A 115,343-nucleotide genomic window follows, 5' to 3' on the forward strand; every position below is an offset into this window, starting at 1 on the left:
CTTATGATGAGTATGCATTAAAAGCATTCAAGTTAAATTCTATAGACTATTTGTTAAAACCAATAGATGAAGATGAGTTAACAATAGCAGTAAATAAATTTAAAGAGCATCAACCTATACAAAGTAATATACAGGTTAATATAGATGACATTCGTAAGTTGTTGATTAACCCAGTTGATAGAAAATATAAAAAGCGATTTACTATAAAAGTGGGACAGCACTTAAAAATTATCAATACAGAAGATATTGAATGTTTTTACTCAGAAAATAAAGCAACTTACATACATACAAATGCTAATAGAAATTATTTAATAGATAACTCTTTAGAATATTGGCAAGGAGAGTTAGACCCCGAGCAATTTTTTAGGGTAAATAGAACATTTATAGTACACATAAATGCGATAAAAGATATTGTTTCTTATACCAACTCACGCTTACAATTAAAGTTGCAATCTTACGATGATACTGAAATAATTGTAAGCAGAGAGCGAGTTAAAGATTTTAAGTGCTTTATTGAGTAAGTATTTTTCTAAAAGAATCAATTTTAACTTTAGCTTCAGGATGTATATTATTTCCGTCTTCAGTAAACCAAGCATGAGTACTACCAAAGTAGTTCATGCCTAAATATTTTGCACTTTCAATAAAAGGCATTTCAAAGCCATCTCTAAGATCGTTGTCACCAGAATTACTAATCATAGCCATATTTTTACCTCGTAACTGTCTTCCTAAATCTTTTTTATAATGTAACAAGTCTGACAATCTATCAAAAAATATTTTCAGCGTAGCACTCATACTATACCAATATACAGGGGTGGCAAATATTAGTGTATTGTATTTACTAACAATTTCTTCTATAAGAGGGATAAAATCATCATCAGAATTGCTAAAATCATATTCAAATACACCAATTTTTTTTATTTTTAAATCGATAAAATCAAAAGACTCATTGCTGTTGAGGTAATTAACCACTTTGTTTGTGTTTCCTACACTTTTAGAACTTGCTTGTATAATAACTGTTTTATTCATTCTGTCATTTATTTGGAAGTAAAGCTCAAAAAAATAAATAAAAGAATATCTTGGATTTAATTGTAATATTTGATAATAACCAAGAAAAAATCAATAGAAGAAGTCTATATTTTTGTACTTTTATGCTATAAAAAAAGCGGATGAACACAAATGCCTACATATTTTCTAAAAAAAGAAAGTTAAATGAATTTTCTACTAAAGAAGTTGTTGATAATGCTAAGAAGAAGCTGAAAAAATCAAGAAAAAAAATTAGTGATTTACAAGATACAATGTACGCAGAAGGTAAGTATAGTGTTTTATTGTGTTTACAAGGAATGGATACAGCCGGTAAAGATAGTTTAATTCGAGAAGTTTTTAAAGATGTTAATGCACGTGGAGTAGTAGTGCATAGCTTTAAAGTACCAACAGAATTAGAATTAAAACATGATTTTTTATGGCGTCATTATATAGCCTTGCCTGCTAAAGGAAAAATAGGAGTTTTTAATCGTACACATTATGAGAATGTTTTGGTAACAAGAGTGCATCCAGAGTATGTTTTTGCCGAAAATATTCCCACAGTAAATAACGTTGATGATTTAAATGATACTTTTTATCATGATAGAATGGAGCGTATTAATCAGTTTGAAAGGCATATATCTGAAAACGGAACAATTATTTTAAAGTTTTTTTTAAATATATCTAAAGAAGAACAGAAAAACAGGTTATTACGTAGGTTAAATATTCCAGAAAAAAACTGGAAATTTTCTGCGGGTGATTTAAAAGAACGAAAGTTATGGGATAAATATCAAGAGTGTTATGAAGATATGTTGTTGAGAACATCAACAAATTATGCTCCTTGGTATGTAATACCTGCAGATGATAAAACTACAGCACGTTACATTGTAGCAAAAACATTAGAAAAAGAATTAGAAAAATATAATTTTAAAGAGCCTACACTTCCAAAGAAAGTGTTAGACCAAATAGATGAATTTAAAAAAGAATTAACGAACGAATAATATATAGAAAAGACAATAATAGATATATGTAAAGTAAATAGAATATTGTCTTTAAGCACTACAAAAAATGAATTTAAATTTAACAAAACCAATCGTATTTTTTGATTTAGAAACAACAGGAATAAACATTGCTAAAGATAGAGTAGTTGAGATATCTATTTTAAAAGTGTTTCCTAATGGAAATAAAGAAAGTAAAACATGGTTGGTAAACCCAGAAATAGAAATACCCAAAGAAGCTTCAGAAATTCACGGAATTACAAACGAAAAAGTAGTTACTGAGCCAACTTTTAAAGAATTAGCACCGCAAATTAATGAGTTAATAGGTGATGCAGATTTAGCAGGATTTAACTCTAATCGATTTGATATTCCTTTATTAGCAGAAGAGCTGCTGCGAGCAGGAATTGATTTTAATATGAATAATAGAAAAGCAGTTGATGTACAAACTATTTTTCATAAAAAAGAACAGCGAACACTAAGTGCTGGATATCAATTTTATTGTGGAAAAGAGTTAGTAGGAGCGCATGGAGCAGAAGCGGATACAAAGGCAACCTATGAAATTTTATTAGCACAGGTTGAAAAATATGAAGATTTAGAAAACTCAGTAGAAGCATTGAGTGAATTTTCAACCCACGGAAAAAGAGCAGATTTTGCAGGGTTTATTTTATTTAATGATAAAGATCAAGAAATTTTTTCTTTTGGAAAGTATAAGGGAAGAACTGTTGAAGAAGTATTTAAAGAAAACCCAGGATACAATGCTTGGATTCAGAATGCTGATTTTCCTTTGTACACAAAAAAGGTTTTAAAAGAAATAAAAGAACGAATGTCGGCACCGAAAGATACGATGACTGATGAAGAAAAGCTACAAGCTTTACAACAAAAGTTTAATTTAAGATAATCTTTAACATCTATTTTTAGTAATTATCTCAGTTGTTCTTTAATTTAGATAATACGAAACAAATACAGTAAAAATGTTTACAGAATATAAGGAATTACCCCAAAACGCAAGAGTTTGGGTGTATCAATCAAACAGAGAATTTACACAAGAGGAGGTAGAGCTTATCAGTGCAAAAGCATTACTTTTTATTGATAATTGGACGCGTCATGGAGACGATTTAAAAGGATCATTTACTATTAAATATAATCAGTTTTTAGTATTGGCAGTAGATGAAGGCTTCAACAATGTTTCTGGTTGTTCAATTGATGCTTCTGTGCGTTTTATAAAGGAGTTAGAAAAAGAGTTAGAATTAGACTTAATGGATAAAATGAATATTTCTTTTAAAGATGGAGATAATATTAATATCGTAAAACTACCAGAGTTCCAAAATTTTGCCAAAGAACAAAAAATAACCGCTAAAACGGTTGTTTTTAATAATATGGTAAATACTAAAGAAGATTTTGAAACAAAATGGGAAGTGCCAGCAAACCAGAGTTGGCATGCACGATTTTTGGTATAACTATTGATTTTATAAAAAAAGATGTTAAAGCCTTACATGTTTTTTGTAAGGCTTGTTAAGGGATAATATATGAAAAGAAAAGTATTAACATTAATAACGTTTGTTTTTATACAAATAATTCAAGCCCAAGTCCAAGGAGTAAACCCTTTATTGGCAAAAGATTCTATAACACAAAATGTATGGGTAGATAGTATCATGAAAACTATGTCTGTTGATGAAAAAATAGGACAGTTGTTTATGATACAAGCATATTCAAATAAAGATAAAAAACACGAAGATTTTATTTCTAATATGGTTACAAAATACCATGTAGGAAATATTATTTTTATGCAAGGAACACCTGATAAACAAGTAGTTTTAAACAATAAATATCAAGAATTAGCAAAAATACCTTTAATGGTTGGTTTTGATGGCGAATGGGGCTTGGATATGCGTTTGAAAAACACGTATCGTTTTCCTTGGAACATGACATTAGGGGCTATTCAGGACACGGTTTTACTTCAGGAAGTGGGTAAAAGAATTGGAGAACACTGTAAACGAGTTGGAATTCATATAAATTTTGCTCCAGTTGTAGATATAAACACGAATCCTGATAACCCAATTATAGGAAACCGTTCTTTTGGAGAAGATAAAGAAAATGTAGCAGAAAAATCAATAGCATTTACCAAAGGAATGCAAGAGGTAGGAGTGTTAGCGAATGCAAAACACTTTCCAGGACACGGAGATACGGAAGCAGATTCTCACCACACGTTACCAACAATTAATTTTAGTAAAGAACGACTAGATTCAATAGAGTTATATCCATTCAAAAAAATATTTAAAGCAGGTGTAGGAAGTGTAATGACAGCGCACTTGAGTATTCCAGCTTTAGAAACGAATCCAAAATTACCATCATCATTATCAAAAAGTATTGTAACCAATCTGTTACAAGATCAGTTAGGCTTTAAAGGGTTGATTATCACGGATGGATTGAATATGAAAGGAGCTGCAAATTATTCAACACCAGCAGAAATAGACTTAGCAGCAATTTTGGCAGGAAACGATATGTTGTTGATTCCTCAAGATGTCCCTGAATCAATTAGGTTGATTAAGAAAGCCCTATTGGAAGGAAAATTAACAGAAGAGCGATTAAATCATTCAGTTAAAAAGATTTTAAAGGCAAAATACTTAGTAGGGTTAAACAAGTATAAGCCTATTACTACAGAAAAAGTTGTAAAAGATATAAATACCCCTTATGATGAGGTTTTACATCGTAAATTGATAAAAAACGCTATTACAGTTCTAAAAAATGAAGGAGGAATTTTACCAATTAACAACCTTAAGGATAAAAAAGTAGCTTACATTTCTTTGGGAAGTGATACTGGATCAGATTTCTATGAAATGCTTAAAAACTATACGAAAGTAGATAAGGTTTCTGATAAGCATTTAAGTGTATTGAACAAGAAGTTAGAAAAGTACAACCTTATAGTTATAGGTTTTCATAAATCAAATAAAAACCCTTGGAAAGGTTACAAGTTTTCTAATAAAGACCTTGTATGGTTACAAGAAATAGCAAGGAACCATAAAGTTATTTTAGATGTTTTTGCTAGTCCATATAGTCTACTTCAAGTTCCTTCTTTTACTAACATAGAAGGAGTTGTAATGTCATATCAAAATAGTAAGTTAGCTCAAGAGCTATCAGCGCAAGCCCTTTTTGGAGCTTTTAATTTAAAAGGAAAGTTGCCAGTATCTATAAAAAATGAGTTTAAAGCAGGGGATGGATTATTGGTAGATGGGTTGGATGTGTTACAATACACAATTCCTGAAGAAGCTGGAGTTTCTTCAGAAAAACTTTCAATTATTGATAAAAGAATTGATACAATTTTACAAGAAAAGATGGCTCCTGGTGGACAAATTTTAGTAGCCAAAGATGGAAAAGTAATTTATAATAAAAGTTTTGGTTATCATACCTTAGCAAAAAATAAACCAGTTAGGAATTCAGATATTTACGATTTAGCTTCTTTAACTAAAATTTTAGCTTCGTTACCCATGATAATGAAAGCAGAAGAAGAAAGAAAAATTAGTTTATTTTCAAACTTGGGAGATGTATTACCAAGGTATAGTAAATCGAATAAAGACACTTTGTTATTAAAAGAAGTATTATCCCATTATGGACGTTTACGTGCTTGGATTCCATTTTATTTGCATACTAAAGACAGTGTAACAGGAAAAAATTCTACACAGTTTTATAGAAAAAACCGAACTTCAAGGTTTAGTATAAAAGTAGCAAGAAATTTATACTTAGCTAAAGAATATAAAGATTCAATTTATAAACAAATAGTTGATTCTGAACAACGAAAAAGAGTAGGATATAAGTATAGTGATTTAGGCTACTATATTTTTAAAGAAATTATAGAAAGAAAATATAAAAGACCTTTAAATAAACTGGTTGAAGAACAGTTTTATCAACCTATTGGGGCAGATAGAATGACATACTTACCTTTAAATAAGTTTACTAAAGATGAAATTGTACCCACAGAAAGAGACAATTATTTTAGACATCAATTAGTTCATGGTTATGTTCACGACATGGGAGCAGCTATGTTAGGTGGAGTAGGAGGGCATGCAGGGTTGTTTGCAAATGCAAATGATGTAGCTAAAATTATGCAAATGTTTTTACAGGATGGATCTTATGGAGGAAAGAAGTACTTAGAGCCAGAAACAGTGCATAAGTTTAATAAACGCTATTATGAAAACAAAAGAGTACGTAGGGGGTTAGGTTTTGATAAACCACAATTAAACCCCAAAGTAAAAGCAACTTGTGGCTGTGTTTCGGATGTGAGTTTTGGACATAGTGGTTTTACTGGAACGTATACTTGGGCAGACCCAGCAACAGGTGTCGTGTATGTGTTTTTATCAAACAGAATTTATCCAACAATGAGAAATTATGGTTTAGTAAAAAGTAATATACGTACCAAAATTCAACAAGATATTCAAGATGCTATTTTGATGGTGGAGTAGGTGATAATTTGGTATATAAAAGAATAAGTAAAAAGGAAGTGAAAAAGTAGATTAAAGCTATTTTCCAACCCCAAAATATAGATATTATCCAACTTTGTATACAATAAAAGGAAGGAAATAAAATAGCGTTTACACCAAATCTAAAGGTATCTATAAACTCTATTTCATCGATTTTTCTACTTAAAAATTTCCAAATTGAATATGGAACTAAACTATTTAAAACAATTAAAAAGAATAAAGGGAGAGCGTAGTTAATACTACGCTTTTTTTGTACAAGTACCTTTTTATTTCTTACAATACTGTTTATTTCATCAATTTTAGTAAAATCTACTTGAGCATTATTTAAATTAGCTAAGGTAGTTTCATAACTTTCATTTTGTTCTATATGAACAGATGAGTTTTCTAATTGATTTGAAACAAGCTCTTTTATGTGTTTTACAGATTTATTTATGTTTTGTTTGTCGTAATAATCGTTAGCCAAAATTGGAGAACCAAAATGGATAGCAGTTTTTGAAGGGTAGCTAGATACGTTTTGATATGTAATTCCTACTGGAATAATATTTATTCGAGTGTCAGGGAAATTATCTAAAGTTTTAAAAATAATTCTTGTAAAGCCTTTACTAAGTGGTCTAATAGCTCTGTCTTTTTTGTGTGTTCCTTCAGGAAAGATTAGTAAAGTTTTATTATTTTTTAAAAGGAGTTGACATTTATTAAAAATTTCTTCATTCTTACTAAGTTGTTGTACACCGTCTCTAATACGATAAATAGGCATCATTCCAAGCGAGTTGAAAAACTTAGCAATAATAGGGTTGTTAAATACAGCTGCACGCACTAAAAAGTTTGTTCTTCTTTTTATATGTGTAGCTATAAGTATAGGATCAATTAAGCCATTTGGGTGATTAGCTGTAAAGATCACGGCTTCTTTTTTGGGAATATGCTCACTTCCAATAATCGTTGTCTTTTTAGAGTAAAAGAATAAGCCAGTTTTTACAAAAGCTTTAAAAAAGTAGTACAACAGTGTTTTCATGTATTATTTATTTCTTCCCCAGTAAGTAGCTAACATTATTCCTGAAAAAATATCCCAAACACCCCAAAACGCAGCAAGAAGGGCCATTCCTCCTAGGCCATCAAAAAAGCTAAAAATAAGTAATAACCCTAAACCACCATTTTGTATTCCTGTTTCCATAGAAATAGTTTTAGAATCTTTTTTATTTAATTTAAAAGATTTAGCTGTTACATAACCTATAATAAACGCATAAATATTATGAAATATTACAAGAAATAAAACTAGATGTATATAGTCTTTAAAAACATCAGCGTTATCATAAAGGGCTATTACAATTAATAAAAGGAAAAAGAAAATAGAAAATGGACGTAAAAGTTTATTGATTTTTTTAGCCATTTCATGATGATAGTGATTAACTAACATTCCTAAAACTATCGGAATTCCTAAAATAAGAAGGACAAGTTTAAAAAGTTCAAAAGGGTTTAAGGAAACACTTTTTAAAATTTCGTTAGTAGGCCCGTATAAACTACCCCATAATTGTAAGTTTAACGGGGTCATTACTAAACAAATTATCGTTGAAAATGCTGTTAAACTAACAGATAATGCAGCGTTGCCTTTTGCCATTTTACTAAAAAAGTTAGAAACATTTCCTCCAGGGCAAGCAGCAATCATAATCATGCCTAAAGCAAAACTAGGGTATGGGTTAATAATATTGATAAGGATAAAGGTTAAAAAAGGAAGTAAAATAAACTGAGATAATAATCCAACAAATAATATTTTAGGTTCATTAATAAGTCTTTTAAAATCCTCTACCTTCATATCTAAAGCAATACCAAACATAATGATAGCTAGAGCAACATTAAGCATCCATAAAGCTTCAGTATCAAAATTAATCTTAATACTATCAATTTGTAAAGTGTTAATGTTTAAAGGCATATTCTATTATGTTAGCCCCCATTTGTAGAGCTTTTGTTCTAATTTCTTTTGGATTGTTATGTACGGCAGTATCTTCCCATCCATCACTTAAATCACTTTCGTAATCATAAAAAACTATAAGTCTACCTTCATAGAACAAACCAAAACCTTGAGGAGGTTTTTTATCATGTTCGTGAATTTTTGGCAAGCCTTTAGGAAAGGAAAAAGTTTGATGATAAATAGGGTGATTGCTGGGAATTTCTTGAAGTTGTAATTCAGGAAAAACTTTTTTTAATTCTCTTCGTATGTATTTATCAAGACCATAATTATCTGATACATGTAAAAAGCCTCCTGAAATAAGATAACTTCTTAGTATTGAAATTTCATTATTTGTAAATAAAATATTACCATGTCCGGTTATGAAAACTATTGGGTAGTCAAAGATAGTTTCGTCGTCTAGCGTAATGTTTTGTATGTTTTTGTCAATCTGGGTTTTCGTGTTTTGATTAGTGAATTTTACAAGGTTAGGTAAAGCTGTAGGATTTGCATACCAATCACCACCTCCTTTATATTGTATAATAGCTATTTCTTGAGAAAAAATATTTTGACTTAATAGAAAAATAAAAAGCAGGGTGATGTTTTTCATGAATTAACTTGAATTTAAAAGCAATATAGTAAAACAACAATAAAAAAACACTAATAAATTTGTTATCGCCTTCTTTTCTTTAAAAAAATAATTCTTTTGAATATGAAAGCTAATTAATAAAGTATTATGTAGTTCTTAAATAAAAAAAAACACCAATAATAAATATTGATGTTTTTAAGCTATAGCTTCCTCTTCTTCGTAATTGAGAAATAAATTACACCTCAATAAATTTTTTAGAAATTTCACATTATAAATTGAAAACCCCTTCAACTATTTTCAATTACTAATTTTTTAATTTCTCATCACAAATATAGCTTAAGAGTAAAATATAAGGGTTCGAAAACGTCCATTTTGGATGTTTTCGAACTGTCTTTTTATAAAAAGATTATAAAATTAATTTAAAACAATTACAGATAAGTTTTTAAATTGAACAGGTGTATAACCTGTATGCTTTTTAAAAACGGTATAAAACGTAGATTTAGAGTTGAATCCAGATTCCAAGCCTATTGAAGTTATTGTATAGTCAGCATAATCAGAATCAACTAAAAGAGTCTTAGCAAAATTTACTCTCATTTCATTTAAGTAATCAGTAAAAGACTTTTTAGCAACACTATTTATAATAAGAGAAAGAGTACTAGAACTTAGTTTAGTATCTTTTGATAAGTCTTGTAAAGTATATTTATTTAATAAATATTTCTTTTTTGATCTAATAAATTGGTCTATTTCATTAAACTGTTCTTGTTGTTTGTCTATTTGGTTTTGAGAAAAACATTTATTTGTGTTTAAATTAATTAAATCTATACCAAAGTCATCATTTAAATCAATTAAAAGAGATTCTCTAATTTTTTTACGCTCTTTTAATACACGAATTTGTCTTAAACCTTGATAACCTAACCAGTAAATTAAAACAGTAGTGTAAACTCTTAAAGGGTAATAAGAGAATAAGAAACCGGTAAAGTTCATTTTTACTTTAATAATTAAGGCTAAAATCCAAAGAGCATATCCAATTGAAGTTAAAATAAAAAAAGTATAAATCCATCTAAGATTATCAAATGATAAAATTTTAGGAAAGAGCTTTTCTTTCTTATATAAAATATAAAATGAATAAAAAAAAATACTTAACGAAGTAGTTAAGCTAAATATTTCCTCGATGGAGGTATACCGTTCATAAGTATAATTTAAATACTCTCTTGAAGCAGAATCACTGTAATATAGAACAAAGCTAATTTGGCTAATTATAAGAATAAAAAAAATAGGAATAATTAATTTTAATATTTTGTACGACTTTTCAGCAAGGTTTAGGTAGTGAATTAAAAACATATACAAAAAAGGCATTGCTAAAAAATGCCAAGGTATTTGTACATAATCTAAAGCAAACTTATGCTGAAATAATTCTTTTTCTAAAACCCAAGATTGAATATTGTTTAGAGAAATTGCCAAAATTAAAAGGTTTAAGTATATCATACTTTTTTCTCGTCCATTTTTAGAACAAAAAAGTATTATACTAAAAGCAAAACCATGAATGGCACTAATTAACAAAAAGAGATTAAAAAAATCTGCTGTAGTCAAAATAAAACACTTTAAAAGAGTTAAATATACGAAAAATGAATTATTGATGTAAATAGGATATGCTTTGAACTACATTTAAGCCTGCGGTTTCTGTTCTAAGTCTATTCTTTCCTAAAGAAATAGGGATGAATTTCTTGTTTAATGACTCTTGTATTTCTTCAGGAGAAAAATCACCTTCGGGTCCAATAAGCACTGTATATTTTGATGTTAGAGAAGCAACGTTTTTTAAAAACTTTTTTTCAGTATCATTTTCACAATGAGCAATAAAAATTTCTTCTGAAAAATCATTTTTTATGAAGTCAGAAAAATTTATTGGAGGGTTAAGTTTAGGCAATGTAAATTGTAGTGATTGTTTCATTGCAGATTGTATAATTCTTTCTAAACGGTCAACTTTTACAACTTTTCTTTCTGAGTTTTTACAAATAATAGGGGTTATTTCATCAATACCAATTTCTGTAGCTTTTTCTAAAAACCATTCTAAGCGATCGTTGTTTTTCGTAGGTGCTATAGCTACGTGTAAATAATAATCTCTTGTACTAGGTTTTTCTTCGTATTTAATAATTTTGGCAATACACTTTTTATCATTTCCAATAATTATTTCAGCAAAAAAAAGAATACCATTTCCATTGGTGATATGTAATATGTCCCCTTCTTTTTTCCGTAAAACACGAATTATATGACGACTTTCATCTTTGTTGAAAGTAATTTCTTTTGAAGTGATTAATAAATCCGGATTATAAAAAAGTTGCATTATAAATCGAGTTTGTATGTTCTTCTTCTTTTGTGAATTTTAGGACTAAAATCTTTCCAAATTTGATGAATTGCATGATTTTCTTCAAGTTCAGGGGTTCTAATACAGTTTTGAATTCCTTTAGCCAAAAATATAGGATGAAATTGCTCAAAAATAATGGCTGTAACTCCTTTGTTTTGATATTCGGGATCAACTCCAATTAAATAAAAAGTAACATCTTTAGAGTTTTTTCTTGCATTCAACAAGTGGAAAATTCCGAAAGGAAAAAGTTTTCCTTTTGCTTTTTGTAAAGCTTTAGAAAAAGAAGGCATAACAATAGCAAATGCGACTAGTTTATGATTTTCGTCAACAACAAATTTTATATACTCAGGGTTTATAAAGCTTATATATTTCTTTTTAAAATAAGCTATTTGAGCATCTGAAATAGGTACATAAGTTGATAGTTTGGAATATGTTTTACTAAACAAGTTAAACATTTCATCAACATAAGGCATAATTTTATCTGTAGAAGTAAAGTTTAAAGGAGTTAAGTTGTATCTCCTTTGAATTATATTACTAGCCTTTCTATATTTCTTAATATCAACGTTACTGAAAGAGAATATACTTTCGATGTATTCTTTTTCTTTAGTAAACCCTAAATGCTCTAGGTGTTTCGCATAATAAGGATGATTGTACCATGTAATCATAGTTCCAATGTGGTCAAACCCTTCAATGAGAACTCCTGTTTTATCTAAATTATTAAAACCAACAGGACCTTCTATGTATTCTAAGTTATTTTTGCGACCTATTTCAGCAACTTTATTTAGTAAAGCTTTAGATACTTCAATATTATCAATAACATCAAACCAGCCAAAACGTATTTTTTTTATATGCTGCTTTTCTACTTCATAAGAATTGATAATAGCTACAATTCTACCAACTATTTTATTATCTCTTAAGGCTAAGAAAAAACGAGCGTTGGCATGTTCAAAAACTGGATTTTTATTTTTGTCAAAGCTTTCAATTTCATCCTTAATAATAGGAGGAACCCAGTACTTATTGTTTTTATAAAGAGAAAAAGGAAACTTAACAAACTGTTTCATTCCCTTTTTGGTAGTTATTTCTTTAATTTGAATCATTTTACAAATTTAAGGCTTTTAATTATCCTCCTTTTCTTTTTCCTTTTCTTTCTCTTGTTGTTCTTCTTTTTTAATTTCTTCTTCTAGCTTTTTTATTTCTTTTTCAAGCTTTAAACGTTCTTTTTCTTTACGCTTAGCCTCTTTTTCTTCTTCTTTTTTAATTTGTTTCTCAAGTTTTAAGCGTTCTTTTTCTTTGCGTTTCGCTTCTTTTTCGGCTTTTTTCTTAGCTTTTTTAGCAGCTTTTCTTTCTTCTTTAGCTGTTTTTTTCTTTTGTTTTTTATCTTCTTTAACAATCATATCAACCAAAGATCCTTGGCGCTCTCTCTTAGGTTTTTCGTTTAAAAGCTCTCCATTACCTGAGCCATTATCTAAATCAACTTTTCTCTTCTCTTTTTTAGAAAATAGTTTTCCTACTTTACTAAACATTCGACCAAAGAAATTCCTATTCTCGTCATACTTAACAGGTTTTTCTTCTTCAATCTTGTTTCCAAATTCATCTATTTCAACAAAATCGTCTTTATGTCTATTAAGTCTGTATGATACTCCTAAAGAACTATATATACCAATTTCATCTTGTTGTAAGTTTGCCCTTAAAGAAGCATTGAATTGTAAGTTTTCACTAAAAAGATAAGCGGCACCCGCACCTATATTAGTTTTTTTCTCATATTCTTCAAAAATACCTTGTATTTCAGCAAAACCAGACCAATAATCATTAAAGTTATAGGTACCTGTTACTATGTAAGAAAGTTGAGAAAAATCAGTTCCAATATAATCATAATGTAGGTTAGTAATTACATTTAATTTGTCAGAAAACTCATTTTGCAATAAAATACCAACTTTAGGACTAAAACCTCCTCTTTCGTGGTAATCAGTTAAAAAGCTTCCAATATTTATACCAGCAGAAACACCAATGTGTGGTATCCACCTTTTCCAATCGAAAGAATGTCTTTTTTTCCAACTTCTTATTTCTTTGCTTTTATCATCATATTTAGGAGCATAAATCATATATTTTGCACCCAGACTAAATTGACTTAACCCTGTTTTATTATATGATGATTCAAAAATATTTTTAAATGCTATTTTATCTCTTTGTAAAGAAGTATTAAAATTAAGTTCTAGCTTTTCAGAAATAAAACTAGTTCTAAAAAATAAATTTAAACCTAGAGCTTCAGGATTACTAAAGGTAGGTGTAGCATTCATTTTTCTATAAAAAACACTTGTTTCAAATTGATAAACTCCCGAGCCAACACTGTAAGGACTTTCAGAAAAACCTGGTTTATTTGAATTTATAACAGGTGTATATTGCGCGTTAGTAGTTAGAATAGAGCAAAAAACAAAAAGGATAAGAAGTTTCTTAATCATATAATAAATCCAAATTTTCAGGTTGTACAAACATACGTAAAAATACAATTACCTATATAATATAAGTTTTGTAAACTCTTAACGCTTCCTTTTGCTTCAAATTGTTATTTTTGATTGATTTTTTTATTTTAAGAAAAAGATGACATATTTAAATGAAGCTGGACCTGTGAATTTTTTAAAAACCATATTAATTATTCTGTTAGTTTATTACGTTATTAAGTTTTTAGCGAAACTTTTTGGACCATACTTAATAAAAAAAGCAGTAGACAAAGTACAAAAGAAAGCTGAACAACAGTATAGAAACCAACAACAAGCATCTGATGTTGAAGTAGGAAAAACTGTTATTGATAAAAAGCCAAGTAATTCTAAAGAAAGTAATAATTCTGTTGGCGAGTACGTTGACTATGAAGAAATAGACTAACCATGAACTTAAAGAAATTTTTACCGTTTGCAATAGCAATTATTGTTTTTGCAATAGCATCTGTATTGTATTTTAACCCGGTTTTAAGCGGAAAACAAATTAAACAAAGTGACATTACTCAGTTTATAGGAATGTCAAAAGATGTAAAAGAATATAGAGCTGAAAAAGGAGAAGAGCCTTATTGGTTAGATAATGCTTTTAGTGGAATGCCAGCATATCAGGTAAGTGCTTATTATCCGAATGACTTTGTACGTTATGTTGATAAAGTTATTCGCTTTTTACCTAGACCTGCGGATTATCTTTTCTTATATTTTTTAAGTTTTTTCTTATTATTAACTGCCTTAAAAGTAGATTGGAAACTAGCTGTTTTAGGAAGTTTGTCCTTTGGGTTTTCTACCTATCTGATAATTATTTTTGGAGCAGGACACAATGCGAAAGCACATGCTATAGGTTATATGCCAATGGTGATTGCAGGAGTAATTTATATTTTTAGAAAACGATATTCATTTGGGTTTATTTTAACGGCTTTAGCAATGGCTTTAGAAGTTTATTCAAATCATCCACAGATGACTTATTATTTAGGATTTTGTTTGTTGATTTTGGTAATTGTTGAAGGTGTTGAAGCTTTTAAATCGAGAACATTACCTGTGTTTTTTAAACAATCAGCTATTTTGGTTGCAGCAATGTTAATTGGTATTGGAGCTAATTCTACTAGGTTGTTAGCAATGAAAGAGTATGCTGATTATAGTACGAGAGGAAAATCAGAACTAACAATTAACCCTGATGGAACATCAAAAGAAAAGTCTACTGGGTTAGATAAGGAGTATATAACTGAATATAGCTATGGAATAGCCGAAACATTTAACTTGATGATTCCTCGTTTTATGGGAGGAGGAACAGTTGAAGAGTTGGGAGAAGACTCAAACTTTTATCAAGTTTTAGAGCAAAATGCTGGTAAAAGTGTAGCAAAAGAATATTCTAGTCAAGTGTTAACTTATTGGGGAAAGCAACCTATTGTTGAAGCACCAGCTTATATTGGTGTGATAGTTTTTTTCTTATTCTTTTTAGGAATTTTTCTAGTAAAAGGACGATTAAAATATTGGTTGGTTGCAGCTACCATTTTTTCTATCGTATTAAGTTGGGGTAAAAACTTTTCTATAATAACGAACTTCTTTATCGACTATATACCTTTATATAATAAATTTAGAGCAGTTTCGTCTATTCAAGTAATAGCAGAATTATGTGTTCCATTGTTAGGAATTCTGGCATTAAAAGAATTTTTCTCTTCTGAGAATTCTTCCGAAGAAAAAGAAAATGCAGTAAAGAAAGCTTTTTACATTGTCGGAGGTATTTCTTTATTGTTCTTATTGTTTGGATCTAGTTTGTTCGCTTTTGAAGGATTACGTGATGCACAATATCAGCAACTTCCAGAGTTAATTGATGCTTTAATTGCAGATAGAAAATCAATGTTATTTAACGATAGTTTACGTTCTCTTTTATTGGTTTTAGCTGTTGCAGGAATGTTGTGGTTTTATTTGAAAGGAAAATTTAAGCAAGTACCTGTGTTAATTGTATTGGGAGGATTAATAATTTTTGATTTGGTCTCAATAGATGCTAATTATGTTAACAAGGAAGACTTCACTTCAGCTAGAAGAGTACAAAAACCATTTACAGCAACAAAAGCTGATGCAGAAATTTTAAAGGATAAAGGATATTATAGAGTTGTTAATTTTAGCGTAAGTCCTATGCAAGACGGTAGAACTTCTTATTTTCACAATTCGATAGGAGGGTACCATGCTGCCAAGATGAAACGTTATCAAGAGTTGTTTGATTATCAAATAGCTAAAAATAATATGGAAGTGCTAAATATGTTAAATACTAAGTACTTTATTATTAGCGATGAACAATTTCAAGAGAATCCAGAAGCTAATGGGAATGCATGGTTTGTAAACTCATTAAAAAAAGTATCTTCAGCTAATGAAGAAATTATAGCATTAGATAGTTTGAATACTAAATCAGAAGCGGTTATAAACTCAAACGAGTTTAATCTAAAAGCCGATGTGTTTCAAAAAGATTCAATTGCTACCATTAATCTTGTGAAGAAAGATCTTACTGAATTGATATACGAAGCAAGTACAACTTCAGAACAATTTGCTGTATTTTCTGAAATCTATTACAAAGATGGATGGAACGCTTATATTGATGGAGAAAGTGTGCCATATTATAGAGTAAACTATGTTTTAAGAGGAATAGAAGTTCCTGCAGGAAAACATAAAATAACTTTTAAACATGAGCCTTCAGTAATTAAAACAGGAAGTTCATTGTCTTTAATTTGTTATGCTTTACTCCTTATAATACCTATTGGTTGGTTTGTTATAAAAAAGAAGAAGAACTAATTTTCAAGGTCTTTTAAAAATACAGAAGGGGTTACACCAATATGTTTTTTAAACGCTCTTGTAAAAGCAGATGCGTTGGTATAACCTATTTCTTCAGCAATGGCTTGAATGGAATATTTTCTAAAGTTTTTGTCTGTCTTTAATTTATGTACTACATAGTTAATTTTAAGCTTAGTACAGTATTGTTTAAAAGACTCTTCGTAATACTTATTAAAAACAAAAGAAATATAAGTAGTATTGGTATTTAATTTTTCAGCAATGTAGTTAACTGAAAAATCAGGTTTTAAAAAATCTAAACTATTAGCAATATTCCTAAATTCATTAAGAATTTTAGCTTCTAAGATTTCATCAATATTGTATTCTTTTTTTTCTATTTCTGTCGTTTTATTGTTGCTTATTACAGATATAAGTTTCTTCTTCTTATCTTTTTCTTTTTTAAATAAATAAAAAGTAATAACGAAAAAAGTTAATAATAAAATAATAAAAGAAATAATGAGGTTACGCTGTTTTTCTGCTTCTCTTTGTTCTATAGTTTTTTTAAGCTTTTGAGCTTGAGCAAAATTATTGTTGTAAAAAAGATTGAAAGTTTTGTCTTTAGTATCTTTTGTTAAATGATGTTGTTCTAAAGTAAGTTTAGAGTACTTGTAAGCGCTATCCAGTTTATTTAAATTATTATATTCTTTTGAGAGAATGTCGTAAATAGTAATAAGTTTACTCCTTTCACATTTTTTATAATTCATTAATAATTTATTAGAATGGTAAATAGCGGAATCAGAATTTTTTAAGTTGTGAAAACAAATGGCTTTTAGGTAATATTCTTTGTTAAAATAAGAATAACCATTACTTATATTTTTATAATTATTAATTAAATCAATAGCTTTAGAAAATTCTTTTTTAGCCATTAAAACTTTAGTTTTTCTTAAGTAATAATATATTTTAGAGTCTTTATGTTGAGGAGTAAATTGTTGTGTTAATTTATAAGCTTTGTCAAAGTAATAGTCAGCAGAATCCAGGAGAATGGTATTTGGGTTTTTATTGTTAATTAAAATATATGTGTTTCCAAGGCAATTAAAAGAGTTAGCTTTCCATTGAAGAAAAAAATTGTTTTTTTGAAAATCTTTAAGAACAGTTTTTTTTGATTCCGAAATAGCTTTTAGTAGTATACTTTTAGCTTTTTCTTGCATGTTAAGTTTATTTTTTATTACAGCTTTACTAAGAACAAGTCCCAATTTATTTCTAATCCATTTTTGATCTTTTATAGGATGATTAATTATTTCTTTTTCATACTTAATAAGTATAGAGTAAGCTTCTTCGTACTTTTCTTGATTTTTTTTTATCCAAAAAAGCCTATTTAAAGAAGCAATTTTTCTATCAATAAGGCAAGTCAAGTTATTATTTTGGAGTAAAGAATCAATTTGTGTTATTACCTTATTAGAAGAAGTTGCAGCTTCATCGTATTTTTTTAATCTATAAAGTCCATAAATTTTATCAGTAGCAGCTTCTATTTTTGTACAAATATTGTTAGAATTTTCTAACTTATCACAATAAAAGAACAAGCTATCAGTATTAATGTTTTTATAAAAGTCAATCTTACTTCGGTTTATAGAATCTAAATATATTGTTTGTGATACTGTATTTAATGAAAAAAATAAAGTAATTAATGTTATAAGTATAAACCTAATCATTAGAATAGTTTAAGTAATTAAGAATTCTTTTTCTCAAATAACCTCATAAAAAGCTCTCAAATATACATTAATTTAACTGTGCTTTTTATAAAATACGGGATATAATATTTTATTTTTAAATAAAACAATAATATGTTTGCATTAAACAAAACGTACTAGATAAGTACAAGTTGCTATGGAAAATTAATATTTTATAAAAGCGAAAGATTAATCTTTCGCTTTTATGTTTTTTTTGTATAATATTTAATTAAACTCAATTAAAAGGTTTATTACACGAAATGATAAAATAGTAATACATTTGTGTTAAAATAAATTTCATGTATTTTAAACTACCAAAGAAAAGATATAACCATACACTTCAGTTTTTACAAAAACATCTTACAGCTCCTGCTACAATACTAGATTTAGGAGTGCGTAACCCGTTTTCTGAAATTATGGAAGAAAATGGATATACAGTTTATAATACAAATGGGGAAGATTTAGATTTATTACCCCAAATTGTAAAAGATTATAATGTAGATGCAGTAACGGCTTTTGAGATTTTTGAACATTTATTAGCACCATTTAACGTGTTAAGAGAAATTGAAGCACAAAAAATAATAACCACTGTTCCTTTAAAGTTATGGTTTGCAAGTGCGTACAGAAGCAAAACAGATATGTGGGATAGACATTATCATGAGTTTGAAGACTGGCAGTATGATTGGTTATTAGAAAAATCAGGTTGGAATATTGTTGATACTGAAAAATGGACAAGTCCAATAAATAAGTTGGGTATAAGACCTGTTTTAAGAAAATATACACCTAGGTATTATGCTGTATATGCTGAGAAAGAGAGAAAGGGATGAAGATAGGAATGGTTTTAGATAAGACGTTTCCTCCTGACCCTAGAGTACATAATGAAGCAATAGAATTAATAAAATCTGGACATGAGGTTTTTTTATTTTGTTTAACTTATGGTAATGAGCCAACATCAGAACTTGTAGGTAAAATAAAAGTAAAAAGATATGAGTCAAATAAGTTAGAGTATAAGTTATCTGCTTTGGCTTATACTATCCCATTATATTCTCTTTCACTAAAGAAAAAGATAATACATTTTCTTAATAAATATGATATAGAGGCTATTCATATACATGATATGGTTGTAGCTGAAGCTGTAATGTTAGCCAATAAAAAGAAGCAGCTCCCGGTTGTATTAGATTTACATGAAAATAGGCCTGAGATAATGAGATTTTATCCTCATTTAAAAAAGTTTCCGCAAAATATTTTAATATCAACAAACAAATGGAAGCAAAAAGAAGAAGAACTTATTAAGAAAGCTAGTAAAGTAATAGTTGTTACTCAAGAAGCAAAAGAGGAAATATATAAGAGAACAAAAATAAAATCTGATAAAGTTATTGTTGTTCCTAATACAGTAAGAAAATCATTTTTTGAAAAGCAAGATAATTTTGAAGAAAGCTCAAAAAGAGATACTTTTAACTTACTATATATAGGAGATACAGGAGAGAGAAGGGGAGTAGCTACAGCAATTAAAAGTTTACCAGCATTAAAAAAGGAAATAGAGAATATTCGATTAGTAATTGTAGGAAGTCTAAACACTAAATTAAAAAAGTTATCTGAAGAATTAAAAGTTGAAGAACAAGTATGTTTTGAAGGGTGGCAAGAAGAAACTACATTTCCTAAGTATATAAAACAGAGTAGTGTTTGTTTGTCTCCTTTACATAGAAATTTACATCACGATACTACACATGCTAATAAATTATTCCAGTACATGAGTTTAAGGAAACCTTTGTTGGTAAGCGATGCAACAGCTCAAAAAAACATAGTAGAAAAAGTAAATGCCGGATTGATACATGAAGCAAAAAATGTAGAAGATTTTACTGATAAAGTACTGAGGTTATATAAAGATGAGCTGCTGAGAAAAGAATTAGGAAAAAACGGAGAAGCTTTTATTCGAAATGAATTTACATGGGATAAAACCTCAAAAGAATTAATAAACCTATACAATAGTTTAATTTGAAAGTATTAATAATTACATACTATTGGGTGCCGGCAGGAGGTTCAGGTATACAAAGATGGTTGAAGTTTGTAAAATATTTGCGAAATTTTAATATTGAACCAATAGTTTACACAGTTGAAGATGCTAAATATCCGATAGTTGATACAACATTAAAAAAAGATCTTCCTGAAAATTTAACGGTTTTAAGAAACTCAATTTGGGAACCTAATGACTTGTTATCTGTTTTCAAGAAAAAAGAAACGAAAACAAGTGCTGGTTTTTTAGATCCTAATCCAAGTTTAATAGGTCAGGTAATGCAATATGTTCGAGCTAATTATTTCATTCCTGATGCAAGAAGGTTTTGGGTAAAGCCTTCAGTTAATAAGCTAAAAAAATATTTAAAAGAAAATACTATTGATGCTATTATAACTACTGGACCACCACATAGCTTGCATTTAATCGGATTAAAGCTTAAAAAAGAATTAGGATTGAAGTGGGTAGCAGACTTCCGTGACCCTTGGACAGATATTGATTATTTTCATCAATTACCACTCACGCAAAAATCAAAAGCAAAACATCATCAATTGGAGCAGGAAGTGTTAAGATATGCCAATGCGGTATTAGTTGTAGGTAAAACTATGAAAAAGAATTATGAAAAATTTTCTAATAATATTAATGTTATTACTAATGGTTTTGATGCAGAAGAAAGTAGAGAAACAAATGTAATACTAGATAAAAAGTTTTCAATTACGCATATAGGTTTGATGAATGATGATAGGAATCCTGAAGTTTTATGGAAAGCATTATCAGAGTTATGTAAAGAAGATAAAGAGTTTACAGAAGATTTAGAAATTAAACTAATAGGGAAAATAGCGAAAGGAGTTAAAAAATCTTTAGAAACACATCAATTTAAAAATATTACAAAAATTACTTATCTACCTCATAAAAAAGCACAACAACAACAACAAACATCCCAAGTTTTATTGTTAGCAGTAAATAAAGTACCAAGTGCTAAAGGAATTATTACAGGTAAAATATTTGAATATTTACAAGCAAAACGCCCTATCTTAGCAGTGGGTCCAGAAGATGGTGATTTAGCAGAAATACTTGCTAAAACTAACTCAGGAACTATTGTTGGTTTTGATGATTTAGTAAAAATGAAAAAAGAAATTAAACTTCTTTATAATCAATATAAGAAAGGGATTTTAGAGGTTAATTCTAAAAACATAGAGCAATATCATCGGAAAAAGTTAACAGAGAAATTATCTATAGTATTAAAAAAAGTCGTTAATTCTTGAAAAAAATAATAACCATATTAGGAGCACGTCCACAGTTTGTAAAAGGAGCTGTATTAAGTAGAGTGATTCAAAAGTATACTGAAATAGAAGAAATAATAGTGCATACAGGGCAACATTTTGATGCTAACATGAGTGCTATTTTTTTTGATGAAATGCAAATACCTAAACCCAAGTACAATTTAAATATAAATGGTTTAAGTCATGGTGCTATGACGGGGCAAATGTTAGAGAAAATAGAAGAAATTTTAGTATTAGAAAAGCCAGATGCAGTTGTTGTATATGGAGATACAAATTCGACGTTAGCAGGAGCTTTAGCAGCTAAAAAACTACATATAAAAGTAGTACATATTGAAGCGGGCTTGCGTTCATTCAATATGCAAATGCCTGAAGAAATAAATCGTATTTTAACAGATAGAATAGGAAACCTACTAAGTTGTCCGACAGAAATAGCAGTGTCAAATTTGAAGAATGAAGGATTTGATAATTTTGATATTTTGATAGAAAAGCATGGTGATATCATGAAAGATGCTGTAGAGTTTTATAATCAAGTTTCCGAAGAGAAGTCAACTATTATTAAAGACTTAGGTTTAGAGAAAAAAGAGTTTGTGTTAGCAACAATTCATCGTCAAGAAAATACTGATGAAAAAGAGAGATTAGCTAATATTTTTGAAGCTCTTGAAAAAATTAATGTTTCTAAAAAAGTAGTATTGCCATTGCATCCAAGGACAAAAAAAATGTTAGAAAAGTACAAATTAAAGTCTAATATAACCTTTATTGAACCTGTAGGGTATTTTTCTATGTTAGAGTTATTAAAAAATTGTGCTCTTGTTATAACTGATAGTGGAGGTTTACAAAAAGAGGCTTTCTTTAATAAGAAGTTTTGTGTTATAGCAAGAGAAGAAACAGAATGGAAAGAGTTAGTAAGTAATGGTTATGGAGCTATAACAGGAGCTAATTCAGGAAAAATAATTAATTATTTTCAACAGTTTTTAGCTACATCAAAAGATTTTAAAGAGCCGTTATATGGAGATAATGTTGGAGAAAAAATATATCAATCAATATTAAAATTAATAAAAGAATAAATTGGGAATTGTATTTAAACAATCGTTCAGGAATACTCTAATAATATATTTAGGATTTTTGATTGGAGGTGTTAATACTTTGGTGTTATATACACGATTTTTAGGAGATGAGTATTATGGATTAGCAACCTATGTTTTTTCGGCTTCAAACTTAATTATGCCTGTTACAGCCTTTGGAGTTCACTTTACAATTATCAAGTTTTTTTCTGGATACACTTCAAAAGTTGAAAAAGATAAGTTTTTAAGTTCTATAATTTTTTTACCGTTATTTATTGCAATTCCAATAGGATACTTTTGGAACTTCTTTCATAATTGGATTATGAGTTATGTAGTAGAAAATGGTAGTGTAGGCAACCTCATAATTGAAGATTATACTATTTATATTTATATAATCGCTGTTGCATGTGCTTATTTTGAAGTGTTTTATTCATGGGCAAGAGTACAAATGCAATCGGTTTTTGGGAATATTTTAAAGGAATTATACAATAGAGTAGCTGTGATGGTTTTACTTTTTGCTGTGTATTTTAACTTTATAACAAAAGAAGAGTTTTTAGTATATATGTCAATAGCTTACATATTAAGAGTACTCTTAATGATGTGGTATGCTTTTCGTCTATATACACCAAAATTTACCTTCAGTTTACCAAACAACTTTAAAGAAGTTTTACGATACACTTTTTATATCATTTTAGCAGGTAGTGCAGGAGCTATTATCTTAGATATAGACAAAGTAATGATACCAGGGAAAGAAGGTTTTGCTACAGCTGCATATTATACGGTAGCTGTGTTTATAGGATCATTTATAGAAGCACCAAGTAGGGCAATGGGGCAAATTTTACAGCCATTAACTTCTAAGGCTCTTAATGAAGATAACCCAAAAGAAACAGAAAGTTTATATAAGAAGAGTTCTATTAATTTATTGTTGATTGGCGGGCTGTTTTTTGTCTTAGTAAATTGTAATGTGGAGGAGTTATTCAGGTTGATGCCGAATAAAAATTATGGAAAAGAAGGAGTATTAGTAGTATTATTGATTTCGTCTGCAAAGTTATTTTTAATGTCATTAGGTAGTAATGGTGCTATTATAAGTAATTCTAAATTTTATCGTATTACGTTACCTGTAGGTTTAGGAATGGCCTTTTCTGTATATTTTTTAAATAGTTACTTTTTTAATGATTTAGAAATGGGAACAAAAGGGTTGGCACTAGCAACACTTATTACAGTTTTGGTGTTTAATACCTTTAAACTATGGTTTGTAAAAGAAAAGTTTAATATGACCCCTTTTACTAATAAAACATTTTTAATGATTCTTATTGTCTTAATTATGTTTTTAGGGTTTAACTTTTGGAATTTTTCAATACCTAAGTTTTATCTTTTTGACTTTCCAATTCACCCAATAGTAAACATTGTTTTAAAGAGTATATTAATTATAGTAATTTATGTCTTTGTCGTAGTAAAATTATCTATTTCTGAGCAGATTAACAATCTAGCCAAAAGGTATATAAAGTAAAAAGACCTGCACACAAAGGGAACAAGTCTTTTCTTAATAATAAGGGGGAAATGAAACATTAAAAAGGGGGAAATGTTTCGGTGGCAAATATATATAAAATAACTAAATAACCTCTTAGTTTATGTTAAAAAATAAAGAAATACTAAAATAGTATGAAGAAAGTTATTTTAGGCTTATATTAATTTTTTCTAAAAAACTAATAGTATTAGCACCTTCCATAAACAAAAGATCTAAAATAGATAAATTAGGTATAAATCCGTATTTATCATCAAACATTTGAATATAAGAATCCATTTTTATTTCAACTCCTTTTTTAGCAATAGCTAAAGCTCTATAATCAATGCTCTCAGGGGTTAGTTCGTAACTGGAAGTTTTGTTAAATTGCTGTTTAATTTGTAAAGCATCAGTTACAAATAAATGAGTATCAATATTCAAGTCTTGTAAAAACGTGTACTTTTTATTGAAAATAGCTTGTAAATCATCTTCAAAAAATTCAAAAAATGGAGAAGAACGATAAGCTGATTGTAATGACTTAAAATGTTGTTGTTGCCAGGGGAAGTCATTTTCTACTAAGGTGTCTTTGGTCTTTTTTCTACCTTCTTTTGTTTTATGTTTAACAGGAATATTAAGAGCTAATTTACCATTGGCTCCATAAATATAACAGCGATTACGATAGGTTTGCTTTTGATAATTATCTTCTATTTCAAAAGTAATAGCATCCGATTGATAGATTGCTGCATACTGTGAAATAGGAGCAAAATAAGTTGGAATAAAAAGTGACATTATGCTTTTTTCTTTTTACTTTTTCTAAAACTGTACACGATATAACCTCCAATCAACAATAAAACTAACCAAAGGTAAGAAACAGGTTTACCACTTCCTCCAACAGTTGTAAACATTCTGTCCCAACGAATAGAATTTAACTTAGCAATAAAACTAGGTGCATTAGCATCCCAACTTAACCAAATCATAACAGGTTTACCAACTACGTGGTCAAAAGGCACATACCCCCAATTTCTAGCGTCTAACGAACGTTGACGATTGTCTCCCATCATCCAGTAGTAATCTTGCTTAAAAGTATATTCTTTTGCTTTCTCACCATTGATATAAATATCGTCTCCAAAAATTGTTAAATTGTTATTCTCATATCTACGAATAATCTGCTCATAAAAAGGAATTGTTTTAGAATTTAATTTAACAGTAGCTCCTTTTTTAGGAATATATATTGGTCCAAAATTATCCGAAGACCAAGCATATCTTGGGTCATGAGGAAAAACTGATTTGTCATAAGCTCCTTTTGGAGTTAAGTGTTTTTTAATACTTTCTACAATAGGGTTTTTAGCTATTAAAGCAGCTTCTTCATCTGTTAAGTTTAAAGCATATTTACCATCAGGCATTACTTGTCCTTCTCTAATATTATATCTAGAAAGGGCTCCTTGGCTAAACTTTTCTCCGTTGGTATCAACTATAAAATGCCATTGTGGTTTCGCTCTATCTGGTAAAACAGTTTTCTTTCCATTAATAAAAACATAACCATCACGTACTTCTAAGCTATCTCCAGGAATTCCTACAGCACGTTTTACGTAGTTCGTACGCTTATCAATTGGTTTATAGGTAAAGTTACCAGAGTTATCTCCCCACATTGTGGCTAAAGAGTCTGAAGGCCAGCTAAAAACAACGATATCATTACGGTTAATTTTTTGAAAGCCAGGAACACGCATATAAGGTAAAGAAAGCTTGTTTAATAAACCTTCCTTGTTTTTATCATCAGATAAAAATGATTTTATACCCAATCCAGGAATAGTATCGTGTGCCATTGGTGCAGCAACGGTAGTCATTGGTACACGTGCACCGTAATGAAACTTACTTACAAATAAATAATCACCAACTAATAAGGTTTTCTCTAAAGATGAGGTAGGAATAGTGTATGGTTGCATAATATAAGTATGTACTAAAGTAGCAGCAATAATAGCAAAAGCAATAGAGCTAACCCATTCACCTAAAGGAGATCTTGGTTTTAAACTTCTGTTTTCAATATATTTTGTATCTGTAAAATAATTGATATAATAGATATATAATCCTAAAGTTAGAATAGCTAAAATAGTATCAGGTCTTTTGTTAAAACCAAAACTTCTACAAGTTTCAACCCAAATAATAGGGAACATTAATAGGTTAACTATAGGAATAAACAATAAAATCACCCACCATTTTGGACGATTTATTATTTGCATCAATACAATAGCATTATAAACAGGTATAGCAGCTTCCCAAGCTTTTTTACCTGCTTTAGTATATAGCTTCCAAGTACCTAAAAAATGAACAACTTGTATGAATAAAAAGAATAAAAACCATTCAGTAAATGTCATAATCTATATATTTTGTAGTTCCATTAAGGAATAAAATTCAATTTTATATGTGTGTTTTTTGAATTGTTTGTTACGTTATTAACCTAAGTTTAACACATCTCGCATAGTAAAAACACCTGTTTTATTATTTAACCACTCAGCAGCAATTACAGCACCTAAAGCAAAACCTTGACGATTATGAGCTGTGTGTTTAATATCAATAGTATCTATTTCAGAATTGTAAGTCACGGTGTGAGTACCTGGAACATCCGGAGTTCTGATAGCTTTAATAGGAATATTTTCTTCTGATGTTTTTTCGTCTAATTCCCAAGCTTTTTGGTTAGTGTTTTCAATAACACCTTCTGCCAATGTAATTGCAGTACCGCTTGGAGCATCTAACTTTTTAGTATGATGAATTTCTTCAATAGAAACATTATATTGTTCTAAAGTACTCATCATTTTAGCAAGCTGTTTGTTTAGTTCAAAGAATACATTAACCCCTAAACTAAAGTTAGAAGCATAAATAAATGCACCTTTCTTGTCATTACATAACTCAACAATATCGTTGTACTTATCTAACCAGCCAGTAGTTCCAGAAATAACAGGTGTATTATTGTTAATACAATTGCTGATATTGTCGTATGCTGAAGAAGGAATGCTAAAGTCTATTGCTACATCAGCTTTTGTAATATCATACACTTCTTTTCCAGAAGTTTTTATAACGATTTGATGTCCTCTTTGTAAAGCAATTTTTTCAATTTCTTTACCCATTCTACCATAACCAAGTAAGGCTATTTTCATTTTAAAAAGAATATTTTAGTGTTAAACCAACTTTTGGGGCTTCAATAAATAAAGGATCTGGAGTGATTACTGGTTTTACAGATAAGCTATCATCTGTGTCAAATTGTAATAAGTGTGCATTAACACTGGCTTCAACAATTTGTAAAACATATAAAAGCACACCAGTTAATAATGATAAATCTCTATTTTTTCGTAAAGTTTTCTGTGCACTTTCTAAACCAGCAGTAGAAATAAGAACAGTTCCGTCCTCTCTAGTAAATTCGTCTTTTAACCCTTGTTTACGAAGTTTAAAAGCTGTTCGGTATCGATCATACTGATCACTATTATCAATGTAAAAATAAGCACTAGCGCCTATTGCTGCCCATACTATTGGGGCTTTCCAATACTTTCCATTATAAATTTGTCCACCTCCAGGAAAAATAGCTGAGTAAAAGGCAGCTTTTGAAGGTGACAAAGGATTGTATTTGTCGCTTGTTAACTGAAGTTGTTTTGCCCTAACGGCAATAGAATCTTTTTGAGCAAAAGTATTTTGAAACAAAAAAAGACTAAAAAAAGCGAATATGATTATACGTACGTTCAATTACTTTAGTAAGTTTTTAATACGGTTAAAATCTTCTTCAGAATGAAAAGGAATAGAGATTTTACCTTTTCCACGATTGTTCACTGTAACGTCAATTTTATGTCCAAAATAGTCGCTAATATCCTTAACACTTTCAGAAATATAATTAGGTAAAGCTTTCTTTTTGGCTGTTTTAGCAACCTTACCAGCTTTTAGGTTCTTTACAAGTTCTTCAGTTTGACGTACTGATAGTTTATCACGAACAATTTTCTCATAAATGTTTAATTGATCAGAGTTACTATCAACATTAATCAATGCACGACCGTGCCCCATTGAAATAAAACCATCACGCATTCCTGTTTGAATAATAGGATCTAGCTTAAGTAAACGTAAGTAGTTAGTAACTGTAGAACGCTTTTTACCAACACGGGTACTTAGTTCTTCTTGAGTAAGTTGAATTTCATCAATTAAACGTTGATAAGAAAGAGCAACTTCAATCGGATCTAAGTTTTTACGTTGAATATTTTCTACCAACGCCATTTCTAACATTTCCTGATCGTTTGCTAAACGAATGTAAGCAGGAACGGTTTTGTTTCCAATAAGTTTAGAAGCTCTAAAACGACGCTCCCCAGAAACTAATTGAAACTTATCGCTTGATAGTTTACGTACAGTAATAGGCTGAATTACTCCTAATTCTTTAATAGAACTAGCTAATTCGCGCAACGCTTCTTCATCAAAATAAGTCCTAGGTTGGTAAGGGTTTACATCTATTGAGTTGATATCAATTTCAATAATATTTCCAACTAACTTATCTGCATTTTTATCTTCTGCCGAATTTACTTCTGCAGTTTCCTTTAATAATGCTGATAAACCTCTACCTAAAGCTTGTTTTTTTGTTGCTTTTGCCATTTACAGTAATTATGCGTTTTTAGTTAAAATTTCGTTCGCCAAATTTAAGTAATTTACGGCACCTTTACTCGTTGCATCGTATGAAATTATACTTTCTCCATAACTTGGTGCTTCACTTAAACGGATATTTCTGTGTACTATTGTTTCAAAAACCATAGAACTGAAATGTTTGCGTACTTCATCTACCACTTGGTTTGACAAGCGTAAACGAGAATCGAACATAGTTAATAACAAGCCTTCTATTTCTAGCTCTTGATTGTGTATTTTTTGAACACTCTTAATTGTGTTTAATAATTTTCCTAAACCTTCTAAAGCAAAATATTCACATTGAATAGGGATAACAACAGAGTCGGCAGCTACTAGAGAGTTTAAAGTTATTAACCCTAAAGATGGGGCGCAATCAATTAAAATAAAATCGTAATCATCTTTAATATCTTCTAACGCTTTTTTTAACATGTACTCGCGTTGTTGCTTGTCTACCAATTCAATTTCAATAGCAACTAAATCAATATGAGCAGGAATTAAGTCAACGTTTGGAGAGTCAGTTTTTAAAACAGTGTCTTTCGCAGAGATCGTGTGTTCTAAAACCTGATACGTTCCAATTTCTATACTTTCAACGTCTAAACCTAAACCAGAAGTAGCATTTGCTTGGGGGTCAGCATCAATTAACAACACTTTTTTTTCTAAAACACCTAAAGCCGCAGCTAAGTTTACAGATGTAGTAGTTTTACCTACGCCACCTTTTTGATTTGCAATTGCAATAATTCTACCCATTATAATTTATAAAGTTTGAAAGAGGTAAATTTACAATTATTTCTCATTTTTGAAAGAGAAAGATATTAAATAAAATAACAAAAGCCACAGAGTTTTGATTCTGTGGCTTTTGTAATTTTTATATGTAGAAAATTTATTACCCGTTTAACATTACTGGCATAACAAGCATAGTTACTAACTCGCCTTCTTCAGTACCGTCAATTGGAGTTAAAATTCCAGCTCTATTTGGTAAGCTCATTTCAATTAAAACGTCGTTAGAGTTTAAGTTGTTTAACATTTCGCTAAGAAAACGAGAGTTAAACCCAATCTGCATATCGTCACCTTGATAATCACAGTTTAATCGTTCGTCGGCTTTATTAGAATAGTCTAAATCTTCTGCAGAAATATTTAATTCAGTACCCGCCATTTTCAAACGAATTTGATGTGTTGTCTTACTAGAGAAAATAGATACACGACGTACAGAATTTAAGAAAGAAGCTCTGTCAACAGTTAATTTGTTTGGATTTTCTTTTGGTATAACAGCTTCGTAGTTAGGGTATTTTCCATCAATTAATCGACAGATTAATACTACATTATCAAAAGTAAATTTGGCATTAGTATCATTATATTCAATAGTCACATTGTTTTCTGACCCCCCTAAAATTCCCTTTAGTAAGTTTAAAGGTTTTTTAGGCATGATAAATTCGGCTGATTTATCAGCAGTAATATCGGTACGTGTATATTTAACTAATTTATGAGCATCAGTGGCTACAAAAGTTAATTCTTTTGAATTGAACTGAAAAAATACACCACTCATAACAGGACGTAAATCATCATTACCAGCCGCAAAAATAGTTTTAGAAATAGCTGTAGCTAAAATATGAGAAGGGATTTCAGTGCTGCTAGGAGAAGGTAATTCTACAGCTTTAGGGAACTCATCTCCACTAAAGTATGCCATGTCATATTTTCCTTGTTCCGAAATAATCTCAATAGTGTTATCTCCTTCAATCTTAAATGTAAGAGGTTGTTCAGGAAATGTTTTTAAAGTATCTAATAATAAACGAGCATTTATAGCAATCGCTCCAGTATCAGTACTTTCAACTTCAATAACTGATGACATGGTTGTCTCAAGGTCGGAAGCTGATATTTTTAATTCGTTTTCAGATAGTTCAAATAAAAAGTTATCTAAAATTGGTAACGTGTTATTGCTATTTATAACCCCACCTAAAACTTGTAGTTGTTTTAATAATTGTGAGCTAGATACGATAAATTTCATTTAGTAATTTTTCTATTTATTAGACTTACAAATATATCTTAATTTGATGATTTTAAAAATTATTTTTTCAAAGAGTGCAATACTCTTAATTAAATTGATAATTTAATTGTATTGTACCATAAAAATTTCCTTTAGGAACACGCGAACTTTTAAGTTTTTTTGTATGGTAGTTTATGGCATAACCAAAATTAAAACGATTACTTGTAAAACGAATTCCAAACTCCGTTGTAAATTTAAAAGGTTCTACATCAAACGTTACAGGGCTTTTTTTGTTTAAAAAGCTACCTTCAATAGTTGCGTCATAAGCAACATAATGAAGCATTGGTTTTAGGTATAAAAAAACTTCCGTCTTATTTTCGAAATTAGTGTTTTTATTGTTTAAGTTTCCATGAAAAGCAATAGAATTAATAATACTTTCTAGAGGCTTAAAGCCAATACGAGTAAATAAACCAGTTGATAAATCAGTATAAACAGTACCTAACCTAGCAGAGTTTGTCCAGTTAAGGTCAAAAACATTGTCTTTAGTTATTTTTTTAATATAATCGACCTTTAGATTAAGAGCAAAAGCATCTTTTATTTGATAATCCCATCCAGTAGCTTCTTTAAAACCATACATTTTATGTATAATTCCTTGAAGTTCTTCACCAAAAGAATAAGATCCAATAGTTCCTATTTGTAAAGCTGTTTTGAGAATAGATTTATTAGCGTAAAATCGGTTAACCCCAAAACTACCGAATAAGTAGCTAGCAAAAGGACGATCATGTTCTTCAATAGTTTCAACAACAGCCTTATAAGGAGTGTACATATGGTGACCTAATTGGATTTCATATATTTTTTTATCAATATTTTCAGCTTGCTTTTTACTTAAGAAGCGGTATGTTAAAAAGGCTCCGTTTGTATAATATCGATCTTGATAGGTTGAAACATATAAGTCATTATCATTTAAAAAACTTAATTCTTTGTCATATTTACGTTGTGAGAATAGATAGAGAGTAAATAAGATAAATAAAAGTGACATGTTTTTTTTCATAGGTGTAAATATCGTATTATTTTAGCACAACCTTGGTTAAATTATTAACAAGAATAATTAATAAACATATGAAAGAAAAGCAAGTATTAACAATTGAAGATTTTGAAAGTGTTTCTACAAATGAAGAGTTGCTAGCAATTATAAAAAAAAAGGAAATTTCAATAACCAAGGTTCAGGTAAAGTTAAATTACGAAGAGGAACTGAAAAAACTACAGATAGAGTTAGTGAAACTTCAGCAATGGATTGCGCAAAATAAGAAGCGAGTAGCAGTTATCTTTGAAGGAAGAGATGCAGCAGGGAAAGGTGGGAGTATAAGACGTTTTATGGAGCATATGAATCCGCGTTCTACTCGTTTAGTAGCTTTGAATAAACCTACAGATGTAGAAAAGGGACAATGGTATTTTCAGCGTTATATTAAAGAATTACCAAATCCTGGGGAGATAGTTTTTTTTGATCGTAGTTGGTACAATAGAGCTGTAGTTGAGCCTGTGATGGGATTTTGTACGGACGAGCAATATAAGAATTTTTTGGTTCAAGTGCCTGAATTTGAACATATGTTATATGAAGATGGAGTTGTTGTGATAAAATTTTGGTTATCAATTTCAAAAGAAGAACAGTTACGTCGATTTAATTCTAGGAATAATAATCCTTTAAAGCGTTGGAAGTTCAGCCCTGTAGATAAACGAGGACAAGAGTTATGGGATAAGTATAGTCATTATAAAAATGAAATGTTTAGTAAAACGCACACAGCTTATAGTCCTTGGATAGTAGTAAAGACAAATAACAAAAAAGAAGCTAGAGTTGAGTGTATGCGTCATGTATTGTCTCAATTTGATTATAAAGGAAAAGAAGAGGCGCAAACTATTTTAACACCAGATCCAAATATAGTAATGCGTTATTATCGTTCAGTAAAACATTTAGATTAATTATGGGGAAGTTAACTCAAAGAGATGTAAATAAATTAAATACAACAAGAGGTTTAAAGGCTTTACTGTCTAAATCTTTTAATATAGAAAGAGCAATTCGATATGTAGATTACGAACGAAAGTTAAAAAAATTACAAGTAGAGTTAATTCGTTTACAAGCTTGGACAATAAAAAAAAATGAACGAATAATTGTAATTTTTGAAGGAAGAGATGCTGCTGGAAAAGGAGGGGCAATACGTAGAATTACAGAACGTATCAATCCTCGTCATATGCGAATAGTAGCGCTTCCTAAACCAAATGAAGATGAAAAAACACAATGGTATTTTCAAAGGTATGTAGAACAGTTTCCAAAAGCAGGTGAAATAGTTTTTTTTGATCGCAGTTGGTATAATAGAGCAGTAGTAGAACCAGTTAATGGTTTTTGTACACAAGAAGAGTATGAGGTTTTTATGAATCAAGTAAATGATTTTGAACGTATGATTTTAGAGTCAGGTATTCGTTTGGTAAAAATCTACATGTCTATTAATAAAAAAGAACAAGCTAAACGATTCAACGATATAAAAAACAACCCATTAAAACAATGGAAAATGACGCCTGTAGATGAAAAAGCGCAAGAACTTTGGGATAATTATACAGAGTATAAAAAGGCAATGTTCTCAAAAACAAATACAGAAATATCTCCATGGAAAGTTATTCGAGCAAATAGGAAAACTATAGCAAGAATAAGTGTGATTAATCACATTTTAAAAAGTATACCTTATGACAAGAGTATAGAAGTGTAGCTAAGATAATTTTTGATAAATTTCTTCGAAAATAAAAAATAACTCACCAGCAATTTGTTTACTAACTTTTAAGTATGTTTCTTCGGTTAAGTCTGTATTGTCAGATGTTTGAGGGTCGTTATAAGGTAAATGAAAGCGTTCAATAGCATCAGGTATATATGGACAGTTTTGGTCGGCATTATCACAAGTAGTTATAGCTACAAAAGGATAACTGTTTTGGGGGTGATCATATAACTTAGAAAAACCTAAAATTGATTTTTTAGTTCCTTTAAAAGAAACTAAGTACCTTGGATTCTGGTGAGAAAAATCAACAACGTTAAAGATAAAGCCAGTTTTTTGTAAACATTTCACTGTGTTTCTATGAAAAGAAGTGGTTTCTGTTCCGCCAGAATAGGTGAACATGTTCTTTAAGTTAAAATATTCAATAGCAAAAAAGCTCCACACTTGTGCAAACTGACTTCTACGAGAATTATGAGTACAAATAAAATTTAAATTTATTTTTTCTCTGTCAAGATATTCTTCGTAAATAGTGTCTATTATTTCAAGCAATAAATCTTTTCGGTCTTCGGTAAGGGTTAACTCTTTTCTAGCTTCCTCAAAGAAAATTTTTGTATTGATATTCTTAGTGTTTATCATTTATTTGCAGTTATTTTGCATAATTAAATCATTTGCAAAAATACAAGCTAATACCCTTTTGGCTAATTAAATAAAGGTTAAGGATGTGTTTAGAAATAGGAAATAAAGTAGCAGTAATTGATGCTGATATTAAAGGAGTTGTAACAAAAATTAAAAATGAAGAAATTTTTGTTAAAGATGAGGGAGGAATGGAGTATTGTTTTCTTAGGAAAGAGCTAGTAAAAGTTGAGGTAGATCAAAGTGAGTTAAGTAAATATTCGGATATTAACAATCCAATGCTTAAAGCCAAGACTCAAAATAAAGAAAAGAAGAAAAAAACATCTTTTATAAAAGATAAGAGAGAAGCGGTAATGGAAGTAGATTTACATGCTGAAAAGCTGTTAAAATCTACAAGAGGAATGGATAATTTTGATATTTTATCAATACAAATTAATACAGCAAAACATAAGTTAGAGTATTGTATATCTAAAAGAATATCAAAACTAGTTTTAATACATGGAGTAGGAGATGGGATTTTAAAAACTGAGTTACAGTATTTATTAAATAATTATCCAGTTAAATATTACGACGCTTCTTATCAAAGATATGGGCAAGGAGCAACAGAGGTATATATTTTTCAGAATCAATAATTTTTTGAAAACATAACTATCGTTAAGAAAAACTTATTTTTGCTCTATGAAATCTGTTTATTTAGACAATGCCGCAACAACACCTATGTTGCCCGAAGTTATTGAGGTTATTCAACAATCAATGCAAACCAATTTTGGAAATCCGTCATCCATACATCAGCATGGTAGAAAAGCTAAAGCAGCTGTTGAAACAGCTAGAAAGAGTATAGCGAAACATTTTAATGTGTCTTCAAGTGAAATCATTTTTACAGCAGGAGGGACCGAAGCTGATAACTTAATTTTGTTTAATGCAGTCTTAAACTTAGGAGTAGAGAGAATTATTACTTCCAAGATAGAACACCATGCAGTTTTAAACACTGTACAGTTTTTAGAAGAAAAACATAATCTAGTAGTAGATTATGTTAAGGTAAATGAAGAAGGAGCTGTTTCAATGGAGAGTTTGGGGGATTTACTAAATAAATCAAAGAAAAAAACTTTGGTGAGTTTAATGTATGTGAATAATGAAATAGGTAATTTACTATCAATAGAAGAGGTTGTAGCATTATGTAAAGAGCATGAGGCGTACTTTCATTCAGATACCGTACAAGCTATTGGGCATTATGATATAGACTTACAAAAAACACAAATAGATTTTATCACTGCAAGTGCACATAAGTTCCATGGACCTAAAGGGGTTGGTTTTGCTTATTTTAAAAAAGGGATTGGAATATTACCAATGTTACATGGTGGTGAACAAGAAAAAGGAGCAAGATCTAGTACAGAAAACGTACATTCAATAGTTGGAATGGAAAAAGCGTTGACTATTGCTTTTGAAAATTTACAAAAAGACAAAAAATATATTTTTGGATTAAAGGAATATTTTACAAAAAAAATAAAAGAAGTTATTCCAAATATTAGAGTTAATGGAGAGTCAATAGAAAAGACTAGTTATACAATTGTAAATATACAATTTCCTTTAGAGGATAAAATGCTGTTATTTAATTTAGATTTATCTGGGATAGCTGTTTCTGGAGGTAGTGCATGTCAAAGTGGAAGTAGTAAAGGATCTCATGTGTTACGAGAACTCTTAAGTGAAAAAGAAGAAAGAAATGCTTCTGTAAGATTTTCATTTAGTAAATTAAATACAATTGAAGAGATTGATTATACGGTAAATCAATTAAAGAGATTATTGAAATAGATAGAAAAGATAATATTGTTAATTATGAATTACTTTTTATTTTAGGAAATTATATGAGCAGACTCTTATTATATAATAAATAAGGGGGCTAAAAGCCCCCTGTTTTAAGAAGTTTTTATACTTTTATATAAAGTGATTTTAATATCCGGAAGGTCTTTTCCAACGCACAGGTGGAGCAGGTTCAGGTTTAGGAATAAATTCATTACTTTTTAATAAGCGTAAAGCTTCATCAACAGCTTTTTCTAACTGAGGGTCTTTTCCTTTTAAAATTTTACTTGGCTCTTGGTGTACTTCGATATCAGGAGCTACACCTTCACCTTCAACGGCCCAATTACCATCCAAATCAAAAAATCCACCACGTGGTGCAACCATTCTACCACCATCAATAAAAGCTGGAGTGTCCCAGGTTCCTACTAAACCTCCCCATGTACGAGTTCCAACTAGTGGTCCTATTTTTTTTTCTTTAAACATATAAGGAAGTAAATCTCCTCCGGAACCAGCACGCTCGTTAATAATCATCACTTTTGGTCCCCAAATACCAGCTATAGGCGTTGTCCATGGCTTTCTTTTATTAGCTTTACTATTAAAATACCCAAAAGGTTTTCTCGATAAAATATCAATCATATAATCGGCAGCACTACCACCACCGTTATTTCTTTCGTCTATAATAACTCCTTTTTTATCTTGCTGAGAAAAATAATAGCGATTAAAAGAGGTAAATCCGTTGTTTGAAGTATTTGGAACATACACATACGCTAATTTTCCGTTAGATAATTTATCTACTTTTCTCCTGTTTTCTTCTACCCAGTCTATAGAGCGCAAATTTCTTTCACTGGCAACAGGTTTTACCAAAATAGTTTTTGCTCCCTTAACTGTGGGGTTAGAATTTGTCTTAATGTAAATTTCTCTTCCTGCGGTTTGCTCTAATGCTTTATACAGATTGTCTTTTGAAGTTACAGGAACTCCATTAACTTCTAATAAATAATCGCCTTCTTTAACATCAATTCCCGGAAGCCCCAATGGAGCTTTAATATTAGGATTCCAACGTTCTCCTTTGTATATTTTTGAAAATTTGTATAAGCCATTAGATTCTTCAAAATCACAACCAAGTAATCCAACAGGAACGTAGTTGGTTTTAGGAGTGTCACCTCCATAAACGTATGAATGACCAATAGCAACTTCACCGCTCATAATGTCTACAACATAGTTTAAATCAGTTCTGTGCCTTACATGATCAATCCAAGGAGCGTACCATTGATAGATTTTGTCCCAAGGTGCACCGTGTACATTATCAACATATAAAAAATCTCTCATATAGCGCCAACCTTCTTTAAAGATTTGATGAGCTTCAGCTTTTGGGTCGACCTTAATTTTTAAGTTGGTTTTTATAGAGCCTTTACCAGGTTTAACTGGAGATTTACTACTAACAATACTCCAGTTTCCTTTACTTGATAGTAATACAGACTCTCTGTCTTCTGAAACTGTTACTGAACGAGCTCCTTTAGTAAATTCAGTAGCTTTTTCTTTTGAAATGTCATAGTCATGGATAATCACATCAGGTTTGTTTTGAATAGCTTCAGCTATGAAAACATGATTTTTTGGTGCTTTGTATAAAGCTGTATAATTTTTAGCAGGTAATTTTAAGGCAATAGCTCTATTGAAAATACCTTCTTCATCAATCACAACTTTTATTTTATCAGCTTCTTTTGATGTTTTTTTATCGTCTTTTTTTTCTTTTTTGCTCTTTTCTTCTGAATCTTTCTCTTCATCAGTTTTCGGTAGGTTAGGAGCTTTGTCTTTGCTGTTCAAAACAACGGCATATAAGCTACGAGTTACTGAAGGGTCGTAAGAACTCATGTCTAACCACCCAGATGCTAATCCGTAGTTTGTGCTAGCCAAGGTATAAATATATTTCCCTGAAGCATCCCAAACAGGTGAAATAGCATCTGCTAAAGGATCTGTAATTTGAATTGTTTTTTTGGTGCTGATTTGATATGCGTAAATAGATTTAAAATGATTTTCATTTTGTTTAGCATAAGCAATCCAATCACTATCAGGAGACCATTTCGGATTCATGGTTCTATTTGGATGTGCAAAATTATCAGTAGCTACTTTTTCAGCTTTTTTAGTTTCTAAATTTAAAATCCAAATATTAAAATGCGTATCGGTAAATGATACATATTTACCATCAGGAGACCAATCTGGTCTAAAATAAAAAGTAGGATTAGGAATGGTAATATATGATTTGTTGTCTCCATTTTGGTCGGAAATCACCAATTCGTATTCTCCATTTTTATCAGAAAACCAAGCTACTTTATCTCCTTTTGGAGACCAAATAGGATACCTATCAGCTACACCTGAAGAGTTGGTTAAGTTTCTCCAAGTACCATTTTCTTTTGGGACAGTAAAAATTTCACCGCGGTATTCAAAAATAGCTCTTTTTCCTTTAGGGGAAATATTAGGGTTTGTTAAATTTCTTCCTTTTACATCCATCCAACGAGTTCTCGCATAGTTTAAATCACCATGAACTGTTATCGGTATTTGTTTGGTAGTTGAGGTGTTAGGATTTAAAAAGTGGATGTATCCTCCTTGTTCATAAACAATTCCGTTTGAATTAGCATCTAAGCTTTTTACATCAAATCTTTTATGGAATGTAAGTTGTTTTTCTTGTTTGGTTGCCAAGTTATATGACCAAATATTACTAGTATAGTCTCTTTCAGAAATGTAGTAAACATTACCGTTGTACCAAACAGGATCTAAATGCCTTTCTTTGTCTTTTTGAGGAGTTTTAACTAGTTTTTGATTTTGCATATTTAAAACCCAAATAGGCATTGCTTGACCACCACGATAATTTCGCCATTCTGCATCCCAACTTGTAATAGGGGTGTAGGCAAGGTATTTACCATCTTTTGAAAATTCTCCATAAGCAGCTCTTGGAACGTTTACAGCTTTAGGTAATTCTCCTTTAAGTGAAACAGTATAGAATTTAGTAGTTTGGGTTGGTCTGCCTTCTCTAGATGAGCGAAATAAAACTTTGTTATCAGATGTCCAGCCTTGTACAAAGTCACCACTTGGATGGTAGGTTAATCGTTTGGGTTCACCACCAGTAGCAGGAATTACATATACATCAGTATTTCCATCGTACTGTGCAGTAAAGGCAATCATAGTACCATCATTAGAGAAATGTGGGTTTGACTCATAGCCATCATCACTGGTAAGTCGTATGGCATCTCCACCTTTAATCGGAGCCTTCCAAAGGTCGTTTGCATATACAAAAACGATTTCAGAGTTAGATATTGTAGGTTGTCTTAAAAGGCGTGTTTCTTGGGAAAAGCCAGTGTAGCAGGCAGCTAAAGTGAGTAAGGTCAGTATTTTTTTCATGCTTTGTTGAAATTTAAATCTTAAAACTACTTAATTAGTTGTTAAAGGGAGTGAAAAAAATGTTAAAAACTAAAACCCTACAGCTGTGTCATCTCCTCTGGGATCAGCGCCGCCTTCTAATTTCCCGTTAGGAAGCACCAAAATAGCATCTACTTTTCCGATAACTGGTGAGTTGGTTTCGTCTAACTCGTACCCAAGACTTTGTAAACGTCTTTTTACTTGTTTATCAAAACCTTTTGGTTCCATTTTAATTACATCAGGTAGCCATTGGTGGTGAAAACGAGGTTGATTTACCGCTTCTTGCATTCCCATATCAAACTCATGTACATTTAAAATAGTTTGCAAAACTGAAGTAATAATTGTTGAACCTCCAGGAGTTCCTACAACCATGTATAGTTGACCATTTTTTTCTACAATAGTAGGAGTCATAGAGCTTAACATGCGTTTTTCGGGTTCAATTTTATTCGCTTCAGCTCCAACTAAACCAAACATATTCGGTACACCAGGTTTACTTGAAAAATCATCCATTTCATTGTTTAAGAAAAAACCTAAATCTGAACAATATAGTTTAGAACCGTAAGCTCCATTAATGGTTGTTGTGGCTGAAATAGCATTTCCAAATTGATCAACAATAGAGTAGTGGGTGGTTTCATCACTTTCAACCATTGTAATATTTCCATGAGAAACATCGGTAGAAGAGGTAGCTTTTTCAAAAGAAAAATCAAGCATTCTGTTTTTAGTATATTCTTTACTGATAAGAGTTTCAATAGGAATTTTTACAAAGTCTGGGTCACCTAAATAAAAACTTCTATCTGCATAAGCTCTACGTTCTGCTTCAGTAATTATCTGCATAGCTTTTGTTGAATTATGACCGTATTTATCTAAATCAAACGGTTCAATTCCGTTCATTATTTGTGCTAAACAAATTCCCCCACTAGCAGGTGGAGACATCGAAATAATTCGTAAATCGTCGTAGGTAAAAGTAATCGGAGTTCTCCATTTAGCTTCATACTTAGCTAAATCTTCTTTGGTCATAATTCCGCCATTGTTTTGCATAAAAGTAACAAGGCGTTTAGCGGTTTCTCCTTTGTAAAACTCATCACGACCATTTTTTGCAATACGTTCTAAAGTTGCTGCTAAAGCAGTATATTTGATAGTGTCTCCCTTTTTCCAAGGCTTGTCAAAAAGAATAGAGTCTTTATTTACTTCTAAAAAATAATGTTGATACTTTTTTATACGGTCTTCTTGTTTTTGAGTAACTACAACTCCTTTTTTAGCTAAAGCTATAATTGGTTTTAAAATTTCTTGAATAGGTAATGAACCGAATTTTTTATGTGTAGCAAAAACACCAGCTACTGTTCCTGGGATTCCCACTGCCATAGCACCCAAAGTGCTTTTATTTTCAATTACATTTCCTAAGCTATCTAAATACATGTCTTTATGAGCAGCAAGTGGTGCTTTTTCGCGATAGTCAAGCGCACCAATTTCTCTTGTGTTTTTTCGATAGACCATAAATCCACCACCACCAAGATTACCAGCATAAGGGTACGCTACTGCTAAGGCTAGTTCTGTGGCTACCATGGCGTCGAAAGCATTTCCTCCTTTTTGTAAGATATCCGAACCAATTTGTGAAGCTTCTTTACGGGCAGAAACTACCATAGCTTTTTCAGTAATTGTACCTACAACTTTTTCTTTTTTACAGCTATATAATACTGTGAGTGTTAAAAAAAATAAGAATGCTTTTTTCATGTGTTGTTAACTTAGTTCTTTTAGTTTTTGATGAGAGAATACACGAAGGTTTTCAAAAAAAGTAGTGAAATCATTTTCAAAAATTTGATAATTCTCTAACAAATCTCCAGTAGCTAAATTCATTTTTGACTTCCCGTTAGTGCGTCTATTCATTCCGTTTAGGACTTCCTGAATCCCTTTAGCAAATTGATAATTATATAACCAGTCATACTGTATCATGTAGGGTAGCATTTCTTGTGTTTTTTCAGGAAGAATATCAATATTGTCTTGAAGTAAATTATAGACAGAGTTTACATAGACGTCTAGTGGAATTTGTGAATAATTTTTCCAGTTTTTGGCTAAATAATGATCGTAAAAAATATCGATAATTACTCCGTCGTAATGACGATATCTTTCGTGAAGGCGACGCTTACTGATTCTAACAATTTTATGCGCATCTGTGTAGGTGTCAATTTCGCGATGTAACAAAATTCCTTTTTGAATGTCTTCATGATAGTGAGAGAAGTTTCTTCCTTTTACATGGTCGGCAATAAAGTTACCAATCATTACATTGGTGTTGTTGTCAGAAAGATATAAATGCGCTAAAAAATTCATTTTATAAATGTAAACAAAAAACCACAACTGAAAAGCTGTGGTTTTAAAGTTTATGTGTAAGTCTTTAACTCTTAACTGGAGTGTTCTTTAAAATCTCTAATAAAAAATTCCAGAATTTTTGTGTTGATGATATTTGTGCGCGCTCATCAGGTGAGTGTGCACCTTTAATGTTTGGACCAAAAGAAACCATATCCATTTCTGGATAGTTTTGACCTAAAATACCACATTCTAATCCTGCGTGACATGCAGCTACAATAGGTTTATCGTCGTGTAATTCTTCGTATAAGTCAGTTACAGTTTTTAAAATTTCAGAATTTACGTTTGGTAACCATCCAGGATAAGAACCAGAAAATTCTACATCAAAACCTGCTAATTCAAAAGATGAACGTAACGAGTTTGCTAAATCCCACTTATTTGTTTCAGAAGAAGAACGTGTTAAACATCCAATTTTAATAGCTCCATCTTTTACAATAATACGAGCAATGTTGTTTGAAGTTTCTACTAAACCTTCAATATCAGGGCTCATACGGTATACACCATTCAACGCAGCATAAACCGATTTAATTAATCCTTCTTGAACACCTAAGTCCATTACAGTTTCAGGAGTGTCAATTTCTTTTAATTCAATAGTTAGGTTAGGTTCTAATGTTGAAAACTCAGCTTTAATATTGTTAATAAGCTCGTGAATTTCAAATAAGAAAGGTTCTTTAGAAACAGCATCAATAACTACAGTAGAAAAGCTTTCACGAGGAATAGCATTGCGTAAACTACCTCCGTTAATTTCTGAAACACGTAATCCGAAGTTTGTAAAACCATCAAATAATAAACGGTTCATAATTTTGTTAGCGTTTCCTAAACCTTTAATAATATCCATTCCTGAGTGACCACCATTTAATCCTGTAACAGAAATTTCATAGGCGATTGTGTTTTCAGGAGTAGCTTCTTCACTATAACTTCTTGTAGCAGTAACATCAACACCACCAGCGCAGCCCATTCCTATTTCATCATCTTCTTCGGTATCAAGATTTAACAAAATTTCACCTTCTAATAAACCTCCTTCAAGTCCCATTGCACCTGTCATACCTGTTTCTTCATCAATTGTGAATAAAGCTTCGATAGCAGGGTGAGGAATATCAGTAGATTCTAAAACTCCCATGATAGCGGCAACACCTAAACCGTTGTCGGCTCCTAATGTAGTTCCGTCAGCTTTAACCCAATCACCATCTACAAACATTTTAATTCCTTCGGTGTCAAAATCAAAAACAGTATCAGCATTTTTTTGGTGTACCATATCTAAATGGCTTTGCATAACGACTGTTTTTCTGTCTTCCATTCCAGCTGAAGCAGGTTTACGAATAATTACGTTTCCTACCTTGTCAACCATGGTTTCAAGATTTAGTTTTTTACCGAAATCTACCATGAACTGTATTACTCTTTCCTCTTTTTTTGACGGACGAGGTACAGCGTTTAGGTCGGCAAAATTTTTCCAAACAGCTTTTGGTTCTAGGTTTCTTATCTCTGAATTCATGTGAATTGAAGTTTTAATTTTAAAGCTACGAAGATACTTAATCCTTATCGAAAAATTGTAAATTCGCAACATGGATTTTTCGTCGAAATTATTAGAAAATGCAGTAAATGAAGTAAGCAGATTACCGGGTATTGGTAAGCGTACTGCACTTCGTTTGGTGTTACATTTATTAAAACAACCGAAAGAAAATACGAAGTATTTGGCAGAGGCTTTAACGCATTTACGAAATGATGTAAAATCGTGTAAAAAGTGCCATAATATTTCAGATACAGTGTTATGTGATATTTGTAGTAATCCGAAGCGAAATGCTGAGATTGTATGTGTAGTGGAGGATATTCGTGATGTAATGGCGATTGAAAACACAGCACAATATAGAGGTTTGTATCATGTGTTAGGAGGGAAGATTTCTCCTATTGAAGGAATTGGTCCTCAAAACTTACAGATTGAATCATTAGTAGAAAAAGTAAAAGAAGGCGAAATTAAAGAGTTGATTTTTGCTCTGAGTTCTACCATGGAAGGTGATACCACCAATTTTTATATTTACAAACAGATAGAAAAATACGGAGTAACTACATCAACCATTGCTAGAGGAATCTCAGTAGGGGATGAGTTAGAATATGCAGACGAGGTTACACTAGGTAGAAGTATTGTGAATAGGATACCTTTTGAGCAGTCTATAAAGGGATAAAAAAGCGAAGTTTTATAAGTTAATTTAGGTTATGGTTTATGTTTTTTATGGTTGAGAATTTTTCTATGTAGCTAGTTAATCTTTTGTGTACTTTGTTTAACTCCGTGATGTTTAATTCTAAAAAATCATGTTGTTTATTTAGAGATTCTAATAATTTAATTGCACTTCTATTTTTTGCTAATGTGTCTCTGAAGTATATAAATTCTTCATTTATATGAACAAGAAATGAAGCTTTGATTGGGGCTTCAAGAGTTGATTTATTTATGTTGTTTAGGATAGTGGAAAATATCAACATACTTCCTGACATTTTAATCAATATATTATATGTAATATAATAGAGGCGATTAATTTCGTTTTTAGTTTGCCTTTTAATCTCATCTTCGTTATCAGTTTCTAAATAATAAGGTTTAACATAACCAGCTTTATATAGATCATTATAAGGATAACTTGTAAGGGAAAAATTATAAAAATCTCTAATTAGTTGCTCGTTTGCGTTAACAAATTTATCATATGATTTATGAAAATCTTCAATAAGTGATTTTATGAAATTGTAGCTAGTTTCTGTGCTTAAAAGCTTGTTAGCTTTTACTTGTTCTCTAAAAGAAATCCAAACTAAAAATGCAGCTAATAAATTAACAAATGGAGCAGTTATACCGCCAATGGTATCTCCAATAGCCCCTGTGTCAGCATTGAATACTACTCCTGAATAGCCTTTAGTAAAAATGTATGGTGTAAGGGCTATAAAAATAACAGCAATGGTTAAACCTATGTACAGGTAGATGTGTTTGTTTTCTTTTTTCATGTAATAACTTTCTTTCAAAAAGTATTATTCGTCTAGCTTTTTATCTTCATCCATCAATTCTTGTTCATATTTATCCCATGATTTTTTAGCTCTTACTTTTTTATAATAACGAATGCCAATCATCAATAATACGCCAAATAAAATAATTCCTACAACGCCCCAAATCCAGTTGATAGCACTTTTTAAAACGACTAAAAATACAACAGCGAATAAAATTACAGTTGGAATTTCATTAAATATGCGGAGTTTATTAGGTGTGTATTTAATCTCATCACGTTGTAGTTCTTTGTATATTTTATGGCAAAATCCGTGGTAAAAATATAGCGCTAATACAAAAGCTAATTTTACATGCATCCAAGGCATTTTTAAGTAATAAGGATTTTTATATAGCATCCAAAAAGCAAAGAAACTAGCTAAAAATAGAGAAGGCCAAGTAATGATATACCATAAACGTTTAGACATTAACTTGTATTGTGTTTGTAATATAGACTTGGCAGGTTCGTCTTTTTTTTCTGCTTCTACATGGTAAATAAACAGACGACCTATATAAAATAATCCGGCAAACCAAGTTACTACAAATATAATGTGTAATGCTTTTACGTAATAAAAATCCATGAGTTTTAATGTTTGAAAGTTGTAAAATTACAAGTTTTTAATTTTGTTAACTTATAACTTGAAAGAGATTATCACGTCGTTATCGCTTCTCATAATGACAGTTTTTGTGTCATTGCGAGCCTTTCGACTGTGGCTCAAGAGAAGCGAAAGCGTGGCAATCTGTTAATTGTTTGTTGTTAACTGAAATTCATTAATCCATCCAGCTAAAACATCTACCCATTCATCATTATCATTAATACAAGGAACGGTGTGGAACTCTTCACCACCAGCTTCCAAAAATTCATGTTTGCCCTCCATTGCTATTTCTTCTAAAGTTTCTAAACAGTCAGATACAAAAGCAGGAGTTACAATAGCTAATTTTTTAATGCCATCTTTTTCTGCTTTATTTACAATAGTTCTGTCGGTATACGGTTGTAACCAAGGATCTACTCCTAAACGAGATTGGAATGACGTTGATACTTTACTTTCATCTAATCCTAATTCAGAAATTACATTTTTAGTGGTTTGATAACATTGATGACGGTAGCAAAACTTGTGTGCTTCAGAAGGAGTGTTGCAACAACTTAAATTTCCTGCTTCAGGATTACAGTGCGATTTTGTAATGTCAGATTTTCTGATGTGACGCTCTGGAACTCCATGATAAGAGAATAAAATATGGTCATAATCTTTATCAGATAAATAATCTTTTATGCTATTAGATAGTGCTTTTATATATTCTGGTTTGTTATAAAAAGCAGGGACATCGGTAATTTTCATGTTAGGAAAGAATTCTTTTCTTAACTCTTCAGCTAATACCAAAATAGTTTCAGTAGTTGCCATGGCAAATTGAGGATATAACGGAACTAATAAAACTTCAGTAACACCTTTGTCGTGTAATTCTTGTAATCCACTTTTAATTGAAGGGTTTCCATAACGCATTGCTAAGGAAATAGGAAGTTCTGTTTTTGCTTGTACTTTGTTTTGTAAACGTTCTGATAATACAATTAAAGGAGAGCCTTCTTTCCACCAAATTTTTTGATAGGCTTCAGCTGATTTTTTTGGGCGCGTATTTAAAATAATACCTTTAACAATAAATGTTCTTAGCCAGTAAGGAACGTCAATAACACGTTCGTCCATTAAAAATTCTCCTAAGTATTTTTTTACGTCTTTAGGGTTTGTGCTTTCTGGTGAGCCAAGGTTTACTAATAAAACTCCTTTCATACTATTTCAAGTTCTTTTCTTTTAACTGATTTGTCGTTTCGTATAATGCGATAGCTAAACTGTGAATTACATTCATGCTAGAATTTCTTCCGTACATTGGTATAGCAACTGTTGCGTCTACTAAATTTATGTTTTCTATACCGTTTCTTTCGCTACCCAAAAGTAATACAATTTTAGAATGTGTACAGAAATCGTAATCGCTAATATCTATGCTTTCATCGGTAATTTCAATTCCAATAATAGTGTTTCCTTCTTCTTTTAATTGATGGATAAGTTGTTCGAAATTGTTATACGTATTATGTGATATTTGTTGAATTGTATTTCGAGCAGTTTTTTTTACAATTCTATTATCTACAGAAGGAGAGCTTTCGTGTAAATATATTTTAGATACGCCAAAACTTTCTGAAATTCGAAAACACATTCCTATATTTTCAGGAGTACGGATAGTATCACAAACAATGGTTACAGGAAATTCTTGTTGGTTATTTTCTATATCGTAATGAGTAAGTTGTTTCATTTTGTAAGATTATGAGTTTTTAATTTTTTTCTACTGTTGTAAACTCATTACATATTGTTTAGGGGTAGTGCCAAACTTTTTTTTAAAAGCAGCAATAAAATGACTAGAAGTACTATAACCAACCTGTAAACCAACTTCGTTAACATTATATTGGTTACTTTCTAATAGTTTTCTAGCATGATCCATTTTATAGTCAAACAAAAAGCTGTATACAGTATCTCCATAAATTTGTTTGAATCCTTCTTTTAATTTTTTTAAGTTTAAACCTACTTCGTTAGATAAATCTTGTAAACTAGGAGGCTCACTCATTCTAGCAATGATTATATCTTTTGCTTTTCTTATTTTTAAAACTTCACGATCATCCACCAAAAAAGGACAATATTCTTCGTTGGTGTTTTCACCGCTGTCAAAATGTAAACTCAATAGCTCGTATGTTTTTCCTTTTATATAAAGGTCTTTCATAGAGCTTTGGTTTTTCGCTGTTAAAATTTGTTGAAGTACAAATAAAACATTAGCACTTATTTCTGCGTTGTCGTAATATTTTTTATTTTTATTATTTTCACTTAAAAAAGGTATATAACTAGCTTCTTTAGAGAAAAGAGCGTGAAACTTTTCAATAGAAATTAAAACTGAAACCAAAGAGGTTTTAGGTAGTATTTCTAAATTGATAGGTAAATCTTGTTGTGGGTTATATAGGAAAATTGAATGTTTGTCTAAAACATTAAAAGTATAACTATTGTTATTGAAGTTAAACTTACAATTACCTTTAACACAGTAGTGTAGTTGTATGTATGAGTTGTCTATATCTCTTTTAAAAAACTCCGTTTGGTCAGAATTGTTTTGAAATTTTAGGACAAAAAAACCTTTTTCTATAGAAATTTCTCTAAATGTACTTTCTGCGATGTTTTTTGACATGAATTTAGTGGTTTACGTAAAACTTGTTATTTAGAATGGTTCTAAAATAAAATGTTTTCCCTAGTCTATTTTACTACAAAAATACACTTTTAAAGAAGTTTTTAGGGGGTTTTTAAGTGAAAAAACAAATAGCGACATTAAAAGTTCTTTTAGCGATACTTTTTTTTGTTCAATATTTATATTTTTGACCGACTTTTTTGAAGAAGACTCAATGATAGTAGAAAACAAACATCATAATAATTTATACAATATAGGCGTTAGTTATAAAAAGGCTGATGCTTTGATTAGGGGGAAATTTAGTATTTCTAAAGAAAATCAAATACAACTTTTAGAAGAAGCCAAGCAAAGAGGTATAGACGGAATTTTTGTGTTGTCTACTTGTAATCGAACAGAAATTTGTGGTTTTGCAGAACATCCTTTTCAGTTAATAAGCATGTTGTGTAAATACTCAAATGGTTCGGTAGAAGAATTTGCAAACGTATCAAACGTATACAAAAACAAAGAGGCTATTAACCACCTTTTTAGAATGGGAACAGGGTTAGATAGCCAAATTTTAGGTGACTACGAAATAGTAGGGCAGTTGCGTCAGGCATTTAAACAAGCTAAAGAAGTAGGAACTACAAATGCTTATTTTGAGCGTTTGTTGAACCATGTAATGCAAGCAAGCAAGCGAGTTAAAAATGAAACTAAGTTAAGTTCAGGTACCACTTCAGTATCTTATGCAGCTGTTCAATACTTAATTAATAATTTACCAGATTACAACTCGAAAAATATTTTAGTATTTGGATTAGGTAAAATGGGAAAACATACCTGTAAAAACCTAGCAGAATACACACAAAATAAATCGGTAAGTTTAATTAATAGAACTGAAGAAAAGACTTCAGCATTTGTAAAAGAACATAATTCTATTAGAAAAGCGTCATATGCAAATTTAGCAAAGGAGGTTTCAAATAGTGATGTTCTAATTGTTTCTACAGGAGCTAGTTTTCCTACGGTTACAAAAGAACATGTTTCAACAGATAAGGAATTATTGATTTTAGATTTATCAATGCCAGCAAATGTGTCAAAAGAAGTGGCAGGTTTAGAGAATGTAACAATGGTAAATGTAGATGATCTTTCCAAAATAACTGATGAAACATTAGCAATACGCCAACAAGAAGTACCATTAGCAGAGGCGATTATTGAAACTCATAACCAAGAATTTCAAGAATGGTTAAATCATAGAAGATTTACGCCAGCAATTACTGCTTTAAAAGAATCATTACAAAATATTCAACAAGGAGAAATAGCCTTCCATAAGAAGAAAATTAAAAATTTTGATGAAGAACAGGCAGAAATATTAACATCAAGATTTATTCAAAAAATAACCACACAGTTTGTTAAACACTTAAAAGACGAAGAAACTTCGGTAAATACAAGTATTGAAGTAATGGCTAAAGTGTTTGGAGCAAATTTAGAAACCATCCATGCAGAAGATAATTAGAATAGGTACCCGCGATAGCCAATTGGCTATGTGGCAAGCAAGAAAAGTTCAAAAACTTTTAGAAGAATTAGGCCATCAAACTCAATTAATCCCCGTTAAAGCAACGGGTGATTTAGTTTTAGATAAACCCCTTTACGAATTAGGAATTACAGGGATTTTCACTAAAAATTTAGATATCGCTATGTTGAATGACGACATTGATATTGCAGTACATTCTATGAAAGATGTTCCTACAGTATTGCCAGAAGGTATTATACAAGCAGCTGTTTTAAAACGTGCTAATTATAACGATATATTGTTGTTAAAGGACAATGAAGAGTTTATGGCGCAACCCAACGGAGTAGTTGCTACAGGTAGTTTACGTAGAAAAGCCCAATGGTTAAATCGTTATCCAACTCACAAGGTAGAGGGTTTACGTGGAAATGTAAATACACGCTTGCAAAAGTTAGAAAGTAATGACTGGAACGGTGCTATTTTTGCAGCAGCAGGATTGGAACGTGTAGGTTTAAGACCTAAAGGAGCTGTTAATTTGTCTTGGATGATTCCTGCACCAGCACAAGGAGCTATAATGGTTACAGCTTTAGATGAAAATCAAGAAATAAAAGAAATTTGTGCTAACCTAAATGATAAAGACACTGAAATTTGTACAGGTATAGAGCGTGAGTTTTTAAATCGTTTAGAAGGAGGGTGTACAGCACCTATTGGTGCATTAGCTTTTATAAATGAGAAAGAAGAAGAAATTAACTTTAAAGGAGTTTTACTAAGTAGAGATGGTAAAAAGAAAATTGAAGTTAGCAAGAAAGTAAAAGTAGGAAAACATAAATATATAGCAAAAGATTGTGCTAATTACGTGATAGATAAAGGAGGGAAGCTAATTATGATGGAAGACGAAGGAATTGAAAAACAGTTTTCAATCTATTCGACAAAAAAACTATCAGAAGCACAAAAAAAACTATTACCAACAAGCATGAATGTTCAGGATAGTGATTTTATTAAAATTCGTTTTAATAGAATTGCTCCTAAAGTAGTTAAGGAAGAAATAGAAAATGTAATTATTACTAGTAAAAACGGAGTAGAAGCATTACTAAACTCATTTACTTCAGATGAATTACAATTTAAAAATATTTATTGTGTTGGTAGAAGAACCAAAAAGTTAATTGAACAACGTATAGGAAAAGTAACACACTCAGAAAGAAATGCTAAGAAACTTTCTGATTATCTATCAAAAGAATTAAAAGGGCAGGAGGTAACTTATTTTTGTAGTAATCTACGTTTAGATACTTTACCACTTATCTTAAAAGCAAAGGGCATTACTGTAAATGAAGTAGAAGCTTATAAAACAACGTATAGTCCAGCAAAAGTTAATGAAAAGGTAAATGGAGTGTTGTTTTATAGCCCATCAACAGTAGAGAGTTACATGGAAAAAAATACTGCAGATAAAATAGCCTTTTGTATTGGAGATAGTACTGCTAACGAAGCAAAAAAACATTTTAAAGAAGTACAAATAGCAAAATTACCAACAGTAGAAAGCGTTTTGGAGTTGGTTAATTTACATTTTGTAAAGGAATAGAAATGAAGGGAATGTTTTATTTTATGTGTTTTTTGTTTCTTTTTAGCTGTAAAAATAAAAAGACAGAAAAACTTATATATCCACGTCAAATAGGAGATATTGGTTATGATGTAAAGTTAGACAGTCCAAGTTTTATTCCATGCAACGGAAATGATAAAATATTTCAATACTTCAATAATGGCAAAGGTTTAGAGTATAAAGGAAGTAAAAGAGAAATAGAAAATTTATTTAAAAAAAAGTATACTCATATAAAAGTGGATGAAAGCGGATTGATAAGGATTCGTTTCATTGTTAACTGTAAAGGAGAAACAGGTAGGTTTAGAGTTATACAAATGAATAATAACTACGAACAATTTACTTTTGATAATAGAATCACTAATCAGCTATTGATGTTAACTCAAAGCTTAAATGGCTGGAAAACAAAACAAGATGGTCGAGATAGAGAAATAGATTATTATCAATACTTGATATTTAAAATTGAAAAAGGAAACCTTATTGAAATTTTACCATGAGATCTATTATAATATGTTTGTTAAGTTTTTTTGCGAGTAATACTTTTACTCAAAACTGCAATGCATACAAATGGGAAGGGGAGATTAAAAAATATGAGGCTTGTAAAAAACAAAAAGAAGCCTATCAATTTTATCAGTTCACCAAAGAGTATCAAGAATTATTAGATGAAGCCATACACATAGATTCTACTTATGATAAAGCTTATTGGGCTAAGTCAATTGCATATTTAAAAAGTGGAGATTTTTTATCATGGAAACCATTAATTGACAAGGCTGTAGAATTAAATCCTAAAATGCATTTAGGTTATAGAGGATGGTGTAGATATCAATTTTTTAGAGATTATAAAGGAGCTATAAAAGATATAGAACAATATGAAAAAATTATAAAAGATGATATAGGTTACTGTCAAAATGGAGACTATCATTTACGAATAGCAAAAGCAATTTGTTATAAAGCAGTTGGAAAAAAAGATAAGGCAATTAAAATAATAGAGGATTATTTAAAAGATAATAACGAAGAACCTGATCTGTACAACTATTTTCATCTAGGAGTTTTGTATTTCGAAAAAGGAAATTATAATAGAGCTTTAAGTAACCTTATGAAGCAAAAGGAGAATAATAATTTAGCAGATAATAGGTACTACATAGCAATGTGTTATAAAAAAAAGAATAACCTCAATAAGTATAAAGAAATAATATTAGAAGCAAAGAAGTTATTTGAAGAAGGATATTTATTAAATGATCCATACACTCATCACTATGATAAGGTGTATTTGTCTCAAATAGAAGAGGAAATTAATAAAAGTAAAAGATTTACCCCTTAAACTTTTAAAAAGAAAATTAATGTTTAGAACACGAAGACTAAGAAAAACAGAAAACATCCGTCGATTAGTTAGAGAAAATAAGCTTTCGGTAGATGATTTTGTATACCCATTATTTATTGAAGAAGGAACAGGCATTGAAACCGAAATTCCATCAATGCCAGGAATCAATCGTTATTCATTAGATACTATTTCTAAAGAATTAGATGAAGTTGTAGCTTTAAAAATTCCAGCAGTATTGTTATTCGGTATTCCATCTAAAAAAGATGATGAAGGGACTGAAACTTGGAATGATAACGGAATTATGCAACAAGCTATCCGATTCATAAAAAAGAATTACCCAAGTTTATATGTAATTACTGATGTATGTTTTTGTGAATATACAAGTCATGGTCATTGTGGAGTTATACACGATAATGATGTAGATAACGATGCAACTCTAGTTAACTTAGCAAAACAAACCGTATCACATGCGAAAGCTGGAGCAGATATGGTAGCACCATCAGGAATGATGGACGGTGCTATAGCTATGATGCGTGAGTCGTTAGATAATACAGGTTTTGCGAACTTACCAATCATGGGATATTCTGTAAAATACGCATCAGGATTTTACGGACCTTTCAGGGAAGCAGTTGATTCAGCACCGTCATTTGGAGATAGAAGAACTTATCAGATGGATCCTTCTAATAGAGATGAAGGATTACGAGAAGCAACTTTTGATGATGAAGAAGGAGCAGATATTTTAATGGTAAAACCAGCACTATCGTATTTAGATATCATAAGAGATTTAAAAAATAATTTTGATAGACCTATTGCTTGCTATAATGTAAGTGGAGAATACTCAATGGTAAAAGCAGCAGCCGAAAAAGGTTGGATTGATGGTGAAAAAGTAATGATGGAGAGCTTACTTTCTATGAAAAGAGCTGGAGCAGATATTATCATAACCTATTTTGCCAAAGAAGCAGCTAGAGTTTTAAATAGATAATTAAAAAATGAGTTAATCAACTAAAAACTCATAATTAACAACTAATAATTAGCGAAGAATGAGCTTTAAGAAATCACAAGAATTATATAACAAAGGATTAGAAAACTTAGTAGGAGCAGTAAATTCACCAGTGCGTGCATTTGCATCCGTAGGAGGGAATCCTTTATTCATAAAAAAAGCGAAAGGAAGTAAGATTATTGATGTAGATAATAATTCATACATTGATTTAGTGTTGTCTTACGGTCCAATGATTTTAGGACACCGCCATAAAAAAGTAGAAAAAGCTATTAGAAAAGCGTTGAAAAATGGGTATTCTTTTGGAGCATCAACAAAAGGTGAAATTAAATTAGCAAAAATTGTTTGTGATGCTTTTCCGGGAATGGATAAAGTACGCTTTGTAAATTCTGGTACAGAGGCTGTATTAAGCGGAATTCGTTTGGCGAGAGCGTTTACAGGAAAAGATAAAATTATAAAGTTTTCAGGTTGTTATCACGGGCATCAAGATGCTTTATTAGTAGCTGCAGGTTCTGGTTTAGCTACGTTGAGTTTACCAGGAAGTAAAGGAGTGCCAGAAGGAGCTGTAAAAAATACGTTGATTGCAAATTACAACGATTTAGAAAGTGTAAAAGCACATTTTGAAGCTCACGATGATATTGCAGGAGTTATTTTAGAACCTATCGCTGGAAACATGGGAGTGGTAACTCCACAAAACAATTTCTTAAAAGAGTTAAAAGAGTTTCTAAACTCAAAAGGAGCCTTATTAATTATTGATGAGGTAATGACAGGTTTCCGTTCTAAGTTTGGCGGAGCTCAAGAAATATTAGGTGTTGAAGCTGACATTACTTGTTTAGGAAAAGTAATTGGAGGAGGTTTTCCAGTAGGAGCCTATGGAGCACGTAATGAAATTATGGAAACAGTAGCCCCATTAGGAGGAATGTACCAAGCAGGAACATTGAGTGGTAACCCAATTGCCATGGCAGCAGGAATTTCAACCTTAACAGAATTAAAGAAGCAAAATCCATATGAAAAGTTCAATGAGATAGCTCAAATTATTGAGGTATTCTTACTAGAATCAGCAAAAAAGCACGGAGTTGAAATTACAGTTAACCGATTTGGTTCGATGATTAATCCATTCTTTACTAATAAAAAAGTAACCAACTTTGAAGATGCACAAACTTCAGATACGAAGAAATATGCAACTTTCTTTTGGGAAATGACTAAAAATGGGGTGTTTTTACCTCCAAGTCAGTTTGAAGCTTGGTTCTTATCATCAGCATTAACAGAAAAAGATATTCAAGAGATAGCTAATGCCATTGATAAGTCGATGGAAGCAGTATCAAAAATGTAGAATAAATAATTGTCATTACGAGGAAGAATGACGTACAGATAGACATGATAAAAAACGATTTATTTTTAAGAGCATTAAAAGGAGAAACAGTTGATCGTCCACCAGTATGGATGATGCGTCAAGCAGGAAGGTATTTGCCAGAGTTTATGGAAATTCGAGAAAAGTACGATTTCTTTACACGTTGTAGAACTCCAGAATTAGCATCAGAAATTACAGTACAACCAATTCGTAGATACGGAATGGATGCTGCAATATTATTCTCAGACATTTTAGTAATTCCACAAGCAATGAATATTGAAGTGGAAATGAAACCAAATTTTGGACCTTATTTACCAAACCCTGTAAGAGACAAAAAAGGATTAGATAGTGTAATTATACCTGATATTCATGAAGAATTAGGCTATGTAATGGATGCTATTAAAGCAACTAAAGAAAAGCTGAATGATGAAATACCATTGATAGGTTTTGCAGGGTCTCCATGGACAATTTTATGTTATGTTGTACAAGGACAAGGGTCTAAGAATTTTGATAAGGCAAAAGAATTTTGTTTTACGCAACCAGTTTTGGCACACGAATTGCTTCAGAAGATTACAGATACCACAATTGCTTATTTAAAAGAAAAGGTAAAAGCAGGTGTGAATGCTGTACAAGTTTTTGATTCTTGGGGAGGAATGTTATCTCCAACAGATTATCAGGAGTTTTCATGGCAATACATTAATCAAATAATAGAAGCATTAAAAGATGATGCACCAGTAATAGCTTTTGGTAAAGGATGTTGGTTTGCCTTACATGAAATGGCACAATCAAATGCTTCAGCTTTAGGAGTAGACTGGACGTGTTCAGCAAGAAACGCACGCTATTTAACAGGAGGAAATATTACATTACAAGGTAATTTTGATCCTTCAAGATTATTGTCTCCACCGGCCGAAATAAAAAAGATGGTACACCAAATGATAAATGAGTTTGGTAAAGACAAATATATTGTTAACTTGGGGCACGGAATTTTACCAAATATACCGATAGAGAATGCAAAAGCATTTATAGATGCGGTAAAAGAGTATAAAGCCGACAGATAACCCCTTTTAAATAATTAAAAATGAAGAAATTATCTTTTGTTTTGATGTGTTTTTTAACGACTGTTATTTTCGCACAAAATAAAACGTATTACAATTTTGCAGTAAACAATTGTGTAGAAGAAAGTGCCGAAGGTTTGATTGATAAGTGCATTAAAGGCTCTTATTTGTTAAATTATAACTTTACTACAATTGACAGTAAAACAGTAAGTACAGACAAAATTAACAAGCCAATTGTATTGATAGCTAATGCTACTTGGTCGGCTCCTTGCTGGGGAGATGTACCAGCCCTAAACAAAATGGTAGAAAAATATAATAATCAATTGGAGTTTATTATGATTTTCTGGGATAAGGAAGCTAAAGTTAAAAGAATGGCTGAAAAGTTAGATAAGAGAATTAAGCTTGTTCCTGCAAGAGATATTGATAAAGTTCAAAAAGGATTTTTAGATATCAGTGGGTTTGTTCATAAGTTAGACTACCCAACAGCATACTTAATAGGTAAAGACAAACAGTTTGTTAATGTTAAAAGAGGAGCTGCAACACCAACAAAAGAAGTAGGTTGGGATAAAGTTAACGAAATAAATACCAAAAACTTTGAAGATTTTTTAGCACCAATATTAAAATAAATCATTTGAAATAATATTACTAGTAACCTCTTTCTTTATTGAAAGAGGTTTTTTATTTTCACACAAAAAAAGATATGATACAAAATATTGTAAAAGGAATTAAAGCCTATTTTGGTGCTTTCGGAATGATTTCAAAACTAAAGCTATGGAAGTATTTTATTATTCCAATGTTTATAAGCCTATTAACAGCAACGTTTATTGGTTTTATGGCCTATACATTTTCAGATAATATTGGTCATTATGTAGCCAATTTCTGGAAATGGGAGTTTGGTAAAGAAACCTTTGAGGTTATCAGTACTTTTATAAGCGGATTACTTATTGTGGTAATAGGTTTGGTATTGTATAAACATATTGTAATGGCTTTATCTGCGCCTTTTATGAGTCCAGTTTCAGAAAAAATTGAAGATCATCTTAGAGGAGAAGACCATACACATAGAATAACTTCTTTTCAAGAGCAATTAATTAGAGGTATACGAATAAACCTTAGAAATTTAACTAGAGAGCTCTTATTGACAATCCCTATCTTATTATTAGGTTTTATTCCTGTAATTGGTATTATTTCAACGATATTACTGTTTTTAATGCAAGCATATTATGCCGGTTTTGGAAATATGGATTATACCTTAGAACGTCATTTTAAATACAGAGAAAGTATCAATTTTGTAAAAGAAAATAAAGGGCTAGCTATAGGAAATGGAGTGGTATTTATGTTGTTTTTATTAATTCCTGTTATCGGAGTAATTTTGGTATTACCACTATCAGTAACCGCAGCTACTACAGAAACTATTAAGAAAATACAGCTTAAAAAATTACCAGAATAAGTACTTTTGCACGTCAATAGAAACAAACACATGAAAGAACAATTTTACGCCTACATTCAAGAATTACAAGATACCATAACATCAAAACTGGAAGCAATAGATGGTAAAGCTAAGTTTCAAGAAGATTTATGGAAGCGTGTTGAAGGAGGAGGAGGTAGAACTCGTGTAATTGAAAATGGGAATATTTTTGAAAAAGGTGGCGTAAATATATCTAAAGTATTTGGAGAGTTACCAGAAGCATTAAGAAAGCAGTTTGGAGTAGAAAGTGGAGATTTCTTTGCCTGTGGACTGAGCTTGGTAATTCACCCGAAGAATCCATTTGTACCTACAGTACATGCTAATTGGCGTTATTTTGAAATGTATGATGGTGAAGGAAATATTGTTACCCAATGGTTTGGTGGTGGACAAGATTTAACTCCGTATTACTTATTTGAAGAAGATGCGGTACATTTTCATGAGGTATGTAAAGGAGCTTGTGATAAGCATCATCCAGATTTTTACCCAAAGTTCAAAGAAACTTGTGATAATTATTTTTGGAATGCGCATAGAAATGAAGCACGTGGCTTAGGAGGCTTGTTCTTTGATTATTTAAAAGAAACAGAAGAGTTTTCAATGCAAGATCGATATGATTTTGTAACTGAAGTAGGAAATAGCTTTTTAAACTCCTATGTGCCTATTGTTGAGAGAAGAAAAGACATTGCCCACACTCAGGAGCATAAAGATTGGCAGGAAGTTCGTCGTGGTCGTTATGTAGAATTCAATTTAGTACACGATAGAGGAACCTTATTTGGTTTAAAAACCAATGGACGTATCGAAAGTATTTTAATGAGTTTACCACCAACAGTACAGTGGAAATATAATCACCATCCAAAAGAAGGTTCTGAAGAAGCAAAATTATTAGAGGTATTGACAAAACCTAAAAATTGGGTGTAAACATTTCTTTTTAAAATAAATACAAAGGAAAAAAGACAAAACAGATAAAGTTTTGTCTTTTTTTGTTAGATAGAAAATTAATATTAAAAATAAAATAGTGCTTAATAATTTTAATTAGGTTAAAGAGTTCAAAAATAGAATTTTGAGTAAAGAAACAATAGTTTAATTAGATATTAGAGTATTCGTAATGATATTCTATGTTTACAGAGATAACAATAATCTATTTATTGTTTTTTATAGTTGAATTGAGGATAATTTAATCGATAAAGAAAAAATCAAAAATATTTAACGTATAAAACCATGAAAAAATCGTTGCTTTTTAGTAACTTCGCAAGCGTTTAAAATTATACACTATGGCTAGATACGAATTGAAGTTGCCTAAAATGGGCGAAAGTGTTGCAGAAGCAACAATAACTTCTTGGGTAAAAGAAGTTGGAGAAACTATTGATATAGATGATACCGTTGTTGAAGTAGCTACAGATAAAGTAGATAGCGAAGTACCTAGTGAAGTTGAAGGAACTTTAGTTGAAATCTTATTTGAAAAAGATGCTGTTGTGCAAGTAGGTGAAACTATTGCAATTATAGAAACAGAAGGAGAGGAAGGAGCAACAGCTGATGCGTCTAAGAAAGAAGAAGTTAAACCAGAAACTGTAGCTGCTGTAGAGAAAACTGTTGAAGTAGCTAAAGAAACAGTAGCGACTACGATTGATACTTCATCAAGCGATCGTTTTTATTCACCATTAGTTAAGAGTATTGCGCAAACAGAAGGAATATCTGTTGAAGAGTTAGAAAACATAAAAGGAACTGGCAAAGAAGGAAGAGTTACTAAGAATGATATTTTATCATATTTAGAAAACAGAGGAAGTCAGCCAGAAGTTGTAGCTCCAGCTTCAACAGAAAAGAAACCAGTACCTCAGTCAGCACCAGCACCAACTCCTGTTTCGTTAAGTGGTCAAGATGAAATTATAGAAATGAGTCGTATGGGGAAATTAATCTCTAAACATATGGTTGACTCTATTCAAACATCAGCACACGTACAATCGTTTATTGAAATTGATGTAACTAATATTGTTAATTGGAGAAATAAGGTTAAAAAAGCCTACCAACAAAGAGAAGGAGAAAAGTTAACATTTACACCAATATTTATGCAAGCTGTTGCTTCTACAATAAAGAAGCATCCAATGATAAACATTTCTGTTGATGGAGATAAAATTATTAAAAGAGGGAACGTAAATTTAGGAATGGCAGCTGCCTTACCTGATGGAAATTTAATCGTACCAGTAATTAAAAATGCTGATATGTTAAATTTGGTAGGTATGACAAAGCAAGTAAATGATTTAGCTACTAGAGCTCGTGCTAATAAGTTAAAACCGGATGAGATTCAAGGAGGAACTTATACAGTAACGAATGTTGGTAGCTTTGGAAGTATTACAGGTACACCAATAATTAACCAACCTCAAGTAGCAATTTTAGCTTTAGGAGCTATTGTTAAAAAACCTGCAGTAATTGAAACTCCAGAAGGAGATTTTATAGGAATCCGTCATAAGATGATTGTATCACATTCTTATGATCATAGAGTAGTAAATGGAGCTTTAGGTGGTATGTTTATAAAAACATTAAAAGAAATTTTAGAATCTTGGGATGTAAATCAAGATTTTTAAGAAAGAAGAAATAATATTTTAAAAGGCTTAGGTATTTACCTAAGCCTTTTTGTTTCAACTATGTTGATTATTTAACTATTAATATTTTTATTGATACATTTTGAGAGTACAGTTTACCAAATATTAAGGCTTGCTTGAAGAATCTAGGAGTTTATTGAGAACTCTTATTTTTTATGAAAATACCACCAATTCATATCTCGTGTTAGTCGATATCCTAATTTTTCATAAAGCTTAATTGCAGGATTTCCTTTATTAGTATGTAAAATAGGATGTTTTCCAGCTTTTAAAATTTCTTTAGTAACATGTTGAGAAAGTTGTTTAGCCAATCCTTTTCTTGTATGTTCAGGATGAGTAACTACAGCACTAACTTCAATAAAGTTATCAGTTTGCATACGTTGTCCAGTTACAGCAACAAGTTTGTTATCCTTAAAAATCCCAAAATACTTTCCCATATCAAAAGTTCTTTTTCTATAATAACCAGGCATTACTAACCATACAAGGTTATAAATTTCATCAACATGTTCTTCAGTTAACGGAATTATTTCTTCAATAATATCAAAATCAGTTAAGTCTTCAAGTATCATTTGGCAACCATCAATCTTTTTGTATAGAAGAATTTTGTCTTTGTCATAAGTAGGTGTTTTATTTTCAGAAACTAAAAAGAATTTATCTGTAAGCTTTGCATATTCATTTAGAGCATACGTTGTTTTTGAAGCCTCAGTAAAAGCACCAAAAGGACAAATAGTAGGATTATAAAACTTTACACTATTATAATTAATAGCTAATTTTTCATGTGTTTCACACAACGAATGCCAAACAGGATTTTGAAGTTTGTTATTCATTATAAATATTGGTTAAAGCAGTATTTAAGTTTGAAAAAATAAAATTATAAGCATTACTTGTTTTCTCATAGGAAATCCTACTTCCTTTTAATAAAATATAAGCCATTTCACCTAAAGCTATTTTCAAAATAAATGAAGGAGCATTCATGGGAAGTACAGGTTTATTAATAACCTTTCCTAGTAGCTTTGTAAAACTTTCATTAGTCTGATGTTCGGGAGCAACAGCATTATAAACTCCAGTAAAACCGTTGTCTTCTATCGCTTTTGTATACAGTTCACATAAGTCATGAATGTGAATCCAAGGTATATACTGTTTACCATTTCCTAAGGCAGATAGAAACAAAGGAGTATTCATCTTTTGTAATGCACCACCATTTTTAGAAAGTACAACACCAGTTCGTAAAATGGTTACAGGAATATCTATTTGTTCGAATTGAAGAGCAGCATTCTCCCATTTTACACAAATTTTAGAGATAAAATCATTTTCAGGTTTATCATTTTCTGTATAGATTTTATTAGAAGTAATTGCTCCATAATATCCAATACCAGAAGCAGAAATAAATTTCTTGATGGATATTTGATACTCTTGTATTTTATTAAATAGTAAAGAAGCTGTTTTTACACGGCTATCAATCAATTCTTTTTTTCTTTCATTAGTCCAACGTTTATCAGCAATTCCAGCTCCTGCCAAATGAATAATATAACTTACATTATTAAAAGCATCTTTATCAATAAAGCCTTCTTTAACATTCCAACGAAATTCGTTACTCTTTTTTGGAGTTCTGGTAAGAATGTTAACCACATGCCCTTTACTAGTTAACCTTTTTGTTAACTCTTTTCCGATTAAGCCAGTTCCTCCTGTAATTAATATAGTTGCCATAGTACTCAAAAATAAACATTCATTTTTAAAAAAGAGGAGAGTAGGAGAAAGATTATAAAAAAAATAATCATCAAATACCTAGTAAAATTAAGACTTATGAATCTTTTATAAAAAAAAGTTAAAAAAATAAAAACCGTCATCACCATTTTCTCGTAAGTAAGGTAGAATGAGTAATTAACTTTAAAATTTACAACCATGAAAAAAATGAAATTAATTATTGGAGCCGGTGCTTTAGCATTAATAGGTTTAGTCTTATTAGCAGCCGATCACATTGATGCTCCAGATGTAACAGGAGGCTCAAGTGATATTACAGACTTTTACGCTTTTCAAGGAGAAAATACGAGCAATCTTGTGTTTGTAGCAAATATTCAAGGATTACTAAGTCCTTCAGCTACGGCAGCAGCAAGTTTTGATGAAAATGTATTAATTGAGTTTAATATTGATAATACTGGTGATAATGTTGAAGACTTGGTAATTCAAGCAATTCCTAGAGATGGTAAAATGTACTTTTTTGGTCCATACAATCCATCAACTACTGGTTTAAGTAGTACGTTACCACAAGATGGATCAGAATATGGGGTTTCTATAACTCCTTATGGATCTAGTGCTATTATTGGTAGTAAGGGAGGAATGCAATTTTTTGCAGGGCCTAGAGACGATCCTTTCTTTATGGATTTTGCACAATACGGTGAAATTATAGCTGGAAATGCAGGTGGTTTTAACGATCCAGGAGCAGATACTTTTGCTGGAACAAATGTATTATCAGTAGTAGTAGAGGTGCCAAAATCTATGATTGGAGGCTCAGGTACTATTAATACTTGGGTAGAAACTAAAACGAAGCAGTAAAAATCAATCAACTTTAAAATTCAAAGACATGAAACTTAACAATATAAAAATTTTAGCAATTTCAATTCTATCAATCTTTGCCTTAGCAAGTTGTAGTGATGATGATAATAACATGCCACCAATGGCTTCTATTGACTTCTCGGGAAGTTACATGCAAAAAGACCAAATGGGTAGACCAGCAGTAAATACAGTATTTGTAAATAGCGATATGAAAGATGCGTTTAATGTAACAATACCGTCAGAACAAGGAGCAAATTTTGCTGCAATGTTTGAAACAAATTTAAAAGCGTTAAGCCCAGCATATGCAAATGACGGAGATACCAATGCATTAGGTTTAGATGCAGCAACTTTTGCGAGTGTTTTAGCTACCGATGTATTAACCGTTTCATTAGATGGAACAACAACTTTTTATGATGGAACAAATGTGTTAACAGGTAGAGCTTTGGCAGATGATGTAATTACCGTTGAATTATTATTGATTTTCGGAGGCGAGGACTTTTCTGAAAATCCTACATTATCAGATGATAATGTAGATGGAAATGATAAAGACTTCTTAAGTTCTTTTCCATATTTAGCAAGTCCTTGGTAAAATGGGGAGACTAAACCTCCTGGGGTTAAAATTGGTTGCTTTTTAGCAACCAATTTTTAAACAAATTATTAACTAAAAATCCTTCTAAAATGAAAACTATAAAAATAATTATTTGTGCTATTTTAAGCAGCACAATATTAAGTTGTACAACTTCAAAAACAACAAAAGTAGCTAACCAAGAAGAGTATAATAAATATCTACAAAGTACAACCACCACTTCAGAATCGTTAGCTCAAAAAGAACTAGATTTTTGGCAGAAAAAACTAAACAATCAGCCAACGCAGTATCCATATTTAAGTAAAATAGCAAAGGCTAATTCATTACTTTTCTCAGAAAAAGGAAATATTTCTTATTTGATAGAAGCTGAAGAAAAGCTGTTAAAAATCAACCAAAAAACAAATTATAACAAAGCTTCACATTTACGATCATTAGCAAGAAACTATATTTCTCAACATCGATTTAAAGAATCGTTAGAATTATTAAAAAAAGCAGAAGTAAATGGAGAAAACCTAAATGCTACTCAAAAAATGTTGTTTGATGTTTATTTAGAGTTAGGAGAACCTGAAAAAGCTTCAGAATACTTAGCAGAAATTGAAAATTATGCTGACTTTGATTATCTAATAAGAGTTTCTAAATGGCATGATTATAAAGGAGACTTATCTTCAGCAATTCGTTTTATGGAAAAGGCCATGAAAAAAGCAGAAGAAGCTAATAATAAAGATTTAAAAGCATGGAGTTATACTAACTTAGCTGACTTTTATGGACATAATGATCAAATAAAAGATTCTTATAAATTATATTTAAAAGCATTAGAACTAGATAACAGTAACGCGTATGCAAAAAAAGGTATTGCTTGGATAGTATATTCTCATGATAAAAATCCAGATGAAGCACTCCGAATTTTAGATATCATAAGTAACGAACATTCTTCTCCAGATTACTATTTATTAAAGGCAGAAATAGCCGAGTTTAAGAATAATTTAACAATAAAAGAAAGTAATATAGAGGTATATTTATCGGCTGTAAAAAATAGCTCATATGGTGTAATGTATAATCAGCATTTAGCTAAATTATATTTAGAAGAATTTAATGACACATCTAGTGCGTTATCATACATCGAAAAAGAAATTGAGAGTAGGTCTACGCCACAATCTTACGATTTACTAGCCTGGTATTATTACAAAAATAAAGACTTTAAAAAAGCTTTAGAAGTAATTAATACATATGTAGTAGATAAAACTTTCGAGCCCGAAATACAGTATCATATAGCTGAAATTTACAAAGCAAATGGAATTAATGATAAAGCTATGGCTTTAAAAGAAGAGTTATTAGATAGCTCTTTTGAGTTAGGTCCGTTGATGACAGAAAAAATTTTAAATATATAACCAAACTTCAGTATTTTGAAAACAAAGATTTTATTTTTAGCATTATTGCTAGGTAGTTACCATGTATTTTCACAACAATTTAAAGGAAAGGTATTAAATACCAACAAAAAGCCTTTAGAGAATGTATATGTATATAATACTATTAGTAACAGCCATACACACACAAAAGTTAATGGAGAATTTATCTTAGATAATTCAAAAGTAGGAGATATTATTGAATTTGGAATTCTAGGATACAAAAAAATCAACTTAGAATTAGGTAGTGACGATCTAAGCTCTCCAAAAACAATTATTTTAGAAATGAAAAGTTTTTTGTTAGATGAGATGGTATTATCTAACAAGAGAGATCCATTACAAACAATTGTAAGAGTTGATTTAGATAAAAAACCAGTAAGTTCATCTCAACAAATATTACAACGAGTACCAGGACTTTTCATAGGTCAACATGCTGGTGGAGGAAAAGCGGAACAAATATTTTTAAGAGGTTTTGATATTGATCACGGTACAGATATAGCGTTGTCGGTAGACGGAACACCAGTAAATATGGTTTCTCATGCACACGGACAAGGGTATAGTGATTTACACTTTATAATTCCTGAAACCATCGAAAAAATTAACTTCGGAAAAGGACCTTATTACGCTAGTAAGGGAGACTTTAATACAGCCGGATATGTAGATTTTAAAACAAAAACATATTTACAAAACAGTCAAGTTGAAGTAGGCATAGGTCAGTTCAATACTTTTAGAACTTTAGGAATGTTTAATTTGTTAGATAAAAACAATACAGACAATGCCTATGTAGCTATTGAGTATTTAGAAACAGATGGCTTTGTAGAATCTCCTCAAAATTTTAGTCGAATTAATATTTTCACGAAGTATAGAACCTTTTTAAAAGATAATAGTAGTTTATCATTATCAGCTTCACATTTTACCAGTAAATGGGATGCTTCTGGGCAAATACCACAAAGAGAAGTTGATAATGGAAATATTACTCGTTATGGTTCAATTGATGATACTGAAGGAGGAACAACATCAAGAACAAACATAAACTTAGAGCACTCAAAAGTTTTAAAGAACGATGTTAGCGTAACTTCAAATGTTTTTTATTCAAATTATAATTTTAATTTATTTTCAAACTTTACCTTCTTTTTAGATGATCCTGTGAACGGAGATCAAATAAAGCAAACTGAAAACAGAGATGTTTTCGGGTTCAATACACAGTTTAAAAAGAAAACTCATATATCAAATACACCAGTAGAGTTAACTTTTGGAACAGGTTTACGTGCTGATATTGTAGATAACTTAGAGTTATCGCATACACTTCAAAGAAAAGAAATTTTAGATCGAATTCAATTAGGAAAGGTAAATCAAACTAACTATTATGCTTTTGTAAATAGTGAGTTTGAGTTTGGAAAATTTATGGTGGCACCAGCTTTACGTTTAGATTATTTAAAATTTAACTACAATGATTATTTACTAGATGAATACAAAACGTTTTCTGAATCACAAGTAGTAGTTAATCCTAAGATAAATGTTACTTATACTCCAAATGAAAAAATTCAATGGTTTTTAAAATCAGGAATAGGCTTTCACTCAAACGATACTAGAGTAGTAGCTACACAACCTAATAGGAAAACATTACCTAGAGCTTATGGTGTTGATTTAGGAACTGTTTGGAAGCCAACCTCAAAAATAGCTATAAATACAGCATTATGGTACTTACTTTCAGAAGATGAGTTAGTATATGTTGGAGATGCTGGTATTGTAGAGCCTTCAGGAGAAGCACAGCGTTATGGTATTGATTTAGGTCTTAGATATCAGCTAACAGATTGGTTATATCTTGATAGTGATGCTACTTTTACAAAAGCAGAAAGTGTTGACGATTCGTCAGGAGAAAACAATATTCCTTTAGCTCCTAAAGTGACTGTAACAGGGGGATTATCAGTAAATAATTATAAGAACTTTTCAGGAGGAGTTCATTACAGATATATAGGTGATAGACCTGCAAATGAAGATAATTCAATAGTAGCAGAAGGTTATTTTGTTACCGATGCGAATATTAGCTATAAAATAAATAATATAACACTAGGTGTAGCGTTAGAAAATATTTTTGATGTAGCTTGGAATGAAACACAGTTTGCTACAGAATCAAGGTTGCAAAATGAACCAAATTCTGTAGAAGAAATTCATTTTACACCAGGAACTCCGTTTTCTGCAAAAGCCACCATACGATATTCTTTTTAAAGATAATGATAGTCCGGGGGGGCTTGATAAGTTGTCATTTTTTAGAAGGATTAATGGCAACAAAAATATAGCCGCTTTAAGCGGCTATATTAATTTATAAAATAGATTATTATACTGCACCTAGAGTATATAATTGTTCTAAAGTAGGAGTTTCGCTACCACCTGCTGGCTCAAGAGTAATACCAAAAGCTTGTGAATCATTAGGATTGTTAATAGTAAATATTTTACTATCACTAGCAGTAAAGTTATCTATAGTACCTAAACTAGTTGGAGATAACGGATCAAGTTTTAAAGACCATACTTGGTATACTTTTCCTTCTGGTGGATCAGGTAAACCTTGAACATCTAAGAAAATATTTTTAGAGTTTTTATTCCAATATACCTTTGCATAGGCTTCAGGATATACTTTTTGTCCTTGTAAAGGAACTGTAACTATATCTTTACTTCTTATTACTGCTAAAAGTTTTTTGTTTTCAGCTAAATTAGCATTAGTTTCATCTAACTGAATTTCATATTGTTCTTTAGCTTCATTAATAGTGTCTATTTGCCCTTGTAAATTAGCACTCTTATTTAACGATAAAATTAAAGTACTACCAACTACTAAAGCAGCAGCCCACCCTGTATAAGTTACCCAATTATTTTTTGATGTTCGTAAAGGAATTGTTTTAGCTGAATCTTCTTTTTCTTGTAACATTTTTATTAAAACGTCTTTAAAAGAATTTTTAGCATCTTTAGGAGCAACATGAGAAGTAAGAATAGAAATTGATTTTTCAATTTCTTTTACTTCTTCTAAAATCTCAGGATATTCCATCATCAAACTATATACTTGCTCATTTTCTTTATCAGAAAGAGCACCAGCTATATATAGTTCTAATATTCCAGATTCTATGTGTTTGTTTGTAGCCATTATTTAAGCATAAGTCTTAATTCGTTAATACAATTTCGGCTTCTAGTTTTTACAGTACCAAGAGGTATTTTTAAACTTTCAGAAACTTCCTTTTGTGTAAAGCCTTTAAAATAAAGAAGCTCTATAACTTTGATACAAGTGTCTTTTAACTTGTTTACAAAGTTTTTTATACCAATTGCATCAGTTTTAGAGTCCAAGCTATCGTGGTTCTCTAATATATCTACGAAAATTTCGGCATCAAGGTTTTTAGAACTGTTTTTAAAGTTTCTAGACCTTGTTTTATCAATAGCTGCATTTCTAGCAATATTGATAATCCATGTAAAAAAACGTCCTTTTTTCTCAGAATAAGAGTTTGCGTTATTCCAAGCTTTTATAAAAACATCTTGTGTTATTTCTTCAGCTATTGCTTGATCTCTAACAATATTAAAAACTACACCAGTAACGCTTTGTTTGTACATTTCGTAAAGGCTTTCAAAAGCTTTTACATCTTTGTTTTTAAAATTTTTAATGAGGGATTCTAGTTGCATATAGTTAATTGATTGGAGTACAAAATACTAAAAATCATTTAGATTTAATATTAGCTTCACACAAACGAATAATTTCATCAATTCGTTTTACTCTAGTAGCTTCTCTTTTAGCTTGATGTATCCAGTACAAGTAGTTCTTAAGGTAAGAGGGAGCAAAATTTTGAAAGTTGTTAAGAGCAGTGGGGTTTTTCTCAAATTCAATCTGTAGGTCTTTTGGAACTATTAAGTTTTCTACAGTATCTAAAGCATTCCATGAGCCATTTTTTTTAGCAATTTCAACAGACGTAATTCCAGCAGGGTGGATTAAGTTGGAAGTAGTTAGTTCCTTAATATATTTCTTGTTTAAAGCACTCCAAACACTTTTAGGCTTTCTGGGGCAGAAATATTGCCTCCTTTTACCATCGCCTAAACTTTTCACAGTACTATCTATCCAACCAAAGCATAAAGCTACTTTTACAGCTTCTTCCCAACGCATACTAGGTATGTCTACGTTAACTTTGTATAAAATTAGATGAACTCCATCACTTTCGTTATGGTTTTCTAATAACCACTTACGCCATTCTGTGTCTGTTTTAAAATATAGGTGAGGTTTGTTGTCTATTTGTTAACGTATAATTTTAGAAGGGAATGAAACGATACTTTCGTGTCCGTTTTTTCCTACAGCACTTACACCAAAGAAGTAGTTGTCAAGAACAATTCCTTCTAAAGTAAACTTAGTAGTTTTTTCTACATATTTGAAGTTATCCCAAGTTGGTGAAGTAGTATCTCTCCAATAAATTTTGTACCCTTTAGCACCATCAACTTTATCCCATTGTAATTTTGCAGACGCTTCAACAATACCACCAATTCCTACATTTTTAGGAGAAGGTGGAGCAGAAGCGACGCTTGCTAAATTAATAGCATTTACAGCAGTTAATTTTTTAGCATATTCAAAATTTACAAATTCTAAGCGGTCTCCATATTCAATACCATTTTCAGTTCTAATATCTTGGTGTTGTTGCGTGTAGTTTTCATGTGCTTCCATAATTCGAATACCAGCAAAACCTGTATCGTTAAAAGGTCTGTGATGTCCGCCACGACCAAACCTATCTAAGCGATAAATCATTTTCGGATTCATTTCTGGCATATACGTTTTAGTTGTTGTATAAATATAACGTGCTAATTGACGTGAAATTCCGTCCACTTCACCACCATAAAAGCGACGTGCTTTTCGTTGACGTTCAGTTTCGGTTGGAGGTACGGGTTCAGAAAAGATTCTAAATGTACGGTTGTCTATAACTCCATCAACACCTTTTATGTTTCCAATCATATCATTATTCATAACCCCCACAATATTCCAATTTTTCTCCTTGGCATAAGCAGCCAATCCTTTTCCACCAAATAAGCCTTGTTCTTCACCAGACAATCCTACATAAATAATACTATTTTCAAATGTATAGTTACTTAATACACGTGCTGCTTCAATAGTTCCTGCCATTCCAGAGGCATTGTCATTAGCCCCAGGTGCATCATCAATGAAATTATTAGGATCGGAAATTCTTGAATCTATATCACCACTCATTACAATATAATTATTTGGGTATTTAGTTCCTTTTTGAATGGCAACTACATTTACTACCCAAACATCTTTGGTGATTCTGCTATTAGTTCCTTTTTTTACAAAGTCTTTTTGGTAAAATACCTCTAAACAGTTGTTGCAATTAGAAGAAATTTTGTCGAATTCAGACTTAATCCATCGACGTGCAGCACCAATTCCACGCGTATTAGAAACGGTATCGCTTAATGTATGACGGGTACCGAAATTTGTTAGTGTAGTAATATCTGATTTAATTCTATCTGCTGAAATAGCATTAATAATATCGTATATTTTAGTGTCGGTTTGTGCTGATATTGTTGTAGAAGTTAGTAAGAATAGTACTATGAATTTTTTCATAATTAAGGAATTTAGCTTACTAAATTACAAAACAAAAAAGAGAATAAATTGTATTTATTCTCTTTTTACTTATTGTGGAAGTGTACCTTGTGAAAAAGTTAGACTTATAAATTTATTTTACAAACCTAACCACAGCAATTTTACCATTAACTATCTCATAGATGGCGACAGCATGAAAGGTAGCTCCGTTTGCTGTAACTTCTTCCTCATCTATCACTACATTTCCTTTAACTATTCTACTAATAATTTTACAGTGTAAATCTTTTGTTGTTTCAAACTTAGGGGCATATAGTTTGCGCATTTCTTCAATACCTTCATATTCTAATTTATTTGGGTAACTATATACTTTTACACCTTTAGCGTAAGATTTTAAAAATGCATCTATATCCCTTTTATTATAAGCTTCTAATTGTTCTTGTGCTAAAGCTCTGGGAGATACTTCTGCTACGATTGCTAGTTTTGTTCCTTCTGGGTTTGCCATAATTCTTGAAATATTATTGATGTTCTCATTTTCAAACTGATGAAAAACAGTAATTTCTTTGTCTGTTTTAGAGTTGTATTGAAAAATCATATTCTGATAAGCAATTAACAGTGTACCATTAGGAAGCCAACAAACATCTTGACTTTTACCTATTGAAACGATTTTTTTAGTTTCTTTAGAAAAAGGGTTTAATGACCAAACTTCCCATTTTTTACCGTTTTGTTTCATGAAACTAACTAAGTTAGAGTTTGGAATTTTATGAAATGAACGTCCTGTTTGTTTAGCTATTGAAATGTTAGTGTTCTTTTTTAAGTCACTAATGTAAAGCTCAAGAGTATCATTTACAATTACGGAAGAAATTACAAGGTTTTTAGTATACCACATAGGGTATGCTACTATCAAGTTTTTAATTACTTCTTTACTTTTACCCGTTTTAAAATTATATTGATAAAAACGTTGTAAACCATTATTATCTAAACGTACTGCAGATACATCTTTTGACTTGGGAATTCGTTGAGGTGAGTATTCACCTCCATTTGGTGTGTTATTAATAAACCTCTTAGCTTTACTATCTATAGAATATTTTACAATATCGGTTTGTCCATTTCTATTGGAAGCAAATAGGATCGTGTTTTCATCATAAAAATAAGGTTGACTATCATATCCATCATTGTTAGAAATATTTTTTCCATTGGTCACCTTCCATTGTCCATCTTCAGAATTGATGTCAAATAAATGAATTTCGGTATTTGTTTGAGCGAAAGTAAATGAGGTAACAAATAGGGAGTATAATAGCTTTTTCATAATAAATAAATTGAGGTCTAAAATACTAAAAAAGTCCGCTCTAAATAATAAGAACGGACTTTTTATGAAGATTTAGAAAGTTATTTTAGAGAAGCTATCCACTTGTCAATTTTGTTTTCTAAAAGTGCTAACGGAATACATCCAGTTTCTAAAACTTGATTGTGGAATTCTTTAATATCGAATTTGTCACCCAATTCCTTTTTAGCTTTAGCGCGTAATTCACGGATTTTTAATTGTCCGATCTTATATGACAATGCTTGTCCAGGATTTGCCATATAACGCTCAATTTCAGAAATAATACTAGCTTCACCTTCCGCTTCGTTATCTAATGAATATTGAATTGCTTTTTCACGACTCCAACCTTTAGAATGTATTCCTGTATCTACTACTAAGCGAATCGCTCGGTGCATCTCCATACCTAACATTCCGAAGTATTGATAAGGATCTGTATATAGGCCTAATTCTTTTCCTAAGTTTTCAGTATACAATGCCCAACCTTCACCATAAGCGCTGTACCATAACGTTTTTCTAAAATCTGGCAAGTCTTCATTCTCTTGCGTTAATGAAATTTGATAATGGTGCCCCGGAATAGCCTCGTGTAAAAATAAAGCTTCATCAGAAAATACATTGTATTTAGTAGCATCAGGAATTGGTGTGTAGAAAACTCCTGGGCGAGTTCCGTCTAACGAACCAGGGTTGTATTCAGCGCTAGCAGAAGCTTCTCTGAATTTTTCAGTTTGCTTTACCACAAATGGAGTTTTTGGCTTATTACCAAATAATTTTTCTAATTGTGGCTTCATTTTTTCGTGAATAGCATTAAAGTTATCAATAATTTGTTGCGGTTCAGTATATGGCATTAACTCTTTGTTGTTACGAACAAAATCAAAGAATTCTTTTAAGTTTCCTTCAAATCCAACTTGCTCTTTTACTTTCTCCATTTCTGATAAAATTCGAGCAACTTCTTTTAGCCCTAATTCATGAATTTCATCAGCAGTCATGTTGGTAGTCGTATAATTTTTGATAGCATGTTGATAGTATGCTGTTCCGTTAGGGATGTCAGAAATACCGCTGCTCTCTCTACCAGCAGCTAAATAGTCAGTCTTTAAAAATTCATACATAGCTTTGAATGACGGAATTAATTTATCATTCAATATATTGGTATACGCTTCTGTTAATCTTGTTTTATCAGCATCAGAAAAACCAGTTGGTAAAGTGTTTATCGGAGAATAAAATAAATGCTCAGAAAAATCAGTAACTCCTTCAGATGATTTTTTTACAATTGTTAAGCTTTCAAACTGCGGAATTACTTTTTTAATTAAAGATTTAGGTAATACATATCCTTCTTTGATTCCTTGCTGCATACGTTCTTTAGCCGATTGTAACCAAGTGTTGTATTTGTTTAATCTGCTTAACCAATTGTCGTAATCTTCAACTGTTTTAAATGGTTGTGCGCTGCTACCACTAGCCAATTGTCCCATGGTAAGATTTATTGTCCACATTTGGTTGATAGGCATTAATAAGTCATTTTTATAACTAGCCTGTGCTAATGCCATATCACAATCCCAATCCAATACAGCTTTACTCATTTGTTGACTTTCGGTTAAGTCGGTATCTTTAAAATTGTTGAGTTTTGTTTTGTAATTTTTGTAAAACTCCTTGCTTTTTGCTTGATATTCGTCAGAAAGTGTGTTAGGAAATTGATCGTTAAAACGATTGTCACCCGCAAAAGTTGCACTTACAGGGTTTAGCTGTAGTTTTCCTTCGTTATAGTCTTTTAATAACTGATTAAATTCCATGTTTTCTGGAGTAGGAATGTTTGCTACTTCTTTTTTTTCTTGTTTACAAGAAGTAAGAAGTGTAGCGGTAGCTACTATAGTTAAGAAGATTTTCTTCATGGTTATGTTTTTGATTATTAACAAATATATCAAAAAGGAGGTTTAAAGATGTAAAAAAAGAGAAAGGAGGTTAAGCTTTAGAGTGCTTGGTATTAAATATAAAAAATAGAGTATTTGTTTTAAATAGAAAGTATCTTAATAGTAGACTAGCAGATTATTAAGTATACTTCTAGTAAAAATCGTAGAAAAAGAAAACCCTATTACATAACTTGTAATAGGGTTTAGTGCTTTTTAATCCTAATAAATACATTTAGGACTGGTAATGACAAAAGAGTTTTCTAGTGTCTTCTTTCTTTAATTCTTGCTTTCTTACCAGTAAGACCTCTAAAGTAGTAAATACGAGCTCTACGTACTTTACCTCTTTTGTTTACTTCAATCTTTTGGATTGATGGTAAGTTAATAGGGAAGATACGCTCAACACCTACAGTACCAGACATTTTTCTAATAGTAAATGTTTCAGAAGCTCCACTTCCTCTTTTTTGGATAACAACTCCTCTAAAAAACTGAGTACGAGTTTTGTTTCCTTCTTTAATTTCGTAGTATACTGTAATAGTATCTCCAGCTGCGAATTCTGGTAATTCGTTTTTTGTTACAAATTCGTCTTGAACAAATTTTACTAAATCCATTTTCTTATTATTTATGGTTGTATAAAAGCAACATTCACGATTTTCGTCAGAGGTTGATTTTGTGGCTGCAAATTTAGAATTTTTCTTTTGATAAAAAAAATAAATAAATCACTGATTATTAATTAGTCTAATAAATCTGGACGTATTTCTTTTGTTCTTTTGTAAGCTTGTTCTGAGCGCCATTCTTCAATTTTAGGAAAATTACCTGATAGTAATACCTCAGGAACCTTCATTCCTTCATATTTTGAAGGTCTCGTATATACAGGAGGTGATAGTAAATTGTCTTGAAAACTATCGGTTAAAGCAGAAGTTTCATCACCCAAAACCCCAGGAATTAAACGAATGACAGCATCACATAAAACAGCTGCAGCCAATTCTCCTCCAGTTAACACATAGTCACCAATAGAAATTTCTTTGGTTACATATTTATCACGTACACGTTGATCTACGCCCTTGTAATGTCCCGTTAAAATAATTATATTTTCTTTTAAAGAAAGGGTATTTGCTGTAGCTTGATTTAGAGTTTTAGCGTCTGGAGTCATATATATGATTTCATCGTACGTTCTTTCAGATTGTAGCTTTTCAATACATTTAGCTATGGGTTCAATCATTAAAACCATTCCAGCACCCCCGCCAAATTGATAGTCATCTATCTGACGATAGTTACCAAAACCATATTCTCGTAAATTATGAAAATGGACTTCAGCGAGTCCTTTATCAATAGCCCTTTTCATCATTGAGTTTTCAAACGGGCTTTTTATTAAGTCGGGTTCTACCGTAATAATGTCTATTCGCATGCAGCAAAGATATATGTTTTAAAGGAGATTTTTTATGGGAATATTTTTTTGAATTTCTTTGGAAGTTCTTTTGTGATGTTGATTGTTTCTTTAGTAAAAGGGTGTGTGAATTCGAGTGTTGAAGCATGAAGAAATAGCCCCTTTCCTTTTAATATTTTATTTTCTATAAAGTATTCTTTATCACCTAAAATCGGATTGCCAATAGCGAAAAGATGCTTGCGTAGTTGATGTTTTCTTCCTGTTTTAGGATGTAATTTAACCAAGTTCAAGAAATCAAATCTAGGTGACTCAGCAGTTTCAATAACTTCAAACGAAGTAGAAGCTTTTTTATCATCAATAGGAAAGTTAATTTCACCTTTCCTCTCTATTTTACCAATGCAGATTGCGTGATATATTTTCTGAATCTCCTTTTTTTGGAATAGTTGGTTCAAAACAATAATACTTTCAGTTGTTTTTCCAATGAGTAACAATCCACTTGTAGGATGATCTAATCGGTGAACAGGTCGAGGGCGAGTAGTATCAAAGAGAGTACTTTTTTGTAAGTTTTGTGTAAGAGCGTTATCAATTGTGGCAAAAGAATTTCCACTAACTAAAACTCCTGAGGGTTTATAAATAATAGCTAAATAATTATCTTCAAAGAGGACTTCTAAGGGAAAATTAAAATGTTTTTTTTGTAAGTTTTCTTTAGGAAGAAGTAATTCAATAGTTTCTCCTCCTTTAATATATAAGGCTGTTGAGGCAGTTTTACCGTTAACTTTTACTAATCCTTTTTTAATAGCTTTTTTTATACCAGATTTTGTAGGAATCGTTTTAAAAACTCCAATAGCGTATTCTTGTAATCGAGTAGGAGTTATTATTTTTTTTACGTTATGATTTTCAGAAACATTCAAGAGTTAATACTTATTTTGTATGCCATTATATAAAGTAAAAGATTTTATTTAAGTACTCAAACAATTTAACATATATCGTCTTGAAAAAAATAGTTATACACTTAAAATAAAGTATAATTAAAGTTTTTCATCAGGCTTTGAAAATATTATTACTAATAGTAGAAGTTACCTTAACTAATCAATTAATATAATATTCAGATAGATGTAGTGTTACAGTAAAATTATAAGAAACTATTAAAATACAATAACACAAAAAGAAAACTTCATTACAAACCATAAGTTTGTAATGAAGTTTAGCGTTGTTTAAGACTAATTATATAGCTCTTAACGACTATTTAATTAGTTCATATGAACGTTTGATAAAGTTTGTTAACTCTTCACCATGTAATAGGTTTTGAGATAATTTAGCTAAATCAAATGCTTGTGTAACTAATTGTTTTTGCTTGTCTTCATCAGCATTTAATATTTCTGATACTAACTCGTGATTCGTATTTACTACTAAGTTATACATTTCTGGCATGTTACCCATTCCCATCATTCCACCACCAGTAGCACTCATTTCTTTCATACGACGCATGAATTCTGGTACTGTAATTATGAAAGGAGAAGCACTAGAATCCATAGCTTCTAATTGTACTGTATAACTTGTATTATTTACAGCTCCTTCAATAACAGGTTTTAATTGCTCTTTTTCTTCGTCAGAAAGTTTAGAAATTACTGTATCGTCTTTCTTAATTAAGTTGTCAATATGGTCAGCATCTACACGTTTGAATTGTACTTTAGCATCGCCAGACTCCATTTCTAATTTTTGCATTAAATGCGAAACGATAGGAGAGTCTAACAACAATACTTCATAGCCTTTGGCTTTTGCATCTTCAATATAACTGTGTTGCGCATCTTTATTGGCGGCATATAAAACGATGTGATTTCCATCTTTGTCAGTTTGAGCATCTTTAGTTTTTTCAACTAACTCATCAAACGTAAAGAATTTATCATCAACAGTAGGGTATAAGGCAAACTTCTTTGCTTTGCTAAAGAATTTCTCTTCCGATAACATTCCGTACTCAATAATAACCTTGATGTCGTTCCATTTTTGTTCAAAATCTTCACGGTTATTTTTGAATAAAGAAGAAAGTTTATCTGCTACTTTTTTAGTGATATATCCAGAAATCTTTTTAACAGCTCCGTCTGCTTGTAAGTATGAACGAGAAACGTTTAATGGGATGTCTGGAGAATCAATTACTCCTTTTAACATTTGTAAGAAATCAGGAACGATTCCTTCTACGTTATCTGTTACAAAAACTTGGTTTTGGTATAATTGGATTTTATCCTTTTGCATATCCAAGTTCTGCGTTAACTTAGGGAAATATAAGATTCCTGTTAAGTTAAATGGATAATCTACATTTAAGTGAATATGGAATAAAGACTCTTCAAATTGCATTGGATACAACTCACGGTAGAAGTTTTTATAATCTTCATCTTCCAAATCCGCTGGTTTTTTAGTCCATGCAGGTTCAGTATTATTGATGATATCATCAACTTCAATTTGTTTGTGAGGCTCAGTTACTTCTTTACCGTCTTCGTCTTTAGTGGTTTTTGGAGTAAAATCTGGATCATTTATTTTCTTAGTTCCAAATTTAATCGGAACTTGGTTGAAACGATTATATTTTGTTAATAGTCCACGGATTTTACCTTCTTCTAAAAATTCAGTAGAATCTTCAGCAATATGTAATACAATTTCTGTACCTCTGTCAGACTTGTCGTGCTCCACTAAAGTATATTCAGGTGAACCATCACATGTCCAGTGAGCAGCTGGCTCGTCTTTGAATGATTTTGTGAAAATTTCTACTTTATCAGCTACCATAAAAGCAGAATAGAAACCTAATCCGAAGTGACCAATAACACCTGTTTCGTTTTTATCGTCTTTGTATTTTTCTAAGAACTCTTCTGCACCAGAAAAAGCGATTTGGTTGATGTATTTTTCAACCTCATCCATTGTCATACCAATTCCTTGGTCTTTAATGGTTAGGGTTTTCGCATCTTTATCGATACTTATTTCAATTTTAGCATCGCCTAATTCTGTCTTAGCTTCACCAATTGAAATAAGATGTTTTAATTTAGTTGTAGCATCAGTTCCGTTAGAAATTAACTCACGTAAAAAGATTTCGTGGTCAGAATACAAGAATTTTTTAATCAGTGGAAATATATTTTCAACCGATACATTAATGTTTCCTTTACTCATAAGTATATATTTTAATTGATATTATTTTCTGCAGAATCAATAGTCAAAAAAAATACCAAATAAGAATTAGTGACAAGATGGCACTTTTTGTACGAATTATATAAAATTCATACTTTTACAGGCTTTTAATTTGTTAACTACAGAATAATCAACATAAAAAATATGTATAACTCAAAAATTACAGGATTAGGTTATTATGTTCCTGAGAACGTAGTGACTAACGATGACTTGACTCAGTTTATGGAGACGAGTGATGAATGGATTCAGGAGAGAACTGGTATAAAAGAGCGTCGTTGGATAGACCCAAAAACTTCTGATGATTCTACATCAGTAATGGGAGCAAAAGCCGCTAAAATAGCTATTGAGCGTGCGGGATTGACTAAAGATGATATTGATTTTATCATTTTTGCTACGTTGAGTCCTGAATTATATTTTCCAGGAGGTGGAGTACAAATTCAAGATTTATTAGATATGCCTACAATTGGTGCGTTAGATGTACGTAACCAATGTTCTGGTTTTATTTATTCACTTTCTGTTGCTGATCAATTTATCAAAACAGGAATGTATAAAAATGTTTTAGTAATTGGTTCTGAAAATCATTCAGGTGGTTTAGAACGTTCTACACGTGGTCGTGGAGTTACTGTAATTTTTGGAGATGGAGCAGGAGCAGCTGTTTTATCACGTTCGGAAGAGGAAGGAAAAGGGATTTTATCTTCTCACTTACATTCTGAAGGAAAGTTTGCGAAAGAATTAATGCTAGAAGGGCCTTCAACAGGACGTTGGGTTCCTGAAATCATAGAGGCCAATGACCCAGATGATACTTCGTATTATCCATATATGAACGGTCAGTTTGTATTTAAGCATGCGGTCGTTCGTTTTTCAGAAGCTATTATGGAAGGATTACAAGCAAACGGACTGCAAAAGGAAGATATTGATATGTTAATTCCTCATCAAGCGAATTTACGTATTGCACAATTTATTCAAAAGAAGTTCCAGTTATCTGATGACAAGGTGTATAATAATATTATGAAGTATGGTAATACTACTGCTGCTTCGGTTATTATAGCATTGACAGAAGCTTGGGAAAAAGGAAAAATAAATGATGGTGATTTGGTAGTGTTAGCTGCCTTTGGTAGTGGATTTACTTGGGGATCGGTAGTGATTCGTTGGTAATGTTAGACTACCTACTTATAAAATAAATAAATCCGAAGTATTAACTTCGGATTTTTTATTAAAACATACCTCCTTGTGCTTCATTATTATCTCTGTATTTTCTGCCTTTACTTTTGTTTTTTCCACTTCCAAAATTATAGGAAAATCCTAGGTAGACAGAGTTGTACTCTAGTGTATACTTTCCTTTTTGCATAAAAGGGGTGTTAGATGTATAATCAAAATTTACATTATTAAAAATGTCAGTACTTCTTAAGGTAATACTTCCTTTACCGTCAAATAGCTTTAACCTAGCTCCGGCATTAATCATAGTATATGGTTCTATAGAATACTGAATGTTTTTACTTTTACCTCTAAAAATACCTGATAGCTGGAAGCTCAGTTTTTTTGAAGCTTTAAAAGAGTTGCTTATACGTCCTTTTACTAAGGTGTTTTTTACCGTTTCAAAGTTACCATTTAAAACACCTTGAGAGTCTTGAATGTACGTTTCAAAAGAAGAATTGAGTGTCCACCATTTTTTTGGCTTAAAACTAGAAGAAAGTTCAATACCATAACTATCTGCATAATCGTAATTGGTAAACGAAGTAATGACTTTGTCTGAATTTTGTTCATCTTGCTGCAATAGTCGACCAATTTTTTCATTTGTTCTTCGATAAAATGTTCCGAATGATATATAACCTTTAGTGACTGTTTTAGTATAATTAAGCTCTAGAGAGTTTGTAAATTGCGGCTGTAAATTAAGGTTTCCTCTTGATATAGTTAGAGGAGAAAACCACTCTTGAATTGGTGTTATCTGATATGCAGAAGGTCTGTCAATTCTCCTACTATAGGCAAGTTGTAACTTATCTTTTTCAGTAAAGCTGTATAGAATTGATAGTGAAGGATACCAACTAAAAATATTATTTTTTAAAGTGGTGTTTCCTTGTTCTGTATTCGAAAAAAGAGCATCTAGGTAAAATTGTTCTAATCTTAAACCTGTCTGAATTGAAATTTTTTTGAACTCCTTGTTGAAATTTATATATCCTGAATAAATATCTCTATCATAATTTAACGTTGTATTTCCTATAGGTTCAAGAGAAGTAGAATCATTTATGTTTTCTCTATCGGTAAGTATTAGATTGTAAAAATCTTGCTTTCTAAATTCAAATCCTAATTCTAGTTTTCCTGACTTTATAGGTTTTATATAATCAATGTTCAACAACCAAAGTTTACGTGTGTCTTTAATGTCATTTGTATAATTATATTCTTTTGAACTGGGATTTATAAACTCTTCGTTAGTCGTTTTTTCAGGATTTTTGGTTAGAGAGTGATTAAGTTCAATCTCTAAATTCTGTCCTTTATCATCAAAATTGTAAACATAATCAGCATTATAGGTTTCATTTTTTTGATTGTAATTAGAAAAACTTCTATTGTCAAAAGTCAAAGAATTGTTTTCGGTTACTAGTGTATTCGTTATTAAACTATTGTTATCGAAATTTTGATAAGTGTATATAGATAAAATACTTTTAGCTGTAAGATCTATATCTATTCCAAATTTGATGTTATGATTTTCAGAATTATTTAAAAAGTAAAGGTTTTGAGACAGATTACTGTCTACTCTTGTTAAGTTATTGAAAGTTTCATAATCGCCCCAACTAGTATTATAGTTTAGATAAAAATTAGTAACTCCTGCCTTGTAATTGGTGTTTAAGATTATGTCGGGTTTGGTGTTTCTACTGTGCTTAATACCTGCAATAATACTACCATTAAAACCAATTTTGGTGTTCTTTTTTAGGATTAAGTTGATAATACCACTCATACCTTCAGGAGTGTGTTTTGCTGATGGGTTTGTAATTATCTCAACGCTTTTTACCGAGTTAGAAGGTATTTGTTTTAATAATTGAGCTGTATTTACGTTGGAAGGTTTTCCATTCACTAAAACTCTAACATTTTCATTTCCTCGTAAGCTTATAGTTCCAGAAAGTTGATTAATATCTATTGAAGGAATATTTTCAAGCATTTCTAAAGAGGTAGTTCCAGTAGCTGTTAGGTCATTACCTACATTAATAATTTTTCTGTCAATTTTTTGAATAAAGGCTGAAGTTTCTCCTTGTATTTCAACTTCATCTAGCTGTGTGGTGTTCTCTTCGAGTAAAATTGTTCCTATTTTACTATTCTTTTTTAAGTCAATTTTCTTTTCAAAAGCTCTGTAACCAATAAATTGAAAAGTTAAAAGTAAATTTTCCTTTGGAAGTTTTTCAATTTTAAAATTCCCTTTTTCATCAGAGATACTACCAGTAAGTATTTTGTCAGAAGTATTTTTACAAGAAATAGTAACGAAGGGTATTGGTTGGTTATTTTTTTTATCTAAAATAGTTCCTGTAACCTGTAGGTTTTGAGCTAGGCTCAAATAAGTACTTAGGAATAAAATTAATATTAGCAATCTTTTCATATATTGAAGGGAATGAAATTCTGCTAAAAATAAAAAAAACGAAGTATTTAACTTCGTTTTTTTTAAATAATTAAAGAAATGTAATGCTACATGAAGCCTCCGCCTCCTTGCTTTTCATTATTATCACGTTGTTTTCTGGCACGAGCTTTGTTTTTTCCTCCACCAAATCTATAGTTAAATCCAATATAAGCAGTTCTACTTTCCCATTTAAAACGTCCATTTTGAACAAAAGGCCTTTCAGAATTAAACTTAAATCTCATATCGTTAAAGATATCATTTACTCTAAGGTTAATATTTCCTTTTCCTTTAAGAATACTATAATTAGCACCAATATTTACCATTTTCATAGGGTCAACATTCCATTGAATGTCTTCTCTTGGACCTCTATACATTGCAAACAATTGTAAACGTAATTTTTTAGATACTGTAAAACTATTACTTATACGAGCATTAAAAATATCTGTTTTGACTTCAATAGTTGGTGAGTTCGGGTCGCTTAAATCAGTAGTTCCAAATTGCTTTTGAGAATAATAATCCATACTAGCATTTGCTCTCCACCATTTTGCTATCTTATAACTAGCAGAAAATTCTAAACCGTAAGCGTCTGTGTCATCAAAATTAGCAAAAGTTAATATTTGCCTAGTGTTTGTTTCATCTAAAGGATCCATGTAAGTAGCTCTATTAATTACATCAGTGATGTTTCTATAAAAACTTCCTAATGTTATTGAACCACCTTTTATTTTTCTTGTATAATTAAATTCAACTGAGTTTGTAAATTGAGGAACAAGATCAGGATTACCTACAGAAGTAATTAAAGGAGTACTCCATTCTCTAATAGGGTTTACTTGCTGTATTCCTGGTCTATCAACTCTTTTACTATAGCTTAACTGAAATTGATCTGCATCATTAGGATTGTAAGTAAAAAAAGCAGAAGGGTATACGCTGAAAATATCATCAGTAACTTTATCTTTCTTTACATCACCATTTTCATCTAGTCCTGTAAAGTTTCCTTCAATTTTATATTGCTCAAAACGGGCACCTAATTGCATAGATAGTTTTCCAAACTTATGACCATAGTTTATATAAGCAGAATAAATATCTCTGTCATAAGTAAAATAAGAATCTCCTACATCTCTATATGTTTTATTTCCATTAATATCTTCTAATACAATTTGTTGGTTTGTTAGGTTTACATTGTCGGTATTATTTACTCGATACTCTAAACCTAACTCAAGTTTACCATTTTTAGAAATAGGATTTGTATAATCTAAATTTAATAATGTACTTTTTCTATCATTATTAATATCATTAAAATAATCAGGTTGAGTACCTTCTAAGAAGTAATTATTTAAGTAGTTTGGAGCATTGTTTTTAGAATAGTTAGCTTCAAACTCTATGTTATGTCCTTCTTTTTCAAAATCATGTTTATAATTTACATTATAGGTTTGATTATGACTTTCATTGTTTTGAGTATTAGGTGAATGTTCAATTAAATTACTATTATTATCTGTAATTATAGCACGTCCTTTAGCAAAAACATTAAACCAGTTTTGAGTTGTGTAAAGCGAAAGAGTGTTTTTATCATCTAAATAAATGTCTGCTCCAATTTTAAATAAATGTGATTCATCATCATTCTGAAAAATAAAGTCTTGATAATTTTCTCCAGGCCTACTAATGTATCCAAAATTGTAATTATCACCACCTCTAAAGCCATAGTTACCAAAAAAGTTCACTTTTCCTGTTTTGTAATTCATGTTTGTAGAAGCATTGTAACGAACATAATGACCAGCTTCAACTCCAGTATTTATAGAACCATTAAAGCCCATATTGGCATTTTTATTAAGAATTATATTAATAATACCACTCATTCCTTCAGGGTTGTATTTAGCAGAAGGATTGGTAATTAACTCAACACTTTTAATAGATGATGAAGGTATTTGTTTTAATAACTCAGAAGCAGGAATGTTGGTAGGTTTACCATCAACTAATACACGTACATTTTCGTTACCACGCAAACTAATGTTACCTGATTGGCTATCAACACTTACAGATTGTACGTTATTTAATAAATCAGAAGCAGTAGCTCCTGCTGAGGTCAAATCTTTACCAACGTTAATAACTTTTCTGTCTACTTTTTGAGTTACTGAAGAAGTTTCTGCTCTAATTTCTACTTCATCTAAAGTAGTGCTATCTTCCTCTAGAGGAATAGTGCCCAAATTAACATTGCTTGATTTACGACTTACAGAAATAGGTTTAGAGAATGTTCTATACCCTATAAACTGAACTTCAACAATACTATTTCCTTCAGGTATATTTTTTATAGAGAATAAGCCATTGTCATCAGTAATTCCACCAGTAATAATTTTTTTGGCAATATCTTTGATTATAATATTTACATAGGGAAGAGGTTGCTTGGTTGCTTGATCGACTACTTTACCAGAAACTACTCCTGGTTTGGGTAGGCTACTTTTAGGCATTTGTGCATAAATACTTGTAGTAAATACAGCTAAAAGTATTAGTAATATGTTTTTCATTTTTGTTGTTTTGAATTGTTTTGATGCTTAATAGACTCTTTATTACCTAACTTTGTTACTTAACTTAAGAGAGTTTAACGTATTATTAACAGAAAATGAAAAAACGAACTTTGGTACTAGGAGCCTCTTTAAAATCCTCTAGATATTCGAATATAGCTATTAAAAGGCTAAGAGATAATGGAATAGAAACTGTAGCAATTGGTTTACAAAAAGGAATTGTTGCAGATGTAGCTATTAAAACAGAAAATATTTTTTTCGAAAATATTGATACTGTAACTTTATATTTAAATCCAAAGCGACAGGAATCTTATTATGAGTATATAATTAACTTACAACCTCGCAGAGTGATTTTTAACCCTGGAACCGAAAATATTGAGCTTATGGAGTTGTTAAAGGAAAATGGTATTGAGAGTGAAATAGCATGTACTTTGGTACTTCTATCAACAAAGCAGTATTAATTTAAAATTTCAACAGGAAAAGAATTAGTACTATATCGTTTCCCTGCTTCCGCTAATTCAGTATTCTTAAAAACTGTTTGAGCCTCAATTTTAAAATCATTAATGTTTTTATACCTGCTAGAATAATGCCCAATAATTAATTTGTTTGCATTTGCTTTACTAGCAATAGAAGCTGCTTGTTCTGCAGTAGAATGTTTAGTTTTATCACATAAATCTTCTCTGTCTTTTAAAAATGTAGCTTCGTGGTATAACAAGTCTACATCTTTAATAATAGGAACAATGTCTGGTTTATAGGCAGTGTCACTACAGAAAGCAAAACTTAAAGGTTTAGGAGGATCAATTGTAAGTTCTTCATTAGGAATTACTTCTCCTGTAGAAAGAATAATATCTTTACCAGCTTTAATGTTATGAAAGTCACAAGTTTCTATTTCATTATATTGCTGAATATTCTCAATGTGTAACTTTCTAAGTTTAGGTTTTTCAGTAAATAAAAAACCGTTAGTATACACTCTATGATTTAAAGGAATGGTTCTTACAGAAACTTTATCATCTTCAAAAATAAGCTCACTTTCTTTTGATTCTAATTCGTGAAAAATAATAGGATATTTAGTCCACGATTTTGAAATTTTTAACTGAAGTGTTGTCACTTCTTTTATGCCTTTTGGACCGTAAATATGTAACTCTTTTTCTCTGTTTAGAATCCCAAAAGTAGCGATGAGTCCAACCAAACCAAAAAAATGATCACCATGCAAATGAGAAATAAAAATATGGTTTATTTTTGAAAAACCAACCTTGTATTTTCGCATTTGGCGTTGTGTACCTTCTCCACAATCAATTAAAAAATGACGATTGTTAATTTCTAAGTATTGAGCGGTAGGGTAGGCATTAGCTCTTGGAGTAGCAGAATGACAACCTAAAACAGTTAAGTGTAAACTCATTTATTTGATTACAAAGCGTTTTGAAATTATTTCTTTATTACTTTGTATTGCATAAATGTACATACCAGACTTTAAATCATTACGTTGAAAAGGGAAAGAGTTACGTCCCTTAACCACTTTAAGCTCTTTATTATAAACAGTTTTACCTAGTACATTTCTAACAGTTAAAATAACTGTTTGATTATGTTTAGCATTAAAGTAAATAGTAGTATTGTTCGTAAAAGGGTTAGGAGATGCTATTAACTTATTAATTGATTTTTCTTGTGAAAAAGCAACAGAAATAGTTAAGAAAAAAGTTATAAAAAGTATTTTTTTTATCATAAATTATCGTTTAGGGGATGGATAATTATTAAAATTAAAGGTTAAAAACCTAAATCACGCTGAATGTTTTCCATTTCTATAACATCTTCTGCTTCAATTAAAGTAGGAACAATGTTAAAAGTTTCAGGAAAATCATCAATAGTAACATCTTTAGATATAACAACAAAAGATGTGCCATTGTTTTGATGTTTTTCTGCGTATTCCAAAAATAGTAAAATATTTTTGTTAGAGGGGTTAAATTCTTCTGAAATTACAACAATTAAATTTTTATCTGTAAGGTTTACATGTTCATTTTCAAAGCTTTCAAAGAAGTCAGAAAATGTTTTTTCATCAGAAGTTACTAGGGTGTAATTAGTTTTATCAGTTATATTCATGACTATCTTTTTATTTGTTGTGCTAACAAATAAATAACTGCCATACGAACAGCAACTCCATTTTCTACTTGGTTTAGAATAATTGATTGATCACTGTCGGCAACATCACTTGTTAGTTCTACCCCTCTATTAATAGGTCCAGGGTGCATTATGACAATTTTTTTGCCAAGACTGTCTAATATTTCTTTGTTAATACCAAAAAGTTGTGTGTATTCTCTAGTTGATGGAAAGTATTTTATATCCATACGTTCGTGTTGCACACGTAATACATTAGCAACATCACACCATTCTAAAGCTTTTTTTAGATTTGTTTCCACTTCAACTCCTAAACTAGAAATGTATCTAGGAATTAACGTACTAGGTCCGCAAACTTTTACTTTAGCTCCTTGTAATTGTAGTGCAAAAATATTTGATAAAGCTACACGTGAGTGTAAAACATCACCTACAATTACAATTTTCTTTCCTTTTAAGTCGCTATTTAAAGCTTCCCGCATAGAAAAACTATCTAATAATGCTTGGGTCGGGTGTTCATGTGTGCCATCTCCAGCATTAATAATTTTAGCATCTACATGGTTTGATAAGAAAATTCCTGCTCCAACATTTGAATGTCGCATCACAACAATATCAACTTTCATCGACAAAATATTGTTAACGGTATCAATTAAAGTTTCTCCTTTTTTTACTGAAGATTGTCCTGCAGAAAAATTAATAACATCAGCAGATAAACGTTTTTCAGCTAATTCAAAAGAAAGTTTTGTACGTGTGCTATTTTCAAAAAATAAATTAGCGATGGTAATATCACGTAACGAAGGAACCTTTTTTATAGGTCGGTTAATGACTTCTTTAAAATGAGCGGCAGTTTCAAAAATAAGCTCAAGGTCATTTTTGTTAAGGTATTTGATTCCTAATAAATGTTCAACACTTAACTGCTTCATTTTAGTTTGTTTTTTTAATCATAACTAATCAAGCTTTGAGGGCTTGGGTTCAAGGTAAATTGTATCTTCTTTATGAGTTTCTTGCCAGTTCACAACTACTTTTTCTTCATTGATGGCATCTACTTGTCTTCCTCTATAATTAGGTTGAATAGGTAAATGACGGCTAAAGCGACGATCAATTAATACTAATAACTCAATATTATCAGGTCTTCCATACGATTGTAGTGCTGTTAAAGCACTTCGAACGCTTCTTCCTGAAAATAATACGTCATCAATAATAACCACCTTTTTTCCTTCAATTAAAAAGTCAATTTGTGTAGAGGTGGCTTCTAATGGTTCTTCTCTTCTGCGAAAATCATCACGATAAAAGGTAATATCTAACAAGCCTAATTTTAGGTCTTTAATTTGATACTCTTCTCTTAATAATTTAGCCAATCGATTAGCTAAATAAGAGCCTCTAGGTTGTAATCCTATTAAAACGGTATTAGAAAAATCGTTGTGATTCTCGATTAACTGACACGCTAATCGATGCAGAATGATTTCAATTTCTTTCGAAGTAAGTAGTGTTTTTCTGCTCATTTGTTGCTACCAAATTGGTTTGATAGTTCAACGTTCAAAATTAAGGCAAAAATTTACGCTGACAAAATTAAACTTAATGAAACCTAAAACTTGGTCTATAAAATTATCTTTACATTTGCGCACTTTTACAAAAGACTCTTAGAAATTATGATGAAATACATTAAAGGTAAGAAGATTAACATAAAAGATGATTCTTTAGCAGGCATTACGGTATCGTTAGCAATGATACCAGAGGTAGTAGCTTTTGCTTTCGTAGCTCAAATTAGTCCTATTGTAGCTTTGTTTGGAGCTTTCGTTGTAGGAATTGTTTCCGCAATTTTTGGAGGAAGACCTGGTTTAATTTCAGGAGCAGCTGGTGCCGTAGCTGTAATTTTTGTAAACATGATACAAGAAGGACACGCAAAAGGACTGCTGTTTGATACACCTGTAGAAAATATGGGATACTTTTATTTACTAGCAGCTGTAGTTTTAATGGGAGTTATTCAAGTGTTAGCAGGAGTGTTTAAATTAGGGAAATTAGTTCGGTTAATTCCACACCCAGTAATGATGGGATTCGTAAATGGTTTAGCTATAGTTATTTTTATAGCTCAACTAGGAATGTTCAAAGAAAATAAGAAGGACATTTTCGGACAAAATATGCGCAAAACTGAATCGAAAGAGTTGGTGTATAAAGTTGCAGATAACGAGGTGCAAGATTTAGTGTCAAATGCTGCATTGTTTTCAATTAAAGGAAATTCAATTATTAATAATGAAACAAACCAAGAAGTTTTTGTAAAATCAGAGACACAAGTTTTTGATGCAAAAACAAAAAAAGTTGTTTATAATATTGAAAATGGCGGATTTTATTCAGTAAAAGATAGTGGGGTAGTAAAATCTACTTTACAAGGAACAAAGCTATATACTATGGTTGGGTTAGTGTTGTTAACGATGCTAATTATATGGTTGCTTCCAAAATTAACAACAAAAGTACCAGCAGCGTTAACAGCTATTTTAATTGTTACGTTTGTATCTATTTTCGGTGGATTAGAGTCTATAAATGTTGGAGATTTTATTAGAGATGGAGGAGGAGCTGGTTTAAATGGTTTTGATGAGATTTCAAAAAAAATGAATTTAGCAGAACTTTGGAGTAATTTACCATTCAACTTAGATACGTTAAAGTTTATAGCACCGTACGCTTTTTTAGCAGCTTCAGTTGGGTTGATTGAAACGTTAATGACGATGAATTTAGTTGATGAGTTAACAGACTCAAGAGGTGATGGAAATAAAGAATGTGTGGCACAAGGAGCTGGAAATATGTTAAGCGGATTGTTTGGTGGAACTGGTGGTTGTGGTATGATTGGTCAAACCGTAATTAATATTAATGCAGGTGGTAGAGGACGTTTATCAGGAGTTATGATGGCGGTTACCTTGTTAATTTTTATCCTTTTTGCGGATAAATATATTGAGCAAGTACCTATAGCAGCTTTAGTAGGAGTAATGTTTATGATGGTAATTGACACGTTTGCATGGTCTAGTTTTAGAATTATGAATAAAATTCCAAAACCAGATGCAATTGTATTAATTATAGTATCTGCGGTAACTGTAATTTTTGATTTAGCAATTGCTGTATTTGTTGGGGTAATTATTTCAGCATTAGTTTTTGCTTGGGAAAATGCAAAAAAAATTAGAGCGAGAAAACGTTTTAAAGAAGATGGAACTAAGATTTACGAAATTTGGGGACCTTTATTCTTCGGAAGTATTACTGCTTTTAACGAAAAGTTTGATATTAAAAATGATCCTGCTAACGTGGAAATTGATTTTGTAGAATCGCGTATTTCAGACCATTCAGCTATTGAAGCTATTTTTATATTAGTAGAAAAATATCAAAAAGCAGGGAAGAAGGTAACCTTAAAACATTTAAGTGAAGATTGTAAGGTATTGTTATATAAAGCAAGTCCGATTTTTGCAGAGGTCATAGAAGAAGCGGTAGATGACCCTCGTTATCATTTAGCTGCAAATCCAGAAGATTTTCCAAAACCTTTATCAGAATATAGTTTTTAAATCGCAGAGCGATAAAAAATAAAAAAACCCGCTATTAGCGGGTTTTTTTATGTGTTTTTTAGAATTAGGCATATAATGATTATTACAACTATAAATAATAGATACTTTAGAAATTTCGTGTTTAGTTGAGTGTTTTTATTTAAGTTATCAAGAGGAGAAGAAACTTTTCTTATGTTAGTAGGTGTTTTTGAAAAACTATATCCTTCGAAATTAGTATCAAATAATAACTCATCATCTGAATCCAATTGCTTTCCAAAATACCTTGTACATAACTCAAATACAAAATTTTCACCTACTTGATCTTCAGTAAATTCTCCTTCAGTAAATTCATCGAAATTATAAAACCTATTTCCATTTTCATCTATTTTTGACTTAGATAATAGTTTTTCTTCCTCTTTAAGAGGTTTACCGAAATCAATAAAGGTGCCTAGTTCTGATGTTCCTCCTTTAACCCTTAATTTTTGATTATTTTTAGTAACAGAATATCCCCAAAAATTAACAGTGCTTTGAAGAGCAATAGAACATATTTCTGTATCAGGGAAAAAATCAGATAGTGTATTTTCCTCATAGGAAGTATTTTCTTCAAATGATTTTATGGGTAATTCTTGTTCACATATTATCCAATTTCCTTTGTATTTTGTAATATAAACGGTATTACCAGGAGGTAACATAACCTCTTCAAACGTTTTAGGAACTATTTTTTTTAGATTATGAAAACCGATACTATTTAAGAGTTTTTCTTTCTCTATTTCTTTGTTAGAGTTAATAATTACGCATGATATTTTCCATCCCATAGCTAGGTCAGTTATTTTAAAATGTTAGCTCAATGAGGTTTATTTTTTCTGAAGTGGACTTATAATTTCTACATCACTAAAAGCAATAGCGCCTCTAATTACACTGTCAATAGTACTTTTTAAAGCTTCAATCAATTGCATTTTTAATTGCGATTTGTGATAAATCAAGCTAACTTCACGTGCAGGAGATGGAGATTCAAATTCTCTTAAATGAGTTTTGTCTCGTTCATTTAAATCCAGCGTATTTAAATAAGGAAGTAAGGTCATTCCTAATCCGTCTTTAGATAACTTTATTAATGTATCAAAACTTCCACTTTCTAACTGAAAGTGATGCGTAGAGCTTCTTTTATTAGTTCTACAAAGATTAATTACACTGTCTTTAAAACAATGTCCGTCTTCTAACAATAAAATATCATCAACTTCTAAATCATCAACTTTTAATTTCTTTTGTTTAAATAATCGATGTTCACTTGGAACTAAACCTACAAAAGGTTCATAATACAAAACACGCTCTTTTATGGCTTCATTTTCTAATGGAGTAGCAGCAATAGCAGCATCTATATAACCATCCATTAACTTTCTAACAATTTCTTCTGTAGTTAATTCTTCAATAACTAATTGAACTTTAGGGTAGTTCTTACTAAATGTTTTTAAAAACATAGGAAGTAGTGTAGGCATAATTGTAGGGATTATTCCTAGTCTAAACTCACCACCTACATAGCCTTTTTGTTGATGTACAATATCAATAATACGATTACTTTCATCAACAATTACTTTAGCTTGCTCTACAATACGCTTACCAACTTCAGTTAATTCAATAGGCTTTTTTGAGCGGTTAAAAATTTTAGCATCTAGTTCTTCTTCTAATTTCTGAATTTGCATACTCAACGTTGGTTGTGTAACAAAGCAATGTTCTGCAGCTATGGTGAAGTTTTTATATTCAGCAACGGCTAGTGTATATTTTAATTGTGTAATAGTCATTTCAATAATAATTTTTGATAAAGATATTAAAACAATCGATTACGTTTATAGTAAAACTGTTAAAACTTGCCTTAAATTTGTAATAGAAAAAGTAAAAAACTTAAAATCAAAACAATATGTCAACTACAATTTTAGGATTAGATAAACAAAAAACTGAAAACTTAGTAAAAGAGTTAAATGCCCTACTAGCAAACTTTCAAGTATATTACCAAAATGCAAGAGGTTTACACTGGAATATTAAAGGGAAAAACTTTTTTGAGTTGCATATGAAGTTTGAAGAATTTTATACAGATGCACAAGAAAAAGTAGACTTAATAGCAGAACGTATTTTAACATTACAAGGAACACCATTGCATACTTTTGAAGATTACACTAGTGTATCAAAAGTACCAGTAGGAAAAAATATTTCAAATGATGTTGAAGCAGTAAAATTAATTATTGATTCGTTATCAGAACTATTAAAAATAGAACGTTTAATTCTTGATTTGTCTGATGAAGCAGAAGATGAAGGAACAAACTCAATGATGAGTGACTTTATTGCAGAACAAGAAAAAACATTGTGGATGATGAATGCTTGGTTAGGCTAAGAAATAGTTATCTATGTTTAGGGGATGAAAGAGCAACGTGTTTACGTTGCTTTTTTTATGTAGAAGAAAATAATATGAATAATTGGCTAATATAAATACTTAATTAAAATCCGAATACTTACAAAGGCAATTAGAATAGCGGTTGCTTTTTTCAGTTGTGTGGAATTAAAGAATTGGTTACTCATTCTACTACCAATTTGACCACCAATAAAAACAGTAATTAATAAAATAGAAGTAAGCTTCCAGTCGATAGAAAATTCAGGGTTCACATATTGACCTATCAATCCAGATATAGAATTTACTAAAATAAAAAAGCTTGCTGTAGCAGCTATTTTTTTAGGAGTGTCCCAATTGGTTAAATGAAGTAACGGAGCTAAGAAAATACCACCACCAATTCCAACCATTCCAGAAATAAAACCAATAATTCCGCCATAACCTGCATTTTTTGCTATGTTTAAATCGGTAGTTTTATTGCTGTTGGTAACTACTTTGTTTGAACTCCACATGGTAATAGCAGCAAAAAGTAGTGTGAAACCTAAAAGAATAAAGAAAAAAGTTTGACTTATTCGTAAATAGCCACCCAAAAAAGCCATAGGAATACTAAATAAAGTAAGCGGAATAACCTTTTTCCAATTATATTGTTTTTGTTGCATATAAAGTAAAACATTACCTGTAACAACCATTACATTACAAAGTAATGCTGTAGCTCTTATTTGTGTAAAAAGTAAGCCAGTGAGTGCTAAAACAGCCAAGTAACTGGAACCACCACCAAATCCGACAGAAGAGTATAGAACAGCCACAATAAAAAAGAGTAAGACTATGTACAAATTAGTACTTAAAACATCTAGAAAAAGAGATATCATCATATCAAACAAATGTAGCTATAAAAGTTTTTTTTAAAAAGTTGATGATTTACTCTTTTATAAAAGACTTTTTAAACTGCTGAGGAGTAATCATCTCCATTTTTTTAAATTGTCTGTTAAAATAGCTAATGTTATTAAAACCAGATTTGTAAGCTATTTCAGAGATTCGTAGGTTTTTAGATTGCTTTATAAGTTTTTTAGAAAATTTAATTTTTTCAGAGTTTATGTAGTCAATAGGAGAAATTCCTAAGGTGTTTTTAAACTTTTTATGAAAATGAGATGTACTCATACAAGCCTTCTTAGCTAACAATTCTACAGTAATATCTTTATTTGTGAGGTTGTTTTTTATAAATTTAATAACCATACCTATACGCGTATCAGAAAACGTGTCTGTAGGATCATTTAAGATGAATGCTTTAGCTTTGGTCTGTAGTAGTCTAACAATCAGTTCTTGTATCATAAGATCAAGAAGAATGTCTTTAGATTTGTTTTGCTCAGTAAATGTATGAACTAAACGCCCTACTAAGTGATTAATATCTGTGTTATGAACTAAATGTGATGAAGTGTCATTCAAATTCCAATTATTATTTTCACGTTCTATAGCTACGTTGTGGTTGAACTTTTCAACAATTTCTTCTATTTTATGTGAATCGATACCTAGTGCTAAGCATTGAGTAGGGTTATTTTTATCTGCCAAAGGAAAATCAATAATCATTTCTTTGTTTTTAGGCATAACCACAGATTCTCCCGGAAAAAAATCAAAAGGATCCATTCCTTCTAAATGCATTATTTTTTTACCGGTTAGCATACTGGCAATAACAGGAAAGTCAAAAGTTAATGAAACTTGTTCAGCATGCTTATGAGTTTCAAAAATATTTAACTCCGCATATTCAGCATTATAGGTGGTTCTATTTTCAACTAAAGTAGTGAGTTTTCGGCTTTCCTTATGTCGACTTAATAAATGATTCATAATCAATAGTACAAAATTCTATTTGTGTTTTTTGGGGAATAATAGATATGTGTTACAATTTAATAAATATGTTCAATGTATTAGCTATATGATATTATAAATTTACAAAAATTACGAAATATTCATTTTTACACATAATTAATTAAGGATGTGTTATTTCGTTGGCTAAATTCAAATAAAAACACAAAAATACAAAGTTTATGAGTTATACGAAACCAAAGTTTAAAGACACGTATGCTAATTTTATTAATGGAGAGTTTGTTGCTCCGTTAGGAGGAGAATACTTCGAAAACAGATCTCCAGTAGATAATAGTATCATAGCAAAATATCCAAGATCACAAAAAGAAGATGTAGAGTTAGCTTTAGATGCAGCCAATGCAGCGAAGGAAAGTTGGGGAAACACTTCAGCAGCAGAACGAGCTTCATTGCTAAATAAAGTAGCAGATATAATTGAAGCAAATTTAGAAGAGTTTGCATTAGTAGAAACCTGTGATAATGGAAAACCAATACGAGAAACATTAAATGCTGATGTTCCTTTGGCAGTAGATCATTGGCGCTATTTTGCGGCTGCCATTAGAGCAGAAGAAGGAAGTGCAACAGAGCTTGATCAAAATACCTTATCAATGAACATTAAAGAACCTTTGGGGGTTGTGGGGCAAATTATTCCTTGGAATTTCCCTCTTTTAATGTTATCGTGGAAGTTGCCTCCTGCATTGGCAACAGGGAACTGTGTGGTATTAAAACCAGCAGAGCAAACTCCATCATCAGCAACATTGTTAATGGAAAAAATAGCAGGTGTTTTTCCTCCAGGAGTGTTAAACGTAGTACATGGTTTTGGACCTGAAGCAGGAAAACCATTGGCATCGAGCCCAAGAATAGACAAAGTAGCCTTTACAGGTGAAACTACTACAGGACAGTTGATTATGCAGTATGCTTCTAAAAACTTAAATCCTGTTACGATGGAATTAGGAGGAAAATCTCCAAACATCTTCTTTAATAGTGTAATGGATGAAGATGATGCGTTTTTAGATAAAGCAATTGAAGGAGCTGTTTTATTTGCATTTAATCAAGGAGAAGTTTGTACCTGTCCATCACGTATTTTAGTACAAGAAGATATTTACGATAAGTTTATGGAACGTGTGGTAGAAAGAACAGAAGCTATTGTACAAAAGAGTCCGTATGATGTAAATACGATGGTAGGTGCGCAAGCATCTAACGATCAATACGAAAAAATTCAAGCATATATTAAAATAGGAAAAGAAGAAGGAGCGAAAGTATTATGTGGTGGAGAAGCTAATAAGCTAGATGGAGAGTTGGCAAATGGTTTTTACATTAAGCCAACTATTTTAGAAGGGCATAATAAGATGCGTGTGTTCCAAGAAGAGATTTTCGGACCCGTAGTTTGTGTTACAAAGTTTAAAGATGAAGCAGAGGCTTTAGAAATAGCAAATGACACTATGTACGGATTAGGAGCAGGGGTTTGGACACGAGATGCGCATCAGTTATATCAAATTCCAAGAGCGATTAAAGCAGGTAGAGTTTGGGTAAATTGTTACCATGCATACCCTGCACATGCGCCATTTGGAGGGTACAAAAAATCAGGATTTGGTAGAGAAAACCATTTAATGATGATGGATTACTATCGTCAAACTAAGAACATGTTGATATCGTATGATAAAAACAAGTTAGGGTTCTTTTAGTTGTTTGAAAATACTGAGCTTTTTAAAGCTCAGTATTTTATAAAAAAATATAATATGCAAAGAGTAGCAATAACAGATGCAGCAAAAGAAATAGTTGAAAAACTAAAAAAGCAACATGGCGAATTAATTTTTCATCAAAGTGGAGGGTGTTGTGATGGATCATCACCAATGATTTTTCCTAAAGATGAAATGTATTTAGATGAAAGTGATATTCTGTTAGGTGTGTTAGATGAAGTCCCCTTTTATATGAATAAAGATCAATATGAATACTGGAAGCATACGCACTTAACAATTGATGTAACTGAAGGAAGAGGAGCAAGTTTTTCATTAGAAATTCCTTTAGGAGTTCGCTTCATTATACATTCACGTTTATTGCAACAGGAAGATGAAGGTTAGCATATGTTTTAAGAAGAAGAATTAATAAGTTGATAAACAATTAAAAATGATTTATTTTAGTAGCTTAAGCTAAAATAAAAAGGAGTATAAGAATGAGTAACTACCACGTAAAAACATTAGAAGAATATTTTCAAGTATATAGAAAGTCCGTTAGAAATCCAGAATTATTTTGGGAAGAAATAGCAGAAGAACATTTTGTTTGGAGGAAAAAATGGGATACCGTTTTGGACTATAATTTTGAGAAAACTGAGTTCAAATGGTTTGAAGGAGCAAAGCTAAATATTACAGAAAACTGTATCGACCGTCATTTGCATATCAGAGGAGATAAAACAGCTATTTTATTTGAGCCCAACAACCCAAAAGAAGAAGCTCAACATATTTCTTATAAAGAACTACACAAACGTGTTTGTAAGTTTGCTAATGTTTTAAAAGACCACGGGATAAAGAAAGGAGATAGAGTTTGTATTTACTTACCAATGATTCCAGAATTAGCTATTTCGGTTTTAGCTTGCGCACGAATCGGAGCAGTACACTCAGTTGTTTTTGCAGGATTTTCATCAACAGCATTAGCAACGAGAATTAATGATTGCGAAGCAAAAATGGTAATTACTTCAGATGGTTCCTACAGAGGGGCAAAAACTATTGATTTAAAGAGTATTGTAGATGAAGCATTAGAAGATTGTCCTACTATAGAAAATGTATTAGTTGCTAAAAGAATTAATTCAGAAATTCAATTAAAAGAAGGACGAGATAAGTGGTTAGCACCTTTATTAGAAGAAGCTTATCAAGATTGTGTTCCAGAGATTATGGATGCTGAAGATCCATTATTCATTTTATACACTTCTGGTTCAACAGGAAGTCCAAAAGGAATGTTACATACCACAGCTGGTTACATGGTGTACACAGCATATACGTTTAAAAATGTTTTCAATTATAAAGAAAATGATGTGTATTGGTGTACCGCAGATATTGGTTGGATTACAGGGCATAGTTATATTGTATATGGTCCGTTAGCAAACGGAGCAACAACTGTAATGTTTGAAGGAGTTCCTAGCTATCCAGATTTTGGTCGTTTTTGGGAAATTGTAGAGAAGCACAACGTAAATCAATTTTATACAGCGCCCACAGCAATTAGAGCATTAGCAAAAGAGAACTTAGAATTTGTTGATAGCCATAACCTTTCATCAGTAAAAGTGTTAGGAACGGTAGGGGAACCTATAAACGAAGAAGCATGGCACTGGTATAATGATAATGTTGGAAAAAAGAAAAGCCCAATTGTAGATACTTGGTGGCAAACTGAAACTGGTGGAATTATGATTTCCCCTTTACCTTATATCACTCCAACAAAACCAACTTATGCAACATTGCCTTTACCAGGAATTCAAATAGCATTGATGGATGAAAACGGAAAAGAAGTAAAAGGAAATCAGGTTGACGGAAGATTATGTATAAAATACCCTTGGCCATCTATGGCAAGAACTATATGGGGAAACCATCAGCGTTATAAAGAAACATATTTCTCAGCATTTGATGATATGTATTTTACTGGTGATGGTGCTCTTCGTGATGAGGTAGGCTATTACCGAATTACAGGTAGAGTAGATGATGTAATTATAGTTTCTGGACATAACCTAGGAACTGCACCTATAGAAGATGCAATCAATGAGCATCCTGCAGTAGCAGAAAGCGCTATAGTTGGTTTTCCGCACGAAGTAAAAGGAAACGCTTTATATGGTTATGTGATTTTGAAAGAAACCGGAGAGGTAAGAAATCAAGATAACTTACGTAAAGAGATAAATCAAATTATTACGGAGCATATCGGTCCGATAGCGAAGTTGGATAAAATTCAGTTTACTGAAGGAGTACCTAAAACACGCTCAGGAAAAATTATGCGTCGTATTCTTCGAAAAATTGCACATAATGAATTAGATAATTTAGGAGATGTTTCTACACTCTTAAATCCTGAAGTGGTACAGAATATAATTGATAACAGATTATAAAATAGTGAAAAGGGATTCTTATAAGAATCCTTTTTCTTTTGCTATTAAAATCAAATCACGATCATCAGAATTATCAACCTCAAATATTTTAGCCATTTGTCGTTTTCTTTTTTGTACTGCAGCTAAAGATAAGGGTAGGATGTTAGGTAGTTTATTTACACGATTACCAATAGATAGTTCATACAAAATCTTTCTATCCAAATCATCTAAAAAATACTCATTGGACACTTGATTTCTCAGCATTTTCATTACCGTTTTGCTGTAGTAAGGAGGGTCGTTAAGTACTTCTTCAATAGCATGAACTAATTCTACCGGGGTAATGTCATTTTTAACTAAGAACCCATCAGGATTTACGTTTTTTAAAATACTATGTACTCGGTAATTATCGTTAAAAGTAGTGGAGATAATAATTTTAGACTCAGGAAGTTTTTCGTTTATAATCAAACCTAAATCCTCGCCAGATAAAATACCTTTTTCTTCTAGAGGAGGTAAACTAATATCTAAAAAAATAATTTCAATAGATCGATTAGAAGAAGAATACGTTTCTATAATTTCATCGGCAGCACCACAGTTATTTGCTATTTGAATATGAAAAGAAATATTTTCATTTTGACTTTCGATATAGGCAAAAGCACTTTTATAAGCTTCTGATATTAAAGGATGATCGTCAATTATTAAAGCGTTATACTTTTTACTTTCCATTTTTAGTATTAAAAGGGGTTATAATAACAAGTGTAGTTCCTTGGTTTTCTTTAGAAATAAACTCTAAAGTACCACCTAATTTTTGTACCCTTGCTGTAATATTTTTTATTCCAATTCCCTTTTTCTTTTTCTCGGCATTAAAACCAATTCCGTCGTCTTTTAACGAAATAATAAGCTCTTCTCTCTTAAAAGAAGCGTCTAAGGTAACATTTTTTGCCTTAGCATGCTTAATAATGTTTTGTAAAGCCTCTTGAATGATGCGGTATACGTTAGCTTTAGTAACCTCGTTAATTTCGTTCCATGGAATGGTTTTATCAAAGTTAAACTTATAAGAAAAATTACCAATAGTACTTCTATCTTTTAAAAGTTGGGTTAAGATAGTTGTAAAGTTAATATTTGAACTATCAAAATTATCGCTTAACCTATGAGAAACATCTCTGATTTCCTTTTCTATCTCTTGTAACTCATCTAAAAAAGCTTGGTGTTTTTCTTGAGTTTCAGGCTTCATTTGCATAGCTAAAAAGCCAAGATTTACTCGAGTACCGAAAAGTTTTCCTAAAACACCATCATGAAGTTCTGCTGAGATACGGTTACGTTCGTTAACACGTTCTTCTTCTAATTTGGCTTGTTGTTGTAGTGTTAATACATACACTTCTTCATTAGCTTTTTGTTGTTCCGCTTCTAGTTTTAATTTTTCATTTCTTACTTTTTGTACACGTAAAAAATATAGTAAGCTAAGAACTAGTAGACCAGCAAAACTAGTTACTATAATCCATATACGTTGTTGACTTAATCGCTCGGTTTCTTCAATGTATTCATCTGTTTCAAACTCAATACGTGTAAACTTATTTTGTATTCTACGTTCAGCACTAATTAAACTATCGTTAAACTCTATGTAGCGATCTAAGTATTTTTTAGAATTTTGTGTGTCTAAATTGGCAAGCTGTTTTAAAGAGGTTAGGTAGTAGCCTCCATTTTTTAGTTCTTTGGCTAATAGGTTGGCTTCTTTAGCATATTTTAAAGCATTAGTAGTATCTTTTAGATGTTTATAATAATCTGAAATATGTATTTTTGAAGTTAAAATATCTCCTTTACTTTTTAGGCTATCTTTTATAGATAAGCTTCTGAAAAAATCTTCCTTAATGTCTTTTGTATCATTCATCAAAAGTTTACAGTAAGCTCTGTTATCTATGACTATAGAATATTGAATAGGAGTTAAGTCATTTTTTAATTCAACATTATAATAATAAAGTGCTTTTTTATAGTTTTTAGCCTCTCTGTATACGTTGCCAATATTGTTATATATCGCTATGTATTTTCGTTTATTACTTTTTTCATAATTTTCAATAGCTTTATTATAATAGTTTAATGCCTTATCATATTCTTTAATATCTAATTGTAAGTGACCTAAGTGATTATATGACGTATGTAAACGTTTGTAATTTTCTAATTCTTTAAATAGTTTTATAGCTTCAATGTTTAAAATTTCGGCTCCAGTATAGTCTTTATACTTTCCTTTAATTCTAGACATTCCTTGTAGTATTTGTGAAGCTTCATCTTTATAACCTTCTTTTATAAAACTTTGATAGGCTTTGTCAAAATGATAATATCCTTTCTCATAAATTTCTAACTTTACATAATAAGTGGCATAATTCCAATGAGCATCACCAATAGCATAGATATGATGAGTTTCAGTAGCAAGTTGTAATGCTTCTTTGTTAATTTTAAAAAAATGTAGAGTATCCTTTAACTTATAAAACTCATAAGCGATAGAGCTAAGTTCTAAAGGCGCTTTTTTGCTATAATTTTTAATGTAATTATAAGATTTAAGAAGTAATTGCTTTTTGGAAACTGTATCTAGCTTTTTACTTTTGGCTTGTTTAATCCATAGCTTGATACTGTCATTTTGTTTTATTTCTTGTAAGGGAAAAGAGAAACAATAAGAATCTGTTGAAAAGAGAATGATAAATAAAAAAAAGTTTTTTTTAAAATAATTCAAGATTGTTGATTTTATACAAAACTAAAAAAAGCTTTTAACAAATTTGTTAAAAGCCTATAAAGATTAATTTCCTTTGGTTCCATCACCATTACCATCACCGCCACCTGTATCAAGGTCGGTAGTTCCCCCAGTACCGTCATCGCCGGTACCATCGGTAGGTACATTAGTGTTTGAAACTAATTCTGTTTGGTTAACAGTGTTGTTCGGTACAATATCTTCTGTTAAGTCTGTACAACTTGTAGTTAACAAAAATAACATGCTTATTAGTAGTGTAAATTTTAAAGTTCTCATAATTTCAATTTTTAAATTTTGACAATAGTTTTCCTAGCCGCATGTGCGGCTCGTATAGCATCGAAATAAATTTTCGTGTGTATTACATCATTTTTTAAATGAGGCAATAGTCATCTAACCCAAGTGTTTGGGCAGTAGGTAGAATTAAATTGATTGAAACATCAATTCATGAAGATGCGTTACTACTAAGGCCTATTGAGTACAACAGACTTCAGGGAATTCTACTTTGTCATAAAGGAAGCGTTTGCAATTTTGAAATGAACGCTAGTTGATTTTTAATTCTAAAATAGTGACAACATTATATATAATGAAGATGATTTTAGTAAGCGTTCTTGTTGAATGAGTAAACGTCCTTTTTCATTTAGTATGTGCAATTTTAATGTTTTCATAGCATTTATTTTGTCTTCTTAATATAATGAAAAAAAACGAATTATACAAGTTTTAACTTGTTAAAAATGTGTTTTTTAATAAAAAAAGCGTCTTTTTTAAAAAGACGCTTTTGTGTTATATATAAGTGTAGAATAATTGCTAATTCCTCATTAAATATTTTGCTCCACAATAAACATCCTTGTCTTTTTTTGTTCCGTAACCAGCTCCTTTTCTATAAGCTAAGCAGATACTTCTGTTTATGTTAGTTAATACCATAGTTTTAAATTTTTATTTATTAATAATACCAATTAAGTGTATCTTAATAAGTATGGTACAAATATACGAAATTTTTACAATAAAACAAGTGTTTTTTAGATTTAAGTTATTGTAAATCAGTTGATTATATTGTTGTTGGGGTAAAGAAGGACTGTCCGGATAATATCCAGATAAGTAGTGTTTTTGTAACGTTTTGTACGTTAGTAGCTTAGAGTTCAATTAAGAGTTTTTAGTATGTTTAAATTAAAATTCCATTTTTCAAAAAAATATAAAAAAAGCGCCCAAAATTAATTGGACGCTTTATATATCATTAGTTTTTATAATCAAATCATATCTGAGTTTTCATTATAATTAACATACAACGTCCGGTTTCGAAAGATTCCTTCATCAGGATTCCCACGAAAACCACATGTTGAGCTTACAAGCTCTTGTGTTATATGTAAATTCATTTTTTTCATAAAAAACAAATATATAAAATTTTAAATAATTTCTGTTTTAACGAAATTTTTGGCTTTTGAGGTCTTTTTTACCTCATTTTGGTGAAAAAGTAAGTCAGTGACTTACTAAAAGTAAGTCACTGACTTACCAAAAAGAAAATTAGACGACTTATTTTTGTCTCGGTTAAAATTTAGACCTTCAATAAGGTTAAGATATAAAATGGGGAATTATATCACGTCGTAGGGAAAGTTCTATGAAGAAAAAGAAAAACAAAATGATTTTTACTCTAACCAAAGTAAAATATTCAAACTGAGAGTGTCTTTTAAGGCGCTCTTTTTTTATTAGAAAAAAGCTATATAGTCAGAAAATAAACGAGTTAAGTAAGTTAATAAATAGTTAAGTGCTGTGTTTTAATAACAAGTGTTTAGAGGTGGGAATAAAAATAGTTGTTTAAGTTTAGTTAAAGTTGGTAACCTTTTAGTGAGCTAGATTTAAACTACAGCTAAGAGCTTCTTAAAGTAAGTGTTGTTGATTTGCGGACATAACACAAAAATTAACATAATAATGAAAAACTTACTTAAATTAGGGTTCTTAGGCGTTTGCGGAGCTATAGCTTTAACATCTTGCGATTCTGATAGTACACCTAGTCACGGAGATTCAATTGAATTAAAAGCACATTCAAAAACTCCAAACTTTTTAAAATTAGAATCAGAGTTTTCTGGAGTAAACATTTTTCCTTTATTGTCTTCTGAAGATAAGTTAGAAGATACACCAAACTTTGTATACGGTTCTATGGCAGATGGAGCTGGGTTAATGAGAAATTCAGATGGAACTTATACTTTAATAAATAATATTGAGGCAGATTATTCAATTGCTCGTATTAAATTAGATAAAACTTTTAAGCCTGTACATGGTGAATATATTTTAAATGCAAATGCTACTGCTAGTACAGCACAGTGCTCAGGTTCATTAATTACAGAGGCAGAACACGGTTTTGGTCCATTATATTTATCTGGTGGAGAATGGGGAGGAGCTTCTAAAGGGGTTTTTGCAACTGATCCTTTAAAAAATGTTTCAGCAGCAAGTACTCCAAAAATGTTAACAGCTATGGGACAATGGTCTACAGAAAATGCAGTGGCAATTGGTAAAGATGCGTACGCAGATAAAACAGTTGTATTTATTGGAGATGATCATTCAGATAATGAAGTACCTTCAGGTCAATTAGGAATGTATGTAGGTGATAGAGGAGATTTAGAAGGTGGTAAATTATATGGTTTAAAGGTAACTGATGAAGGGATTACTTATGAGGTAGATATGAAAGAAGGTACAACTTATAATGCTTCTTTTGTTGAGTTAACCGAAAAGAATATCGATTTATTAGATGCAGAGGCTAAAGAAAAAGGAGTGATGGGATTCTCTCGTTTAGAAGATATTGATTGGAGAAGAGGTTCTGCTAAAAACAATCGTGAAATTTATTTTTGTGTAACAGGTCGTAAAAAAGACGGTTTAGTAGGAAAAGGAACTATCTATGGGCGTGTATATAAAGTAGAGTTAAATGAAAATGATCCTACTGGAGCAGCAAAAATTACCTGTGTTTTAGATGGAGATAAATTAGATGGTAAAGCAAAAGCTTTCCATAGTCCAGATAATATCGTAGTTACAGAAAACTATGCGTATATTCAAGAAGATCCAAACGGATATTTTGATGGTGAAAAGAATCACGCAGCTAGCTTATATCAATACAACTTGAAAACAGGAGAGTTAAAGAAGGTATTAGAGTGCGATCAGGTTGCAGCTTCTACCCAAGGTTATGGAGCATCTTATCAAGATAAGGCATGGGAAATTACTGGTATGATTGATGTTTCTGAAACTATAGGAGTAAGCAATACATTTTTATTAATTACTCAAAATCATGGCTGGGAACCTGCTGATGGAGGAGCATTTACTGACCCTATGGCAAACGATGCAGCAGAAACAAGAAAAGAAGGAAGTCAATTATATGTAGTTCAAGGATTAGATAGATAATGACAAACAATTTTCAAAAAATAAAAAAGGCACATGTTATCATGTGTCTTTTTCTGGTATCTATAATTGGTTGTAAACAAGAAAAAACAACAAGCTATTCAAAGCTAGATAATCAAGCTTTGGTAGCAAAAGTTCAAGAATATTATTCAAAGCGTCTTGATGACTGCATTTCAAGTTTAGAAGAAATTAATGTTGTTGATGAGGTTTCCGAAAAGCTCAATAAGTATAAGTTAGCGAGAAGGGAATTTAAGTTGATAGAACCTATATTAGCTTTTGCTGATAAAGAAAACTACAAGAGTCTAAATGCTCCTAATATTTTAAAGATTGAAGAGGAGGATGCTACGGATATTAAAATAAGAGCCCCTTTTGGGTTTCAAGTTATTGAAGAGTTATTAAATGAGGATGAAGTTGACGTTGCAGAGGTAGAGAGCATTATAAAAAAGACAGTAAGTAGGCTTAAACTAATAGCGGCAAATAACACGTTGTATTTAAAAAAACACCATGTTTTATGGCTGTTGCGCGATCAAATTGCCCGTATAGCTTTGGTAGGAATAACAGGTTTTGATTCACCAGTGTTAGAGCAATCTTTATTAGAAGCAAAAACAAACTACGAAACCTTACTTTTTATTATAGGTACTTATAAAAGTGAGTTTTCAAAAGATAAATTGTATACTGATTTTGTAAATGAGTTGCAGACAGCTCAAAAAATGTTACAAGAAGGCAATTTTGAGTCGTTTAATCGCTATGATTTTATAAAAAATCACACACATAAACAATTGGAGCTGTTGGCAAAAACCTCAAAAGATTGGAAAGTAGAGTTCCCTTTAACTATGGCGTTCAATAATAACATTACTTCATTATTTTCTAAAGAAACATTTAATATTGATTTCTTTAACGATTATCATCAGTTAGAAAAGGCAATGTCTAATGAAAAAATAGCTTTAGGAAGAAAACTATTTAATGATAAGAATTTATCAAAAGAAGGTGTGATGAGCTGTGCTACTTGTCATATTAAAGATAAGGCTTTTACAGATGGGTTAGCAACTTTTCCAAAACAAAAAAGAAATACACCAACCTTATCGTATGCTGCTTATCAACAAACCTTTTTTCACGATGGAAGAGCAGGTAGTTTAGAAGGTCAGATTGTGGGAGTTGTTGAAAACAAGAATGAGTTTCATACCAATTTAGAAAACTTGACAGAAACTGTAAAAAATGACAGTGTATATACAAAGTCGTTTGCTAATCTATATGGAAAAGTAACTGATTTTAACATCCGAAATGCAATAGCAAATTATATTAGAAGTTTAGGCGATTTTAGTTCTAAGTTTGATAAAAACATAAACAATAAAGAAAACACTTTAACAACTTCTGAAATCAACGGATTTAATCTTTTTATGGGGAAAGCAAAATGTGCCACTTGTCACTTTCCACCTGTATTTAACGGAACAGTTCCACCTAATTTTACGGAAACAGAAGTAGAATCTATTGGAGTTCCAAATATGAAAGAAACAGGGTTAGATGATGATTTAGGAGCTTATGATATATTTAAAACTGAAGAACGAAAATACTTTTTCAAAACTTCTACCGTTCGTAACATATCCAAAACGGCTCCCTATATGCATAATGGGGTGTATGAAACCTTAGAACAAGTAGTTGATTTTTATAATAAAGGTGGTGGACAAGGATTAGGATATAAAGTACCAAATCAAACGTTACCATCAGATAAATTGAATTTGTCAGAAAAAGAAATTAAAGACCTAGTAGCTTTTATGGAAGCCTTAACGGATGAATAATTCATTCAATTTTTATAGTTAACATAAAACTCTCTAATATATATTTAGAGAGTTTTTTATTTTTACTGTAATTTCTAATGGTAGTTTCGACCAATTAGAACAAATCAATTATCATGAAAAAAATAGTACTACTAATCGCTATAACTCTTGTTTCAGGAGCATGCAAAAAAGAAGTTAAAAAGGAAGCAATTAAAAATGAAGAGGTAGCAATATTAAAATATCCGAAAGCATTAGAAGAAGTTCTTGAAAAACATGGAGGGATTGAACAATGGAAAAAAATGAAAACATTGTCATTCACATTAAAAAATGAAGAACATACTACGGATTTGCATTCACGAAAAACAGTAGTGAATTCACCAGAATATTCTTTAGGGTTTGATGGAAAAGAAGTGTGGTTACAGCAACAAGATTCAACAGCGTTTAAAGGAAACCCTGAGTTTTATTACAATCTATATTTTTATTTTTATGCAATGCCTTTTGTATTAGCTGATGATGGCATTGTGTATTCAGAAACAAAACCGCTGACTTTTGAAGGAGTTAGCTATCCAGGAATAAAAATTTCATACAAAGCCAACGTAGGAACTTCACCAGATGATAATTATTTTATATTTTACCATCCAGAAACAAAACAAATGGCATGGTTAGGGTATACGGTTACTTATTTTAGCAAAGAACCAACTGATGCTTATAAAATTATAAAATATAACGATTGGGAAAATGTTAACGGTTTGTTATTACCAAAATCCATAACTTGGTATGCTAAAGATGAAAACGGGCAACCAACAGAACCAGGAAGAGAACCAATTCAGTTTAAAATGCCTTTGTTAAGTGAAGCATCATTAGCCAATAGTTTTTACGAAAAACCAAAAGAATAATCAACTAATAAAAAACAAAGTATGGATAAAAAGTATATATGGAAAAAAGAGTATACATTAGTCTTAGTGGCTAATTTAGTATACATCGTGTTATTTTACATAATCACTAACATATATACAAAATAAACCATGCAACTAATAGATTGGATTGTTCTTTCGGTAACCTTATTGTTTATTGTTTTATATGGAGCTTGGAAAACCAGAGGAAGTAAAAATGTTGAAGACTATATAAAAGGGGGAAACGAAAGTAAATGGTGGACGATTGGTTTGTCAGTTATGGCAACACAAGCCAGTGCTATTACTTTTTTATCTACTCCAGGACAAGCGTTCCATAGCGGAATGGGCTTTGTACAGTTTTACTTCGGGTTGCCAATAGCCATGGTAATTATCTGTTTGGTGTTTATTCCTATTTATCATCGATTAAAAGTTTACACAGCCTACGAATATTTAGAAGGAAGGTTTGATCAAAAAACTCGAACCTTGACAGCAATTCTGTTTTTAATTCAACGCGGATTAGCAGCAGGAATCACCATTTTTGCGCCCGCTATTATTTTGTCTGCTGTTTTGGGTTGGGATTTAATTACTTTGAATATCATCATTGGGGTTTTGGTAATTATTTATACTGTTTCTGGAGGAACAAAGGCAGTAAGTGTTACACAAAAACAACAAATGGCTGTAATTTTCGCAGGAATGTTTGTAGCTTTTTACTTGATATTACAATACTTACCCGACGATATTACATTTACCAAAGCACTAGAAATTGCAGGAGCTTCCGATAAAATGAAAGTGCTTGATTTTTCTTGGGATTTGAATAACCGTTACACGGTTTGGACAGGTATTTTAGGAGGGACATTTTTAATGTTATCGTATTTTGGAACAGACCAAAGCCAAGTACAGCGATACTTATCAGGAAAATCATTAAGAGAAAGTCAATTAGGATTGATTTTTAATGGGCTGTTAAAAGTACCGATGCAGTTTTTTATTCTGTTAGTAGGAGTGATGGTGTTTGTATTTTATCAGTTTAATCCGTCTCCTATAAATTTCAACCCAAAAGCTGGAGAAGCAATAGCAAATTCTAACCTTGAAACAATAGAGCAGTATGTTAAACTAGAAGAACAACATCGTTTTATTGAAGGAAGAAAGAAAGCATTGATCTTTGAAGGATTAACACCTGAGAATGTAGCACAGATTCAAGAGTTTAATGAACAAGATAAGGTGCTAAAAGAAGAAGCAAAGACTATTATTTCAAAAGTAGATCCATTGGTAGAAACAAATGATAAAGATTATGTGTTTATTCACTTTATCCTGAATAATTTACCCAAAGGATTAATAGGTTTGTTGTTAGCGGTAATTTTATCAGCTGCCATGTCTTCTACAGCATCTGAATTAAACGCTTTAGGAGGTACAACAGCTATTGATTTATACAAACGAAATACTAAAATAGAATATAGCGAAGAGCATTATGTAAAAATGTCAAAATGGTTTACCCTAGGTTGGGGGATTTTGGCAATTTTAGTCGCCTGTATAGCAGATTTATTTGATAATTTAATTCAGCTCGTAAATATTATTGGTTCTATTTTTTACGGAAATGTGTTGGGAATTTTTTTATTAGCCTTTTTTGTAAAGTTTGTCAAAGGAAATGCAGTATTTATTGCAGCGATAATTACGCAATTAATTATTATCGCAGTTTGGTACATCGATTGGCTACCGTATTTGTGGTTGAATGCCTTAGGGTGCGGTTTAGTAATGCTATTAGCAATACTAATTCAATCAACGTCTAAAGAAAACTAACTTTTTTCTATTCGTAAAGCATCAATAATATCAGAAGCAATTAATGCTTTGTGTCCTTTTTTGTAAGCGGCATCGTCACCTGCTTTTCCATGGAAAAATACACCCAATAAAGCGGAATGTAATGGAGGGTGATTTTGTGCTAACAACCCTGTGATAATTCCTGTGAGTACATCACCGCTACCACCTGTTGCCATTCCTTGGTTTCCAGAAGTGTTGAAGTATAAATTTCCTTCAGGAGAAGAAATAGTAGTATATGCGTTTTTTAAAACTACGACACATTGATATTTTTTAGAAAACTCAAGTTGCTTTTGAAAACGTTCAGTTGAGGTGTCAGATTTTCCAACCAATCTATCAAATTCTTTAATATGTGGAGTTAAGACAGAGTTTTTAGGAAGTAACGATTTTAATTCTTCGTTTTGAGCAATAATATTTATAGCATCAGCATCAATAACTAACGGGCTATTACTTTCCGATACTAACTTTTTTACAAGTAGTGTTGTCTTTTCGTTAACACCTATTCCAGGACCTATCCCGAGAATGTCGTATTTGAAAATTTCTGGGAGTTGGGTCACGAATTCTTCATTCTCATCGGTTAGGCACATTGCTTCTGGAATGGAAGATTGTATAATTTGGTACCCACATTTTGGTACGTAACTAGTCAGCAGACCTACACCACTTCGTAAGCAAGCTTTTGAAGAAAGTACCGCAGCTCCCATTTTTCCATAAGAACCAGCAATTAATAAGGCGTGTCCGTAACTTCCTTTGTGTGATTGACGCGGTCTAGAAGTTAAAATATCAGCGATTTTATCATTCAGAATGAAATAGTTGCTTTCTTGTTGTTGAATAAAATCTTCATCTAAGCCAATATCAACTGTTTTCCAATTTTTTACAAAGGTTCCATTTTCAGGAAAAAAAAATGAAAATTTTGGTCGTTGAAAACTTACAGCAAGGTCTGCCTGTACAACAGTTTCAGAATCAGGAAGCTTATCGCAATACAGCCCAGAAGGAACATCAACAGCATATACAGTTTTTTTAGCATTATTAATGCTTTCAATAACATGTTTTATAAAACCAGTAATAGGTTTGGAAAGTCCAAAACCAAAAATAGCATCAATAATCACATCATATTCAGAGAAGTCAGGAACTTTACTGGTTGATTTTATAATGATAGTATCATCAAGCTTTTGAAAATTAATATCACAATCTGGACTAAGTGTATCTTTAAATTGAACTAGAAAAGGTTGTACAATATATTTTTTACTTTTTAAAATTCTTGCAATAGCAAATCCGTCACCTCCATTATTACCAACTCCACTAACAATAGCAATTTTTAGAGAACGATTTAGTAAAGGTTCAATAGTTTTTACAAAGGCTAAAGACGCTTGTCCCATCAAAGCAAAAGAGGTAATCCCTTTTTTAGTAATAGTATGTTCGTCAGCTTTTCGTATTTGAGCAACGTTAATTATTTTTTGAAGATTTTCCATGTAAGAAATTTACAACATTACATAAAAAAAGCAAAAAGAAACCTACAAAGAATTTTGTGGGTTTACTATAATTAATGGTATACGTAGTTTTTATTGAATTCTAGCATTAACCAAACTCATAATACGTTCAAATTGTTCTTTAAGCCCCATATCAGAATTATCAAACTCAATAGCATCGTTTGCCATGACTAAAGGAGAGTCTTCTCGGGTAGAATCTATTCTGTCACGTTCTTGTACGTTTTGTAAAATTTCTTCGTACTTAACCTTGTCACCACGATCTATTAATTCTTTATAACGGCGAGTAGCACGTTTGTCGGCAGAAGCAGTCATAAATAATTTTAGTTCAGCATTAGGAAAAACTACAGTACCAATATCACGACCATCCATAACAATACCTTTGTTTTTACCCATTTCCTGCTGCTCACGAACTAACTTTTTTCTAATTTCAGAAACTTCAGCAACTTTGCTTACCAATTTAGAAACTTCAATACTTCTAATTTCTTTTTCAACATTGGTTCCGTTTAAAAACATTTCAGCAAAACCAAGTTTTTCATTAAATGTAAAAGACAAAGAAATATTAGGTAAATCAGCAACTAAATCTTCTGAGTTAAAATGATTTTCAGAAATATAATCATGTTGCATGGCATATAAAGTAACAGCTCTATACATAGCGCCAGTATCAACATAAATATAACTAAGCTCTTTAGCTAATTGTTTAGCAATAGTACTTTTTCCTGTAGATGAAAAACCGTCAATGGCTATGGTGATTTTCTTTGTCATGATTCAAAAAAATAGATAGCAAATATACGGTGGATTTTTAATATTACGAGGTTGCTTTTTTGTGGTTAAGTTTAAGATTGTTGATTTTTTTTAAAGTATTGTATTGTAGTGTTTTATTGGTTGTTTTTTTGTGTTTTTAAACTTTAGTTGTGGGTTACACATAGATTTTATATATTTCGGCGTTAAATTTTGTTAATTTTAATACCGTTTTTGTTAAGAAAAACTATAAATTTGACACCCCTTAAAGGATCCCTTAGATGAAAAATTACACTAAAAGCATTTTATTACTTTTAGCGACACTTCTGTTTTGTGCAACAAGTGCTGTATCTCAGACGCTGCTTAAGCCTGAGATTCAGTTTTCTAATGCTTGTAATGGTGCAGCTACAGATTTTAATGTGATTTTTAAATACTCGGGTTCAGATTTTAACTCTAATAATGTATTTACGATAGAATTATCTGATGCAGATGGAAATTGGGGAAGTCCGATCAATGTAGGTACAGTAACTACTGAAAATTCTTCATATACTTTTTCTAGAACTTTTCAATTGCCTGATAATACTTACGGAACTAATTACAAGATACGTTTGGTTGCTAGTTCACCAGTAATGACCAGTCCAGATTCAGATTCGTTTGCAGCATATAAATTTTCAACAGATACTTTAGTTTTAAATAATTATGATGATGTTGTACTTTGTGATAGTGGATCAGCAGAACTTATATTAAATACTAATCAGAATGGTAATTACGAATGGTACAAAGATGATGTATTATTTACCACTACAACGGAACCTAAACTAGAGGTCACTTTATCTGGAAAGTATGAAGTGAAAATTGATTATGGAGCTTGTGGGTTTAGGCAGTCTACAATATCTAATGTAATTATCTTAGATAATACAGCCAAACAAATTAAAGGGCCTTCAACCGTAGAAATATGTGGAGATGAGTCACATACTTTTGAAGCTAACACAAATCGTTCAGGTTTAACCTATAATTGGTACTTAGACAATAAATTAGTACAATCATCTAATTCTTCAACCTATACAACACCAACAACAGGGCAGTTTGGAACGTATCATTTGGTAATTGATACAGGAACCTGTACTACCAAGTCAAACGATGTAGTGTTACAACAACAAACTACAGCAGGTTTTACAGTAACGAATGTTGGAGCCTTAGAAAGAATTATTTTATTTGGTGAAAAAAAAGAATTGTGTATTACACATGATGCTGACCCCTCAGAAGTTACTATAGAATGGTATAGAGATGATGTAACTATGGGAACTGCTGTTAGAAATCAGTTATGCATAGATGCAGCTACAGCAGGGGTATATTATGCAAGAGTAACAAAGAGTACAGGTTCAGCTTGTGATGATATAGTTGATTCTGAAAAGTTTACATTGTTAAATGTAACGTCATTTGAGCCAACCATTAGAGTGGAAACGAGCTATGAGGAATGTAATACTAGAAGTACAGAGTTAAGTATAGTAGGGGTGAAGGCAGAGGCAGAAAATGGAGATATGTATGATCTAACATCAGATCAAATAGCTTTACTAAGTTTTGAATGGTATAAAAATAATGTATCAACAGGAGGAACAGTAAGCGAATACGAAGTTAATTCGTATTTAGATAATGGGACATATACACTAAAAGTAAGTTTTAATGGTGTAGAGGGGGTGTCTAATGAATTAGATGTTAAGTTGGCTGAAGTACCCGAAATAAGAAGCACATCAACTTCAAACTCACTTTGTGCTGGGTCTTCTATAACTTATACAATAAATAATGTAGTAGCAGGTTATACGTATCAATGGATTAAAGATGGTACGGATGATGTTACCCCTGCTAACCCTGAAAACTTAATAGTAACTGAAGTTGGAGAATATGTGTTGAAATATTCAGGTTTTGGTTGTGATAATGAACTAGAGCCTATAAACGTAGTGATGTTTGATGATTCTGCGGTAACCATTACTCCTTCTGAGATTGTGGTAATGGAGGAAGGAAGTTCAGCTACTATAACAGCAGCAGGGGGAGAGTCATATGAGTGGTATCAAGGAGAGAGTATATCAGGAACCACATTATCAACAACAGAACAGTTAGAAGTAACAGAGCTAGGTTTTTACACAGTATTAGTAAAAGTAGGGGCCTGTTCGGTAACAAGAACGGTAGAAGTTGTAGAGCCAGATGATCAAATTATAGTGCCCAACACCTTAACTCCTAATGGAGACGGTAAAAATGACACATGGAAGATATCAAACAAATATGCGTTTCAACCACTAGTAACTGTAATGTTGTATAATGCTAATGGTAAAGAGATTTTAAAAACAACTGAGTACAAAAATGATTGGCCAACAGAAGATTTAGGAAATCAAAAAGTTTTTTATTATAAAATAATAAGAGAAGACAAATTGATTAAAGCTGGAACGATATCTGTTTTACACTAAAAAGGTTAGAATGATTAGAAAAATTACCTTACTTATTATATTGATATTAAATGTGTTTGTTATACAAGCGCAAACATCTGGTAATGAACAGCAATATAATAGCTTCAGTTCTCGTAACTTTATGAAGTTTAATCGCTTTTTAACCGTGCCAACATTTTCTGCATTACGAGAAAACAAAACATCTCTTTCAGCTATAGTAAGAAATAGTAACATAGATTTTGATGATAATCCCCGTTTATATGTGCTTACGTATTCAGGGAAAATGAGAGAAAATGTTGGAGCAGGAGTGGCTGTATATCAACAAGATGTAGGGTCGGTAAAAGATTTTGGAGCTATAGCAAATTATGCACATCGTTTACAGTTAAATGAAACGATGGATTTAACTTTTGGATTTAACTTTTTATATAGTAGAAGAAGTTTAAACTGGGGGAAGGTTCTAGTAACTGATGATGACGATACTTTTTTAAGTAATTATCAAGATGATCCTGTGGTTAATTTTCAACCAGCAGTAACGTTGTCTATTGGAAAGTTTGATGTTGGTGTCTTTTTCGAGAATTTAGTAGACTTTAATCTTAAAAAAAGTGAGATGGCAACCTCTTTTGGAGAAAAAACATTTTCGGGACATCTAATGTACTCTCATGAATTTACTTACGCATCAGGGCTTTTTGAAGGAGCTGATGTAAGATTCCTAGCAACCGCTAGAAAACCAGGGAATGATGATTTTGGTTTTGGAGGGAGCGCTATAGTAGATTTACCTAAAGCAGGTTGGGTTAAAGCTGGTTATGACAAAACATATGGAATTTCAGCTGGTGTTGGAATAAACCTTTCAGAAAATTTAGCGATAGGATTTAGTTACGAAAAAAGTAGTTTTGCAGCAACAAATGAAGTTGGACTTATTTATAATTTTGGTAAAAAAAGGTTTACAAGAGAACGACCTAAGAGGAGAACAGGAAATATTAAAGTAAACCTTCCAGAAAGAACACCTAAAAAAGAAATAGAATATAAAAACCCAGAACATAACGATTTATCTGACGAGATTCAACAAGCACAGGATTCTATTGATATACTAAATAAAAAGATAGATGAAGTATTACGAATACTGAAAAATCAACCGGCTCCTAAAGTAATTACCAATACTAATACAGTAATTATTAAAGATAGTGCTCAAACAAAAGATACCACATTAAGAAGAAGATCAAATAAACCATGGCGTAAGAGTACTGTAACTCGCTCTGGTGGAGGAGGAACTATGTATTATGTGGTTTCGGACCAATTTAGAAGTAAAGAAAATGCAGAAGCTTTGATAGATAAATGGGCCCGATTAGATATTGAAGCTAAGTATGTATTTGAACCTAATAAAAAATTATACTATGTATACATAGATAGGTTTGCTAAAGAAGAGGAGGCAGAAGAAAAGGTAGACGATTTTAATGATAAAACACGTTTATTTGAAAAGAATGATGAGAAAAAAGATAATTCTACAATAAAGGTTAATAAGACTACTAAAGACCCTGTGTACGTAGTTAAAATTACCTTAGGAGGAGAGCTTAGTAGTTATGAAGAGCCAAAAACTCAACCACCAGCGAGGGTTTATCCGATGCAGGCCGAAGGAGTTGAGCCCGGATATTATTTACGAGTATACGTAAATTCTCAGAAAGCATTAGCTGATAGAAATGTAGATGAATTAAGAAACGATGACATAGATGCAGATTATTTTGTAGATCCAAAAACAGGCTACATGCATATATATATATTTAAAACAACAGATAGATCGGAAGCGATTAAAATGTACAATACAAATTTAAATGGTGCTTTTTATGATCGTAAAGCAATCATTCAAATTAAATAATATAATAAAATAAAAGAACTTGATTAATTAATTTCCCCAATTGATATTATGAAGAGAATAATTACCCTACTAATAATTGTATTACAAACCTTTTTTTGCTTTTCTCAGGAGAAACAAAAACCAACATCAAAACCATCACAAGTAGTTTTAGATGAGACGGTAGGTTATGAAAAACTAATAAAAAGGCTTCCTAAAGAGAAGGCATTAAGACCGCCATCAACGCCTTATTTTGATCAGAGAGTTGTTAAGCCAGATGGAAGTTCAGGAGGTATTAATATTAAAGGTGATATTACGTTTATAGCCAATAATGTTTTAAGTATTGATCAATGGGGGTATGACCCAGAAGACCCTTACGATGGATCTAGTTCAAACGGAACTGTTAATATGCAGTATATTGACATT

General features: G+C 31.1%; 101 protein-coding genes and 1 pseudogene (2 of these 102 cut by a window edge). 46 read left to right on the forward strand and 56 right to left on the reverse strand.

Features of this window, described 5'->3' with window-relative positions; genetic code table 11:
* Positions 1 to 521 carry the 3' portion of a LytR/AlgR family response regulator transcription factor gene (locus tag ABHQ57_RS12140; protein WP_389863796.1) on the forward strand. It extends 235 nt beyond the left edge of the window, so 521 of the gene's 756 nt are visible here — the last part of the coding sequence; the start codon falls outside the window, past its left edge; the stop codon is at positions 519 to 521.
* Here the strand turns inward: ABHQ57_RS12140 and ABHQ57_RS12145 are convergent.
* Positions 511 to 1,026 (reverse strand): flavodoxin family protein, encoded by a 516-nt coding sequence (locus tag ABHQ57_RS12145; protein WP_167714046.1) that lies wholly within the window; start codon positions 1,024 to 1,026, stop codon positions 511 to 513. The genes ABHQ57_RS12140 and ABHQ57_RS12145 overlap by 11 nt on opposite strands.
* A 140-nt stretch (positions 1,027 to 1,166) precedes the next feature.
* On the opposite strand from ABHQ57_RS12145, the gene ABHQ57_RS12150 reads away from it, so the two are divergent.
* The 4 genes from ABHQ57_RS12150 (at position 1,167) to ABHQ57_RS12165 (ending at position 6,475) form a co-directional block, all read left to right on the forward strand.
* Complete coding sequence (locus ABHQ57_RS12150) at positions 1,167 to 2,021, forward strand: PPK2 family polyphosphate kinase (protein ID WP_125067923.1); 855 nt, start codon at positions 1,167 to 1,169, stop codon at positions 2,019 to 2,021.
* Positions 2,022 to 2,088: 67 nt separating this feature from the next.
* Positions 2,089 to 2,916, forward strand: coding sequence for a 3'-5' exonuclease (locus ABHQ57_RS12155; protein WP_125067922.1), 828 nt, complete (start codon positions 2,089 to 2,091; stop codon positions 2,914 to 2,916).
* 73 nt (positions 2,917 to 2,989) lie between these two features.
* Complete coding sequence (locus tag ABHQ57_RS12160) at positions 2,990 to 3,475, forward strand: ABC transporter ATPase (protein ID WP_167714045.1); 486 nt, start codon at positions 2,990 to 2,992, stop codon at positions 3,473 to 3,475.
* 69 nt (positions 3,476 to 3,544) lie between these two features.
* On the forward strand, positions 3,545 to 6,475 hold the full coding sequence (locus ABHQ57_RS12165; protein ID WP_167714044.1) for a glycoside hydrolase family 3 N-terminal domain-containing protein: 2,931 nt from the start codon (positions 3,545 to 3,547) through the stop codon (positions 6,473 to 6,475).
* On the opposite strand, the gene ABHQ57_RS12170 is transcribed toward ABHQ57_RS12165, so the two are convergent.
* From ABHQ57_RS12170 to ABHQ57_RS12200, 7 genes are all read right to left on the reverse strand, one after another.
* Positions 6,456 to 7,502 carry a 1-acyl-sn-glycerol-3-phosphate acyltransferase gene (locus ABHQ57_RS12170; RefSeq protein WP_167714043.1) on the reverse strand — a complete coding sequence of 349 codons (1,047 nt, stop codon included), beginning with the start codon at positions 7,500 to 7,502 and terminating at the stop codon, positions 6,456 to 6,458. The genes ABHQ57_RS12165 and ABHQ57_RS12170 overlap by 20 nt on opposite strands.
* A 3-nt stretch (positions 7,503 to 7,505) precedes the next feature.
* The gene (locus ABHQ57_RS12175) at positions 7,506 to 8,417 is read right to left on the reverse strand and encodes a bile acid:sodium symporter family protein (RefSeq protein WP_073183222.1); all 912 of its coding nucleotides are present in this window, start codon (positions 8,415 to 8,417) and stop codon (positions 7,506 to 7,508) included.
* Positions 8,401 to 9,042, reverse strand: coding sequence for a DUF4159 domain-containing protein (locus ABHQ57_RS12180; RefSeq protein WP_167714042.1), 642 nt, complete (start codon positions 9,040 to 9,042; stop codon positions 8,401 to 8,403). The genes ABHQ57_RS12175 and ABHQ57_RS12180 overlap by 17 nt, the downstream gene beginning before the upstream one ends.
* Before the next feature lie 393 nt (positions 9,043 to 9,435).
* Complete coding sequence (locus tag ABHQ57_RS12185; RefSeq protein WP_159615506.1) at positions 9,436 to 10,611, reverse strand: AraC family transcriptional regulator; 1,176 nt, start codon at positions 10,609 to 10,611, stop codon at positions 9,436 to 9,438.
* 40 nt (positions 10,612 to 10,651) lie between these two features.
* Positions 10,652 to 11,362, reverse strand: a complete 711-nt coding sequence (locus ABHQ57_RS12190; protein WP_047789653.1) for a 16S rRNA (uracil(1498)-N(3))-methyltransferase — start codon at positions 11,360 to 11,362, stop codon at positions 10,652 to 10,654.
* Entirely contained in the window at positions 11,362 to 12,480 is a 1,119-nt protein-coding gene (locus tag ABHQ57_RS12195; RefSeq protein WP_047789654.1) for a hypothetical protein, read from the reverse strand. The genes ABHQ57_RS12190 and ABHQ57_RS12195 overlap by 1 nt, the downstream gene beginning before the upstream one ends.
* 18 nt (positions 12,481 to 12,498) lie before the next feature.
* A complete protein-coding gene (locus tag ABHQ57_RS12200) occupies positions 12,499 to 13,842 on the reverse strand; it encodes a transporter (protein ID WP_167714040.1) in 1,344 nt (447 codons plus the stop codon).
* A gap of 139 nt (positions 13,843 to 13,981) precedes the next feature.
* Between ABHQ57_RS12200 and ABHQ57_RS12205 the strand changes: the two genes are divergently transcribed.
* Positions 13,982 to 14,263 carry a DUF4834 family protein gene (locus ABHQ57_RS12205; protein WP_047789655.1) on the forward strand — a complete coding sequence of 94 codons (282 nt, stop codon included), beginning with the start codon at positions 13,982 to 13,984 and terminating at the stop codon, positions 14,261 to 14,263.
* Between the two features lie 2 nt (positions 14,264 to 14,265).
* Positions 14,266 to 16,659: a YfhO family protein gene (locus ABHQ57_RS12210; protein ID WP_167714039.1), complete on the forward strand. Its 2,394-nt coding sequence runs from the start codon at positions 14,266 to 14,268 to the stop codon at positions 16,657 to 16,659.
* Here ABHQ57_RS12210 and ABHQ57_RS12215 read toward each other — a convergent pair.
* Positions 16,656 to 18,344 carry an AraC family transcriptional regulator gene (locus tag ABHQ57_RS12215; RefSeq protein WP_167714038.1) on the reverse strand — a complete coding sequence of 563 codons (1,689 nt, stop codon included), beginning with the start codon at positions 18,342 to 18,344 and terminating at the stop codon, positions 16,656 to 16,658. The two genes, ABHQ57_RS12210 and ABHQ57_RS12215, sit on opposite strands and share 4 nt — an antisense overlap.
* 317 nt (positions 18,345 to 18,661) lie before the next feature.
* Here ABHQ57_RS12215 and ABHQ57_RS12220 point away from each other — a divergent pair, with 317 nt between their 5' ends.
* From ABHQ57_RS12220 to ABHQ57_RS12240, 5 genes are read left to right on the forward strand one after another with little or no spacing between them, the layout of a single operon-like run.
* Positions 18,662 to 19,189, forward strand: coding sequence for a methyltransferase (locus ABHQ57_RS12220; RefSeq protein WP_047789658.1), 528 nt, complete (start codon positions 18,662 to 18,664; stop codon positions 19,187 to 19,189).
* Complete coding sequence (locus ABHQ57_RS12225) at positions 19,186 to 20,361, forward strand: glycosyltransferase family 4 protein (protein ID WP_167714037.1); 1,176 nt, start codon at positions 19,186 to 19,188, stop codon at positions 20,359 to 20,361. The genes ABHQ57_RS12220 and ABHQ57_RS12225 overlap by 4 nt, the downstream gene beginning before the upstream one ends.
* Entirely contained in the window at positions 20,358 to 21,638 is a 1,281-nt protein-coding gene (locus tag ABHQ57_RS12230) for a glycosyltransferase (protein ID WP_167714036.1), read from the forward strand. The genes ABHQ57_RS12225 and ABHQ57_RS12230 overlap by 4 nt, the downstream gene beginning before the upstream one ends.
* Complete coding sequence (wecB, locus tag ABHQ57_RS12235) at positions 21,635 to 22,720, forward strand: non-hydrolyzing UDP-N-acetylglucosamine 2-epimerase (protein WP_167714035.1); 1,086 nt, start codon at positions 21,635 to 21,637, stop codon at positions 22,718 to 22,720. The genes ABHQ57_RS12230 and wecB overlap by 4 nt, the downstream gene beginning before the upstream one ends.
* 1 nt (position 22,721) lies before the next feature.
* On the forward strand, positions 22,722 to 24,227 hold the full coding sequence (locus ABHQ57_RS12240; protein WP_167714034.1) for a lipopolysaccharide biosynthesis protein: 1,506 nt from the start codon (positions 22,722 to 22,724) through the stop codon (positions 24,225 to 24,227).
* A gap of 162 nt (positions 24,228 to 24,389) precedes the next feature.
* Here the strand turns inward: ABHQ57_RS12240 and ABHQ57_RS12245 are convergent, their stop codons facing one another.
* From ABHQ57_RS12245 to ABHQ57_RS12280, 8 genes are all read right to left on the reverse strand, one after another.
* Positions 24,390 to 25,010 (reverse strand): WbqC family protein, encoded by a 621-nt coding sequence (locus tag ABHQ57_RS12245; RefSeq protein WP_073183200.1) that lies wholly within the window; start codon positions 25,008 to 25,010, stop codon positions 24,390 to 24,392.
* Positions 25,010 to 26,593 (reverse strand): signal peptidase I, encoded by a 1,584-nt coding sequence (lepB, locus tag ABHQ57_RS12250; RefSeq protein WP_239178820.1) that lies wholly within the window; start codon positions 26,591 to 26,593, stop codon positions 25,010 to 25,012. Before lepB ends, ABHQ57_RS12245 begins: the two co-directional genes overlap by 1 nt.
* A gap of 78 nt (positions 26,594 to 26,671) precedes the next feature.
* The gene (gene dapB / locus ABHQ57_RS12255) at positions 26,672 to 27,373 is read right to left on the reverse strand and encodes a 4-hydroxy-tetrahydrodipicolinate reductase (protein WP_389863806.1); all 702 of its coding nucleotides are present in this window, start codon (positions 27,371 to 27,373) and stop codon (positions 26,672 to 26,674) included.
* A 1-nt stretch (position 27,374) separates the two neighbouring features.
* Entirely contained in the window at positions 27,375 to 27,953 is a 579-nt protein-coding gene (locus ABHQ57_RS12260) for a DUF5683 domain-containing protein (protein WP_047789666.1), read from the reverse strand.
* Entirely contained in the window at positions 27,954 to 28,841 is an 888-nt protein-coding gene (locus ABHQ57_RS12265) for a ParB/RepB/Spo0J family partition protein (RefSeq protein ID WP_047789667.1), read from the reverse strand.
* A 9-nt stretch (positions 28,842 to 28,850) separates the two neighbouring features.
* Entirely contained in the window at positions 28,851 to 29,615 is a 765-nt protein-coding gene (locus ABHQ57_RS12270; RefSeq protein WP_047789668.1) for a ParA family protein, read from the reverse strand.
* 136 nt (positions 29,616 to 29,751) lie between these two features.
* Positions 29,752 to 30,870, reverse strand: coding sequence for a DNA polymerase III subunit beta (gene dnaN / locus ABHQ57_RS12275; RefSeq protein ID WP_047789669.1), 1,119 nt, complete (start codon positions 30,868 to 30,870; stop codon positions 29,752 to 29,754).
* Between the two features lie 85 nt (positions 30,871 to 30,955).
* Positions 30,956 to 31,900 (reverse strand): lipid A deacylase LpxR family protein, encoded by a 945-nt coding sequence (locus ABHQ57_RS12280; protein ID WP_073183189.1) that lies wholly within the window; start codon positions 31,898 to 31,900, stop codon positions 30,956 to 30,958.
* A gap of 68 nt (positions 31,901 to 31,968) precedes the next feature.
* Between ABHQ57_RS12280 and ppk2 (ABHQ57_RS12285) the strand changes: the two genes are divergently transcribed.
* Together ppk2 (ABHQ57_RS12285) and ppk2 (ABHQ57_RS12290) are read left to right on the forward strand one after the other, a co-directional pair.
* On the forward strand, positions 31,969 to 32,826 hold the full coding sequence (gene ppk2, locus ABHQ57_RS12285) for a polyphosphate kinase 2 (protein ID WP_047789745.1): 858 nt from the start codon (positions 31,969 to 31,971) through the stop codon (positions 32,824 to 32,826).
* Positions 32,827 to 32,828: 2 nt separating this feature from the next.
* A complete protein-coding gene (ppk2, locus tag ABHQ57_RS12290) occupies positions 32,829 to 33,608 on the forward strand; it encodes a polyphosphate kinase 2 (RefSeq protein ID WP_047789671.1) in 780 nt (259 codons plus the stop codon).
* Here ppk2 (ABHQ57_RS12290) and ABHQ57_RS12295 read toward each other — a convergent pair whose 3' ends face one another.
* A complete protein-coding gene (locus ABHQ57_RS12295; RefSeq protein WP_167714029.1) occupies positions 33,609 to 34,244 on the reverse strand; it encodes a hypothetical protein in 636 nt (211 codons plus the stop codon).
* Between the two features lie 83 nt (positions 34,245 to 34,327).
* On the opposite strand from ABHQ57_RS12295, the gene ABHQ57_RS12300 reads away from it, so the two are divergent.
* Together ABHQ57_RS12300 and ABHQ57_RS12305 are read left to right on the forward strand one after the other, a co-directional pair.
* Entirely contained in the window at positions 34,328 to 34,873 is a 546-nt protein-coding gene (locus ABHQ57_RS12300; RefSeq protein WP_167714028.1) for a Smr/MutS family protein, read from the forward strand.
* 46 nt (positions 34,874 to 34,919) lie between these two features.
* Positions 34,920 to 36,050, forward strand: coding sequence for a cysteine desulfurase family protein (locus ABHQ57_RS12305; RefSeq protein WP_167714027.1), 1,131 nt, complete (start codon positions 34,920 to 34,922; stop codon positions 36,048 to 36,050).
* Between the two features lie 138 nt (positions 36,051 to 36,188).
* On the opposite strand, the gene ABHQ57_RS12310 is transcribed toward ABHQ57_RS12305, so the two are convergent.
* From ABHQ57_RS12310 to ABHQ57_RS12325, 4 genes are all read right to left on the reverse strand, one after another.
* Positions 36,189 to 39,431: a S41 family peptidase gene (locus ABHQ57_RS12310; protein WP_167714026.1), complete on the reverse strand. Its 3,243-nt coding sequence runs from the start codon at positions 39,429 to 39,431 to the stop codon at positions 36,189 to 36,191.
* Between the two features lie 69 nt (positions 39,432 to 39,500).
* Positions 39,501 to 41,180, reverse strand: coding sequence for a gamma-glutamyltransferase (gene ggt, locus ABHQ57_RS12315; RefSeq protein ID WP_389863812.1), 1,680 nt, complete (start codon positions 41,178 to 41,180; stop codon positions 39,501 to 39,503).
* Positions 41,181 to 41,186: 6 nt separating this feature from the next.
* Positions 41,187 to 41,774, reverse strand: coding sequence for an ACP phosphodiesterase (locus ABHQ57_RS12320; protein ID WP_389863814.1), 588 nt, complete (start codon positions 41,772 to 41,774; stop codon positions 41,187 to 41,189).
* A gap of 64 nt (positions 41,775 to 41,838) precedes the next feature.
* On the reverse strand, positions 41,839 to 43,302 hold the full coding sequence (locus ABHQ57_RS12325) for an aminoacyl-histidine dipeptidase (RefSeq protein WP_167714023.1): 1,464 nt from the start codon (positions 43,300 to 43,302) through the stop codon (positions 41,839 to 41,841).
* Positions 43,303 to 43,372: 70 nt separating this feature from the next.
* On the opposite strand from ABHQ57_RS12325, the gene recR reads away from it, so the two are divergent.
* Positions 43,373 to 43,990 carry a recombination mediator RecR gene (gene recR, locus ABHQ57_RS12330; RefSeq protein WP_167714022.1) on the forward strand — a complete coding sequence of 206 codons (618 nt, stop codon included), beginning with the start codon at positions 43,373 to 43,375 and terminating at the stop codon, positions 43,988 to 43,990.
* Between the two features lie 19 nt (positions 43,991 to 44,009).
* On the opposite strand, the gene ABHQ57_RS12335 is transcribed toward recR, so the two are convergent.
* From ABHQ57_RS12335 to ABHQ57_RS12355, 5 genes are all read right to left on the reverse strand, one after another.
* On the reverse strand, positions 44,010 to 44,792 hold the full coding sequence (locus tag ABHQ57_RS12335) for a hypothetical protein (protein WP_167714021.1): 783 nt from the start codon (positions 44,790 to 44,792) through the stop codon (positions 44,010 to 44,012).
* Positions 44,793 to 44,816: 24 nt separating this feature from the next.
* On the reverse strand, positions 44,817 to 45,407 hold the full coding sequence (locus ABHQ57_RS12340) for a CopD family protein (RefSeq protein WP_167714020.1): 591 nt from the start codon (positions 45,405 to 45,407) through the stop codon (positions 44,817 to 44,819).
* A gap of 162 nt (positions 45,408 to 45,569) precedes the next feature.
* Positions 45,570 to 46,607: a ferrochelatase gene (gene hemH / locus ABHQ57_RS12345; protein ID WP_167714019.1), complete on the reverse strand. Its 1,038-nt coding sequence runs from the start codon at positions 46,605 to 46,607 to the stop codon at positions 45,570 to 45,572.
* A 1-nt stretch (position 46,608) separates the two neighbouring features.
* Positions 46,609 to 47,124 (reverse strand): TrmH family RNA methyltransferase, encoded by a 516-nt coding sequence (locus ABHQ57_RS12350; RefSeq protein ID WP_167714018.1) that lies wholly within the window; start codon positions 47,122 to 47,124, stop codon positions 46,609 to 46,611.
* Between the two features lie 30 nt (positions 47,125 to 47,154).
* Positions 47,155 to 48,039, reverse strand: coding sequence for an AraC family transcriptional regulator (locus ABHQ57_RS12355; RefSeq protein WP_047789684.1), 885 nt, complete (start codon positions 48,037 to 48,039; stop codon positions 47,155 to 47,157).
* 211 nt (positions 48,040 to 48,250) lie between these two features.
* On the opposite strand from ABHQ57_RS12355, the gene hemA reads away from it, so the two are divergent.
* The 11 genes from hemA to ABHQ57_RS12410 all read left to right on the forward strand — a co-directional run bounded on the left by hemA (position 48,251) and on the right by ABHQ57_RS12410 (position 59,872).
* Positions 48,251 to 49,522: a glutamyl-tRNA reductase gene (gene hemA / locus ABHQ57_RS12360; protein WP_239180229.1), complete on the forward strand. Its 1,272-nt coding sequence runs from the start codon at positions 48,251 to 48,253 to the stop codon at positions 49,520 to 49,522.
* A complete protein-coding gene (gene hemC, locus ABHQ57_RS12365; protein ID WP_047789685.1) occupies positions 49,506 to 51,092 on the forward strand; it encodes a hydroxymethylbilane synthase in 1,587 nt (528 codons plus the stop codon). Before hemA ends, hemC begins: the two co-directional genes overlap by 17 nt.
* A gap of 2 nt (positions 51,093 to 51,094) precedes the next feature.
* A complete protein-coding gene (locus ABHQ57_RS12370) occupies positions 51,095 to 51,604 on the forward strand; it encodes a hypothetical protein (RefSeq protein WP_073183160.1) in 510 nt (169 codons plus the stop codon).
* Positions 51,601 to 52,428: a tetratricopeptide repeat protein gene (locus tag ABHQ57_RS12375; RefSeq protein ID WP_389863821.1), complete on the forward strand. Its 828-nt coding sequence runs from the start codon at positions 51,601 to 51,603 to the stop codon at positions 52,426 to 52,428. The genes ABHQ57_RS12370 and ABHQ57_RS12375 overlap by 4 nt, the downstream gene beginning before the upstream one ends.
* A gap of 19 nt (positions 52,429 to 52,447) precedes the next feature.
* Complete coding sequence (gene hemB / locus ABHQ57_RS12380) at positions 52,448 to 53,410, forward strand: porphobilinogen synthase (protein ID WP_047789688.1); 963 nt, start codon at positions 52,448 to 52,450, stop codon at positions 53,408 to 53,410.
* Between the two features lie 58 nt (positions 53,411 to 53,468).
* Complete coding sequence (gene hemL, locus ABHQ57_RS12385) at positions 53,469 to 54,758, forward strand: glutamate-1-semialdehyde 2,1-aminomutase (RefSeq protein ID WP_389863823.1); 1,290 nt, start codon at positions 53,469 to 53,471, stop codon at positions 54,756 to 54,758.
* A 44-nt stretch (positions 54,759 to 54,802) separates the two neighbouring features.
* Positions 54,803 to 55,834, forward strand: a complete 1,032-nt coding sequence (gene hemE / locus ABHQ57_RS12390; RefSeq protein WP_047789690.1) for a uroporphyrinogen decarboxylase — start codon at positions 54,803 to 54,805, stop codon at positions 55,832 to 55,834.
* A 20-nt stretch (positions 55,835 to 55,854) separates the two neighbouring features.
* Positions 55,855 to 56,457, forward strand: a complete 603-nt coding sequence (locus ABHQ57_RS12395; protein ID WP_082118662.1) for a thioredoxin family protein — start codon at positions 55,855 to 55,857, stop codon at positions 56,455 to 56,457.
* Between the two features lie 74 nt (positions 56,458 to 56,531).
* Positions 56,532 to 57,278, forward strand: a complete 747-nt coding sequence (locus ABHQ57_RS12400; RefSeq protein ID WP_047789747.1) for an EI24 domain-containing protein — start codon at positions 56,532 to 56,534, stop codon at positions 57,276 to 57,278.
* Between the two features lie 30 nt (positions 57,279 to 57,308).
* The gene (gene hemF, locus ABHQ57_RS12405) at positions 57,309 to 58,211 is read left to right on the forward strand and encodes an oxygen-dependent coproporphyrinogen oxidase (protein ID WP_167714013.1); all 903 of its coding nucleotides are present in this window, start codon (positions 57,309 to 57,311) and stop codon (positions 58,209 to 58,211) included.
* Between the two features lie 353 nt (positions 58,212 to 58,564).
* Positions 58,565 to 59,872, forward strand: coding sequence for a dihydrolipoamide acetyltransferase family protein (locus ABHQ57_RS12410; RefSeq protein WP_167714012.1), 1,308 nt, complete (start codon positions 58,565 to 58,567; stop codon positions 59,870 to 59,872).
* A gap of 164 nt (positions 59,873 to 60,036) precedes the next feature.
* Here ABHQ57_RS12410 and ABHQ57_RS12415 read toward each other — a convergent pair whose 3' ends face one another.
* Positions 60,037 to 60,714, reverse strand: coding sequence for a GNAT family N-acetyltransferase (locus tag ABHQ57_RS12415; protein WP_167714011.1), 678 nt, complete (start codon positions 60,712 to 60,714; stop codon positions 60,037 to 60,039).
* Positions 60,707 to 61,594 (reverse strand): TIGR01777 family oxidoreductase, encoded by an 888-nt coding sequence (locus ABHQ57_RS12420; RefSeq protein WP_167714010.1) that lies wholly within the window; start codon positions 61,592 to 61,594, stop codon positions 60,707 to 60,709. Before ABHQ57_RS12420 ends, ABHQ57_RS12415 begins: the two co-directional genes overlap by 8 nt.
* A gap of 195 nt (positions 61,595 to 61,789) precedes the next feature.
* Here ABHQ57_RS12420 and ABHQ57_RS12425 point away from each other — a divergent pair, with 195 nt between their 5' ends.
* The 4 genes from ABHQ57_RS12425 (at position 61,790) to ABHQ57_RS12440 (ending at position 66,658) form a co-directional block, all read left to right on the forward strand.
* The gene (locus ABHQ57_RS12425) at positions 61,790 to 62,440 is read left to right on the forward strand and encodes a DUF4331 family protein (protein WP_281980232.1); all 651 of its coding nucleotides are present in this window, start codon (positions 61,790 to 61,792) and stop codon (positions 62,438 to 62,440) included.
* Positions 62,441 to 62,468: 28 nt separating this feature from the next.
* Positions 62,469 to 63,029 (forward strand): DUF4331 family protein, encoded by a 561-nt coding sequence (locus tag ABHQ57_RS12430; protein ID WP_167714009.1) that lies wholly within the window; start codon positions 62,469 to 62,471, stop codon positions 63,027 to 63,029.
* 89 nt (positions 63,030 to 63,118) lie between these two features.
* Complete coding sequence (locus ABHQ57_RS12435) at positions 63,119 to 64,414, forward strand: cell surface protein (protein WP_167714008.1); 1,296 nt, start codon at positions 63,119 to 63,121, stop codon at positions 64,412 to 64,414.
* A gap of 15 nt (positions 64,415 to 64,429) precedes the next feature.
* The gene (locus ABHQ57_RS12440; RefSeq protein ID WP_167714007.1) at positions 64,430 to 66,658 is read left to right on the forward strand and encodes a TonB-dependent receptor domain-containing protein; all 2,229 of its coding nucleotides are present in this window, start codon (positions 64,430 to 64,432) and stop codon (positions 66,656 to 66,658) included.
* A 109-nt stretch (positions 66,659 to 66,767) separates the two neighbouring features.
* On the opposite strand, the gene ABHQ57_RS12445 is transcribed toward ABHQ57_RS12440, so the two are convergent.
* The 10 genes from ABHQ57_RS12445 to htpG all read right to left on the reverse strand — a co-directional run bounded on the left by ABHQ57_RS12445 (position 66,768) and on the right by htpG (position 77,760).
* Positions 66,768 to 67,565 (reverse strand): anti-sigma factor domain-containing protein, encoded by a 798-nt coding sequence (locus ABHQ57_RS12445; RefSeq protein ID WP_159490762.1) that lies wholly within the window; start codon positions 67,563 to 67,565, stop codon positions 66,768 to 66,770.
* Positions 67,565 to 68,092 carry an RNA polymerase sigma factor gene (locus ABHQ57_RS12450; RefSeq protein ID WP_159490764.1) on the reverse strand — a complete coding sequence of 176 codons (528 nt, stop codon included), beginning with the start codon at positions 68,090 to 68,092 and terminating at the stop codon, positions 67,565 to 67,567. Before ABHQ57_RS12450 ends, ABHQ57_RS12445 begins: the two co-directional genes overlap by 1 nt.
* A gap of 34 nt (positions 68,093 to 68,126) precedes the next feature.
* Entirely contained in the window at positions 68,127 to 68,567 is a 441-nt protein-coding gene (locus ABHQ57_RS12455) for a YdeI/OmpD-associated family protein (RefSeq protein WP_317166149.1), read from the reverse strand.
* A gap of 129 nt (positions 68,568 to 68,696) precedes the next feature.
* Positions 68,697 to 70,025, reverse strand: a complete 1,329-nt coding sequence (locus tag ABHQ57_RS12460; RefSeq protein WP_159490768.1) for a M28 family peptidase — start codon at positions 70,023 to 70,025, stop codon at positions 68,697 to 68,699.
* A 112-nt stretch (positions 70,026 to 70,137) separates the two neighbouring features.
* Complete coding sequence (locus tag ABHQ57_RS12465) at positions 70,138 to 71,310, reverse strand: nuclear transport factor 2 family protein (RefSeq protein ID WP_196781633.1); 1,173 nt, start codon at positions 71,308 to 71,310, stop codon at positions 70,138 to 70,140.
* Positions 71,311 to 71,390: 80 nt separating this feature from the next.
* Positions 71,391 to 73,205 carry a DUF885 family protein gene (locus ABHQ57_RS12470; protein ID WP_159490770.1) on the reverse strand — a complete coding sequence of 605 codons (1,815 nt, stop codon included), beginning with the start codon at positions 73,203 to 73,205 and terminating at the stop codon, positions 71,391 to 71,393.
* Positions 73,206 to 73,483: 278 nt separating this feature from the next.
* The gene (gene rplS / locus ABHQ57_RS12475; protein ID WP_047789705.1) at positions 73,484 to 73,831 is read right to left on the reverse strand and encodes a 50S ribosomal protein L19; all 348 of its coding nucleotides are present in this window, start codon (positions 73,829 to 73,831) and stop codon (positions 73,484 to 73,486) included.
* Positions 73,832 to 73,953: 122 nt separating this feature from the next.
* Positions 73,954 to 74,628: a tRNA (guanosine(37)-N1)-methyltransferase TrmD gene (gene trmD / locus ABHQ57_RS12480; protein WP_389863832.1), complete on the reverse strand. Its 675-nt coding sequence runs from the start codon at positions 74,626 to 74,628 to the stop codon at positions 73,954 to 73,956.
* A 32-nt stretch (positions 74,629 to 74,660) separates the two neighbouring features.
* Positions 74,661 to 75,518, reverse strand: a complete 858-nt coding sequence (locus tag ABHQ57_RS12485; protein WP_159490772.1) for an RluA family pseudouridine synthase — start codon at positions 75,516 to 75,518, stop codon at positions 74,661 to 74,663.
* A 331-nt stretch (positions 75,519 to 75,849) separates the two neighbouring features.
* On the reverse strand, positions 75,850 to 77,760 hold the full coding sequence (gene htpG / locus ABHQ57_RS12490) for a molecular chaperone HtpG (protein ID WP_047789708.1): 1,911 nt from the start codon (positions 77,758 to 77,760) through the stop codon (positions 75,850 to 75,852).
* 162 nt (positions 77,761 to 77,922) lie between these two features.
* Here htpG and ABHQ57_RS12495 point away from each other — a divergent pair, with 162 nt between their 5' ends.
* Positions 77,923 to 78,933 (forward strand): 3-oxoacyl-ACP synthase III family protein, encoded by a 1,011-nt coding sequence (locus ABHQ57_RS12495; RefSeq protein WP_047789709.1) that lies wholly within the window; start codon positions 77,923 to 77,925, stop codon positions 78,931 to 78,933.
* 58 nt (positions 78,934 to 78,991) lie between these two features.
* On the opposite strand, the gene ABHQ57_RS12500 is transcribed toward ABHQ57_RS12495, so the two are convergent.
* Both ABHQ57_RS12500 and ABHQ57_RS12505 read right to left on the reverse strand, forming a co-directional pair.
* Positions 78,992 to 81,361, reverse strand: coding sequence for an outer membrane beta-barrel family protein (locus ABHQ57_RS12500; protein WP_167714006.1), 2,370 nt, complete (start codon positions 81,359 to 81,361; stop codon positions 78,992 to 78,994).
* Between the two features lie 86 nt (positions 81,362 to 81,447).
* Positions 81,448 to 83,895: a TonB-dependent receptor domain-containing protein gene (locus ABHQ57_RS12505; RefSeq protein ID WP_281980246.1), complete on the reverse strand. Its 2,448-nt coding sequence runs from the start codon at positions 83,893 to 83,895 to the stop codon at positions 81,448 to 81,450.
* Between the two features lie 95 nt (positions 83,896 to 83,990).
* Here ABHQ57_RS12505 and ABHQ57_RS12510 point away from each other — a divergent pair, with 95 nt between their 5' ends.
* Entirely contained in the window at positions 83,991 to 84,353 is a 363-nt protein-coding gene (locus tag ABHQ57_RS12510) for a CoA-binding protein (protein ID WP_047789712.1), read from the forward strand.
* Here the strand turns inward: ABHQ57_RS12510 and ABHQ57_RS12515 are convergent.
* The 5 genes from ABHQ57_RS12515 to pyrR are packed head-to-tail and all read right to left on the reverse strand — an operon-like array spanning position 84,350 to position 87,500.
* Positions 84,350 to 85,291 (reverse strand): ribonuclease Z, encoded by a 942-nt coding sequence (locus tag ABHQ57_RS12515; RefSeq protein ID WP_159490778.1) that lies wholly within the window; start codon positions 85,289 to 85,291, stop codon positions 84,350 to 84,352. The two genes, ABHQ57_RS12510 and ABHQ57_RS12515, sit on opposite strands and share 4 nt — an antisense overlap.
* Positions 85,292 to 85,612, reverse strand: coding sequence for a T9SS type A sorting domain-containing protein (locus tag ABHQ57_RS12520; protein ID WP_159490780.1), 321 nt, complete (start codon positions 85,610 to 85,612; stop codon positions 85,292 to 85,294).
* 41 nt (positions 85,613 to 85,653) lie between these two features.
* The gene (locus ABHQ57_RS12525; protein WP_047789715.1) at positions 85,654 to 85,986 is read right to left on the reverse strand and encodes a hypothetical protein; all 333 of its coding nucleotides are present in this window, start codon (positions 85,984 to 85,986) and stop codon (positions 85,654 to 85,656) included.
* A gap of 2 nt (positions 85,987 to 85,988) precedes the next feature.
* Positions 85,989 to 86,921 (reverse strand): aspartate carbamoyltransferase catalytic subunit, encoded by a 933-nt coding sequence (locus tag ABHQ57_RS12530; protein ID WP_159490782.1) that lies wholly within the window; start codon positions 86,919 to 86,921, stop codon positions 85,989 to 85,991.
* A gap of 24 nt (positions 86,922 to 86,945) precedes the next feature.
* Complete coding sequence (gene pyrR, locus ABHQ57_RS12535; RefSeq protein WP_047789717.1) at positions 86,946 to 87,500, reverse strand: bifunctional pyr operon transcriptional regulator/uracil phosphoribosyltransferase PyrR; 555 nt, start codon at positions 87,498 to 87,500, stop codon at positions 86,946 to 86,948.
* Between the two features lie 147 nt (positions 87,501 to 87,647).
* Between pyrR and ABHQ57_RS12540 the strand changes: the two genes are divergently transcribed.
* Positions 87,648 to 89,540 carry a SulP family inorganic anion transporter gene (locus ABHQ57_RS12540; protein WP_389863838.1) on the forward strand — a complete coding sequence of 631 codons (1,893 nt, stop codon included), beginning with the start codon at positions 87,648 to 87,650 and terminating at the stop codon, positions 89,538 to 89,540.
* 47 nt (positions 89,541 to 89,587) lie between these two features.
* On the opposite strand, the gene ABHQ57_RS12545 is transcribed toward ABHQ57_RS12540, so the two are convergent.
* Positions 89,588 to 90,334 (reverse strand): hypothetical protein, encoded by a 747-nt coding sequence (locus ABHQ57_RS12545; protein WP_047789719.1) that lies wholly within the window; start codon positions 90,332 to 90,334, stop codon positions 89,588 to 89,590.
* A gap of 39 nt (positions 90,335 to 90,373) precedes the next feature.
* A complete protein-coding gene (locus ABHQ57_RS12550; protein ID WP_047789720.1) occupies positions 90,374 to 91,315 on the reverse strand; it encodes a hydrogen peroxide-inducible genes activator in 942 nt (313 codons plus the stop codon).
* A gap of 116 nt (positions 91,316 to 91,431) precedes the next feature.
* Between ABHQ57_RS12550 and ABHQ57_RS12555 the strand changes: the two genes are divergently transcribed.
* Entirely contained in the window at positions 91,432 to 91,902 is a 471-nt protein-coding gene (locus tag ABHQ57_RS12555) for a Dps family protein (protein WP_047789721.1), read from the forward strand.
* Between the two features lie 86 nt (positions 91,903 to 91,988).
* Here ABHQ57_RS12555 and ABHQ57_RS12560 read toward each other — a convergent pair whose 3' ends face one another.
* Together ABHQ57_RS12560 and ABHQ57_RS12565 are read right to left on the reverse strand one after the other, a co-directional pair.
* Complete coding sequence (locus tag ABHQ57_RS12560) at positions 91,989 to 92,768, reverse strand: sulfite exporter TauE/SafE family protein (protein ID WP_047789722.1); 780 nt, start codon at positions 92,766 to 92,768, stop codon at positions 91,989 to 91,991.
* Positions 92,769 to 92,814: 46 nt separating this feature from the next.
* Positions 92,815 to 93,735 (reverse strand): AraC family transcriptional regulator, encoded by a 921-nt coding sequence (locus ABHQ57_RS12565; RefSeq protein WP_389863841.1) that lies wholly within the window; start codon positions 93,733 to 93,735, stop codon positions 92,815 to 92,817.
* Positions 93,736 to 93,935: 200 nt separating this feature from the next.
* On the opposite strand from ABHQ57_RS12565, the gene ABHQ57_RS12570 reads away from it, so the two are divergent.
* The 3 genes from ABHQ57_RS12570 to acs all read left to right on the forward strand — a co-directional run bounded on the left by ABHQ57_RS12570 (position 93,936) and on the right by acs (position 97,831).
* Positions 93,936 to 95,435, forward strand: coding sequence for an aldehyde dehydrogenase family protein (locus ABHQ57_RS12570; protein WP_389863843.1), 1,500 nt, complete (start codon positions 93,936 to 93,938; stop codon positions 95,433 to 95,435).
* 54 nt (positions 95,436 to 95,489) lie between these two features.
* A complete protein-coding gene (locus ABHQ57_RS12575; RefSeq protein WP_389863845.1) occupies positions 95,490 to 95,831 on the forward strand; it encodes a DUF779 domain-containing protein in 342 nt (113 codons plus the stop codon).
* Between the two features lie 92 nt (positions 95,832 to 95,923).
* Entirely contained in the window at positions 95,924 to 97,831 is a 1,908-nt protein-coding gene (gene acs / locus ABHQ57_RS12580; protein WP_389863847.1) for an acetate--CoA ligase, read from the forward strand.
* 18 nt (positions 97,832 to 97,849) lie between these two features.
* Here acs and ABHQ57_RS12585 read toward each other — a convergent pair whose 3' ends face one another.
* The 4 genes from ABHQ57_RS12585 to ABHQ57_RS12600 form a co-directional block, all read right to left on the reverse strand.
* Positions 97,850 to 98,533: a response regulator transcription factor gene (locus ABHQ57_RS12585; RefSeq protein ID WP_047789727.1), complete on the reverse strand. Its 684-nt coding sequence runs from the start codon at positions 98,531 to 98,533 to the stop codon at positions 97,850 to 97,852.
* Positions 98,523 to 100,532, reverse strand: a complete 2,010-nt coding sequence (locus ABHQ57_RS12590; RefSeq protein WP_389863850.1) for a tetratricopeptide repeat protein — start codon at positions 100,530 to 100,532, stop codon at positions 98,523 to 98,525. Before ABHQ57_RS12590 ends, ABHQ57_RS12585 begins: the two co-directional genes overlap by 11 nt.
* Before the next feature lie 63 nt (positions 100,533 to 100,595).
* Positions 100,596 to 100,823, reverse strand: coding sequence for a hypothetical protein (locus ABHQ57_RS12595; protein WP_389863852.1), 228 nt, complete (start codon positions 100,821 to 100,823; stop codon positions 100,596 to 100,598).
* A gap of 968 nt (positions 100,824 to 101,791) precedes the next feature.
* Positions 101,792 to 101,917 carry a hypothetical protein gene (locus tag ABHQ57_RS12600; protein WP_389863854.1) on the reverse strand — a complete coding sequence of 42 codons (126 nt, stop codon included), beginning with the start codon at positions 101,915 to 101,917 and terminating at the stop codon, positions 101,792 to 101,794.
* Positions 101,918 to 102,470: 553 nt separating this feature from the next.
* On the opposite strand from ABHQ57_RS12600, the gene ABHQ57_RS12605 reads away from it, so the two are divergent.
* The 4 genes from ABHQ57_RS12605 to ABHQ57_RS12620 all read left to right on the forward strand — a co-directional run bounded on the left by ABHQ57_RS12605 (position 102,471) and on the right by ABHQ57_RS12620 (position 108,390).
* The gene (locus ABHQ57_RS12605) at positions 102,471 to 103,931 is read left to right on the forward strand and encodes an alkaline phosphatase PhoX (RefSeq protein ID WP_389863856.1); all 1,461 of its coding nucleotides are present in this window, start codon (positions 102,471 to 102,473) and stop codon (positions 103,929 to 103,931) included.
* Positions 103,932 to 103,972: 41 nt separating this feature from the next.
* Entirely contained in the window at positions 103,973 to 105,724 is a 1,752-nt protein-coding gene (locus tag ABHQ57_RS12610; protein WP_389863858.1) for a cytochrome-c peroxidase, read from the forward strand.
* Between the two features lie 113 nt (positions 105,725 to 105,837).
* Entirely contained in the window at positions 105,838 to 106,599 is a 762-nt protein-coding gene (locus ABHQ57_RS12615; protein ID WP_167713996.1) for a DUF6503 family protein, read from the forward strand.
* Between the two features lie 129 nt (positions 106,600 to 106,728).
* Positions 106,729 to 108,390, forward strand: a complete 1,662-nt coding sequence (locus tag ABHQ57_RS12620; protein WP_125067191.1) for a sodium:solute symporter — start codon at positions 106,729 to 106,731, stop codon at positions 108,388 to 108,390.
* Here ABHQ57_RS12620 and ABHQ57_RS12625 read toward each other — a convergent pair.
* Together ABHQ57_RS12625 and cmk are read right to left on the reverse strand one after the other, a co-directional pair.
* Positions 108,387 to 109,874, reverse strand: coding sequence for an NAD(P)H-hydrate dehydratase (locus tag ABHQ57_RS12625; protein WP_389863861.1), 1,488 nt, complete (start codon positions 109,872 to 109,874; stop codon positions 108,387 to 108,389). The genes ABHQ57_RS12620 and ABHQ57_RS12625 overlap by 4 nt on opposite strands.
* A 90-nt stretch (positions 109,875 to 109,964) precedes the next feature.
* On the reverse strand, positions 109,965 to 110,654 hold the full coding sequence (gene cmk / locus ABHQ57_RS12630) for a (d)CMP kinase (protein ID WP_389863863.1): 690 nt from the start codon (positions 110,652 to 110,654) through the stop codon (positions 109,965 to 109,967).
* A gap of 257 nt (positions 110,655 to 110,911) precedes the next feature.
* Here cmk and ABHQ57_RS12635 point away from each other — a divergent pair, with 257 nt between their 5' ends.
* The 3 genes and pseudogenes from ABHQ57_RS12635 to ABHQ57_RS12645 all read left to right on the forward strand — a co-directional run.
* Entirely contained in the window at positions 110,912 to 113,092 is a 2,181-nt protein-coding gene (locus tag ABHQ57_RS12635; RefSeq protein WP_389863865.1) for a gliding motility-associated C-terminal domain-containing protein, read from the forward strand.
* A gap of 10 nt (positions 113,093 to 113,102) precedes the next feature.
* Positions 113,103 to 114,941 (forward strand): PorP/SprF family type IX secretion system membrane protein, encoded by a 1,839-nt coding sequence (locus tag ABHQ57_RS12640; protein ID WP_073183077.1) that lies wholly within the window; start codon positions 113,103 to 113,105, stop codon positions 114,939 to 114,941.
* A gap of 48 nt (positions 114,942 to 114,989) precedes the next feature.
* Positions 114,990 to 115,343, forward strand: a pseudogene (locus ABHQ57_RS12645) (hypothetical protein); its annotated part runs 4,673 nt beyond the window's last position; the annotation flags it as partial.

Origin of the sequence: Tenacibaculum sp. ZH5_bin.1, assembly GCF_042865525.1 — a bacterium.
Lineage (GTDB): Bacteria > Bacteroidota > Bacteroidia > Flavobacteriales > Flavobacteriaceae > Polaribacter > Polaribacter mesophilus.

Excerpts from the sequence above, each read along its gene's own strand:
- ABHQ57_RS12400 (WP_047789747.1), top strand. The coding sequence starts at position 56,532 with ATGATACAAAATATTGTAAAAGGAATTAAAGCCTATTTTGGTGCTTTC.
- ABHQ57_RS12170 (WP_167714043.1), bottom strand. The coding sequence starts at position 7,502 with ATGAAAACACTGTTGTACTACTTTTTTAAAGCTTTTGTAAAAACTGGC.
- ABHQ57_RS12605 (WP_389863856.1), top strand. The coding sequence starts at position 102,471 with ATGAAAAACTTACTTAAATTAGGGTTCTTAGGCGTTTGCGGAGCTATA.
- ABHQ57_RS12520 (WP_159490780.1), bottom strand. The coding sequence starts at position 85,612 with ATGATAAAAAAAATACTTTTTATAACTTTTTTCTTAACTATTTCTGTT.
- ABHQ57_RS12540 (WP_389863838.1), top strand. The coding sequence starts at position 87,648 with ATGATGAAATACATTAAAGGTAAGAAGATTAACATAAAAGATGATTCT.
- ABHQ57_RS12265 (WP_047789667.1), bottom strand. The coding sequence starts at position 28,841 with ATGGCAAAAGCAACAAAAAAACAAGCTTTAGGTAGAGGTTTATCAGCA.
- ABHQ57_RS12195 (WP_047789654.1), bottom strand. The coding sequence starts at position 12,480 with ATGATTCAAATTAAAGAAATAACTACCAAAAAGGGAATGAAACAGTTT.
- hemC (WP_047789685.1), top strand. The coding sequence starts at position 49,506 with ATGCAGAAGATAATTAGAATAGGTACCCGCGATAGCCAATTGGCTATG.
- ABHQ57_RS12555 (WP_047789721.1), top strand. The coding sequence starts at position 91,432 with ATGTCAACTACAATTTTAGGATTAGATAAACAAAAAACTGAAAACTTA.
- lepB (WP_239178820.1), bottom strand. The coding sequence starts at position 26,593 with ATGACATTTACTGAATGGTTTTTATTCTTTTTATTCATACAAGTTGTT.
- ppk2 (WP_047789745.1), top strand. The coding sequence starts at position 31,969 with ATGAAAGAAAAGCAAGTATTAACAATTGAAGATTTTGAAAGTGTTTCT.
- ABHQ57_RS12245 (WP_073183200.1), bottom strand. The coding sequence starts at position 25,010 with ATGTCACTTTTTATTCCAACTTATTTTGCTCCTATTTCACAGTATGCA.
- ABHQ57_RS12460 (WP_159490768.1), bottom strand. The coding sequence starts at position 70,025 with ATGAAAAAATTCATAGTACTATTCTTACTAACTTCTACAACAATATCA.
- ABHQ57_RS12600 (WP_389863854.1), bottom strand. The coding sequence starts at position 101,917 with ATGAATTTACATATAACACAAGAGCTTGTAAGCTCAACATGTGGTTTT.
- ABHQ57_RS12370 (WP_073183160.1), top strand. The coding sequence starts at position 51,095 with ATGAAGGGAATGTTTTATTTTATGTGTTTTTTGTTTCTTTTTAGCTGT.
- hemB (WP_047789688.1), top strand. The coding sequence starts at position 52,448 with ATGTTTAGAACACGAAGACTAAGAAAAACAGAAAACATCCGTCGATTA.
- ABHQ57_RS12350 (WP_167714018.1), bottom strand. The coding sequence starts at position 47,124 with ATGAAACAACTTACTCATTACGATATAGAAAATAACCAACAAGAATTT.
- ABHQ57_RS12410 (WP_167714012.1), top strand. The coding sequence starts at position 58,565 with ATGGCTAGATACGAATTGAAGTTGCCTAAAATGGGCGAAAGTGTTGCA.
- trmD (WP_389863832.1), bottom strand. The coding sequence starts at position 74,628 with ATGCGAATAGACATTATTACGGTAGAACCCGACTTAATAAAAAGCCCG.
- ABHQ57_RS12190 (WP_047789653.1), bottom strand. The coding sequence starts at position 11,362 with ATGCAACTTTTTTATAATCCGGATTTATTAATCACTTCAAAAGAAATT.
- rplS (WP_047789705.1), bottom strand. The coding sequence starts at position 73,831 with ATGGATTTAGTAAAATTTGTTCAAGACGAATTTGTAACAAAAAACGAA.
- ABHQ57_RS12430 (WP_167714009.1), top strand. The coding sequence starts at position 62,469 with ATGAAACTTAACAATATAAAAATTTTAGCAATTTCAATTCTATCAATC.
- cmk (WP_389863863.1), bottom strand. The coding sequence starts at position 110,654 with ATGACAAAGAAAATCACCATAGCCATTGACGGTTTTTCATCTACAGGA.
- ABHQ57_RS12180 (WP_167714042.1), bottom strand. The coding sequence starts at position 9,042 with ATGAAAAACATCACCCTGCTTTTTATTTTTCTATTAAGTCAAAATATT.
- ABHQ57_RS12175 (WP_073183222.1), bottom strand. The coding sequence starts at position 8,417 with ATGCCTTTAAACATTAACACTTTACAAATTGATAGTATTAAGATTAAT.
- ABHQ57_RS12335 (WP_167714021.1), bottom strand. The coding sequence starts at position 44,792 with ATGAAAAAAGAAAACAAACACATCTACCTGTACATAGGTTTAACCATT.
- hemA (WP_239180229.1), top strand. The coding sequence starts at position 48,251 with ATGATAGTAGAAAACAAACATCATAATAATTTATACAATATAGGCGTT.
- ppk2 (WP_047789671.1), top strand. The coding sequence starts at position 32,829 with ATGGGGAAGTTAACTCAAAGAGATGTAAATAAATTAAATACAACAAGA.
- ABHQ57_RS12625 (WP_389863861.1), bottom strand. The coding sequence starts at position 109,874 with ATGGAAAATCTTCAAAAAATAATTAACGTTGCTCAAATACGAAAAGCT.
- ABHQ57_RS12300 (WP_167714028.1), top strand. The coding sequence starts at position 34,328 with ATGTGTTTAGAAATAGGAAATAAAGTAGCAGTAATTGATGCTGATATT.
- ABHQ57_RS12270 (WP_047789668.1), bottom strand. The coding sequence starts at position 29,615 with ATGGGTAGAATTATTGCAATTGCAAATCAAAAAGGTGGCGTAGGTAAA.
- ABHQ57_RS12375 (WP_389863821.1), top strand. The coding sequence starts at position 51,601 with ATGAGATCTATTATAATATGTTTGTTAAGTTTTTTTGCGAGTAATACT.
- ABHQ57_RS12145 (WP_167714046.1), bottom strand. The coding sequence starts at position 1,026 with ATGAATAAAACAGTTATTATACAAGCAAGTTCTAAAAGTGTAGGAAAC.
- dnaN (WP_047789669.1), bottom strand. The coding sequence starts at position 30,870 with ATGAAATTTATCGTATCTAGCTCACAATTATTAAAACAACTACAAGTT.
- ABHQ57_RS12435 (WP_167714008.1), top strand. The coding sequence starts at position 63,119 with ATGAAAACTATAAAAATAATTATTTGTGCTATTTTAAGCAGCACAATA.
- ABHQ57_RS12395 (WP_082118662.1), top strand. The coding sequence starts at position 55,855 with ATGAAGAAATTATCTTTTGTTTTGATGTGTTTTTTAACGACTGTTATT.
- ABHQ57_RS12210 (WP_167714039.1), top strand. The coding sequence starts at position 14,266 with ATGAACTTAAAGAAATTTTTACCGTTTGCAATAGCAATTATTGTTTTT.
- ABHQ57_RS12215 (WP_167714038.1), bottom strand. The coding sequence starts at position 18,344 with ATGATTAGGTTTATACTTATAACATTAATTACTTTATTTTTTTCATTA.
- hemL (WP_389863823.1), top strand. The coding sequence starts at position 53,469 with ATGAGCTTTAAGAAATCACAAGAATTATATAACAAAGGATTAGAAAAC.
- ABHQ57_RS12470 (WP_159490770.1), bottom strand. The coding sequence starts at position 73,205 with ATGAAGAAAATCTTCTTAACTATAGTAGCTACCGCTACACTTCTTACT.
- ABHQ57_RS12165 (WP_167714044.1), top strand. The coding sequence starts at position 3,545 with ATGAAAAGAAAAGTATTAACATTAATAACGTTTGTTTTTATACAAATA.
- dapB (WP_389863806.1), bottom strand. The coding sequence starts at position 27,373 with ATGAAAATAGCCTTACTTGGTTATGGTAGAATGGGTAAAGAAATTGAA.
- ABHQ57_RS12635 (WP_389863865.1), top strand. The coding sequence starts at position 110,912 with ATGAAAAATTACACTAAAAGCATTTTATTACTTTTAGCGACACTTCTG.
- ABHQ57_RS12615 (WP_167713996.1), top strand. The coding sequence starts at position 105,838 with ATGAAAAAAATAGTACTACTAATCGCTATAACTCTTGTTTCAGGAGCA.
- ABHQ57_RS12640 (WP_073183077.1), top strand. The coding sequence starts at position 113,103 with ATGATTAGAAAAATTACCTTACTTATTATATTGATATTAAATGTGTTT.
- ABHQ57_RS12355 (WP_047789684.1), bottom strand. The coding sequence starts at position 48,039 with ATGTCAAAAAACATCGCAGAAAGTACATTTAGAGAAATTTCTATAGAA.
- ABHQ57_RS12205 (WP_047789655.1), top strand. The coding sequence starts at position 13,982 with ATGACATATTTAAATGAAGCTGGACCTGTGAATTTTTTAAAAACCATA.
- ABHQ57_RS12565 (WP_389863841.1), bottom strand. The coding sequence starts at position 93,735 with ATGAATCATTTATTAAGTCGACATAAGGAAAGCCGAAAACTCACTACT.
- ABHQ57_RS12515 (WP_159490778.1), bottom strand. The coding sequence starts at position 85,291 with ATGAGTTTACACTTAACTGTTTTAGGTTGTCATTCTGCTACTCCAAGA.
- ABHQ57_RS12570 (WP_389863843.1), top strand. The coding sequence starts at position 93,936 with ATGAGTTATACGAAACCAAAGTTTAAAGACACGTATGCTAATTTTATT.
- ggt (WP_389863812.1), bottom strand. The coding sequence starts at position 41,180 with ATGAAAAAAGCATTCTTATTTTTTTTAACACTCACAGTATTATATAGC.
- ABHQ57_RS12610 (WP_389863858.1), top strand. The coding sequence starts at position 103,973 with ATGTGTCTTTTTCTGGTATCTATAATTGGTTGTAAACAAGAAAAAACA.
- ABHQ57_RS12500 (WP_167714006.1), bottom strand. The coding sequence starts at position 81,361 with ATGAAAAGATTGCTAATATTAATTTTATTCCTAAGTACTTATTTGAGC.
- ABHQ57_RS12595 (WP_389863852.1), bottom strand. The coding sequence starts at position 100,823 with ATGAGAACTTTAAAATTTACACTACTAATAAGCATGTTATTTTTGTTA.
- ABHQ57_RS12305 (WP_167714027.1), top strand. The coding sequence starts at position 34,920 with ATGAAATCTGTTTATTTAGACAATGCCGCAACAACACCTATGTTGCCC.
- ABHQ57_RS12200 (WP_167714040.1), bottom strand. The coding sequence starts at position 13,842 with ATGATTAAGAAACTTCTTATCCTTTTTGTTTTTTGCTCTATTCTAACT.
- ABHQ57_RS12225 (WP_167714037.1), top strand. The coding sequence starts at position 19,186 with ATGAAGATAGGAATGGTTTTAGATAAGACGTTTCCTCCTGACCCTAGA.
- ABHQ57_RS12325 (WP_167714023.1), bottom strand. The coding sequence starts at position 43,302 with ATGAATTCAGAGATAAGAAACCTAGAACCAAAAGCTGTTTGGAAAAAT.
- ABHQ57_RS12465 (WP_196781633.1), bottom strand. The coding sequence starts at position 71,310 with ATGAAAAAGCTATTATACTCCCTATTTGTTACCTCATTTACTTTCGCT.
- ABHQ57_RS12160 (WP_167714045.1), top strand. The coding sequence starts at position 2,990 with ATGTTTACAGAATATAAGGAATTACCCCAAAACGCAAGAGTTTGGGTG.
- ABHQ57_RS12425 (WP_281980232.1), top strand. The coding sequence starts at position 61,790 with ATGAAAAAAATGAAATTAATTATTGGAGCCGGTGCTTTAGCATTAATA.
- ABHQ57_RS12320 (WP_389863814.1), bottom strand. The coding sequence starts at position 41,774 with ATGAATTTTTTAGCGCATTTATATCTTTCTGACAACAACACCAATGTA.
- pyrR (WP_047789717.1), bottom strand. The coding sequence starts at position 87,500 with ATGAGCAGAAAAACACTACTTACTTCGAAAGAAATTGAAATCATTCTG.
- ABHQ57_RS12420 (WP_167714010.1), bottom strand. The coding sequence starts at position 61,594 with ATGGCAACTATATTAATTACAGGAGGAACTGGCTTAATCGGAAAAGAG.
- ABHQ57_RS12455 (WP_317166149.1), bottom strand. The coding sequence starts at position 68,567 with ATGCGTTGGGAAGAAGCTGTAAAAGTAGCTTTATGCTTTGGTTGGATA.
- hemE (WP_047789690.1), top strand. The coding sequence starts at position 54,803 with ATGATAAAAAACGATTTATTTTTAAGAGCATTAAAAGGAGAAACAGTT.
- ABHQ57_RS12585 (WP_047789727.1), bottom strand. The coding sequence starts at position 98,533 with ATGGAAAGTAAAAAGTATAACGCTTTAATAATTGACGATCATCCTTTA.
- ABHQ57_RS12620 (WP_125067191.1), top strand. The coding sequence starts at position 106,729 with ATGCAACTAATAGATTGGATTGTTCTTTCGGTAACCTTATTGTTTATT.
- recR (WP_167714022.1), top strand. The coding sequence starts at position 43,373 with ATGGATTTTTCGTCGAAATTATTAGAAAATGCAGTAAATGAAGTAAGC.
- ABHQ57_RS12155 (WP_125067922.1), top strand. The coding sequence starts at position 2,089 with ATGAATTTAAATTTAACAAAACCAATCGTATTTTTTGATTTAGAAACA.
- hemF (WP_167714013.1), top strand. The coding sequence starts at position 57,309 with ATGAAAGAACAATTTTACGCCTACATTCAAGAATTACAAGATACCATA.
- htpG (WP_047789708.1), bottom strand. The coding sequence starts at position 77,760 with ATGAGTAAAGGAAACATTAATGTATCGGTTGAAAATATATTTCCACTG.
- ABHQ57_RS12415 (WP_167714011.1), bottom strand. The coding sequence starts at position 60,714 with ATGAATAACAAACTTCAAAATCCTGTTTGGCATTCGTTGTGTGAAACA.
- ABHQ57_RS12220 (WP_047789658.1), top strand. The coding sequence starts at position 18,662 with ATGTATTTTAAACTACCAAAGAAAAGATATAACCATACACTTCAGTTT.
- ABHQ57_RS12295 (WP_167714029.1), bottom strand. The coding sequence starts at position 34,244 with ATGATAAACACTAAGAATATCAATACAAAAATTTTCTTTGAGGAAGCT.
- acs (WP_389863847.1), top strand. The coding sequence starts at position 95,924 with ATGAGTAACTACCACGTAAAAACATTAGAAGAATATTTTCAAGTATAT.
- ABHQ57_RS12495 (WP_047789709.1), top strand. The coding sequence starts at position 77,923 with ATGTATAACTCAAAAATTACAGGATTAGGTTATTATGTTCCTGAGAAC.
- ABHQ57_RS12445 (WP_159490762.1), bottom strand. The coding sequence starts at position 67,565 with ATGGCTACAAACAAACACATAGAATCTGGAATATTAGAACTATATATA.
- hemH (WP_167714019.1), bottom strand. The coding sequence starts at position 46,607 with ATGAAAGGAGTTTTATTAGTAAACCTTGGCTCACCAGAAAGCACAAAC.
- ABHQ57_RS12505 (WP_281980246.1), bottom strand. The coding sequence starts at position 83,895 with ATGAAAAACATATTACTAATACTTTTAGCTGTATTTACTACAAGTATT.
- ABHQ57_RS12510 (WP_047789712.1), top strand. The coding sequence starts at position 83,991 with ATGAAAAAACGAACTTTGGTACTAGGAGCCTCTTTAAAATCCTCTAGA.
- ABHQ57_RS12340 (WP_167714020.1), bottom strand. The coding sequence starts at position 45,407 with ATGGATTTTTATTACGTAAAAGCATTACACATTATATTTGTAGTAACT.
- ABHQ57_RS12545 (WP_047789719.1), bottom strand. The coding sequence starts at position 90,334 with ATGGGATGGAAAATATCATGCGTAATTATTAACTCTAACAAAGAAATA.
- ABHQ57_RS12310 (WP_167714026.1), bottom strand. The coding sequence starts at position 39,431 with ATGAAAAAAATACTGACCTTACTCACTTTAGCTGCCTGCTACACTGGC.
- ABHQ57_RS12525 (WP_047789715.1), bottom strand. The coding sequence starts at position 85,986 with ATGAATATAACTGATAAAACTAATTACACCCTAGTAACTTCTGATGAA.
- ABHQ57_RS12550 (WP_047789720.1), bottom strand. The coding sequence starts at position 91,315 with ATGACTATTACACAATTAAAATATACACTAGCCGTTGCTGAATATAAA.
- ABHQ57_RS12530 (WP_159490782.1), bottom strand. The coding sequence starts at position 86,921 with ATGAAGCAGTTAAGTGTTGAACATTTATTAGGAATCAAATACCTTAAC.
- ABHQ57_RS12575 (WP_389863845.1), top strand. The coding sequence starts at position 95,490 with ATGCAAAGAGTAGCAATAACAGATGCAGCAAAAGAAATAGTTGAAAAA.
- ABHQ57_RS12560 (WP_047789722.1), bottom strand. The coding sequence starts at position 92,768 with ATGATGATATCTCTTTTTCTAGATGTTTTAAGTACTAATTTGTACATA.
- ABHQ57_RS12280 (WP_073183189.1), bottom strand. The coding sequence starts at position 31,900 with ATGAAAAAAAACATGTCACTTTTATTTATCTTATTTACTCTCTATCTA.
- ABHQ57_RS12150 (WP_125067923.1), top strand. The coding sequence starts at position 1,167 with ATGAACACAAATGCCTACATATTTTCTAAAAAAAGAAAGTTAAATGAA.
- ABHQ57_RS12450 (WP_159490764.1), bottom strand. The coding sequence starts at position 68,092 with ATGCAACTAGAATCCCTCATTAAAAATTTTAAAAACAAAGATGTAAAA.